Annotated in this window: 122 protein-coding genes and 1 tRNA gene (2 of these 123 only partly in view); 57 read left to right on the top strand and 66 right to left on the bottom strand. The window is 62.6% G+C overall.

Translation table 11 applies throughout. From position 1 onward, the window contains the following. Positions 1–978, bottom strand: the 5' portion of a protein-coding gene (locus tag NKH30_RS08520) for a flavin monoamine oxidase family protein (protein WP_352994863.1). The gene continues 321 nt to the left of window position 1, outside the view; 978 of the gene's 1299 nt are visible here — the first part of the coding sequence; it begins with the start codon at positions 976–978; its stop codon lies beyond the left edge, outside the window. Positions 979–1054: 76 nt separating this feature from the next. Next, complete coding sequence (betI, locus tag NKH30_RS08515; protein ID WP_502895733.1) at positions 1055–1771, bottom strand: transcriptional regulator BetI; 717 nt, start codon at positions 1769–1771, stop codon at positions 1055–1057. Between the two features lie 113 nt (positions 1772–1884). Here betI and NKH30_RS08510 point away from each other — a divergent pair, with 113 nt between their 5' ends. Then, complete coding sequence (locus tag NKH30_RS08510; protein WP_352540343.1) at positions 1885–2103, top strand: hypothetical protein; 219 nt, start codon at positions 1885–1887, stop codon at positions 2101–2103. A gap of 2 nt (positions 2104–2105) precedes the next feature. Then, complete coding sequence (locus NKH30_RS08505; protein ID WP_352768179.1) at positions 2106–2366, top strand: hypothetical protein; 261 nt, start codon at positions 2106–2108, stop codon at positions 2364–2366. 42 nt (positions 2367–2408) lie between these two features. Here NKH30_RS08505 and NKH30_RS08500 read toward each other — a convergent pair whose 3' ends face one another. The 4 genes from NKH30_RS08500 to NKH30_RS08485 all read right to left on the bottom strand — a co-directional run bounded on the left by NKH30_RS08500 (position 2409) and on the right by NKH30_RS08485 (position 5526). Next, complete coding sequence (locus NKH30_RS08500; RefSeq protein WP_352500772.1) at positions 2409–3467, bottom strand: dipeptidase; 1059 nt, start codon at positions 3465–3467, stop codon at positions 2409–2411. Positions 3468–3655: 188 nt separating this feature from the next. Further along, entirely contained in the window at positions 3656–3955 is a 300-nt protein-coding gene (locus NKH30_RS08495) for a GNAT family N-acetyltransferase (protein WP_352451160.1), read from the bottom strand. Further along, positions 3948–4583, bottom strand: a complete 636-nt coding sequence (locus NKH30_RS08490) for an alpha/beta hydrolase (protein WP_352994860.1) — start codon at positions 4581–4583, stop codon at positions 3948–3950. Before NKH30_RS08490 ends, NKH30_RS08495 begins: the two co-directional genes overlap by 8 nt. A gap of 10 nt (positions 4584–4593) precedes the next feature. Next, positions 4594–5526 carry a VOC family protein gene (locus NKH30_RS08485; protein WP_352768185.1) on the bottom strand — a complete coding sequence of 311 codons (933 nt, stop codon included), beginning with the start codon at positions 5524–5526 and terminating at the stop codon, positions 4594–4596. A gap of 224 nt (positions 5527–5750) precedes the next feature. Here NKH30_RS08485 and NKH30_RS08480 point away from each other — a divergent pair, with 224 nt between their 5' ends. Then, on the top strand, positions 5751–7328 hold the full coding sequence (locus NKH30_RS08480) for an alkaline phosphatase family protein (RefSeq protein ID WP_352768187.1): 1578 nt from the start codon (positions 5751–5753) through the stop codon (positions 7326–7328). Between the two features lie 52 nt (positions 7329–7380). Here the strand turns inward: NKH30_RS08480 and NKH30_RS08475 are convergent, their stop codons facing one another. Beyond that, positions 7381–8742 (bottom strand): PRC-barrel domain-containing protein, encoded by a 1362-nt coding sequence (locus tag NKH30_RS08475; protein ID WP_352768190.1) that lies wholly within the window; start codon positions 8740–8742, stop codon positions 7381–7383. Positions 8743–8994: 252 nt separating this feature from the next. Here NKH30_RS08475 and NKH30_RS08470 point away from each other — a divergent pair, with 252 nt between their 5' ends. Next, the gene (locus NKH30_RS08470; RefSeq protein WP_352471119.1) at positions 8995–9915 is read left to right on the top strand and encodes a diacylglycerol/lipid kinase family protein; all 921 of its coding nucleotides are present in this window, start codon (positions 8995–8997) and stop codon (positions 9913–9915) included. A gap of 58 nt (positions 9916–9973) precedes the next feature. Here NKH30_RS08470 and NKH30_RS08465 read toward each other — a convergent pair whose 3' ends face one another. Beyond that, positions 9974–10147 (bottom strand): hypothetical protein, encoded by a 174-nt coding sequence (locus tag NKH30_RS08465; protein WP_292659198.1) that lies wholly within the window; start codon positions 10145–10147, stop codon positions 9974–9976. 146 nt (positions 10148–10293) lie between these two features. Here NKH30_RS08465 and NKH30_RS08460 point away from each other — a divergent pair, with 146 nt between their 5' ends. Continuing rightward, positions 10294–11820 (top strand): sensor histidine kinase, encoded by a 1527-nt coding sequence (locus NKH30_RS08460; RefSeq protein ID WP_352994855.1) that lies wholly within the window; start codon positions 10294–10296, stop codon positions 11818–11820. A 48-nt stretch (positions 11821–11868) separates the two neighbouring features. On the opposite strand, the gene NKH30_RS08455 is transcribed toward NKH30_RS08460, so the two are convergent. Both NKH30_RS08455 and NKH30_RS08450 read right to left on the bottom strand, forming a co-directional pair. Beyond that, complete coding sequence (locus NKH30_RS08455) at positions 11869–12348, bottom strand: hypothetical protein (RefSeq protein WP_352540234.1); 480 nt, start codon at positions 12346–12348, stop codon at positions 11869–11871. A 10-nt stretch (positions 12349–12358) separates the two neighbouring features. After that, on the bottom strand, positions 12359–12685 hold the full coding sequence (locus NKH30_RS08450; protein WP_023678546.1) for an ElaB/YgaM/YqjD family protein: 327 nt from the start codon (positions 12683–12685) through the stop codon (positions 12359–12361). Positions 12686–12795: 110 nt separating this feature from the next. On the opposite strand from NKH30_RS08450, the gene NKH30_RS08445 reads away from it, so the two are divergent. Continuing rightward, positions 12796–13293, top strand: a complete 498-nt coding sequence (locus NKH30_RS08445) for a response regulator (protein ID WP_352994852.1) — start codon at positions 12796–12798, stop codon at positions 13291–13293. Between the two features lie 29 nt (positions 13294–13322). On the opposite strand, the gene NKH30_RS08440 is transcribed toward NKH30_RS08445, so the two are convergent. Both NKH30_RS08440 and NKH30_RS08435 read right to left on the bottom strand, forming a co-directional pair. Beyond that, complete coding sequence (locus NKH30_RS08440) at positions 13323–13874, bottom strand: sigma-70 family RNA polymerase sigma factor (RefSeq protein WP_023678544.1); 552 nt, start codon at positions 13872–13874, stop codon at positions 13323–13325. A 3-nt stretch (positions 13875–13877) separates the two neighbouring features. Further along, positions 13878–14081: a NepR family anti-sigma factor gene (locus NKH30_RS08435; RefSeq protein WP_023678543.1), complete on the bottom strand. Its 204-nt coding sequence runs from the start codon at positions 14079–14081 to the stop codon at positions 13878–13880. 217 nt (positions 14082–14298) lie between these two features. On the opposite strand from NKH30_RS08435, the gene NKH30_RS08430 reads away from it, so the two are divergent. From NKH30_RS08430 to NKH30_RS08410, 5 genes are all read left to right on the top strand, one after another. Then, positions 14299–15093, top strand: coding sequence for a response regulator (locus NKH30_RS08430; protein ID WP_352471123.1), 795 nt, complete (start codon positions 14299–14301; stop codon positions 15091–15093). A 226-nt stretch (positions 15094–15319) separates the two neighbouring features. After that, complete coding sequence (locus NKH30_RS08425; protein WP_023678541.1) at positions 15320–15484, top strand: DUF1328 domain-containing protein; 165 nt, start codon at positions 15320–15322, stop codon at positions 15482–15484. A 191-nt stretch (positions 15485–15675) separates the two neighbouring features. After that, the gene (locus NKH30_RS08420; protein ID WP_352451150.1) at positions 15676–16710 is read left to right on the top strand and encodes a sensor histidine kinase; all 1035 of its coding nucleotides are present in this window, start codon (positions 15676–15678) and stop codon (positions 16708–16710) included. A gap of 132 nt (positions 16711–16842) precedes the next feature. Next, positions 16843–17013, top strand: a complete 171-nt coding sequence (locus tag NKH30_RS08415; RefSeq protein WP_352685923.1) for a hypothetical protein — start codon at positions 16843–16845, stop codon at positions 17011–17013. A gap of 346 nt (positions 17014–17359) precedes the next feature. Continuing rightward, positions 17360–17605, top strand: a complete 246-nt coding sequence (locus NKH30_RS08410) for a YMGG-like glycine zipper-containing protein (protein WP_006328050.1) — start codon at positions 17360–17362, stop codon at positions 17603–17605. Positions 17606–17703: 98 nt separating this feature from the next. On the opposite strand, the gene NKH30_RS08405 is transcribed toward NKH30_RS08410, so the two are convergent. The 4 genes from NKH30_RS08405 to xylF form a co-directional block, all read right to left on the bottom strand. Further along, complete coding sequence (locus NKH30_RS08405; RefSeq protein WP_352768200.1) at positions 17704–19326, bottom strand: CHASE domain-containing protein; 1623 nt, start codon at positions 19324–19326, stop codon at positions 17704–17706. Positions 19327–19455: 129 nt separating this feature from the next. Next, on the bottom strand, positions 19456–20250 hold the full coding sequence (locus NKH30_RS08400) for an ATP-binding cassette domain-containing protein (RefSeq protein WP_352768202.1): 795 nt from the start codon (positions 20248–20250) through the stop codon (positions 19456–19458). A 77-nt stretch (positions 20251–20327) separates the two neighbouring features. Next, positions 20328–21692 (bottom strand): sugar ABC transporter permease, encoded by a 1365-nt coding sequence (locus NKH30_RS08395; RefSeq protein WP_352768205.1) that lies wholly within the window; start codon positions 21690–21692, stop codon positions 20328–20330. A gap of 141 nt (positions 21693–21833) precedes the next feature. After that, entirely contained in the window at positions 21834–22874 is a 1041-nt protein-coding gene (xylF, locus tag NKH30_RS08390) for a D-xylose ABC transporter substrate-binding protein (RefSeq protein ID WP_352471128.1), read from the bottom strand. Between the two features lie 285 nt (positions 22875–23159). Between xylF and NKH30_RS08385 the strand changes: the two genes are divergently transcribed. After that, positions 23160–24404, top strand: coding sequence for an ROK family protein (locus NKH30_RS08385; RefSeq protein ID WP_352685931.1), 1245 nt, complete (start codon positions 23160–23162; stop codon positions 24402–24404). Between the two features lie 9 nt (positions 24405–24413). Here the strand turns inward: NKH30_RS08385 and phoB are convergent, their stop codons facing one another. The 6 genes from phoB to pstS are packed head-to-tail and all read right to left on the bottom strand — an operon-like array spanning position 24414 to position 29625. After that, positions 24414–25103, bottom strand: a complete 690-nt coding sequence (phoB, locus tag NKH30_RS08380; RefSeq protein ID WP_031212149.1) for a phosphate regulon transcriptional regulator PhoB — start codon at positions 25101–25103, stop codon at positions 24414–24416. Between the two features lie 16 nt (positions 25104–25119). Then, positions 25120–25827 carry a phosphate signaling complex protein PhoU gene (phoU, locus tag NKH30_RS08375; RefSeq protein WP_023678534.1) on the bottom strand — a complete coding sequence of 236 codons (708 nt, stop codon included), beginning with the start codon at positions 25825–25827 and terminating at the stop codon, positions 25120–25122. A 32-nt stretch (positions 25828–25859) separates the two neighbouring features. Further along, entirely contained in the window at positions 25860–26663 is an 804-nt protein-coding gene (gene pstB / locus NKH30_RS08370) for a phosphate ABC transporter ATP-binding protein PstB (protein WP_352451144.1), read from the bottom strand. Continuing rightward, the gene (gene pstA / locus NKH30_RS08365; protein WP_352613520.1) at positions 26660–27511 is read right to left on the bottom strand and encodes a phosphate ABC transporter permease PstA; all 852 of its coding nucleotides are present in this window, start codon (positions 27509–27511) and stop codon (positions 26660–26662) included. The genes pstB and pstA overlap by 4 nt, the downstream gene beginning before the upstream one ends. Before the next feature lie 3 nt (positions 27512–27514). Then, a complete protein-coding gene (gene pstC, locus NKH30_RS08360; protein WP_352451142.1) occupies positions 27515–28504 on the bottom strand; it encodes a phosphate ABC transporter permease subunit PstC in 990 nt (329 codons plus the stop codon). A gap of 59 nt (positions 28505–28563) precedes the next feature. Continuing rightward, positions 28564–29625, bottom strand: coding sequence for a phosphate ABC transporter substrate-binding protein PstS (gene pstS, locus NKH30_RS08355; RefSeq protein ID WP_352649248.1), 1062 nt, complete (start codon positions 29623–29625; stop codon positions 28564–28566). A gap of 654 nt (positions 29626–30279) precedes the next feature. Here pstS and NKH30_RS08350 point away from each other — a divergent pair. Then, entirely contained in the window at positions 30280–30633 is a 354-nt protein-coding gene (locus tag NKH30_RS08350; RefSeq protein ID WP_352451139.1) for a hypothetical protein, read from the top strand. A gap of 83 nt (positions 30634–30716) precedes the next feature. Here the strand turns inward: NKH30_RS08350 and NKH30_RS08345 are convergent, their stop codons facing one another. Next, positions 30717–31688 (bottom strand): DUF2865 domain-containing protein, encoded by a 972-nt coding sequence (locus NKH30_RS08345; protein WP_352768210.1) that lies wholly within the window; start codon positions 31686–31688, stop codon positions 30717–30719. Positions 31689–32021: 333 nt separating this feature from the next. Between NKH30_RS08345 and NKH30_RS08340 the strand changes: the two genes are divergently transcribed. Beyond that, on the top strand, positions 32022–32237 hold the full coding sequence (locus NKH30_RS08340) for a hypothetical protein (RefSeq protein WP_352768213.1): 216 nt from the start codon (positions 32022–32024) through the stop codon (positions 32235–32237). 137 nt (positions 32238–32374) lie between these two features. Here the strand turns inward: NKH30_RS08340 and tolA are convergent, their stop codons facing one another. From tolA to NKH30_RS08320, 4 genes are all read right to left on the bottom strand, one after another. After that, positions 32375–32779 (bottom strand): cell envelope integrity protein TolA, encoded by a 405-nt coding sequence (gene tolA / locus NKH30_RS08335; RefSeq protein ID WP_352994847.1) that lies wholly within the window; start codon positions 32777–32779, stop codon positions 32375–32377. Positions 32780–33144: 365 nt separating this feature from the next. Next, on the bottom strand, positions 33145–34011 hold the full coding sequence (locus NKH30_RS08330) for a glutathione S-transferase family protein (RefSeq protein WP_352771909.1): 867 nt from the start codon (positions 34009–34011) through the stop codon (positions 33145–33147). Between the two features lie 27 nt (positions 34012–34038). Next, positions 34039–34620 carry a VOC family protein gene (locus tag NKH30_RS08325; protein ID WP_352994844.1) on the bottom strand — a complete coding sequence of 194 codons (582 nt, stop codon included), beginning with the start codon at positions 34618–34620 and terminating at the stop codon, positions 34039–34041. A 405-nt stretch (positions 34621–35025) separates the two neighbouring features. Then, positions 35026–35466: an SRPBCC family protein gene (locus NKH30_RS08320; protein ID WP_352994841.1), complete on the bottom strand. Its 441-nt coding sequence runs from the start codon at positions 35464–35466 to the stop codon at positions 35026–35028. A gap of 115 nt (positions 35467–35581) precedes the next feature. Here NKH30_RS08320 and NKH30_RS08315 point away from each other — a divergent pair, with 115 nt between their 5' ends. Continuing rightward, complete coding sequence (locus NKH30_RS08315) at positions 35582–36649, top strand: adenylate/guanylate cyclase domain-containing protein (protein ID WP_352703759.1); 1068 nt, start codon at positions 35582–35584, stop codon at positions 36647–36649. 511 nt (positions 36650–37160) lie between these two features. On the opposite strand, the gene NKH30_RS08310 is transcribed toward NKH30_RS08315, so the two are convergent. The 3 genes from NKH30_RS08310 to NKH30_RS08300 all read right to left on the bottom strand — a co-directional run bounded on the left by NKH30_RS08310 (position 37161) and on the right by NKH30_RS08300 (position 38113). Further along, positions 37161–37235: transfer RNA gene (locus tag NKH30_RS08310), tRNA-Glu, on the bottom strand. Positions 37236–37325: 90 nt separating this feature from the next. Next, the gene (locus NKH30_RS08305) at positions 37326–37733 is read right to left on the bottom strand and encodes a VOC family protein (RefSeq protein WP_352994838.1); all 408 of its coding nucleotides are present in this window, start codon (positions 37731–37733) and stop codon (positions 37326–37328) included. After that, positions 37730–38113, bottom strand: coding sequence for a fimbrial protein (locus NKH30_RS08300; protein WP_352540246.1), 384 nt, complete (start codon positions 38111–38113; stop codon positions 37730–37732). Before NKH30_RS08300 ends, NKH30_RS08305 begins: the two co-directional genes overlap by 4 nt. Positions 38114–38139: 26 nt before the next feature. On the opposite strand from NKH30_RS08300, the gene NKH30_RS08295 reads away from it, so the two are divergent. The 3 genes from NKH30_RS08295 (at position 38140) to NKH30_RS08285 (ending at position 41237) form a co-directional block, all read left to right on the top strand. Next, positions 38140–39180 (top strand): RluA family pseudouridine synthase, encoded by a 1041-nt coding sequence (locus NKH30_RS08295; protein WP_352471142.1) that lies wholly within the window; start codon positions 38140–38142, stop codon positions 39178–39180. Between the two features lie 187 nt (positions 39181–39367). Continuing rightward, positions 39368–40279, top strand: a complete 912-nt coding sequence (rpoH, locus tag NKH30_RS08290; protein WP_023678514.1) for an RNA polymerase sigma factor RpoH — start codon at positions 39368–39370, stop codon at positions 40277–40279. Between the two features lie 448 nt (positions 40280–40727). Next, entirely contained in the window at positions 40728–41237 is a 510-nt protein-coding gene (locus NKH30_RS08285) for a hypothetical protein (protein ID WP_352918444.1), read from the top strand. Between the two features lie 182 nt (positions 41238–41419). On the opposite strand, the gene NKH30_RS08280 is transcribed toward NKH30_RS08285, so the two are convergent. The 4 genes from NKH30_RS08280 to NKH30_RS08265 all read right to left on the bottom strand — a co-directional run bounded on the left by NKH30_RS08280 (position 41420) and on the right by NKH30_RS08265 (position 43920). Then, positions 41420–42292 (bottom strand): MBL fold metallo-hydrolase, encoded by an 873-nt coding sequence (locus tag NKH30_RS08280; RefSeq protein WP_352471144.1) that lies wholly within the window; start codon positions 42290–42292, stop codon positions 41420–41422. 150 nt (positions 42293–42442) lie between these two features. Then, positions 42443–43102, bottom strand: a complete 660-nt coding sequence (locus NKH30_RS08275; protein WP_023678511.1) for a peroxiredoxin — start codon at positions 43100–43102, stop codon at positions 42443–42445. Positions 43103–43277: 175 nt separating this feature from the next. Next, complete coding sequence (locus tag NKH30_RS08270) at positions 43278–43643, bottom strand: cell division protein ZapA (protein WP_254816554.1); 366 nt, start codon at positions 43641–43643, stop codon at positions 43278–43280. A gap of 4 nt (positions 43644–43647) precedes the next feature. After that, the gene (locus NKH30_RS08265) at positions 43648–43920 is read right to left on the bottom strand and encodes a DUF4164 domain-containing protein (RefSeq protein ID WP_006200774.1); all 273 of its coding nucleotides are present in this window, start codon (positions 43918–43920) and stop codon (positions 43648–43650) included. A 260-nt stretch (positions 43921–44180) separates the two neighbouring features. Between NKH30_RS08265 and tkt the strand changes: the two genes are divergently transcribed. The 3 genes from tkt (at position 44181) to NKH30_RS08250 (ending at position 49448) form a co-directional block, all read left to right on the top strand. Then, positions 44181–46172, top strand: coding sequence for a transketolase (tkt, locus tag NKH30_RS08260; protein ID WP_352994835.1), 1992 nt, complete (start codon positions 44181–44183; stop codon positions 46170–46172). A gap of 158 nt (positions 46173–46330) precedes the next feature. Further along, positions 46331–47341, top strand: coding sequence for a type I glyceraldehyde-3-phosphate dehydrogenase (gene gap / locus NKH30_RS08255; protein WP_023678507.1), 1011 nt, complete (start codon positions 46331–46333; stop codon positions 47339–47341). Positions 47342–47558: 217 nt separating this feature from the next. After that, the gene (locus NKH30_RS08250; protein ID WP_352768229.1) at positions 47559–49448 is read left to right on the top strand and encodes a potassium/proton antiporter; all 1890 of its coding nucleotides are present in this window, start codon (positions 47559–47561) and stop codon (positions 49446–49448) included. Between the two features lie 169 nt (positions 49449–49617). Here the strand turns inward: NKH30_RS08250 and NKH30_RS08245 are convergent, their stop codons facing one another. After that, positions 49618–50535 carry a polyprenyl synthetase family protein gene (locus NKH30_RS08245; protein ID WP_352457948.1) on the bottom strand — a complete coding sequence of 306 codons (918 nt, stop codon included), beginning with the start codon at positions 50533–50535 and terminating at the stop codon, positions 49618–49620. Between the two features lie 79 nt (positions 50536–50614). Here NKH30_RS08245 and NKH30_RS08240 point away from each other — a divergent pair, with 79 nt between their 5' ends. From NKH30_RS08240 to NKH30_RS08230, 3 genes are all read left to right on the top strand, one after another. After that, on the top strand, positions 50615–51373 hold the full coding sequence (locus NKH30_RS08240) for a biosynthetic peptidoglycan transglycosylase (protein ID WP_352724412.1): 759 nt from the start codon (positions 50615–50617) through the stop codon (positions 51371–51373). Positions 51374–51512: 139 nt separating this feature from the next. Then, entirely contained in the window at positions 51513–51695 is a 183-nt protein-coding gene (rpmF, locus tag NKH30_RS08235; RefSeq protein ID WP_006203806.1) for a 50S ribosomal protein L32, read from the top strand. 199 nt (positions 51696–51894) lie between these two features. Beyond that, positions 51895–52296 (top strand): hypothetical protein, encoded by a 402-nt coding sequence (locus NKH30_RS08230; RefSeq protein WP_023678503.1) that lies wholly within the window; start codon positions 51895–51897, stop codon positions 52294–52296. A 10-nt stretch (positions 52297–52306) separates the two neighbouring features. On the opposite strand, the gene NKH30_RS08225 is transcribed toward NKH30_RS08230, so the two are convergent. The 3 genes from NKH30_RS08225 to NKH30_RS08215 all read right to left on the bottom strand — a co-directional run bounded on the left by NKH30_RS08225 (position 52307) and on the right by NKH30_RS08215 (position 53665). Continuing rightward, entirely contained in the window at positions 52307–52738 is a 432-nt protein-coding gene (locus NKH30_RS08225) for a GlcG/HbpS family heme-binding protein (RefSeq protein ID WP_352768232.1), read from the bottom strand. 96 nt (positions 52739–52834) lie between these two features. Next, a complete protein-coding gene (locus NKH30_RS08220) occupies positions 52835–53065 on the bottom strand; it encodes a hypothetical protein (RefSeq protein ID WP_023678501.1) in 231 nt (76 codons plus the stop codon). Between the two features lie 75 nt (positions 53066–53140). Next, positions 53141–53665: a winged helix-turn-helix transcriptional regulator gene (locus NKH30_RS08215; protein WP_352451127.1), complete on the bottom strand. Its 525-nt coding sequence runs from the start codon at positions 53663–53665 to the stop codon at positions 53141–53143. Between the two features lie 97 nt (positions 53666–53762). Here NKH30_RS08215 and NKH30_RS08210 point away from each other — a divergent pair, with 97 nt between their 5' ends. Beyond that, a complete protein-coding gene (locus NKH30_RS08210; protein WP_352768235.1) occupies positions 53763–54614 on the top strand; it encodes an alpha/beta fold hydrolase in 852 nt (283 codons plus the stop codon). 61 nt (positions 54615–54675) lie between these two features. Next, positions 54676–55332: a glutathione S-transferase family protein gene (locus NKH30_RS08205; RefSeq protein WP_352677877.1), complete on the top strand. Its 657-nt coding sequence runs from the start codon at positions 54676–54678 to the stop codon at positions 55330–55332. A gap of 142 nt (positions 55333–55474) precedes the next feature. Here NKH30_RS08205 and NKH30_RS08200 read toward each other — a convergent pair whose 3' ends face one another. From NKH30_RS08200 to NKH30_RS08190, 3 genes are all read right to left on the bottom strand, one after another. Next, positions 55475–55762: an ArsR/SmtB family transcription factor gene (locus NKH30_RS08200; protein ID WP_023678497.1), complete on the bottom strand. Its 288-nt coding sequence runs from the start codon at positions 55760–55762 to the stop codon at positions 55475–55477. Positions 55763–55793: 31 nt separating this feature from the next. Then, entirely contained in the window at positions 55794–57041 is a 1248-nt protein-coding gene (locus tag NKH30_RS08195) for an MFS transporter (RefSeq protein ID WP_352677879.1), read from the bottom strand. A 96-nt stretch (positions 57042–57137) separates the two neighbouring features. Next, positions 57138–57332, bottom strand: a complete 195-nt coding sequence (locus NKH30_RS08190; RefSeq protein WP_023678495.1) for a DUF1192 domain-containing protein — start codon at positions 57330–57332, stop codon at positions 57138–57140. Positions 57333–57457: 125 nt separating this feature from the next. On the opposite strand from NKH30_RS08190, the gene NKH30_RS08185 reads away from it, so the two are divergent. The 3 genes from NKH30_RS08185 to NKH30_RS08175 all read left to right on the top strand — a co-directional run bounded on the left by NKH30_RS08185 (position 57458) and on the right by NKH30_RS08175 (position 59792). Next, positions 57458–58468: an NAD(P)H-quinone oxidoreductase gene (locus NKH30_RS08185; RefSeq protein ID WP_352452476.1), complete on the top strand. Its 1011-nt coding sequence runs from the start codon at positions 57458–57460 to the stop codon at positions 58466–58468. 132 nt (positions 58469–58600) lie between these two features. Continuing rightward, entirely contained in the window at positions 58601–58741 is a 141-nt protein-coding gene (locus NKH30_RS08180) for a DUF1127 domain-containing protein (protein ID WP_023678493.1), read from the top strand. A 355-nt stretch (positions 58742–59096) separates the two neighbouring features. Next, positions 59097–59792 (top strand): DUF1013 domain-containing protein, encoded by a 696-nt coding sequence (locus NKH30_RS08175; RefSeq protein ID WP_023678492.1) that lies wholly within the window; start codon positions 59097–59099, stop codon positions 59790–59792. Positions 59793–59851: 59 nt separating this feature from the next. Here NKH30_RS08175 and NKH30_RS08170 read toward each other — a convergent pair whose 3' ends face one another. The 3 genes from NKH30_RS08170 to NKH30_RS08160 form a co-directional block, all read right to left on the bottom strand. Continuing rightward, positions 59852–60571 (bottom strand): helix-turn-helix transcriptional regulator, encoded by a 720-nt coding sequence (locus NKH30_RS08170; RefSeq protein ID WP_023678491.1) that lies wholly within the window; start codon positions 60569–60571, stop codon positions 59852–59854. Positions 60572–60589: 18 nt separating this feature from the next. After that, on the bottom strand, positions 60590–60997 hold the full coding sequence (locus tag NKH30_RS08165) for a hypothetical protein (RefSeq protein WP_352471152.1): 408 nt from the start codon (positions 60995–60997) through the stop codon (positions 60590–60592). A 141-nt stretch (positions 60998–61138) separates the two neighbouring features. Further along, on the bottom strand, positions 61139–61306 hold the full coding sequence (locus NKH30_RS08160) for a hypothetical protein (RefSeq protein ID WP_023678489.1): 168 nt from the start codon (positions 61304–61306) through the stop codon (positions 61139–61141). A gap of 203 nt (positions 61307–61509) precedes the next feature. Between NKH30_RS08160 and NKH30_RS08155 the strand changes: the two genes are divergently transcribed. Then, positions 61510–61671, top strand: coding sequence for a hypothetical protein (locus tag NKH30_RS08155; protein ID WP_008873884.1), 162 nt, complete (start codon positions 61510–61512; stop codon positions 61669–61671). 117 nt (positions 61672–61788) lie between these two features. Here NKH30_RS08155 and NKH30_RS08150 read toward each other — a convergent pair whose 3' ends face one another. The 7 genes from NKH30_RS08150 to NKH30_RS08120 all read right to left on the bottom strand — a co-directional run bounded on the left by NKH30_RS08150 (position 61789) and on the right by NKH30_RS08120 (position 68514). Further along, complete coding sequence (locus NKH30_RS08150; protein WP_352613482.1) at positions 61789–62520, bottom strand: SGNH/GDSL hydrolase family protein; 732 nt, start codon at positions 62518–62520, stop codon at positions 61789–61791. A gap of 86 nt (positions 62521–62606) precedes the next feature. Further along, positions 62607–63344, bottom strand: coding sequence for a DUF899 domain-containing protein (locus NKH30_RS08145; RefSeq protein ID WP_352613480.1), 738 nt, complete (start codon positions 63342–63344; stop codon positions 62607–62609). A 150-nt stretch (positions 63345–63494) separates the two neighbouring features. Further along, positions 63495–64520 carry a class I fructose-bisphosphate aldolase gene (locus tag NKH30_RS08140; RefSeq protein WP_352994829.1) on the bottom strand — a complete coding sequence of 342 codons (1026 nt, stop codon included), beginning with the start codon at positions 64518–64520 and terminating at the stop codon, positions 63495–63497. Between the two features lie 140 nt (positions 64521–64660). Continuing rightward, complete coding sequence (locus NKH30_RS08135; RefSeq protein WP_352540261.1) at positions 64661–65857, bottom strand: phosphoglycerate kinase; 1197 nt, start codon at positions 65855–65857, stop codon at positions 64661–64663. A 162-nt stretch (positions 65858–66019) separates the two neighbouring features. Further along, complete coding sequence (locus NKH30_RS08130; protein WP_352452482.1) at positions 66020–66874, bottom strand: transglycosylase SLT domain-containing protein; 855 nt, start codon at positions 66872–66874, stop codon at positions 66020–66022. Positions 66875–66878: 4 nt separating this feature from the next. Then, entirely contained in the window at positions 66879–68132 is a 1254-nt protein-coding gene (gene ispG / locus NKH30_RS08125; RefSeq protein ID WP_352452483.1) for a flavodoxin-dependent (E)-4-hydroxy-3-methylbut-2-enyl-diphosphate synthase, read from the bottom strand. Between the two features lie 202 nt (positions 68133–68334). Then, positions 68335–68514, bottom strand: coding sequence for a YdcH family protein (locus tag NKH30_RS08120; RefSeq protein ID WP_023678481.1), 180 nt, complete (start codon positions 68512–68514; stop codon positions 68335–68337). A 239-nt stretch (positions 68515–68753) separates the two neighbouring features. Here NKH30_RS08120 and NKH30_RS08115 point away from each other — a divergent pair, with 239 nt between their 5' ends. Next, positions 68754–68957 carry a YdcH family protein gene (locus NKH30_RS08115; protein ID WP_023678480.1) on the top strand — a complete coding sequence of 68 codons (204 nt, stop codon included), beginning with the start codon at positions 68754–68756 and terminating at the stop codon, positions 68955–68957. A 50-nt stretch (positions 68958–69007) separates the two neighbouring features. Here NKH30_RS08115 and NKH30_RS08110 read toward each other — a convergent pair whose 3' ends face one another. Then, on the bottom strand, positions 69008–69793 hold the full coding sequence (locus tag NKH30_RS08110; protein WP_352768256.1) for an IclR family transcriptional regulator: 786 nt from the start codon (positions 69791–69793) through the stop codon (positions 69008–69010). A 146-nt stretch (positions 69794–69939) separates the two neighbouring features. On the opposite strand from NKH30_RS08110, the gene NKH30_RS08105 reads away from it, so the two are divergent. The 12 genes from NKH30_RS08105 to NKH30_RS08050 all read left to right on the top strand — a co-directional run bounded on the left by NKH30_RS08105 (position 69940) and on the right by NKH30_RS08050 (position 79327). After that, entirely contained in the window at positions 69940–70821 is an 882-nt protein-coding gene (locus NKH30_RS08105) for a transporter substrate-binding protein (protein WP_031212143.1), read from the top strand. Between the two features lie 66 nt (positions 70822–70887). Then, a complete protein-coding gene (locus NKH30_RS08100; protein WP_352994826.1) occupies positions 70888–71553 on the top strand; it encodes an amino acid ABC transporter permease in 666 nt (221 codons plus the stop codon). Between the two features lies 1 nt (position 71554). Next, the gene (locus NKH30_RS08095; protein ID WP_352589866.1) at positions 71555–72205 is read left to right on the top strand and encodes an amino acid ABC transporter permease; all 651 of its coding nucleotides are present in this window, start codon (positions 71555–71557) and stop codon (positions 72203–72205) included. 4 nt (positions 72206–72209) lie between these two features. Then, positions 72210–73004 carry an amino acid ABC transporter ATP-binding protein gene (locus NKH30_RS08090; RefSeq protein WP_352767659.1) on the top strand — a complete coding sequence of 265 codons (795 nt, stop codon included), beginning with the start codon at positions 72210–72212 and terminating at the stop codon, positions 73002–73004. Positions 73005–73038: 34 nt separating this feature from the next. Further along, entirely contained in the window at positions 73039–73500 is a 462-nt protein-coding gene (locus tag NKH30_RS08085) for a RidA family protein (RefSeq protein WP_352817731.1), read from the top strand. Positions 73501–73523: 23 nt separating this feature from the next. Beyond that, positions 73524–74729, top strand: coding sequence for an aminotransferase class V-fold PLP-dependent enzyme (locus NKH30_RS08080; protein WP_352540267.1), 1206 nt, complete (start codon positions 73524–73526; stop codon positions 74727–74729). 168 nt (positions 74730–74897) lie between these two features. Then, a complete protein-coding gene (locus NKH30_RS08075; protein WP_352452518.1) occupies positions 74898–75842 on the top strand; it encodes a metallophosphoesterase family protein in 945 nt (314 codons plus the stop codon). A gap of 11 nt (positions 75843–75853) precedes the next feature. Then, entirely contained in the window at positions 75854–76201 is a 348-nt protein-coding gene (locus NKH30_RS08070) for a cupredoxin domain-containing protein (RefSeq protein ID WP_352540268.1), read from the top strand. 25 nt (positions 76202–76226) lie between these two features. After that, positions 76227–76787: a sigma-70 family RNA polymerase sigma factor gene (locus NKH30_RS08065; RefSeq protein ID WP_352817726.1), complete on the top strand. Its 561-nt coding sequence runs from the start codon at positions 76227–76229 to the stop codon at positions 76785–76787. Next, the gene (locus NKH30_RS08060) at positions 76784–77632 is read left to right on the top strand and encodes an anti-sigma factor family protein (RefSeq protein ID WP_352540269.1); all 849 of its coding nucleotides are present in this window, start codon (positions 76784–76786) and stop codon (positions 77630–77632) included. The genes NKH30_RS08065 and NKH30_RS08060 overlap by 4 nt, the downstream gene beginning before the upstream one ends. 124 nt (positions 77633–77756) lie before the next feature. Further along, entirely contained in the window at positions 77757–78254 is a 498-nt protein-coding gene (gene purE, locus NKH30_RS08055) for a 5-(carboxyamino)imidazole ribonucleotide mutase (RefSeq protein WP_023678468.1), read from the top strand. Then, complete coding sequence (locus NKH30_RS08050; protein ID WP_352540270.1) at positions 78251–79327, top strand: 5-(carboxyamino)imidazole ribonucleotide synthase; 1077 nt, start codon at positions 78251–78253, stop codon at positions 79325–79327. Before purE ends, NKH30_RS08050 begins: the two co-directional genes overlap by 4 nt. A gap of 92 nt (positions 79328–79419) precedes the next feature. Here NKH30_RS08050 and NKH30_RS08045 read toward each other — a convergent pair whose 3' ends face one another. Continuing rightward, a complete protein-coding gene (locus tag NKH30_RS08045) occupies positions 79420–79842 on the bottom strand; it encodes a lysozyme inhibitor LprI family protein (protein WP_352540271.1) in 423 nt (140 codons plus the stop codon). Positions 79843–80067: 225 nt separating this feature from the next. Between NKH30_RS08045 and ykgO the strand changes: the two genes are divergently transcribed. Further along, positions 80068–80193: a type B 50S ribosomal protein L36 gene (gene ykgO / locus NKH30_RS08040; protein ID WP_006327841.1), complete on the top strand. Its 126-nt coding sequence runs from the start codon at positions 80068–80070 to the stop codon at positions 80191–80193. Between the two features lie 94 nt (positions 80194–80287). Beyond that, on the top strand, positions 80288–80887 hold the full coding sequence (locus NKH30_RS08035; protein WP_352471168.1) for a tetratricopeptide repeat protein: 600 nt from the start codon (positions 80288–80290) through the stop codon (positions 80885–80887). Positions 80888–80981: 94 nt separating this feature from the next. Here NKH30_RS08035 and NKH30_RS08030 read toward each other — a convergent pair whose 3' ends face one another. The 3 genes from NKH30_RS08030 to NKH30_RS08020 form a co-directional block, all read right to left on the bottom strand. Then, complete coding sequence (locus NKH30_RS08030; protein WP_352994822.1) at positions 80982–82070, bottom strand: NAD(P)H-dependent flavin oxidoreductase; 1089 nt, start codon at positions 82068–82070, stop codon at positions 80982–80984. 213 nt (positions 82071–82283) lie between these two features. Beyond that, positions 82284–83714, bottom strand: a complete 1431-nt coding sequence (gene pyk, locus NKH30_RS08025) for a pyruvate kinase (protein ID WP_352454861.1) — start codon at positions 83712–83714, stop codon at positions 82284–82286. Beyond that, entirely contained in the window at positions 83711–84157 is a 447-nt protein-coding gene (locus NKH30_RS08020; protein WP_352471303.1) for a DUF1036 domain-containing protein, read from the bottom strand. Before NKH30_RS08020 ends, pyk begins: the two co-directional genes overlap by 4 nt. A 286-nt stretch (positions 84158–84443) precedes the next feature. Here NKH30_RS08020 and NKH30_RS08015 point away from each other — a divergent pair, with 286 nt between their 5' ends. The 4 genes from NKH30_RS08015 (at position 84444) to NKH30_RS08000 (ending at position 87376) form a co-directional block, all read left to right on the top strand. Continuing rightward, positions 84444–85241, top strand: a complete 798-nt coding sequence (locus NKH30_RS08015) for an N-formylglutamate amidohydrolase (RefSeq protein ID WP_352768280.1) — start codon at positions 84444–84446, stop codon at positions 85239–85241. Between the two features lie 26 nt (positions 85242–85267). After that, a complete protein-coding gene (locus tag NKH30_RS08010; protein WP_352471171.1) occupies positions 85268–85576 on the top strand; it encodes a DUF1244 domain-containing protein in 309 nt (102 codons plus the stop codon). Between the two features lie 10 nt (positions 85577–85586). Beyond that, the gene (locus NKH30_RS08005) at positions 85587–86048 is read left to right on the top strand and encodes a cupin domain-containing protein (RefSeq protein WP_352994819.1); all 462 of its coding nucleotides are present in this window, start codon (positions 85587–85589) and stop codon (positions 86046–86048) included. 146 nt (positions 86049–86194) lie between these two features. Then, complete coding sequence (locus NKH30_RS08000; protein WP_352994816.1) at positions 86195–87376, top strand: MFS transporter; 1182 nt, start codon at positions 86195–86197, stop codon at positions 87374–87376. Here the strand turns inward: NKH30_RS08000 and NKH30_RS07995 are convergent. After that, positions 87334–88245: a LysR family transcriptional regulator gene (locus tag NKH30_RS07995; protein ID WP_352452500.1), complete on the bottom strand. Its 912-nt coding sequence runs from the start codon at positions 88243–88245 to the stop codon at positions 87334–87336. The two genes, NKH30_RS08000 and NKH30_RS07995, sit on opposite strands and share 43 nt — an antisense overlap. 93 nt (positions 88246–88338) lie before the next feature. Here NKH30_RS07995 and NKH30_RS07990 point away from each other — a divergent pair, with 93 nt between their 5' ends. Continuing rightward, positions 88339–89298, top strand: coding sequence for an SDR family oxidoreductase (locus NKH30_RS07990; RefSeq protein ID WP_352994813.1), 960 nt, complete (start codon positions 88339–88341; stop codon positions 89296–89298). A gap of 66 nt (positions 89299–89364) precedes the next feature. Here the strand turns inward: NKH30_RS07990 and NKH30_RS07985 are convergent, their stop codons facing one another. The 7 genes from NKH30_RS07985 to NKH30_RS07955 all read right to left on the bottom strand — a co-directional run bounded on the left by NKH30_RS07985 (position 89365) and on the right by NKH30_RS07955 (position 97507). Beyond that, positions 89365–89523, bottom strand: coding sequence for a DUF3309 family protein (locus NKH30_RS07985; protein WP_023678456.1), 159 nt, complete (start codon positions 89521–89523; stop codon positions 89365–89367). Positions 89524–89621: 98 nt separating this feature from the next. Next, positions 89622–92798: an efflux RND transporter permease subunit gene (locus tag NKH30_RS07980; RefSeq protein WP_352452502.1), complete on the bottom strand. Its 3177-nt coding sequence runs from the start codon at positions 92796–92798 to the stop codon at positions 89622–89624. A 2-nt stretch (positions 92799–92800) separates the two neighbouring features. Then, positions 92801–94012 (bottom strand): efflux RND transporter periplasmic adaptor subunit, encoded by a 1212-nt coding sequence (locus NKH30_RS07975; protein WP_352613440.1) that lies wholly within the window; start codon positions 94010–94012, stop codon positions 92801–92803. A gap of 122 nt (positions 94013–94134) precedes the next feature. After that, positions 94135–94278 (bottom strand): hypothetical protein, encoded by a 144-nt coding sequence (locus tag NKH30_RS07970; protein WP_352452504.1) that lies wholly within the window; start codon positions 94276–94278, stop codon positions 94135–94137. A 16-nt stretch (positions 94279–94294) separates the two neighbouring features. Beyond that, the gene (locus NKH30_RS07965; protein ID WP_352994895.1) at positions 94295–95425 is read right to left on the bottom strand and encodes a patatin-like phospholipase family protein; all 1131 of its coding nucleotides are present in this window, start codon (positions 95423–95425) and stop codon (positions 94295–94297) included. Positions 95426–95451: 26 nt separating this feature from the next. Next, positions 95452–96234 carry a 3-hydroxybutyrate dehydrogenase gene (locus NKH30_RS07960; RefSeq protein ID WP_352489286.1) on the bottom strand — a complete coding sequence of 261 codons (783 nt, stop codon included), beginning with the start codon at positions 96232–96234 and terminating at the stop codon, positions 95452–95454. 184 nt (positions 96235–96418) lie between these two features. Then, a complete protein-coding gene (locus tag NKH30_RS07955; protein ID WP_352994810.1) occupies positions 96419–97507 on the bottom strand; it encodes a citrate synthase/methylcitrate synthase in 1089 nt (362 codons plus the stop codon). A 92-nt stretch (positions 97508–97599) separates the two neighbouring features. Here NKH30_RS07955 and NKH30_RS07950 point away from each other — a divergent pair, with 92 nt between their 5' ends. Further along, entirely contained in the window at positions 97600–98748 is a 1149-nt protein-coding gene (locus NKH30_RS07950; protein ID WP_352994807.1) for a citrate/2-methylcitrate synthase, read from the top strand. 73 nt (positions 98749–98821) lie between these two features. Here NKH30_RS07950 and phaR read toward each other — a convergent pair whose 3' ends face one another. Next, positions 98822–99430, bottom strand: coding sequence for a polyhydroxyalkanoate synthesis repressor PhaR (gene phaR, locus NKH30_RS07945; RefSeq protein ID WP_023678449.1), 609 nt, complete (start codon positions 99428–99430; stop codon positions 98822–98824). 278 nt (positions 99431–99708) lie between these two features. Here phaR and NKH30_RS07940 point away from each other — a divergent pair, with 278 nt between their 5' ends. The 6 genes from NKH30_RS07940 (at position 99709) to NKH30_RS07915 (ending at position 107697) form a co-directional block, all read left to right on the top strand. Further along, a complete protein-coding gene (locus tag NKH30_RS07940; protein ID WP_352994804.1) occupies positions 99709–100893 on the top strand; it encodes an acetyl-CoA C-acetyltransferase in 1185 nt (394 codons plus the stop codon). Positions 100894–100996: 103 nt separating this feature from the next. Next, positions 100997–101722, top strand: a complete 726-nt coding sequence (gene phbB / locus NKH30_RS07935) for an acetoacetyl-CoA reductase (protein WP_352994802.1) — start codon at positions 100997–100999, stop codon at positions 101720–101722. 731 nt (positions 101723–102453) lie between these two features. After that, a complete protein-coding gene (locus NKH30_RS07930) occupies positions 102454–105861 on the top strand; it encodes a helicase-related protein (RefSeq protein ID WP_352452510.1) in 3408 nt (1135 codons plus the stop codon). Positions 105862–105873: 12 nt separating this feature from the next. After that, the gene (locus NKH30_RS07925) at positions 105874–106260 is read left to right on the top strand and encodes an RNA-binding S4 domain-containing protein (protein ID WP_352994800.1); all 387 of its coding nucleotides are present in this window, start codon (positions 105874–105876) and stop codon (positions 106258–106260) included. 148 nt (positions 106261–106408) lie between these two features. Continuing rightward, on the top strand, positions 106409–106747 hold the full coding sequence (gene fdxA / locus NKH30_RS07920) for a ferredoxin FdxA (RefSeq protein WP_352452512.1): 339 nt from the start codon (positions 106409–106411) through the stop codon (positions 106745–106747). A gap of 368 nt (positions 106748–107115) precedes the next feature. Further along, the gene (locus NKH30_RS07915) at positions 107116–107697 is read left to right on the top strand and encodes a CarD family transcriptional regulator (protein ID WP_006327799.1); all 582 of its coding nucleotides are present in this window, start codon (positions 107116–107118) and stop codon (positions 107695–107697) included. Positions 107698–107775: 78 nt separating this feature from the next. Here the strand turns inward: NKH30_RS07915 and NKH30_RS07910 are convergent, their stop codons facing one another. Continuing rightward, positions 107776–108068, bottom strand: the end of a protein-coding gene (locus NKH30_RS07910) for an amino acid ABC transporter ATP-binding protein (RefSeq protein ID WP_352452513.1). Its footprint extends 478 nt past the window's final position; only the last 293 of its 771 coding nucleotides appear in the window; its start codon lies off the right edge, out of view; it ends in the stop codon at positions 107776–107778.

The following is a 108068-nucleotide window of genomic DNA, read 5'->3' as shown; positions in this document are numbered from 1 at the left end:
ATCCCGCCAGCGCTGCGCCAGCGGCCCGCCGATGAAGACGACAAGTGCTGCATGATCCTCGTCCTTGCTGGCATCGCAGGCAAAAAGTCCGTGCGGCTCCCGCCACATCACCATGCCGCTCAAGCCCCTGTCGCGCCAGAAAGCCTTGGGATAGCGCACAAGCATTTTGATAACTGCGCCGCTTTCCCAGACGCCGAGGGCTCTCTCCAGCGCAGCCGGCAGCGGTGGCACGAAATCGACTCTCGAGGCCATCATCGGCGGTAGCGCGACCAGTACCGCTCGTGCCTCGGTCACGCCGGCAGGCGAAACGACGCGAACCCCTCCCGGGCCGTGCTCAATAGCATCGACGGCTGTATTCAGCCGCAGTCGATCGCCGAGATCCCGCGCAAGATCATCTGCCAGCGAATGCATGGTTTCGCCCACGAAATACTGCAGCTCCGACACCTCGTTAGTGATGCGGCGATCATTGTCGATCAAGTACCACAGCGGCAGCCTTTCCATTGCCAGGCACCACAGGCCCTCGATCATCGACCGAAAGGCGGCCTTGGCATCGTCGGGATCGTTCTGGCGATCGAGCCATGCCGCGACTGTCAAGCCGGCGATGGCCGGGTCGGTCGGTGCGATCGCGTTCATCCGCTCGCGCATTCGCATCGCGGTGCCGTAAGTGCGCCCGGCTTGCGCCTCGCTCATTCGCGGCTGCGTGACGAATTCGCCTGCGACATGGGTCTCGACCAATGTCTTGCCGCGCGCTCGCACCAGCGCCATTAATTCCGGCATGTCTTCGCACAAGAACTGGCCGCCGCTGTCGATCCGCTCGCCGAGCCCGTTCTGCACGGCTTCGACGCGGCCGCCGACACGGTCGCGGGCTTCGAGTAGCACGACATCGATGCCGGCGTGGTTCAATTCACGCGCGGCCGACAGGCCGGTGAAGCCGGCGCCGACGATGGCCACATCGGCTCGTTCGATCTTGAACTTCATTAGCCGGCCTTGATCTTCTCGAATGTCAGGCGCCGGATCATTGTCTTCATTGCTGATCCACCCTCTTTTTGATGGTTCACGCCGGCCTGGCACCGCGGGCTGCTGAGTTCGGATAGTGCTTGGGGAATGCCGCAGACAGGAACTCGTTCGCGGCCTGCAGCGCCGTCTCGCGTGTGGCGTCCTCGGTGCCCATCATCAAATGCAGCCACAGACCATCCAGCATGGCGCTGAGCGCCAGCGCCATGACTTGCGGCTCATAGGCATAGAAGCCGCTCTGCTTGAGCGCCGCGCAAAGATCGATGAATATGTTCTGGTAGACGGCATCACGTGCGCTGCTCAGCGCCTGATATTTCGGTCGCGATTTGGCCTCGCCCCAGAAGGCACACCAAGCAGCCAGCTTGCGCTTGTTGCAGATCGAGCGGTTGAAATCGGCTGCCACCAATGCCTGCAGCTGGCGGGCGGGATCATCGCCGGCCCTTTGCAAGGCGCTGCGCCAATGCGCCGAATACTCGTCATGCATGTATTGCAAAGTGGCGACGAGCAGCTTCTCCTTGCTCTCGAAATGGAAATTGACGATGCCGCGCGACAGGCCGGCGCCGTCGGCGACGTCGGCCATAGTCGTTTCCGAATAGCCGCGCTTGGCCAATGAATCGATAGTCGCTTCGATCAGTTGAACCTGCCTTGTCTCTTTCGACGCTTTGCGGCCGCGCTTTTCGGAATCGCTTTTTCGCGCCGGTTCGAGGAGGGCTTCGCGCGCCTCTGTTGTCTTCATCGGGGTGATGGTCTCCAGCATCGCCGGCTAGCCGACCGGCATCGGCCGCGAAGATCAGTGGGACGGTGTTTGCCACTGTCAAGCACCTTCTGCATGGCTGCCCATATTCGAATGTTCTCGTCGAGATTGCATCCTTGGAGAAAACGTCGTCGAAGGCACCGTCGGCGAAGGGCAGCAGTCCCGGCGATGCAAACCAGATCAGCGCCGCCGGGCCCGCCTGCAGCGGACCTTGGCTCGAGATCCACGCCAGGCGCGAGCTGCAATATCAAAAGCTGCTGAAGCGTGCCAAACTGGTGCCGCGGCTGGTCGTCAGGCTCGGCCGCCGCACTGCCAATCCGCCTGCGGATTTCTAAATATGGCCGACGACACCGACAGTCCCAAACTCGACGCCGAAGCCGCCGAACAGTGGCAGCTGATCAACACACCGCTCGGCGAAAAATGGTCGGGCCGCACCCGCTATGCTGCGGCCATGTTCTTCTACAAACGCGGTGAGATGAGCGCTGAAACGCTGGAGGCCTACCGTATTTGTGCCAGGCTGGATTCGACCGATCCGCTGCCGATCATCCGCGACCGCGGCATTGGCCAGGACTGGCTTAAACGCATGGATTTCGAATAGTCGGCCTCCAAATCGCATTCCGGTCAAGCCGGCATCACCCGCTTAGCCGATGGTCTTTTCCAGCATGCCGAGCCAGTTGCGATAGGCGATCTTCTCGATCAGCGCGCGCCCGAAGCCGCGAGCCGCGAAAGCGTCGAGCAATCTTGGCAGGCCGGCAACGTCGCCTATCACGGCCGGGATCATGGCGCCGTCGAAATCCGAGCCCAGGCCGACGCCGTCTTCGCCCAGCGCCTGCAGCAGCGAATCGACATGGCGCACCATGATGTCGAGACTGGTGTCGGCGTTCATCCTGCCGTCCTCACGCAGGAACCCGGTGGCGAAATTCAGCCCGACCATGCCGCCGGAGTCGCGGATCGCGCCGAGCTGCCATTCGGTGAGGTTGCGCGAATGGCCGCAGATCGCGTGCACGTTGGAATGGGTCGCGACCAGCGGTGCGTCGCTGATCTCGACGACGTCGCGGAAACCTTTTTCGTTGAGATGCGAAAGATCGATCATGATCTTCAGCTGGTTGCAGGCTTTCACCAGCGCCTTGCCGGCATCGGTCAGCCCCGGCCCTGTATCGGGCGACGACGGGAAACGGAACGGCACGCCGTGGCCGAAGGCATTGGGACGGCTCCAGACGATACCGAGCGAGCGCAGGCCGGCTGCGTGGAGGACATCGAGCAGGGTGAGCTCAGGGTCGATCGCCTCGACCCCTTCGATGTGGAAGACCGCCGCGATCGAGCCTTGCGCCATCGCCTTCCTCACATCGCCGGCGGTGCGGCAGACAGTGAGCGCCGAAGCCCGCTCCAGCCTGAACAGGATCGAGGCCATCGCTATGGTGGAGTTGAGCGCATCGGCGCGCGGAACCTCGGGCGGCATGGGCTCGCTGTCGCTCGGCGCCAGCGGCACCGCGCCGCGCTTGGATTTCTCGACAGGCGGCGGGAAGATCGCGAACATGCCGCCGGCAAATCCGCCTTTCTTCGCGCGCGGCAGGTCGATATGGCCACTCGGCGTCCCCTCGACGAACAGCTTTTCGACGTCCGCATCCTTCGACTGGTAGAGCCTGAGCAGCGTGTCGTTGTGGCCGTCGAAGACGGGAATGAGATCGGATTCGGTCATGGAGGGCCATTCGGTTGAAGTGGTCGGGCCGCGGAGGGCGAGCCGGTTGTTGCCAATACTTAGGCAAGGCGAGCGCTCTGCGCAAATCCCGCATGTTTGCCTTATGTTTGTACGCCGCCAATGGTCGAAGGGGCACGCGGTAAAGCCGCGCACCCTTTCTCCTTTCATTCATCGAGGGGCTGTCTCTCTTACCGCTTCAGCACGTCCGCCCATTCCGGATGGCGGCGGAACTGAGCATTGGCGAACGGGCAAAGCGGGATGATCGTCTTGCCCGCCGCACGTGCATCCTCGACGGCACGGGTGACGAGGCGAAGTCCCGCGCCCTGGCCGCGAAATGCATCCGGCACTTCGGTATGGTCGATGATGATCTGGTGCTCGCCGACCTTGGTGAAGGTCATCTCCGCCTCGGCGCCGCTCGGCCCACGCAGGAAGTAGCGGCCCTTAGAGCCGCGGTCCTCCAGCTCGATCTCCGGCAATAGGTCAGACATGGCTTGCGGTCCTTTCATCCGACGTTACGGCGAACAACTGCCGCGCCGCCTCGATCTCGCTCGGCCGCACCTCATGGCCGCCGTCATGCCACTCGACTGTGACATCGGCACCATCGGCGCGCAAATAGGCTTCGAGCCGCGCCGTCAAATCAGGCGGACAGATCGGGTCTCGCCTGCCGGCGGTGACCAGGATGCGGCTGCCGTCAAGGCTGCCCTTGACCTCCGGCTCGAACGGGATCAGCGGATGCATCAGCACCGTTGCGTCGAACAGCGAGGGTTCGGCAAACAGCACCGAGGCCAGGATGTTGGCGCCGTTGGAATAACCGAGGCCTAGCACCAAAGATGGCTTTGCCGCCTCGACATGTGCCTTGACGAAGCCGGCCATCTTGTCCGTCGCTCGCGTGAGATCGCCCATGTCGTAAACGCCCTCGCCGGTACGGCGAAAGAAGCGTGCGGCGCCTTGTTCCGAGGCATCGCCGCGCGGGCCGACGATCGTCGCTTGCGGCGCAAGATCGCGCCCAAGCGACAGAAGCTGATCCTCGTCGCCGCCAGTGCCATGGAAGACGAAGAGCAACGGTCCACCCAGCGAACCGGGCAGCACCTTGTGAATATACGAATCCTTGCTCATAACCCTGCCCTCAGTCTTCCAGTTTCTGCAGATGCTGCTCGAGATAGGGCCGCAAATGCTGGTGTTGCGACGGCAGTTTCAGCGCCTCGCCGAGATGGGCCGTATCCTCGTCGCGGTCGAAGCCCGGCTCGTTGGTGGCGACTTCGAACAGCACGCCCCCCGGTGTGCGGAAGTAGATCGCCCAGAAATAATCGCGGTCGATCACCGGCGTCACCTGATAACCTGTGTCGAGGAGTGCCTTGCGCACTTCGAGCTGCTTGGCGCGGTTCTCGACGGCGAAAGCAACATGGTGGACCGAGCCGGCGCCGAGATTGGCGAAGCCGGCCCCTGGCAGCGATTCGATATCGACGACGTCGGCGCCGTTGCCGTTCTTCACCGCCAGCCGCCTGATGTTGCCGGACTTGTCGACCTCCTCATAACCCATGAATTTCAGCAGCTCTTCGGTGGCGCCGCCATCTTTCAGCCTGAGCGACACCGAGTGAAAGCCGCGGATCGCCACGTCGGTGGGAATGCCACCCTTGGCCCATGGCGCACGGTTGTCCGCTCTGTCTTCGACCAGCGCAAACCCGTCGCCGTCGGGACCGGCGAACGCAAGACGCTTCTCGCCGAACGTCTCCTCATGGGACAGCCCGGTGACACCTTGCTCGGCAAACCGTTTCTCCCAATAGTCGAGCGTGCCCTCGGGCACCGAGTAAGCGGTGTTGCCGACTTCGCCGACTCCATGGCGGCCCTTGCCGATGTTCGGGAACGAGAAGTAGGTCATCACCGAGCCGGGCATGCCGACCTCGTCGCCGTAATAGAGGTGGTAGACGTCGGGTGCGTCGAAATTGACGGTTTTCTTGACCCGCCGCAGGCCGAGCGTCCCGGTGAAGAATTCGTTATTCTGGCGCGCATCGCTGGCCATCGAGGTGACGTGATGCAGGCCCTTGACCTGGTCGAGCATGTCTGTTGCTCCTTCCCTTGTGCTGGTGCGGCCCTTGCCGCTGTCCACGCAAATATGAGCATCCGCCTCCTGGCCGCAAAGGCGGCAAACACAGAATGGACTGTGCTGTTAAAGTGAACGACGAAGCAGGTTTTGTTCACCATTCGGCAAACTGGACCGGCTTGCATACTCGCCGAAATTGCGCTCCATGAGCGACGCATGTAGCCAGCGTGAGGATACAGCGGTTGAGTGGAAAACGCCCCAATATTCTCCTGATCACCTGCGACCAGTGGCGGGGCGACTGCCTGTCAGCTGCTGGCCACAAGGTGGTAAGGACACCGAATGCCGACGCGCTGGCTGCCGAGGGCGTTTTGTTCCAGAAGCACTATGGCGGCGCCGCACCTTGCTCGCCGGCACGCGCCTGCCTCTACACCGGCCTCTACCAGATGAACAATCGTGTCTGCCGCAACGGCACGCCGCTCGACGCCCGCCACGGCAACATAGCCCTCTGGGCACGCGCCCTCGGCTATGATCCGACGCTGTTCGGTTATACCGACATGGCGCGCGACCCGCGCACGCTGGCGCCTGGCGACCCGCAGCTGAAAAGCTATGAAGGCGTGCTGCCCGGCTTCACCGTGCGCCAGCTTCTGCCCGAGCACCAGAAGCCCTGGCTGTCATGGCTCAAGGCGCGCGGCGTCGATGCCGGCGCCGGCTCCCCCGCCATTCACCGCCCGGCGGGCGAAATCCTGGAAAACGACGGCGCGATCAGCAACGGTCCGCCAATCTATTCGAAGGACGAGACGCCGTCGGCCTTCCTGGCCGGCGAATTCATCCGCTGGCTCGGCGAGCAGGAGCGCGATGCCCCGTGGTTCGCGCATCTTTCCTTCATCAGCCCCCACCCGCCCTTCATCGTGCCGGCGCCTTACAACGCCATGTACGATCCGGCCATCGGTCCAGCTTTTGACCGCGCGGAAAGCTGGCAGGCCGAAGCAGCAAGCCACCCTTATCTCGCCTATGAACTTGACCGGCAGGAACGGTCGAAATTCCGTCCCGGCTCGGAGGGCAAGGTGCGCGACTGGGGCGACGACAATTTTCGCCGCATCCGGGCGCTCTATTACGGCATGATCTCGGAGGTCGACGCGCAGCTTGGCCGTGTCTGGCAAGCGGTCAAGGCGGCCGATGCATGGGACGACACCGTCATCGTGCTGACCTCCGACCACGCCGAGATGATGGGCGATCATTTCATGCTGGGCAAGGGCGGTTTCTTCGACGGCAGCTTCCATATTCCGCTGATCATTCGCGATCCGCGCCGCCGCAAGGCTGCCGGCAGCAGCGTCGACCGCTTCACCGAGGCGGTGGATTTGGCGCCGACCTTGCTTGAGCTCACTGGGCTCGAGCTCACTGGCGGCGAAGTGCTGCCGCATCTCGACGGCCGCTCGCTGGCGCCTTTCCTGGACGCAACGGAGCCGGACAATTGGCGCGATGCGGCGCATTGGGAGTTCGATTTCCGCTCGATCGCGGATGGTGATGCCGAACGGTATTTCGGCGTCGGTCCGCGTCAGTGCAATCTCGCCGTCGTTCGCACGCAAAAATTCAAATATGTGCATTTCGGCGGAGGCCTGCCGCCCTTGCTCTTCGACCTGGAGAAGGATGCGCGCGAGTTGACCAATGTCGCTGACGACCCAGCCTATCTGCGGGCACGGCTGGAATTTGCCGAGAAGTTGCTCGCCTGGCGGGCCGACCATCTCGACCAGTCTTTGGCGCTCGCCGAATTGACGGACAATGGCGTTGCCGGCCATGTCGCCGGCTTCCCCTCGAGATAAGCAAAGCCCGCGCCGTTGCCGGCGTGGGCTTCTCTGTCGGCCTGTGCGCAGCTTAGCGCATGATCATGCGCTGTTTCTCGCGATTTTGCGCATAGCTGGCCTTGTCATAAGGGGCCTGCGCCTCAAGCTGCTCCTTGGTGAAGTTCGTGTAGAGATAGCGCTTGCCGTTCTTGTCGGTCATGAATTTCAGGTTGTCCATGCCGACCGCCACCTCCTTCTCGCCGATGCCAAGGAAGCCGCCGACGTCGATGATGACTGCGTCGACCTTCTTGTCGCCGCCCAGCACGATATCGCCGATCTCGCCGACGTTGACATCGTTGGCGCCGTAGACGGTTGTTCCGACCAGATCCTCGGCCCGGATTTCGCCTATCGGCATTTCAGTCAGTGTGGACTTGTCGATCGACCCGGTCTTGGTCTGGTCTGCCGTCGTTGCGGGCGCTGGGGCATTTTGGGCCGTCTTACTGGCCTGGTCAGTGTTGTTGGTTGTCGCAGTGTTATCGGTCGTGGCAGTGTTGCTGGCCGTCACGGTAGGCGTGACGACGGCTGGCGCATTAGCCGCGGCATCGTTCGACGCTGTGGTCGCCGGGGCCGGATCATAGGGCTTGCGGTCGAAATCCGGCTGCGCCGTCAGCTCTTCCCTGGTGGTTTGGGCAACCAGCCAGCGATCGCCGTTCCTCTCGGCCCACTGCGCCTTGTCGAAATCATAGGCGACGTTCTTTTCACCTATGCCGAGGAAGCCGCCGACACCGATGACCAGCGATTGCGCCTTGGCTTCCTTGTTGATGACGATGTCGTTTACGTCGCCGATGTTCTGGGCGTCGTCGCCGGTACCGTTGTAGACGGTCTCGCCGATGATATTGGTGGCAAGATTGCCTTCCGCGCGCTTCACTGGCTCAGCCGGCGCGGCAGGCGCCGGGGTTGTATTTTGCGCGCTGGTGGAAGGGGCGGCAGGCGCCGCATTATCCGCCGAAGCTGGTGGCGGAGTCGGATCGTAAGGCCTCCGGTCGAAATCCGGCTGAGCCGTCAACTCATCCTTCGTCGTTTGCGCTATCAGCCAACGGTCGCCATTTCTTTCGGCCCATTCCATCTTCTTGTAGTCGAAAACGACGTTCTTGGTTCCTATGCCAAGAAAACCGCCAACGCCGATGACGACGGATTTTACCTCGCCGCGCTCGTCGAAGACGACATCGGTGATCTTGCCGATATTCTCTGCATTGTCGCCGGTGCCGTTATAGACCGACTCGCCGATGATATTGGTGACAAGGCTGCCCTCGGCGCGTTGCACCGGAGCGGCTGGAGCGGAATTCTCTACGGCGGGTGGTTGCGCCGGCGCCGGGGTCGTCGCCGACTGCGCAAATGCACCCGTCGCAATCAATGTTGCGACTGCTGTCGTGGTTAAAAGGGTGCGGATCATCTTAGTGTCTCCTCGTCGGTGATTTCGTGCACGCCGTGCCCGCCTGGCGTCACTGCGGGCGCAGCGTCTTCTGCATGTTCACAACGTTGTGACCACACTGTTGTTCCGAAAAAAGCCGAGGTGCACCCGGTGCGATGTCAATGGTTCTCGGATTCGCCGCGTTGGTCGAAAGGAACATTTTCTCGGCCGCCCCGTTCCACTCCCGGCTGGGGCTCCGTCCCGGCCCGATAGGTGCTGGAAAATGGAACGGCCATGCGGTTTGCAGCGGTGCTGAACAAGGACGGGGGCACCCTGCGCACCATCGATCTTGAGGCCTTCGCCAGTCGGATGCGCAGCACACTTGAGACTGCCGGCCACTCGATTGATATCGAAATCGTCGCCGGCAAGGATATCGTCGCCACGCTGGACGGCGTAGCTTCCAGGCGCGGCATCGACGTCGTGCTGGCTGGCGGCGGCGACGGCACCATTTCGGCCGCGGCAGCCCGTTTGATGAATGGGGAGAAGGCGCTGGCAATTCTGCCGGCTGGCACAATGAACCTTTTTGCGCGCGGCCTCGGTATCCCGCAGACCCTCGATGCGGCACTGAAATCGTTTGCCGACGGCGAGGTGATGGCGATTGACATTGCAACAGCCAACGGCCGGCCCTTCGTGCATCAATTCTCGATCGGCATGCACGCCAGGATGGTGCAACTGCGCCAGAAGATGGAATTCGGCTCGCGGTTGGGGAAGATGCGCGCCTCGGTGCGAGCCGCTTGGGCGACGATCAACAATCCACCGGCGATGAACGTAACGCTGATGATCGGCGAGGCCGAGATCAGAACCCGGATCACCGGTATCGGCATCACCAACAATCTGTTTGGCGAGGGCCACCTGCCCTATGCCGATAATCCGGCAGGCGGCGTGCTGGGCATCTATGTCACCGTGGCGCGGCGGCGCGGCGAATTGATCAGGTTCCTCTTTGACGTCGCCCGTGGGAAATGGCGCGGCAACGAGCATGTCGAAATCCATCAGGCAAACCGCGCCGTTTTGAAAATCCATTCGACTAACAGGAAAGTTCAGGCCGTCATGGACGGCGAACTGGTAAAGCTCGATCGCGAGACGACCGTCGAAATCCATCCGCGCGCGTTGAATGTTCTCGTCCCGGCGCGCGCTGTCGAGGCAAAGGTTGCCTGACGTGGGATGCGTGATGTGGGGTTGCGTGATGCAAACTGGCGCGAGCGATGGAGAGAACCTAGCCGCTGGGTGTGTTGCCCTGTTCGGTCTTCGGCGTCTCGATCATCCAGCCGTAGATTTCGGCGACGCCCCAGGCGATAAAAGCCAGCAACAGCGCGGCGATCAGGATACGAAGGACATGCCGACCCCGCCGCCCTTGACGGGCTTTGTTTTCAGGAATGGTTTTTGGCATTGTCTGGCTCCATATTTGGCGCCGGCAGGCGTAACTCGCGGGGCGTTGGCTGGTAACGGTCCCCCGCCGCGAAAGTTCCGGCACTGCAAGGCGGCAGACGGGCCGGTTGGCCTGACCAATCAGCGGAGCCGGCCTCCGGGGGCATAGTGGACGACAATAGCCAGAACACGCCGGGCCTGCCGGCCGATATTCGCCGTGTGGTGGGCGCCGCGGACCGTCTTGCCGTGCTGCACGGCCTCGACACGCTGGACGGGGCTGCCGACCCTGATTTCGATCGTATCGGCGGTCTTGCCGCTTCGGCTATGCAAACGTCTGTCGCACTGATCACGCTGGTCGATGCCGAGCGGCAGTGGTTCAAGTCCTGTATCGGCCTCGACGAGACCGAAATCGCAACCGAGACATCGTTCTGCGCCTATACCATCGCAGCCGGCGACGTGCCGATGGTGGTGGCCGACGCGGCGGCGGATCCGCGGTTCAAAGCCAATCCGCTGGTCACCGGCGAGCATCATATCCGCTTTTACGCAGGCGTGCCCATCGTAGTCGACGGCGCGCTGATCGGCACGCTGTGCGTGCTCGACCGGAAGCCGCACGCACGTCCTTCCTCTGTCCAGCTCGACCAGCTGTCGGCGCTAGCCGGCCTCGCCGCGAGCCTGTTCACGCTGAAGGATGCAACCCGCAGTGCGGCGATTGCCAAGGCAGCACTGGTTCGAGAGGAAAAGCGGCGCGCTATCGCGCTCGACGCGGCTTCGCTTGCCAGCTGGGCATGGGATATCCGCAGCGATATGATCGACTGCGATGTCCTGCTGTCCGAATTGTTCAACCTGCCGAAGTCGAACAGGCTGAGGGCGCGCGACATCCTGACCGCCATCGACCCGCGCGACGTTCACCAGACCGAAACACGCTTTCGCGACGCGCTGACCGGCAGCGACGATTATTTTGGCGAATACCGTGTCAAAGACCTCGATCCGCCGCGATGGATCGCAACACGCGGCCGCGTCATAGAACGCGACGGCGATGGCAAGCCGACGCTGATCTTCGGCGTCAACTACGACATTACCGAACGCAAGCTTGGCGACGAACGTCAACGACTGTTGCTGCGCGAGCTCAATCACCGCGTCAAGAACACTTTGGCAACCGTACAGGCGCTGGCGACGCAGACCGTTCGCCATGCCCGCCAGCCAAGCGAATTCCTCGAAGCCTTCAGCGCCAGGCTGCAGGCACTGGGCGTTGCGCACAGCCTGCTGTCGGACCGCGAGTGGCGCGGCATCGGCATCCGCGAGCTGGTGGAGATCGAGCTAAAGCCGTTCCAAGCCGCCGGACAATCGCGCATGGCGATCTCCGGCGCCGATGTCCTGCTCTCACCCGACCAGGCAGTCGGGCTCGGGCTGATCCTGCATGAACTGGCAAGCAATGCACTGCAATACGGGTCGCTCTCGGTTTCCTCCGGAAAGGTCGATCTCGATTGGAGGGTACAAGGCAGGAAGGGCGCACGCCGTCTGTTGCTGGCCTGGCGCGAAAGCGGCGGCCCGCGGGTTGCGCCGCCCGAACGCCATGGCTTCGGCTCGATCCTGATCCGCCGCAGCCTGGCCAAGGTCATTTCCAGCGAGGTGATCCATGAATTCCGGCCGGACGGCGTGGTCGCGGAAATATCGATTCCGCTCGAAGATTTGTGATTTTGCGACCGGCGCCAGAATCGTTTGCCCCGAACTATCCCCTCCGAACTATTCGCGTTTGCCGGTATCCGGATCATCGGAGCCGCGCTTCACGTTCTCGCGGTAGATGGCGTAGGCAGCGAGTGCTATCGCCGGGCCGAGAATCGCGCTCAGTCTGGCCTTTCCCGGGCCATCTTTGCCCTTGAGCAGCGCCGGCAGCACGGCGAGTGCCGCAGTGATGCCGATAGCCTTCATGTCAGCGTTGCGTCGCTTCGCCCGGCGCCTGGCGCGCGAGCCGGCCGACATCCGGTAGACGAGCAGGATGAGACCGGCGATTGCGAGAAAGCCGATCCCGAAGCTCAGGGAAGCTGCCATCGGCCCATAGCGGGCCGCCGTCCAGATATAGGCCGCCCCGACCAGGAAGCCGAGGCCGCACAGCGCTACGACCGCTGCGACCGAATAGACAATTGCAGCCACACGCGCGCGTTGCACCGCCGCAATGGTTTCGCCCGAGGCGAGGCCCGAGATCAGCGATGCAAGCATTCCCATGCGTGCAGAACTAGCGGCGCGCGAGAAGCGCGAAGAGGAACCCGACGCCCGCGGCGATCGCCAGCGACGTCACCGGCTTCTCGCGCATATGCGCTATCATCTGCGCCTCGATGTCCCTGGCGTTGCTGCGCAGGCTGTCGAAGGCTGCCTCACCCTGGGTTCGCAACTGCTCGACGCTTTCGGCGGCGGCTCGCCGCGCTGCCCCGTAACCATGTTCGCCAGTTTTGGCCAACAGCTTGGTAAGTTGGTCGATGTCGGCCTTCAGTTGTGCGATGTCGGCCTCAATATCGGAATTCGTGCGGGCTTCGTTCGCGGCCTTTCCTGCGGCAGTCGCCATTGCTTCACTCTCCATGCTTTTGCTCGGTCGAAACGCCCGACAGACCCCAAGGTTCCGGCACGAACCTCTTCTAACCCTATCTCCGGCAGCGCGCGTTGCAAATGCCTTGCATGGGCCGAGGCCGACGCATCCGCGCCAGCGCGTCTTTTTTGAATGACAGTATGCCAAATAACGATCATGACTTCCCCGGTTTCACGATCGAGACGAATTTAAGGAGATATTGCTGCGTGCGCGCATCACTTGACGGTTTGCGGATTCTTATCCTGGAAGATGAGTTCCTGATTGCCATGGATATCGAGCAGCTTTGCCGCGACTACGGCGCGCTCAATGTGGTCATCGCCCGTGATCTGACTGAGATCGAACAGCAAGACGTTGCCGCGCAGTTCGATGTGGCCATCGTCGACCTCATGCTGAGCGGCGTTTCGACGCTCCAATTTGCTTCGCGGCTGCGTGAAGCGGGCATCCCGTTCGTCTTTGCCTCGGGCTATTCGGATACGGACGAGATCAAGAAATCCTTTCCCGGCGTCAGACTGGTCACCAAGCCCTATTCGGGAGACGATCTCGTCGAGGCAGTGGCGGCGGCCTGCAGGCGAACGCATCTCCGCTGAGGCGCGGAGCGGTTCGAACACGCCGCGCTTCACGCAGCCGTCGACCCGGTTACCTGAGCCGAAATTGCGTCCGGGCCATACTCGTCTTCACCCGAGATCTTCAGAATTTCCTGCAGCCGTGTGCGGGCGCGGCTGACGCGGCTCTTGATCGTTCCGACGGCGCAGCCGCAGATCTCGGCCGCTTCCTCGTAGGAGAAGCCCGACGCGCCGATGAGGATAATGGCTTCGCGCTGGTCTTCTGGCAGCAATTCGAGCGCGCCGCGAAAGTCCTCGAGGTCAAGTTGGCCGTGCTGGGCCGGGTGAACGGCAAGCCTGGCCGTCATGACGCCATCGCTGTCCTGCACCTCGCGGCCGCGCTTGCGCATCTGCGAATAGAATTCGTTGCGCAAGATCGTGAACAGCCATGCCTTCAGATTGGTGCCGGGCTGGAAGCTTTCATGCTTGTCCCATGCCTTGACCAATGTTTCCTGCACCAGGTCGTCGGCCTTGTCGGCGTTTTGCGTCAGCGACACGGCAAAAGCCCGCAGGCTCGGGATCGAGCCGAGCAAGTCGGTCTTGAAGCCCTGGGAGACGGCCGCCATGCCTCAGTCCTTCTTTTGTACAGGTTCGGCTTTTTCCAACTGGCTGAGCAGTTGGGCGAAGCGATCCGGCACATTGTCGGAGACCAGCTCGTCGTAGTATTGTTTGAGTTTGCGGCCGATTTCCGAGTTCGGCCCAAGCGGGTCGCGGGAAGCAGCCCGGCGCCCGTTGCCAACGCCACCCATGGTAGCTTTCGTCATGTTCTTCATTTCGCCCTTTTGTCCCAGCCTTAAGCCGCCCTTCAACACATAACGCAAGGCAAGCGGCAGCCTCGTCTGGTTGCCCAACCCGCCCCTAAACGCCAGCCCATATATTTAGTTCCGCATGATCGGAACTTTTTCGCAGAACCCGCGTTTTCAACTCTGGGCTTGCGAACCGTTTTTTAGCTGTAACATGCAATCACGTCATATGAGGGAGACGTCCAATATGAGCCTATCAGCAACCATCGCTCCGCACCTGCCGTTCCTGCGTCGCTTCTCGCGCGCAGTATCCGGATCGCAGGAGAGCGGCGACGCGCTGGTCGCCGCAATGCTCGAGGCCATCATTGCCGATGTCGACATCTTTCCGAACGCATCGAACGACCGCATCGCGCTCTACAAGGTCTTTGCCAAGCTCTTCACCTCAGTGGCCATTCGCGTTCCGCAGGAGCATGCCCAGTCGGCATGGGAACAGCGTGCCGCGGCCAATCTGAATGCAATTGCGCCTCGCCCCCGCCAAGCCTTTCTGCTGGTGGCGGTCGAAGGCTTCAGCGAAGACGAGGCGGCGGAGATTCTCGACGTAGACGAACAGGAATTCTCCGAACTCCTCGCGCAGGCGAGCAACGAGATCTCCCGTCAGGTGGCAACCGACGTGCTGATCATCGAGGATGAGCCGCTGATCGCCATGGACATCGAGGAAATGGTCGAAAGCCTCGGCCACCGCGTCGTCGGAACGGCGCGCACCCACGCCGAGGCGGTGGCGATGTTCGGCAAGGCGCGGCCAAAGATGGTGCTTGCCGATATCCAGCTTGCCGACGGAAGTTCGGGCATAGCGGCCGTGAATGAGATCCTGTCGTCGACCTCGGTACCGGTGATCTTCATCACCGCCTTTCCCGAGCGCCTGCTCACCGGCGAGCGGCCGGAACCGGCTTTCCTGGTTACCAAGCCGTTCAATCCGGACATGGTCAAGGCTCTTATCAGCCAGGCCCTGTTCTTTGACCGGCACGCGAAAGCCGCGGCATGAAACAGCGGACGGCCGAACTGCGGCCGCCGAGACAGCCGCTCTCTCGGATCAGATGGGCGTGGCGCCGGCTCAATTCACTGGCAACCAACTGGGGCAACCAACTGGACCTTTCCACACACCGCGGCAATTCGGGCCCTGAAGATTTTCAGCATCGTCTTTTTCGGAAAATGGTGGAACAAACGGAGGCGAATCACGTTTTCACCGCAGCATTGGAAGGAGATCGATCATGCTTTACTGGGCGCTCGTATTTCTCGTCGTGGCGATCATCGCCGGTGCGCTTGGTTTCGGCGGCATCGCTGGCACCTCGGCCGGCATAGCGCAGATATTGTTCTTCATCTTTCTCGCCTTCCTGATCATATCGCTTATTGCCGGCCTGATCAGACGAGCGTGAATGCCAAGCGGCCATTCAAGCGAACACTGGAAGCCGCACCCCTCAAACGGTTTCCAGCCACCGCCGGGCAGTGTCCTCCAACGGGATGCCGCTCGGCGGACCGCTTTTTAAGGTTTGATACGAACCTCCTCCTTTTGGAACCCATTTTTCCGCGAACCGTTCAGCCCGACATGGGTTGAGCAAATTGACCGATGCGTTCCAGAGTCGGAAAAATGAAAGACCGCGGCCAGAGTGATGAGATCATCGCTTTGCATCCCGCCGAAAGCGGGATGCAGCTTGGTCGGGCCCTTCTCCATGCACTGCACAATGCCGGGATTTCCGTCCTGTACCAGGATCGCGAGATGAAGACGGTGTGGGCGCGCAACATGCGCGCGCCCTGGACTTCCGATGCCTCCGACAACAACGGCATCTTGCCGCCGGCGCAGGCAGAGCGTATCGGCGCCGCCAAGCACGACGTCATCGTCTCCGGCAATCCTCAACATCTTGAGCTCAGCGTGCCGGCCGATGACGGCGCCCGCTGGTTTCAGGTGTGGATAGACGCCGACCGCAGCGAGACCGGCGCGGTGCAGGGCGTCGTGACCACCATGGTCGAAACAACCGAGCAGAAACGCCGGGAGCAGACGTTGAAGGCGCTGCTGCGCGAAGTCAGTCATCGCTCCAAGAACCTTTTGGCCATCATCCAGAGCATCGCCACCCAGACGGGCCGTTATTCCGGCAGCATTGACGATTTCCTGACGCGCTTCCGGGGCCGATTGCAGTCGCTGGCCTCCTCGCAGGATTTGGTTACGTCATCCAACTGGCGGGGAGCGGCGCTGCGCGAGCTGGTTTCCGGTCAGGTCGGCAGGTACGGCGCGGATCCCTTGCACAGCCTACGTTTCCGCGGCGCAAATCCATATCTCAACCCCAATGCCGCCTTGCACATCGGCTTGGCCATGCATGAGCTCGCCGTCAATTCGGTCAGCTATGGCGCACTGTCGCGCAGCGACGGTTTCGTCGAGGTGACGGCCGATCTGACGGCAGCTTCCGCTGGCGAGCCTGCGCTGTCGCTGACATGGGCCGAAGTGATCGGAGCCAACGACAATCAGCGCAGTGAGAAGCGTTTTGGCAGCGTCGCGCTCGAACGCGTCGTGCCCACTTCATTGAATGGAACGGCGACCCTTGAGATCACCGGGAACCGCCTCGAATACCGCCTTGTCGTTCCTCACGGTAATTTCGAGACGGATTAACGAGCGGCGGTCGCCGCGCGAAGGCTTGCTGCGCATCGCCATCTTTAACCGACTGTTCACCATAAAGTCCGATCCTGTGCGAACGTGCCGATCCGCCGGATTGAGTTTGGCACAAAGTGAAGGGAATGGGCGTTGACGGCTGCAGACGTGAACAGACTGGAACAGGCCGCTCGCGTCTCGATGGGCGGTTTTCAGGATCCCGACGCGCCCGCAACGCCCGCGCCTCGTGCTTCGCCCCTCCGCTTCGCCGCCGTCGCGCTTATGGCCGCGATCGTCCTGACCGCCGCGTCCCAACTGATCTGAATCGAACTCGCCTCTGCTTGATCGCTTTGAAACCACTGCCCGAGTGCTCGGCCGTGCCCGTTCGCGGTCGCTGACCTGCAGGACCAGGCCCAACATGTCGGCGCCAGATGCCTTGCCGTCGATCCGGCGCTCGAGAACGACCATGACAGGATCGTCTGGAACGTGCGCCCCAACGGCACGCTCGATGCGTCCTTGGAGATTTCCGGGTTCGTGGTAGCATCGAACGGCGCACGCCCCGAAAAAGACTATCTTAATCAACAATGAAATCGTGCGGGCAAAGGCCGTACTTTCATGCTAAATGGCGGCTGGAGCTTATTAAAGTGAGGACAAAAGTGAGGATGACTCCATGCGGAAGATGATTATTGCCATGGTTGCCGTGGTTGCGGTCAGCGGCTGCACCACCACGGAAGAGAACGTGGGTATCGGCACTGTGGGCGGCGCGCTCATTGGTGGCGCTGTCGGCGGCGGCAAGGGCGCTTTGATCGGCGCCGGCGCTGGTGCGATTGGCGGTCTGCTCGTTCGCCGTCTGCAAAATGGCTACTGCCAATACAGAGATCGTCACGGCCGGATTTACACAGCTCGCTGCAACTAGTTTCGAGCTCCAGGCGGACAGCAAACGCGGAGGCAGGCCACCTGTCTCCGCGTTTGCTCTTTAAAGCGCTGTTGCGATGCGGCCCACGAGACGGCGTTTCAGGCCGGCAGCGGAACCTTGATTTCCACGTTCAAGCCATCTTCGCGAAAATCGCGCCTGATTGTGCCACGCAATTCGCGCGTGACGTTGAGATCGATCAGTCTGGTGCCAAAACCGCTCTTTGCCGGTGTCTCGAGCTTCTTCTGACCGGCCTCGCGCCAGTTGAGAGCCAATGTCCGGGTGCCGCTACGGGCTTCGAGCGACCAGTCGACCTTCAGCGCACCGACTGAATTGCCGGCTTCGCCATGCTTCAGCGCATTCGTCGCCAGTTCGTGAAAGACGAGGCCGAGTGCCTGCGTCGTCTTTTCATCGAGAAGAACCTGCGGTCCCGACAGCAGCCCTTCAGGAAGCTCACTGCCGAACACCTGGCCTAGCTCGATGCGCAGCAGGTCGCCGAGATCGGCTTTCTGCCAGCGTGAGCGCGTCAGCATGTCCTGGGAAGCCGCCATCGCCTGCAGCCGGGCCGAGAAAGAAGCCGAGAATTCCTGGACGTCGGTGGTGTGCGATGCTGTCTGGCGCGCGATTGCCAGCACCCGCGTGATCGAGTTCTTGATGCGATGCTTCATCTCCTGCAGCATCAGATCTTTTTCCAGCAGGCTCTTTTCGGTCGTTTCGTGAAGCAGCGAGACCGCCTCATAGGCCCGCTCCTGATAGCGGGCCACCAGCGCGATGGCGCCCGCAAGCAGCAGTCCGAACAATCCGAGCATCACCGGGATGGCGCGCGAGGAAGGTTGCGAGAAAGCACTTGTCGGCCTGAACAGGACGACCCACGGCCGGCCGGCGACGGTGATCTTGCGGGTGACCAGCAGCCTGTCGCCGAGGCTCGAAACAGGCGGCGTTTCCGATTGGAACAGCAGGTTGTCGCTGTCCACCGTGCCGTCATAGATCTCGGTGTTGACCGGCAGCAATGGTGCCCGGCTGAGCGCAGCCTGGAACAGATCACGGGCGCGGAAGGCCGCATAAAGGAAGCCGGCAGTCGAGGATCTCGTCGCGTTCACGGCGTCCGGCGCGGTTTCGACATTGAGCCGGACGAAGACGAGGAACCCGGTAAAGGTCTGCGCGGCACCCGTATCCTTGCCGAGCTGCACGAGCCCGCTGGCGTGCTGCTGGTCGTCGGCCATCGCCTTTTCGATCGCCTCGCGCCGCGCCGGCCCGGTGAACATGTCGTAGCCGATGCTGGATTTGTTGGACGGATCCAGCGGTTCGAACAGCACGATGGGCGTACGCCACGGTAAGTTCGTGTCGGGATAGATCGGATGGCTTGCGCCGTGATCGTGCAGGATGTCGCGCTCGACCGCCGCCTCGTTGCCAGTTTTCGCCAGGCGGAGGAAACCGATGCCGCGCAGGCCGGCGAAATTATTGTCGACGTCGAGCGCGTTGAAGAAAGCCTTGAACTCGCCCTGCGAGATACCGCCATTGCGTGCGTCGAACAGCGCCCGGGTCGAACGCAGCAGCGACAGGTCCAGGTCGATGCGGCTTTCGATCCGGTTAAGCGCGTCGTCTGCCGTCGCCTCGAATTTAATGCGGGCCGCCTCCTGGGTGGCAAAATAGGCAAAACCCGCCATCGTCAGGCTGATCAGCGCGACGGCGATAAAAGCGACGGTCGGAAAAAGCTTCTTCAATTGCTGATACGTCCCGTGGACGGTTCGGCATCTTTATGGGCAAGTCCTGACGCCAACACAATGGCGAGGCCAAAGCATGGTGACGGCTGGCACATTTTGGCGGCGTGTGATTAGCCGGCTAATTCTCGTTCATGCGGCGATCTTCAGCGCGCCCGGCCCCGGAATGGCGCCGGGTGGGCACTTGCCGAGGATGATCATGCCGAGCACCTCGTCCTGGGTGACGTCGGTTGTGCGCGCCGTTCCGACAACCCGACCGTTCTTCATGACGCAGACACGGTCGGCAAGCTCGAACACGTCGTGAATATCATGGCTGATCAGGAAGATGCCGATGCCGTCGGCCTTGAGCTGCCTGACCAGTTCGCCGACCTGCGCCGTCTCTTGCGGCCCGAGTGCCGCCGTCGGCTCGTCCATGATCAGGATGCGAGCATTGAACAGGATGGCGCGGGCGATCGCCACCGACTGCCGTTGGCCGCCCGAAAGCTTTACCACCGGCTCCTTGAAGCGTTGGAAACGCGGATTGAGCCTGCCCATCACCTTGCGCGCCTCGGCCTCCATGGCGACGTCGTCTAGCGTACCCCAGCCGGTCATCAGCTCGCGGCCGAGAAACAGGTTGGCGGCCGCATCGACATTGTCGGCCAGCGCCAGCGTCTGGTAGATCGTCTCGACGCCGTACTTCTTGGCGTCGCGGGGATTGGAGATCGAAGCCTCCTCGCCGTTGACGAAAATCTGGCCCGCATCGCGCTTGTAGGCGCCGGACAGGATTTTTATCAACGTCGATTTGCCGGCACCGTTGTGACCGAGCAAAGCCATCACCTCGCCCGGGAAAAGGTCGACAGAGGCATCGTCGACAGCGCGAATGCCGCCGAAAGCGATGGAGATGTTGCGCATGTCGATCAGCGGCGTGGGAGCGGATTTGTCTGCCATGCTCGTCCTTCCTCCCTATAGATCCTGCTTGAGCACCAAGTTGTACGAAAACCGGTTTCCACCTTGCGGGATCATGCTCAGACCCGTTTGCGATAGACGGTATCGAGCCACACCGCGACCACCAGCACGGCTCCGACAACGATGCTCTGCAGCGGCGAATCGATGCCGAGCAGCACCATGCCGGACTGCAGCGACTGCATCAAAAGCGCGCCGAGCATGGCGCCGAGCACTGTGCCGGAGCCGCCGGCGAGCGACGTGCCGCCGATCACCGCCGCCGCGATGACCAGGAGCTCGTCCAGCGTGCCCAGCGCATTGGTCGACGAGTTCTGCCTGGCTGACGAGATCGCCGCGGCGATCGTCGCCAGCACGCCCATGATCATGAACACCTTCATGGTCACCCAGCGCGTGTTGATACCGGCAAGGTTGGCTGCTTCCGGATTGCCGCCGATGGCGAAGACATAGCGGCCGAAACGGGTACGCTTGGCGATGAAGGTCATGATCAGCCCTACGGCTACAGCCATCAGCACGGGTATGGCGATGCCATGGGCGATGAACAGCCCGCCTTCGGGAACCGTTATATTGTTGGCCGCCGCATATCTGTTCACGATGCCGACCGGCCAAGGATAGGAATTGGCAAGCCATATGGCGCCCATGATGACAGCGCAGGTGAGGACACCGAGGAACGTCTCGGCCCAGATCGGGCGCAACGGAAAGCGGAACCGCTTGCGCTGCACCCGCCCGTTGAGCAGCATGAACACAACCGCCAGGCACGCGACAATTCCGACGATCCAGCTCCATCGCGCGCCGATCGAACCCGCCGGCCCACCGCCCATCAGCTGGAAAGTGGCATCAAGCGGCGCAATCGTCTGACCGCTGGCGACCCACCATGCGGCACCCCGCCAGACCAGAAGGCCGCCCAGCGTCACGATGAAGGCCGGCACCTCGAGATAAGCGATGATGTATCCCTGGAACGCTCCGATCAGAAGGCCAAGCGCCAGGCCGATGGCCAGTGCCAGGATCCAGATCCAGGGATTGCCTAATTGCAGACCGATCATTCGCACCAGGAAATGCACCTGCGCAAAGCCCATGACCACGCCGATCAGGCCTTCGGCGGAACCGACCGACAGGTCGATATTGCGCATGACGATAACCAGCACCATTCCGGCAGCCATTATGGCCACGGCGGAAGTCTGCACCGACAGGTTCCAGAGATTGCGTGGCGTCAGGAAGGTCCGGCTGTCGAAGTCGAACGGATTGACGCCGAGCCGTACGCTGGAAACGACATGCAGGCCGACCCAGATGACCAGCAGCGCGCCGACCATGCCGAGCATGCGCGTGTCGAGTTCGGTTGCCTTGAGAAATCGGGCAACGATGCCGAGCTCGGATTCCCGTGCCCGGTCTGCCGTGTTGTCGACCGGCGTGTTGGACGTCGTGTCGGTCATGATGTTTCTCCCGCCGGGTTGCCGTCTGTCGCGGATGCCGGAAGCAGCCTAGAAGTTATCCGCCGGAAGCGGAAAAACAACTCTTGTTGAAAAACGCCGCGGCGAGCGGCCGCGGCGTTCGGACTTCTCGGAAACGTCGGCTCAGTTGCAGACTGCAACAGTGCCAGCCGTCACGCCGGCGCAGACCTCTTCTTTCTTGATCCAGCCGGCGTCGATGACGACGTTGAGGTTGTCCTTGGTGATGGCGACCGGGGTCAGGAACAGCGACTTGACGGCATTGCCGCCGGGCGTGGTGAAATCCTTCACGCCGGCAATGTCGGTCATCTGCTTGCCGTCGGCCAGTTGCGAGGCGATCTCGGCGGCATTCTTGCCGAGCTCGCGCGCATCCTTCCACACCGACACGGTCTGTGTGCCGAGCGCGATGCGGTTCAGCGCGGCGTGGTCGCCGTCCTGGCCCGAAACCGGAACCGATCCGGCCAGCCCTTGCGCTGTCAGCGCGGCGACGACGCCGCCGGCAGTGCCGTCATTGGCCGCGACCACGGCATCGACCTTGTTGTCGTTGGCGGTCAGGAACTGTTCCATGTTCTTCTGAGCGTTGGCCGGCAGCCAGCCGTCGGTATAGGCCTCGCCAACATTCTTGATCTTGCCGCTGTCTATTGCCGCCTTCAGCACCTCCATCGAACCGGCAAACAGGAAATCGGCATTCGGATCGGAACCCGAACCCTTGATGAAGACGTAGTTGCCTTCCGGCTTCACCTTGAAGACTTCCCGGGCCTGCATGCGGCCGACTTCCTTGTTGTCGAAGGTCAGGTAAAAGACGTCCTTGTTCTCGATCAGCCGGTCGTAGCCGACAACCGGAATACCTTCGTCCAGCGCCTTTTGCACGGCCGGCCCGATGGCCGAGGCGTCCTGCGCCAGGATGATCAGTGCGTTGGCGCCCTGCGAGATCAGGCTCTCGACGTCGGTGAGCTGCTTGCCGGGGTTGGACTGTGCGTCGGCGGAAATATACTTGTCGCCTGCGGCCTCGATGGCCGCCTTCATTGCGGCCTCGTCGGTCTTCCAGCGCTCTTCCTGGAAGTTCGACCAGGAAACGCCGATGACCTTGTCTTTAGCCTGCGCCACCGACGCCAGCGCCAGCGTCATGGCGACACCCGCCAGAATGGCGGTCGTGAATTTCTTCATCATATCCTCCCTGCGCCGCGTACGGCGTGACCAATTGGCTCAAAGACCAGCTTAGAAGCTCTAATTTTTTCGAGCCTCGAAAAAATACTGGTCCGATCTCCGGCTGCTGTCAACATCGATTCTGATGGATTTTGATGACTCTGCGAGTTTTTTCGAGCGTCGGAATAAACGATGACAGCGCCACCTGCATCTGACACTATTTGCCTCATCCGACACTATTTGTCGGACATTACCGACGGCTTCCGGTTCATGAGCGGCCGCGGCAACCGGGAGGAAAGCAAAACAATGTCGGTCGGAATCCGCCATGACGATTTGCGCCGGCGCAACCGGGCGATGGTGATCTCGGCGGTGCGCCGGGCCGGCCAGCCATCGCGTACTGAGATCGCAGCTACCACCGGCCTCAGTCATTCGACCATATCGGCGATTTCTTCCGACCTGATACGGGAAGGCATCCTCGCCGAGAGCAAGCCAAGTGAGCCCGTTTCGTTGAAACGCGGTCGTCCGCAAGTCGGCCTCGCCCTCAACCCGGAAGCGGCGGCGGTGCTGACCGTGGTGTTGTCGCTGAATTTCCTTTCGGCCGCCATTATCGACTACACGGGACAGGTGGTCGCCGAGGAACAGCGCCGGCTGGACACGCTGACTATGCCGCGCGACGAGCTGATCCGTGAATGCATGGCCATCGTCCGGCGCCGGCTGCAGGATCCAGATCTTGACGTCCGCAGTGTCGCCCGCATCGCCCTGGCGATTCAGGGCATTACCGACTCCCCTGCACGCGCCATGCTGTGGTCGCCGATCACGCCGCAGACCGACATCGCCTTTGCCGACATGCTGGAGGACGAATTCGGCATCCCGGCAACGGTGGAGAACGACTGCAACATGATGGCGGTGGCTTTGCGCTGGCGCAATCCGGATCGCTATCGCGATGACTTCATCGCCATCCTGCTTTCGCATGGCATCGGCATGGGGCTGGTGCTGAAGGGCGAACTGTTCACCGGGACGCATTCCTCGGGCGGCGAATTTGGCCACATGATCCATCGTCCGGGCGGCGCGCTCTGCCGTTGCGGGCGGCGCGGCTGCATCGAGGCGTATGCCGGCAACTACGCCATCTGGCGCAACGCCAGGCAGATGAGCGAAGACAGCGAACCGGTCGCCGACGTCAGCGACGCCGACATGCGCGCACTGGCGGCCCGGGCGCGCGAGAAAGATGGGCCGGAACGCGAGGCCTACCGCAAGGCCGGCGAAGCGCTGGGTTTCGGTCTCGGCTCGCTGTTCGCGCTGATCGATCCGGCACCGGTCGCGATGGTCGGCGCCAGTGCCGCCGCCTTCGATCTGATCGAGCCGGCCTTGCGGAAGGCAATCGCCCAGACCGCCGGCGGCCAGCATTCAGGCTCGATCTCCTTCGATACAGAGCCGAACGAATTGCCTCTGATCCGCGAAGGCTGCGCGATGCGGGCGTTAAGCTTCGTCGACCAGGAGATTTTCGCGCCGGGCGCGCAAATGAGGCCCAGCGTCAGAAAGAACGTAGCCTGACCAGGCGGGTCAATCTTCCCTGATCGCATAGCCGGCGCCGCGGATGGTGCGGATGACATCCGGCATCCGGCCGTTGTTGACGGCTTTGCGCAGCCGCCCGACATGCACGTCGACGGTGCGTTCGTCGATGTAGATTGTCTCCCCCCAGACATTATCGAGTAACTGGCTGCGCGAGAAGACACGGCCCGGATGCCGCATCATGAACTCGAGCAGCCGGAATTCGGTCGGCCCGAGCCTGATTTCGCTCTTCTTGCGATAGACCCTGTGCGATTCGCGATCGAGCACGATGTCGCCGACCTTCAGCACGCTGGACAGCACTTCCGGCTTGGCGCGCCGCAGCAGCGCCTTGACCCTGGCCATGAATTCCGGTGTCGAAAACGGCTTGACCAGATAGTCGTCGGCGCCGGTCGAAAGACCGCGCACCCGGTCGCTCTCCTCGCCGCGCGCGGTCAGCATGATGATCGGCAGCCGCTCGGTTTCGGGGCGCACCCGCAACCGACGACAGAGCTCGATGCCGGAAACCGCTGGTATCATCCAGTCGAGCACCAAAAGGTCGGGCACATTCTCCTGCAAACGGATCTCGGCTTCGTCGCCGCGTGTCACCACCTCGACCTGGTAGCCTTCGGATTCGAGATTGTAGCGGAGCAGCACACCCAACGGCTCCTCGTCCTCCACCACCATTATGCGTGGTGCGATCATCGGCTGGGCACCCCCATCATGTCACCGGTGCGGACATTGTCGTTTCGTCCTGCTTCGGACGATTGACCGGCAATTGCTCGCCGGTCAGCACATAATACGCATTTTCGGCGATGTTGGTGACATGGTCGCCGATCCGCTCCAGATTCTTGGCGCAGAACAGCAGGTGCGTGCAAGCGGTGATGTTGCGCGGATCTTCCATCATGTAGGTCAACAGCTCGCGGAACACGGACGTGTATTTAACGTCGATGCGCTCGTCGGCGGCACGAAGCTTGGCCAACGCGGCCGCATCGCCTGCAGCATATTCCTCGATGACACCCTGCACCTGGATGAGAACCAGCTGCGCCATCGCGTCGATGGAATGCGACAGGTCCCGCGGCGTGGCGCTGAGGCCGACCGCACTCACGCGCTTGGCGATATTCTTGGCAAGGTCGCCGATGCGTTCGAGGTCGCCCGCCATGCGGATCGCTCCGACCACATGGCGAAGATCGTGGGCCATCGGCTGGCGTTTGGCGATCAGGGTGATGGCGCGGTCGTCCAGTTCGCGTTGACGCGCATCCATGATGGCGTCGTCGGAAACGACGCGTTGCGCCAGCACGTTGTCGGAATTCAACAGCGCCTTGGTCGCCCCGCCGACCATCGAACCGGCGAGGTCGGCCATGTCGCGGATCAGCTTGCTGATCTGCTCGAGATCCTCGTCGAAAGAAGCGACTGTGTGTTCGCCCATGGTCCTGTCCTCATATGCATGATCGGAACGGCTCAGCCGAAGCGGCCAGTGATGTAGTCCTGCGTGCGCTTCTCGCGGGGCGACGTGAAGATCTTCTCGGTCCGGTCGAACTCGACCAGTTCACCCAGATACATGAAGGCCGTCTGGCGCGACACGCGCGCCGCCTGCTGCATGTTGTGGGTGACGATGACGATCGTGTAGTCGGCTTGCAATTCGTCGATCAGTTCCTCGATCTTGGCAGTCGACAGCGGGTCGAGGGCCGAAGCCGGTTCGTCGAGCAGAATGACTTCCGGCTTCACGGCCACGGTGCGGGCGATACAGAGCCGCTGCTGCTGGCCGCCGGATAGGCTCAAGCCGCTGGCGTTGAGCTTGTCCTTGACCTCGCTCCACAGCGCGGCGCGCTTCAACGCCTGTTCGACGCGGCCGTCCATCTCGGACTTGCCGAGGTTCTCGTAGAGCCTGACGCCGAAGGCGATGTTCTCGTAGATCGACATCGGGAACGGCGTCGGCTTCTGGAACACCATGCCGATCTTGGTCCTGAGGAGGTTGAGATCCTGCGACCGGTCGAGAATGTTCTTGCCGTCGAGCAGCACCTGGCCCTCGGCCGTCTGTTTTGGGTAGAGCTCATAGATGCGGTTGAATACACGCAGCAGCGTCGATTTCCCGCAGCCCGAAGGGCCGATGAAGGCCGTGACACTGCGCTCAGGCAGCGACAGGCTGATGTCCTTCAGCGCCTTGCTCTGGCCGTAGTAGAAGTTGAGATTCTTGACCTCGATCTTCGTCTTCTCGGCGACCGTTTCGGCCATCGTCATGTCTGGGGACAACATCTGTGTCATCTGTCCTCTCTGCGTCCGGTAAGGCTGCGGGCGAGGATGCTCAAGCCCAGAACCGTCAGGGTGATTATGAGTGCGCCGGTCCACGCCAGTTGCTGCCATTCCTCGTAAGGGCTGAGAGCGAACTGGAAGATGGTCACCGGCAGGCTGGCCATCGGCGCGTTGATATTGCTGCTCCAGAACTGGTTGTTGAGCGCGGTGAAGAGCAGCGGCGCCGTCTCGCCGGAAATGCGTGCTATCGCCAGCAATATGCCGGTGACGATGCCGGACAATGCGGCGCGGTAGGCGACCGAACGGATCACCACCCAGCGCGGCGCGCCGATCGCGGCACCGGCTTCACGCAACGCGTTCGGCACCAGGTTGAGCATGTCTTCAGTGGTGCGCACGACCACCGGAATGACCAGGATGGCAAGCGCAACGGCGCCGGCAATGGCCGAGAAATGTCCCATTGGCCGCACCATCAGCTCATAGACAAACAAGCCTATGATGATCGACGGCGCCGACAACAGGATGTCGTTGATGAAGCGGACGACGGTGGTGATGCGCGAAAAGCGTCCATACTCGGCCATGTAGGTTCCCGCCAGCACGCCGATCGGCGTGCCGACGACAACGGCGATGATCGTCATCAGCAGGCTGCCCGTGATGGCATTGAGCAAGCCGCCGGCCTCGCCCGGTGGTGGCGTCATCTCGGTGAAGACCGCGAGCGAAAGCCCGGCTGTGCCCTTATAGACCAACGCGCCGAGAATGAGCGCCAGCCAGGCAAGCCCGATGCCGGCGGCGACGACGCAAAGCGCCATCATCACCGAATTCCTGGCTTTGCGGCGGCTGTGGAGCGATGAGGATGTCGACATCGGTCAGGCTCCCGTACGGGCGTCGATCCGCATCAGCATATAGCGGGCGGCGGCGAGGATCAGGAAGGTGATGACGAAGAGGATCAGGCCGAGCGAAACCAGCGAGGAGGTGTAGAGGTCGCCGTCGGCCTCGGTGAATTCATTGGCGATGGTCGCCGAGATCGTCGTGCCCGGCGCGAACAGGGAGGCACTGATGCGATGTGCGTTGCCGATGACGAAAGTCACCGCCATGGTTTCGCCGAGTGCCCGGCCGAGGCCAAGCATGACGCCGCCCATGATACCGATGCGGGTATAGGGAATGACCACGCGCCGGGTCACTTCCCAGGTCGTGCAACCGATGCCATAGGCCGATTCCTTCAGCACCGCCGGCACCGTATCGAAGACGTCCTTGGTGATCGAGGTGATGAAGGGCAGCACCATGATGGCGAGGATCAGCGCCGAGGTCAGAAGGCCGATGCCGTAAGGAGGGCCGGCGAAAAGGCTGGATAGTCCCGGCACGCCGTGGAAGATGTTGATGATGAAGGGCTGTATCGTCGTCTGCAGGAACGGCGCGAACACGAACAGGCCCCAGATGCCGTAGATGATCGAAGGAATGCCGGCCAACAGCTCGACCGCTATGCCGATCGGGCGCCTGAGCGGGCGCGGGCAGAGCTCGGTGAGAAAGACTGCAATGCCGATGCCGATCGGAACCGCGATCAGGATGGCAATGGCCGCCGTCACCAGCGTGCCGTAGATCGGCGCCAGTGCGCCAAATTTTTCCGTAACAGGATTCCAGCTCTCAGTCGTCAGGAAAGAAAAACCGAACGACGACAGCGCCTGCCATGAGCCGGCAAACAGCGAGATCGCGACACCGCCGAGGATGACCAGCACAAGAATTGCGGAAGCGCGGGTAAGTCCGCGGAATATGGCATCTGTGAGCGCGAAGCGCCGCACCGTAGCTTCCCTGGCCCGGGCTGCTGCAGATGATGGCATGGCATCGGAAGCGATGGTCATTGGGTCCTCGCGATTAAAGGCAACAGGGAGGGCGCCATCGACGTCCTCCCTGGAGGAGATTACATAGCCGAGTAGAGCGGCTTGCCGTCGTCGCCGACGACTTCCTTGGCCCACATGGCCTTGACGCTCTCAACCACCTTGTCGGGCATCGGAACGTAGTCCAGCTCGCCGGCCATCTCGTCGCCCTTGTCGTATGCCCAGGCGAAGAATTTGAGCGCTTCGCCGGTGGTCGCCGCATCATCCGGCTTCTTGTAGAGCAGGATCCACGTTGCCGCCGTCATCGGCCAGGACTCGGCGCCCGGCTCGTTGGCGAGGATGACGCCATAGCCCGGCTGCGAGCTCCAGTCGGCATTGGCCGCTGCCGCCGAGAACGCCGCCGCGGTGGGCTCGACCTTCTTGCCGTCCTTGTTGATCATATCGGTGTGGGTGAGCTTGTTCTGCTTGGCGTAGGCATATTCGACATAACCGATCGCGCCGCCGGTCTGGGAGACATTGTTGGCAACGCCCTCATTGCCCTTGGCGCCGATGCCGACCGGCCATTCCACGGCCTTGTCGACGCCAACCTTTTCTTTCCAGTCCGCGCTGACGTCGCCGAGGTAATAGGTGAAGTTGAACGTCGTGCCCGAACCATCGGAACGGTGAACGACCGCGATCGCCTGCGAAGGCAGCTTGACGTCGGGATTAAGCTTCTTGATCGCTTCGTCATCCCAGCTCGTGATCTTGCCGAGGAAGATGTCGGCCAGCGTCGGGCCGTCGAGAACCAACTCGCCCGGCTTGATGCCTTCGAGATTGACGACGGGAACGATGCCGCCCATCACCATCGGGAACTGAGCCAGTCCGGACGCTTCAAGCTCGTCGCCCTTGAGCGGCGCATCCGAAGCGCCGAAGGTAACGGTCTTGGCCTTGATCTGCTTGATGCCGCCGCCGGAACCGATCGACTGGTAGTTAAGGCCAACGCCGGTGTCTTTCTTGTAGGTGTCGGCCCACTTCGCATAGATCGGGTAGGGGAAGGTGGCGCCGGCGCCGGAGATGTCCGCGGCGAGCGCGGCGGACAGGGTGAGGGTGGTCGTCGCCGCAGCCATTGCAATCGCAACGGCCGCCGAGCGGATGAAATGTCTCATGTGGCCTGCTCCTGTTCGGAATATGGTCTCTCGGCGCCATTCCTCCGGCGCCCGCTGAGGCCAATAGCCCCCGATTATTACAGTCGCATGACAGTTTCATGTCGCTCCGGTAACGACGTCCAGCCGGGTTAAGAAGGAGCGGCCGCGGGCTTTTGTCGGCATGGGCCGCGGTTTGCCGCTGGAATCAGCAGCTTGCGTGAATTCCGGCCGGCATCGTCTGCTCGGCGATCGCAGCCACCGGCTTTAAAAGAAAAAAGCCGGACGGGAGCGCGTTGCATGCAGCCAGAACGTGTCATGGCCGCGCCATCGCCGAAACAGGTCCGTTGGGGTAAATCTGACCCTGTTTCTTGCCGGCGGTCGCTGCTCCCGCCCGTAACTGGAGGAGCGGAACTTCGAATATCCCATTGTCGCCACTGAGCGCGGCTTTGGTATGGTGCGATCGCACCATGGCCTTACGCTGGAAGCGTTGACGAATCGCAAGGTTCTAACTCGCGCTGGACCTCCATCCGCGCCCGACCCGGCGCTCGATCTTCGAGCAACGCCTTCCACTGGAAGTGCGACGACTTCTACTTCACGGTATCTACTCCCTTCGCCCTATTCCGCCGGTTGTCGGTTAGGCCGAAGCAGCGTTATAAGCTTGCAGGGGTATTGCTGATGTCTCGACGGATTCTGCCTGTCTTCCTGTGCCTGGCGCTGCCTCTGGGAAGCGGCTGCGCGCGCAGCTATGACGGCACCGTCATCATTCCCAAGCCGCTCGATGTTCGCCGTTTCTGGGACAGGCCTTCGCCGCAGGCGCAAGCCGAACAGTCGCAACTGGAGACCGACGTCTTTCCAGTGGCGCCGCAAACGCCGAAAAGGCCGGCGGTGCGCAGGAGCGCGGCTTCCGTTGCAACGCCTCGGAGGAGGGTCACCAACAACCCGCCCATGCTGTCGCCGGAGCCGACGAAGCCGCTAACTTGCAAGAATGTCAGCGAGCCCGGTAAACGGGCCCGCATGGTCTGCGAATAACCAGCCGACGTCGGTCGATGCGCACGGCTCCAGGCCTTGAAGCGGCTATCCGGCCAGCCGTCTCGGAACATCGCCCGCCCTGGTCAGTCCGCCGGGAAAAAGGCCGGCCCGACCACTCTCACCGGCCGCGCGCCGATCGCTTTCTCGATCGACTGATGCTGGGCAGTCCCTGGCACCTCGAAAACCGACGTTTTTGCCCCTGCGAGAGCCGCACCGGCAGTTTCGATCCCGGATTCAGGAATTTCCGCGACGACGCCAAGATCCGGCTTTGCGGTCGGCAACGGAATGATGGCGTTGCTCATGTTGGCCGGTGTCACGGTTCGTGCCCTGAGTTCGGCAACGCGCTGGTAATAGCGCTTGACGTCACAGGCCTTGAAGTTCGCGTCGTCGCGGTACCGGAACGCGGCAGGTAGCTCCACATAGGGTTTTCCCGACTCGAGCGCGACCATCTCCTCGGTCTCGCGAGTGGCGTCGCTCAGCATATAGAGGTCGACGCCGGCATCGTCGCAGATGTAGCGACACTGATCGACCGTTTCCTTCAGATCGTCGCTCTTGGCGAACTGCGATTTTGGCGCGGGGAAGAAATATCCGTCCGACAAGCGAACGCAAAACAGCATCCGATTGCCGCCAATTGTTGTGCCTGCGGACTGGGCCTTGGGTGCCGGGCGTTGCTGCGCCGGCTGTTTCTTGGCAGCGGGGGCGGCGCAGCCCAGCGCGACAAACCTGGCCTTCAGTCCGGACGTGTCCCTGCTCGAATTCGACAGTCTGGCGATCTGCCGTTGCACCTCCGCCTTGCTGCTGACCAGGTCGGCGCAGGGATTGAAGAAGAAGCCGGCGGTTTTCGCTGCGCATCTGCGTTGTCTCTCAAGCTTTTGAATCGCGGCGAGTTGCCGGCGCAGTTGGGCAAGCTCGGGGCTGGTCCCGCCGCTGCGCCCCGCCGAAAGCAATTGGCTCCTGATGGCACCGCAGCTATCCGCGTAGGAGAAGGATGTGCCGAGCGCAACGGCTATTGCCGACACCAGCATCAGAATCGTGAGGGGCCAGAAGCGTGTCATTGGAACGACCATTATCCTTGTTGCACCGAGAACAGGATTTCTTTGTCGACTATGGATAAGTACTAGCTAAATCAGTTTTTCCTAATTGAAGTAGATCAAACCGCCACCAGAGACTTTAGCTCTAGTGTATTAGATCCACTCGTGTAAATTCAATATTACATTTTTATTTCAAGATTGAGACGAACCGGCAGCAACGCCGGCGGACGCCCGCCACGGCGAAGTTTGATGCGCGCGGCGGGTTCGGCATCGCGATCAATCCGGCGTTACCGGCCGGCCGTCGCTGAAACCTTAGCCCTGGGATCGGCGTTGAGCGGCCAAAGGAGGAGACCGCAAATGTCGATCCACTTCACTGTCGCGGACCTGACCAGGAATCTGTTCCATTCACTTTGGTTGGACCATGAACGCGCACCGAGGCCACTCGACCACGAGCAGAGGCTTTTGCTGGAGTGCTATCTCGCCGGCCAGATACCGGAATCGGCTTGGAGCGACTATGTCTTCGAGGTGCCGGAACTGGCGCGACATGTCGAGGCGAGACGAAGGCGCCACTAAAGCGCATCGCGGTCGACCGGGCGTCATGCGACGCGCTTAGGTTCTTGTCTAATGCATGTCGTTGTCGCAAAACCGCTGCACGCTTTTGCGCGACATGCATTAGGTCCCGAAAAGTGGAATCCGGTTGTCGGAAAAGATCAAGGCGAAGCCTTCACTCGCGGTGCAGCCTGTTCTTGTTTGGGCGAGTTGAATTGCAGAGTGAACACCTTGCCCGGGATGCCTTCAGCCAGCGCCGGTGAAAAGCTCAACGGCAGGCAATGGTCCACGGCCGCGACCGCGGCGTCGACAAAAGCTTGGCGCATCTTCTCCTCGCCGGCGACGCGGATGGCGGTCGGCTTGGGCCGGCCGATCAGCGTGCCATCGCGCCTGAAGCTGAAGCTCAGGGTGACGGTGGAATTCCCGGCATTCGCCGGAGGGGTCCAGCACGCCTGGATGGCAGCCCCGACCTCGGGCATGGTGTTGAGCGTCGCTGCATTCGATTGACCGGCTGCATCCGCCAGTATGGCGCCTGCAATCACCATCATTCCAGCAATGCTTTTCATGACAGAGCCTCTGTCCTTGAACCGCCATCGAGGACGGGACTACTTCGATGGTAGGGCCCACATCGGCGATGGCAAGATGCCGGCAACGCGCTTCATCAGCCATTTCAGGCGTCGTGAAGCGCCGTCAGCCGCAAACTTCGGCAGGGCTGCAATAAGCAAAGGCCGGCGAGCAGCCGACCTTTGCTTTCCATCCGCGCCAGTACATCCGTGGTCGCAAGCTGGAGGTGGATACCAGTAGAAAGGGTTTCGGTTAACGAAACCTTAAGCTCCCGACATCGTGCAAACAGGGGAGAGTAAGAAAGAATTACCTCAGATCACTACCGGCTCCCGCAGAACGTGCGGACGATCGCCGGCCTGCACGTGCCTCAGGCGTTGGCCTGCGACCGCACATAGGCGATATAGCCGCGCACGTCGCCGGCCGGCTCGGCATAGGCCTTGCCGAGCTTCTTCTCGATCGCCGCCATATAGTCTTTTGCCCATTGGGGCAGCGCGTAGTCGATGACGGCGAGGAATTCGAGCGTCGCCGCCAGACGGATGTCGGCGATCGACGGGTTCTTGCCACCGATGAACGGCTTGCCGTTCCTGAAGAAGCTGTGAAACACCTCCAGCGGCTCGGCTATCGCTTCTATAGCGGCCTTCTGGGCTTCCGACTTCTTGTCGGGATGAGCGTCGCTGTGGCCGACCTCGCCGGCATATTGCGGGAAATTCAGCACAGGATATGTGGCGCGCGCCACATAGGGGTAGAGCGTCCCGATCAGGTAGAACATGGCACTGTCGATCATTGCCCGCTTGGCCGGCGCCTTGGGATATAGTTTCTCCAGCCCGTGCTTGTTGGCGAGGTACTGCATAATGGCGCAGCTTTCCCACAAGACACCTCTCGGCAGGCCCTTGTCCTCGATCATCGGCGTAAGATGGGCCGGGTTTCGCGCCATGTATTCCGGCGAGCGCGTGAGACCCCATACGTCGGTCTCGGAATGGTCGAGCCCGGCGGCGCGTGCAAACACCCGAACGCTCATATTGTTGACGCTGGGCTTCAGCATGCTGAGCGAGAGCGCGGGCTTTTTCGCCGGTTTCGCCTTGGCCTTCGGCGCCAGCTTCTTGGCGGAGACCTTGGCCGCCGGCTTTGCCACTTTCGCCGCTGACTTGGCGGCGGCTTTGGCCGCCGGCTTCGCTCCTGGCCTGGCTGCCTTGGCGGCGGGCTTCGTGGCACTCTTGGTTGCTGTCTTCGCCATTGTATCCTCCCTTTGTTCGGCGTGTCGTCAGTATGGATTTTTCGGTGCGCGATCCTCCGACAAGGTCGTGCGCGAGCGCTCGACAAGCGCCTGGATCGCGTCGGCAAGGTGCACTTCGGCGATGTTGTAGTCGCCGCGCGCGACGCGGATCTTGTGCGCCTGCATCAGCACGTCGGCATGGGTGAAGCCCGCCGGCGGTTCGAAACGGTAGGAGGCGAGTTCGATCAGCAGGCCGAGCGGATCCTCGAAATAGATCGAGTCCATGAAGCCGCGATCCTTGACGCCGCTGTGCTTGATGGCGCGCTCGTCGAGCCGGGCAACCGCCTGCAGAAAGGTGACGCGCGACACCGCGAAAGCGATATGATGGACGGAGCCCGTGTCGGTCGGCGTGCGCCGCTTGACCGGCGTGCGGCTTTCGTCGGTGAAGACGGTGATCAGCCGGCCGTCGCCCGGATCGAAATAGAGATGGCTTTCGCTTGCCTTATCGAGATTGGGCTGCTCGAAGATGAAAGGCATGCCAAGCACGCCTTCCCAGAAATCGATCGAGGTCTGACGCCCGGCCCCGACCAGCGTGATGTGATGAACGCCCTGCGATTGCAATTTCTGCATCTGACTCCTCCCGGCCACGCCGTCTTGCCGCCGAACGGAAGTCCCGCTTGGATCGGCGCCCGGCATGTGACCGCGCCCGGCCTCGCTCGCCTGCGCTCCGCATTCCGCATCCTGCAGGAGTGCGGCCGGAGCTTTGATGAACGGATGCTAATTCAATCCGAGGCGTTGCGCCAGAAGCGCTGAGTTTCAAGAACTCCACGCAGGCGCCAAGAGCGGCACCGGGATCGCGGACGCCTTCGCCGAGCTCGCTGAAACGATCCGTCGCCGGCAGCTGTAATGGTACGGCGGCCCGCAGGTCGCTGGGTTTCCCGAGCGGCCGGTTTGGCGACGGCAGGTCAAAGGGGCCTCGTTGACGCATGCCGCGCCTGGTTCGGATTACGGGCATCCGCGGCCCTTAGATGAAAATCACATATTCTTCATCGGCACGTCGGGATCGACATGTCCCCCATCGGCAGCGATCTTCAGCCTTGAGAGGTAGTGCTCCCATCCCCTTCGGTGGCTGTCACGCTCCTTTGCGTTCGGCAGTCCGCTGTGCGTGAAGCGGATCAGTGTCCCCGCATCCCTCGCGATCAGGTCGATCTCGACATGACTGGAGCCGGGCGGCACGGTCTCGTTGTCTTCCCAGCCAAAACTGTAGGCAAGACGGTGGACCGGGATCACCTCGGTGAACTCACCGCGCGCCATATGGCGACCACCGACATTGACGAGGAACAGACCGCCCGGCGTTGCATCCAAATTCGCTTCGGTCCCGATCCATCGCACGATCTGATCCGGATCCGTCAAAAGCGCGAACACGGTCGCTTGTGGCGCGGCGACCTCAATCTCTGTGTAAACCGATTCCGCCATCGCTCACTCCAGGTCACATCCGCATCGAATACCTGCATGATTGAAGCGAATGTGGGGAGTTGCAAGAAGATGTTCGAGGCGTAAGCATAAGCCGGTGCCGAGTGACCTTCTACCCATGCTTCTCGCAAAGTCGCTTTCATTCCTTCTGGACGACGCCGCGCATATTGGCGACGGTGGGCGACTTCTATTGCAGCTCTCAACGCATTTGATTGAAGACGGCTTGCCGATCATCGCCGGCGCGCTGGCGCAGGATGCTCCCGACCCGATTATCTCACGCCGCATCTGGCTCTGGCGAGCGCCTGGGGGTGAAGTGGTCGAGGCTTTGGGGATAGGCGCCGACCGCCAGAATGCCGATCCCCGGCTCGTGCTGCGGGAGTGGCTTGGCACGACGCGGGCGATCGTGTTCGACGAGCGAGCGGGCGGTGTCGCACCGACTTTGGTGTGGGCGTTCGATCATACTCCGGATGAGGCGCAGTCAGAGCTGCTGCGGCAAATCTCCCGGTTTGCTGCGGCTCCGATGACCGCACTCGCGGAACGGTCCGCGAAACGCGCATTGCTCGAGGCATATTTGGGAAAGCGCAGTGCAGCACATGTGCTCAACGGTCATTCTCGTCGAGTAAAGGGAGAGACGATACGGGCTGCGCTTCTGTGCGCGGACCTTCGAGGTTTCACCGATCTATCCGAGGTTCATGATGCAGACGAGATCGTATTGGTACTTGATGCCTGGTTCGATTGCGTCGCCGGCGCGGTGCACGCATTTGGTGGTGAGGTTCTCAAGTTTATAGGTGATGGCGTCCTCGCGATTTTCCCGATTGGCGAGCGCGATGCAAATGCCGCATGTGACGCGGCGGTACGCGCCGTGAAGGCCACGCGCGCCGGGATAGATCATCTCAACCAAACTCGGCGCCGCAATGGCGGCCCTGAGCTCGGATATGGCATTGGCCTGCATGTCGGCGAGATACTCTGGGGGAATATCGGCACTGCCGGCAGGTTGGACTTCACCGCGATCGGCAAGGCTGTAAATCTTGTCAGCCGCATCGAAGGGCTGTGCAAGCCGTTGGGACGGACGGTGCTCGCGTCGACAGTGTTCGAGGCAGAAACTACCGAGCGGATGATCGCCATGGGCAGTCATCCGCTCGGAGGAATAGCAGGCGCGCAAACACTTTTCGGCTTGCCGGAATAGATCGAATGGTTGAGCCCCGCCGTGGATGTGTCGTTCGCAGCATATCTTGGTATCGTGCGAAGCCATGACCGAGAGAAATTCGACGGCAAAGAAGCTACGATACTGCAACTGAAGTATGGCGCGTTTAGAGCCCAGCCATGCGCGTCGCGCGCAGCTTCGCTGGCCGGTGCTAAGGGCCTTCCCGGCATCCACCCTTCGAGGGAGAGGCGCCTTCGCCGAGCTCGCCAAAACGATCCGCCGCCGGCAGCTGTAGCTCAGGTCGGCTCCAGGCAGTGCCGACCAGCGTGATGGACGCCTTGCGATTGTAGTTTCTGTATCTGGCTCCTCCCCGCGTGGCATCGACTGCCCTGCTCAGCGCGACGTTCTGCGCGCCGCTAACGCTGTGCCTCAAGACCCACGATGCAATGCTAATGCAATCGGCTCCGCTGCGCCAGAAGCGGCGATGAGCCAAACCCGCCGCGACTCAAGGCGATGGATCGGATTGATGGTTTGCCGAGAGCTTGGAGAGACTTGGTACGCCCAAGGGGAATCGAACCCCTGTTCCCGCCGTGAGAGGGCGGTGTCCTGACCGCTAGACGATGGGCGCGTTCAAGAACCGGCGATATAGGCTGACGGCTGGGAAAAAGCAACTAGGCTTAAGGCTGCCGATCGCGCCGGTGAAATATCCGCTGCAAGCCTAGCGTTTTGGCTCGATCAGGTCCCAGAGATTTCCATAAAGGTCGGCGAAAACCGCCACCGTGCCATAGGTCTCGTGGCGGGGCGCCTCGCGGAGGTCGACACCCTTTTCGAGCATCAGCGCATGGTCGCGGGCAAAATCGTCGGTTTCGAGGAACAAAAAGACCCGGCCGCCGGTCTGGCTGCCGATGGCGTGCCTTTGCGCATCGCCGGATGCCTCGGCGAGAAGCAGGCGCGCACCCTGCCCGTTGCGCGGCGTGATCGTGACCCAGCGTTTGCCGCCGCCGAGATCGACATCTTCGGTGAGGACAAAACCCAGCTGGTCGACATACCACGAGATCGCCTCGTCATAATTTGCGACGACAAGCGCGACCGTGGCAATGCTGCGGTGTTCGGCAAAACCGGTCATTTGTTCCTGATCGAAAAATGGCCAACGATGCGGCGCTCGGTGATGTCATAGACGAAGATGGCGCGGCTGCCGTCGGGCAGCTCTGCGTCGATCGACAGGTGATTGCCGGACAGCGATTGGCTGATCACCCTGGCGCCGACCGGCAGCACGATGTCGCCGTTGACCGTCTCGCCGATCGGCACCTGGATGTCGCTGCTTAGCGGAGGGGCGGCAGGCGGCGCGTTGCGCGCTTTGTAGACAAGTGCCGCGATCACCACCATAAGGGCGAGGAACAGCAGGCCGAGATTGATGGCGACGAAGCGGACGAGCTTCCTCCGCACCTTTTCGACCTCGGGGTCGAGCGGCTTTTCCTCGTCTTCGTCGGCAAGCGGCCGGGCCATGGCAGCAGATTCCGGAACTGTTTTCGATGAGCGCTCATAACGAAGTGGTCAGACAATTAATAGGGGCCGGACCGATCGTCCTGGAGGCGGGCGCTGATGCGGCCGGCCAGCGGCTCGACCAATGGCTGGCGGCCAGGCTCGGCCCCGATATGTCGCGCAGCCGGGTACAGATGCTGATAAAGCAGGGCGCCGTCAGGATCGGCGGCAAGCCAGCCAGCGAAACGAAGCGCAAGATGGCACAAGGTGACAGCGTGTCGGTTGATATGCCGGAGCCGGAACCGGCGGCGCCGCAAGGCGAAGATATTGCGTTGGACGTCCTCTATGAGGACAGCGAGCTGATCGTCATCAACAAGCCGGCCGGGCTGGTCGTGCATCCCGGCGCCGGCAACTGGACCGGCACGCTGGTCAACGCGCTGATCCATCATTGCGGCGACAGCCTGTCTGGCATCGGCGGGGTGAGACGGCCGGGCATCGTCCATCGCCTCGATAAGGAGACCAGCGGCGTCATGGTCGTCGCCAAGACCGATCGCGCCCACAAGGCGTTGTCGGAGGCCTTTGCCGACCACGGCCTGACCGGCGATCTCGAGCGCGCCTATCTGGCGTTGGTCTGGGGCATACCGGCAAGGCCGACCGGGACGGTCGACGCGCCGCTCGGCCGCGCCGCCGACCGGGTACGCCGCGCCGTGGTGCCGCAAGGCCGCGACGATGCCCGCCACGCCGTCACGCATTTCACCGTCGTTGAGCGCTTTGGCGAGCAGCAGCAGGAATTCGCCACGGCGAGCCTGGTCGAATGCCGACTGGAAACCGGTCGCACTCACCAGATACGCGTCCACATGGCCCATATCGGCCATCCGGTGATTGGCGACCCCGAATACGGCCAGGCTTTCCGCACCAAGGCCAATCGGTTGCCCGAGCCGCTAAGAAGCGAGGTAAAGGCGTTTCCGCGACAAGCTTTGCACGCCCGCCTCCTTGCATTTCGCCATCCCGATACCCATCTAACGATGAGGTTCGAAGCACCGATACCGTGGGACATGGAGGAACTCGTCGACGGCTTCCGCAAGCTCTGAACCAACCACCTGAAAACCTGACCGGCGTTGTTCACTTCAACGTGACACACTGTTTCGTGTTGAACAAATGCCTGTCTTTCTGGTTTTGTTCCTATATATGTCGGTTGGGGCGAATGTGCCTTTGGCATTCGCGCCACATGCCCGCCGCGTTTCGGGGGCATCACTCCAATAGAGAGGGGGCGCTATCATGGCCCAGTCATTACCCAGTATCGTTTCCGGCGAAGGCGGTCTCAGCCGCTACCTGGAAGAAATCCGCCGCTTTCCGATGCTTCAGCCGCAGGAAGAGTACATGCTCGCCAAGCGCTATGCCGAGCATGAGGACACCACAGCTGCGCACAAGCTCGTCACCAGCCACCTTCGGCTCGTCGCCAAGATCGCCATGGGCTATCGCGGCTATGGCCTGCCGATCGGCGAGGTGATCTCGGAAGGCAATGTCGGCCTGATGCAGGCCGTCAAGAAATTCGAACCGGAGCGCGGCTTCCGTCTCGCCACCTATGCGATGTGGTGGATCAAGGCCTCGATCCAGGAATACATCCTGCGCTCGTGGAGCCTGGTCAAGATGGGCACCACCGCCAACCAGAAGCGCCTGTTCTTCAACCTGCGCAAGGTGAAGGGCAAGATCCAGGCGCTCGACGAAGGCGATTTGAAGCCCGATCAGATCACCGAGATTGCCACCCGGCTGAACGTCTCGGAAGCGGAAGTCGTGTCGATGAACCGCCGCCTGTCGGGCGACGCCTCGCTCAATGCGCCCATCCGGGCCAGTGAAGGCGAGTCCGGCGAATGGCAGGACTGGCTGGTCGACGACCACGAAAGCCAGGAAGAGATGCTGATCGAGCAGGACGAGCTGGAAAACCGGCGCGGCATGCTGTCGGGCGCTCTTGCCGTGCTCAACGACCGCGAACGCCGCATCTTCGAGGCGCGCCGCCTCGCCGATGAGCCGTTGACGCTTGAAGAGTTGTCGGCCGAGTTCGATATCAGCCGCGAGCGCGTGCGCCAGATCGAGGTGCGCGCCTTCGAGAAGGTGCAGGACGCGGTCAAGGCCGCAGCCAAGCGCCAGACGCAGGCGCTGCGCACCATCGAGGCGCAGCCGGCGGCGTAAGGCCCTCCGGTAGAAACAAATAACGGCGGCGTCAGGTAACTGGCGCCGCCGTTTTTTTTCTAAAGCGCGTCGCGTTCGGGCCGGCCTTGTGCGACGCGCTTTAGATTCTTGTTTTTATGCATGTCGTTATCGCCAAACCGCTGCACACTTTTGCGCGACATGCATTAGCGGGTTGCCGGTTCCGCGGCGCCTTCGCGGATGTCCGATCCGTCGCCCTAACTGCTCAGTAGCCTTGCCAGGCGTCCCCAGACGATCTCATTGATAGCGGCATTGTCGCAATTTTCCCCAAGCCCTGAAAACCGCAAGGCTGCAAGCTGTGGCGGCAATGTTGCGGCGCCGACCGCGGCATTCCACAACCCGGCGCTTGCGGCAGGCGGGCGCGACAACGGTCCGCCGGGCTGCGCCGGGCAGTTGAGTTCGTCTATTGGAAACGAAAGGCAGTGTCGTGATGACGATTTCTCCGTTTCTGGCCGCCCTCGGATCCGACGGTCCGCCAGCCGATCGAGCGAAAGACATGGCCCTGTATGGATGGCTAATTGGAAGCTGGGAGATGGACTCGGTCCACTACCTCGACGACGGCACAATCCAGAAATGGGATGGCGAATGCCATTTTGGCTGGGTGCTCGAAGGCCGCGCGATTCAGGACGTTTGGATCAGGCCCAAGCGCCCTGCTCCGTCCGCGATGTATGGCACAACCTTGCGCATCTTCGACCCTGGGATCGATGGCTGGCATATCATATGGAACGACCCGCTCAACCGGGATCACTCGCGCCAGATCGGGCGGGCCGAGGGTAAGGACATTGTCCAGCTCGGCAATGACTCGCGCGGTCTGCAAACTCGATGGCGTTTCACCGAGATCACTGCCACCAGCTTCCATTGGATCGGCGAGGAAAGATCTTCCGAGAGCGATCCTTGGCAAATCACGTATGAACATTTAGCCCGCCGAACAAAACCCTGACGCTCGACTGGCTGGCGTCTGCGCTGCTCCTCATCCGGCTGCCGCCACCGTCGTCCCGCATAGACCTATCGGATTCAAACATCGCAAAAATCGAATCAGGATCAATAGCTTGGATGACCATCGCAGAACGATGAGGGCGGCGCCGAGTCTGAATGGCATTGTAGTGCCAGCGACCCATCCTCTCACAGGCAATCGAGCGGAAACTTCAGATAGCGCTGCCCGTTGGATTCCGGTTCCGGCAGGCGTCCGCCATTCATATTGACCTGCAGCGCGTGCAGGATCAGCCGCGGCATCGGCAACGTCCTGTCGCGGGCTTGGCGGAGCGCGACGAAGTCGGCTTCCGTCTTGCAGCCGGCAACATGGATGTTGCCGGCTTTCTGCTCCGCGACCGTGCTTTCCCACCGCGCTTCGCGACCGCCCGGCTGGTAGTCGTGACCGACGAACAGACGTGTCTCGTCCGGCAGCGCCAGGATGTCCTCGATCGAACGCCAGAGCCGCTCGGCACTGCCGCCCGGAAAGTCTGTCCTTGCGGTGCCGCTGTCCGGCATGAACAGCGTGTCGTGGATGAAGGCGGCGTCGCCAATGACGTAAGTGATCGAGGCCAGTGTGTGGCCCGGCGAGAACAGCACTCTTGCCGCAATGCCGCCGACCGAAAAAGTTGCGCCGTTGGCGAACAGCCTGTCCCATTGCGAACCGTCGGCGGGGAATTCCGGCCAGTTGTAGATCACCTTCCACAATTTCTGGACGTCGATGACCTTCTCGCCGATTGCCGTCGGCGCTCCGGTTCTCCCCCTCAGATAATGGGCGGCGGAGAAATGATCCGCATGCGGATGCGTGTCGAGGATCCACTCGACCTCCAGCCCGCTTTCCCTGACGAAGTCGAGCAGGGCGTCGGCGTTTTTCGTTGCCGTTGCACCGGACCTTTCGTCGAAGTCGAGCACCGGATCGATGATGGCGCATTTGCGGGTCGCCATGTCGGCGACCACATACTGGACGGACCCGCTCGGCTTGTCATAGAAGCCGGTGACCTGCGACCTGGCCGATAATGCGTCCAATCCAGCCTCCTTCGCCCCTCACCACGGCAGGAAGGATTTTCTCTGCCACGGCAAATTAAAGGCATGGTTGTCCGTCAACCAGGCATCGTCAAGCACCCCATGCTCACACGGCCAGGAAAACCGAAAACTCTCTGTGCCGCCTCTGCCTGCTCAGGCGGAAGGCTGCTTGGTTTTCCTGAGATATGGCAGGATCGTCTCATAGGCGCCGAAGCGCTTGATGGCATCCTCATTCGAGACGGCAGCGGTGATGATGACGTCCTCGCCCTGCTTCCAGTTCGCCGGCGTCGCCACCTGGTGCTTGGCGGTCAGCTGCATGGAATCGATGGCGCGCAGGATTTCGTCGAAGTTGCGGCCCGTCGTCATCGGGTAGGTGAGAACCAGCTTGATCTTCTTGTCGGGCCCGATGACGTAAACCGAACGCACCGTGGCATTGTCGGCGGGCGTGCGGCCTTCCGAGCTCTCGCCGGCACCCGCCGGCAGCATCTCGTAAAGCTTGGCGACCTTGAGATCCTTGTCGCCGATCAGCGGGTAGTTCACCGAATGACCGGTCGCGGTCTTGATGTCGTTCTGCCACTTTTCATGGCTTTGGACGGGATCGACCGAGATGCCGATGATCTTGACGTTGCGCTTCCTGAACTCGCCTTCGAGCCCGGCCATTGTGCCGAGTTCGGTCGTGCAAACCGGCGTAAAGTTCTTCGGATGGCTGAACAATACCGCCCAGCCGTCGCCGATCCATTCATGGAAGCTGATCGGTCCTTGCGTGGTCTCAGCGGTGAAGTCCGGTGCGATATCGTTGATGCGAAGGCTCATGACGTGTCCCTTACCCTGTGCGTGCAGATCGCAGCCGGCGTTGCCCGGCGCTGCTTTTGCCTTTCTATCACTCCGGCGTCATCCTTCAAACGCCTGTTGCGCCGGCATCAAGGCCGGCGGCGAAATATTTTCATTGCTTCTCGGCAAATGCAGCAGGAATTTTCGCTGCGCTGGTTCAGGCCTTGTTCACTGCCAGCGTCGTCGCCAGGTCTTCCATGCGCTGGGCCAGTGCGCCGAGCGCCCCGGTCAGCACGGAATCGTTCTTGTCGGCCTTGGTCAGTGCGTCGTCGCGCGTCTTGCGCAGCGTCAGCACTTCGCTTTCCATGCCCTTGACCCGCTTCTGCAGTTCCGAAAGCTCGTCCATGACCATGATGCCGGCCATCACGGTCAGCCGCTGGTCGCCGATCTCGCCAAAAGAATCCTTCAGATGCGAGACATAGCGGTCGAAGCGCTCGGCAAGATCGATCAGATGCTCTTCCTGGCCCTCGTCGCAGGCCATCCGATACTGCTTGCCGTCGATGGAAACCGTGACTTGTGCCATTGGCCTACCTGTCCAGTACCGCGCGGATGGTTTCCATAGCTGTCACCAGCCTTCGCGACACTTCCTTGTTGGCATCTTCCAGCCGTTCGGCGCGGGCCTCGGAATTGTCGAGCTCCTGCGCCAGCCGCGAGCGGTCGGCGTTCATCCGCTGCACTTCGGCCTCGGCTTCCGAATAGTCCCGCTCATGCTCAAGCTTGGCCGCGACGGCGTTTTCCAGCCCTTCGATGGCCTTACCCAGCCTGGCAATGACTTCCTTGAGGGTCGTTTCCCCGGTCATGGCTTTCGTCCTGCGCCCTGCCCATCACCGAATCATCCACGTTCAGAACGCGTTATCCCTGAAACATTACGCGTCGTGTGAACCGCACGTCAATAAAGCTGTCGCGACTGTCCCCTGCTAACGCTAATGTAAGTCGCGCACGGCCATCACAAGACCGGCAAAAGCACACCGATTTGTTGACTAAAAGGCCGCGCCTGCTATGTGTCGCGCACCCTTTTCAAGGGCTTTCCCAAGGCCCAAACCCCCATTTTGGAGGAAGCATGACCTCGCGCGAACAACATGACCGGATGGCCAATGCGATCCGTTTTCTCGCCATGGACGCCGTCGAGAAGGCAAATTCCGGCCACCCCGGACTGCCCATGGGCTGCGCCGACATCGCCACGGTGCTGTTCACCCGCTTTCTCAAATACGATCCGAAAAACCCGCATTGGCCGGACCGCGACCGCTTTATCCTGTCGGCCGGCCACGGATCGATGCTGCTTTACTCGCTGCTCTATCTGACCGGCTACGAAGACATCACCATCGACCAGATCAAGCAGTTCCGCCAATTGGGGTCGAGGACGGCAGGCCACCCGGAATACGGCCATGCCGCGGGCATTGAGACGACGACCGGCCCACTCAGCCAGGGCCTTGCCAATTCGGTCGGCTTCGCGCTCGGCGAGCGCATCATGAATGCCGCTTTCGGCAAAGATCTCGTCGACCACTACACCTATGTGCTGGCCGGCGACGGCTGCCTGATGGAAGGCGTATCCCAGGAAGCCATCGCGCTTGCCGGGCATCTGAAACTGAACAAGCTGATCGTCTTCTGGGACAACAACAACATCTCGATCGATGGCCCGGTGTCGCTCGCCGATAACACCGATCAGGTCGCCCGCTTCCAGGCGTCCGGCTGGAATGCCAGCCATATCGACGGCCAGGACCCGGAAGCGATCGCCTATGCCATCGAAGCGGCCCGCCACTCCGACAAGCCGACGATGATCGCCTGCAAGACGACCATCGGCTTCGGCGCGCCGACCAAGGCCGGCACCAACAAGGCGCATGGCTCGCCGCTCGGCGCCGAGGAAATCGCTGGCGCCAGAAAATTCTTCGGCTGGGATTATCCGCCCTTCGAGGTTCCGGCCGATATCCTCGACGCATGGCGTACCGCCGGGCGGACAGGCGTCAAGGCGCGCACCGACTGGGAAAGCCGCCTTGCCAAGGCTGATGCCAAATTGCGCAGCGAGTTCGAACGCCGCATCAGTGGCACGCTGCCGGCCAACTTCGACGCCGTCATTGGCGATTACAAGAAGAAGCTCGCCGCCGACAAGCCGAAGGTCGCCACCCGTAAGTCATCGGAAATGGCGCTGGAGGTCATCAACGGCGCCGTGCCCGAAACCATCGGCGGCTCGGCCGATTTGACCGGCTCCAACAACACCAAGACCAGCCAGACCAAGAACATCACCGCCGACGATTACGGCCAGCGCTACGTTCATTACGGCGTTCGCGAGCACGGCATGGCGGCCGCGCTCAACGGGCTGACATTGCATGGCGGCATTATCGCCTATGGCGGCACTTTCATGTGCTTTTCCGACTATGCCCGTCCGGCGATGCGGCTTGCTTCGCTGATGGGCATCCGCTCGATCTTCGTCATGACCCATGATTCCATCGGCCTTGGCGAAGACGGCCCGACCCATCAGCCGGTCGAGCATCTGGCAGCACTTCGCGCCATTCCGAACCACAATGTCTTCCGCCCCGCCGATGCGGTGGAAACCGCGGAATGCTGGCAGTTGGCCATTGAGTCGGAAAAGACGCCTTCGACATTGGCGCTGACCCGGCAGAACCTGCCGACGGTACGCAACGACTTCGTTGCGGAAAACCTCTCCAGCCGCGGCGCCTATGAACTTGCCGCCGCCAGTGGCGAGGCGGCGGTGACGATCTTCGCGTCGGGCTCCGAGGTCGAGATCGCGCTGGCCGCCCGCGAGGCCTTGGAAAAGCACGGCCACGCGACCCGCGTCGTCTCGGTGCCGTGTTTCGAATTGTTCGACAAGCAGAGCGCCGACTATCGCAGCAGGACGATCGGCAATGCGCCGCTCAAGATTGCCATCGAAGCCGGCATCCGTCAGGGCTGGGATCACTTCATCGGCACCGACGGCATCTTTGTCGGCATGACCGGCTTCGGCGCCTCCGGCACCATCGAACAGCTCTACCCGCATTTCGGCATCACAGCCGAGGCAACGGTGAAGGCGGCGGAAGCCCGTCTGCATGGCAAATGAAAGTGAGCCTCGCCCGGCAAAGGCTGGCATAGCGGTTTTGCCGGGCGGTGGAGCACTAATCGATTTAAATCCACGCCTCGGCGGCTGGATTCTTTGCCCGTCCGCCGTTATGAAGCTGCGGACTTGATCTTCGGCCTCCAACTCCCAGGGAGAGAACAATGACCGTCAGAGTTGCCATCAACGGATTCGGCCGCATCGGCCGCAACATCCTGCGCGCCATCCATGAATCCGGCCGCAAGGATATCGACGTCGTCGCGGTCAACGATCTCGGCCCGGTCGAGACCAACGCGCATCTGCTGCGCTTCGACAGCGTGCATGGCCGCTTTCCGCATGAGGTGACGGTTGACGGCGACCAGATCATCGTCGGCAAGGAAAAATTCAAGGTCACCGCGATCAAGGATCCGACGCAACTGCCCTGGAAGGAGCTTGGCATCGACATCGCGCTCGAATGCACCGGCATCTTCACCGCCCGCGACAAGGCCGTCGCCCATCTGACCGCCGGTGCCAAGCGCGTTCTCGTCTCCGCTCCGGCAGAGGGCGCCGATCTCACCGTCGTCTATGGCATCAATCACGACAAGCTGACCAAGGACCACATCGTCATCTCGAACGCCTCCTGCACCACCAACTGCCTGGCGCCGCTGGCGGCCGTGCTGAATGAGGCGGTCGGCATCGAGAAGGGCATGATGACGACGATCCATTCCTACACCGGCGACCAGCCGACGCTGGACACCATGCACAAGGACCTCTACCGCGCCCGCGCCGCCGCGCTGTCGCAGATTCCGACCTCGACCGGTGCTGCCAAGGCCATTGGCCTGGTACTGCCCGAACTCAAGGGCAAGCTCGACGGCATCTCCATCCGCGTGCCGACCCCGAACGTCTCGCTCGTCGATTTCAAGTTTATCGCCAAACGGCCGACCACCGTCCAGGAGATCAATGACGCGGTGATCGCCGCCTCGAACGGCAAGCTGAAGGGCATCCTCGCCGTTACCCGTCACCCCAATGTTTCGATCGACTTCAACCATGATCCGCATTCCTCGATCGTTGCGCTCGACCAGACCAAGGTCATGGACGGCAACTTCGTTTCGGTGCTGTCGTGGTACGACAATGAGTGGGGCTTTTCCAACCGCATGGGCGATACCGCCGTCGCCTTCGGCAAGACCATCGCCTGATCGCAGAGCCAGCTTCTCGACTTGGAGACGCCCGGCTCAGTCCGGGCGTTTTTCATTGCAGCACGAACCGCCGAGGCACGCTCCGCTGCTCGGGGGTGCCAAAACTTTCGACGATCGGCAGCGTGGGGCAAAAAGCCACGCTGCTGCCTTGCAGCGGCCATGTCTTCGCCCCACTCTCCCGTGATGCCGTAGCATATCGACTAGGGGCGACCAACGAATGGAGCATGGTATCTATCTTGTGACGCTCGTTGGCGCAGCACTTGTCGTTGCCGCCGCGTTTTCAAGCCTGATCGCCTTCCGTTTCGGCGCCCCTCTCCTGCTGCTGTTTCTCTGCATCGGCCTCGCCACCGGAACCGACGGTCTCGGCATCCATTTCGACAATGCCCGAGTTGCTTATTTTGCCGGCTCATTGGCGCTGGCGGTCATCCTTTTCGATTCCGGCTTCGGCACGCCGCTCAACGCCTTGCGGCAGGCGGCCGGGCCGGCGCTGTCGCTGGCCACATTCGGCGTCCTTTTGACCACCGGGCTCTTCGGCGCCGCCGCCTATTATCTGCTCGACCTGACCTGGCTGGAATCCTTCCTGCTCGGTGCCGCCGTCGCCTCGACCGACGCCGCGGCGGTGTTCTTCCTGCTGCGCGCCGGCGAGATCAATTTGCGCGAGCGCGTGCGGTCCACGCTCGAGGTGGAATCCGGCACAAATGACCCGATCGCCATCTTCCTGACCATCACGCTGGTCGAGGTCATCGCCGCCAATACCCACCCCGAGGCCAAGGTGCTGGTCACCGATCTTGCCGTCGGCTTCCTTGTCAACATGGGGCTCGGCGCGGTCATCGGCATTCTCGGCGGCATGGCCATTGTGCGCCTTGTCGATCGCCTCAATCTCGATCACGGCCTGCTGCCGATCTTCGTGCTGACGCTGTCGCTTATGGTGTTCGCTGCCGCCGGTGCCGTCGGCGGCTCCGGCTTCCTGGCGGTCTATCTCGCAGGCCTGATTGCCGGCAATTCCGATATCCGGGCCGTCACCATCCTCAAGCGCTTCCAGGACGGCATGTCGTGGCTGGCGCAGATCATCATGTTCCTGATCCTCGGCCTGTTCGCGACGCCTTCGCAATTTCCGGCGATCCTGGTGCCGGCAGTGCTGCTCGGCCTGTTCCTGGTATTTGTGGCACGGCCAATCGCCGTCTGGCTCTGCCTGGTGCCGTTCCGTCTGCCACGCCCGGAAGTCGCCTTCGTCTCGTGGGTTGGCCTGCGTGGTGCCGTGTCGATCCTGCTTGCCATCACGCCGCTGCTCGGCGGTCTTGAGAACGGCCGCCTCATCTTCAACACTGCCTTCATCATCGTGCTGGTCTCGCTGATCATCCAGGGATGGACCGTCGGGCCGCTGGCGCGCCGTCTCGGCCTTATCGTGCCGGCCCGCCTGGGACCGCTCGACAAGGTCGAATTGGAACTGCCGGGCTCCGCCCATCATGAGCTTCTCGCCTACCGCGTGGCACCTGGCAGCCCGGTGGCGCGCGGCGAACGCATTCCGCGCTGGGCGCGGCCGTCGCTGGTGCTGCGCGACGGACGCTCGATGCGCTTCCAGGATATGGGCCGGCTCGCGGCCGGCGACCATGTCTACATCTTCGTGCCGGACCGCTATCCGCGCCTGCTCGACAAGCTGTTCGCCAGCCGTGCCGTGGTCGATCCCGAGGACGCGGATTTCTTCGGGGCCTTCGCCCTCGATCCGTCACGCCCCGCCGAGGAACTGGAGACCGCCTACGCGCCGGGCCTGACCGAAGCGGAACGCAAGCTCAGCATTGGCGACCTGGTCACTACGCGGCTCGGCGGCCACGCCGAATACGCCGACCGCGTGCTACTCGGTCCGATCGAGCTGATCGTCCGCGACGTCGACGACAAGGGCAGGATCACCGGCCTTGGCCTGTCCTTTGAGCCGACCGCGCCGGTGGCGCGCGTTCCGGTGTTCCTCAGCGCCGGCGAAATCCGCGACCGCATCGCCGCCTTCATCCGCAACCGGCGCAAGCCGGCCGAGGCGCGGGCGGTCGAGGCGGCGGCCGAGATGGGACCGGTTCCGCAGCCCGTGGTGGAAAAGACAACTGGCGAAGGCTGACCGCTGTCCACCCGAGCCGCGGAACCCTGCCGCGAGGCTGAAGAATGGCTCGGCAACTGGTGTGGCGGGTCCATGTGGTCCGACATCGCCGGAAATGATCCCGATCGGCCGGTTGCGAGGGCGTCCGGCCGATCAGTCGCCAATTCTCCGGCGCGCCATAGGGGCGCGCTTAATTGTTGCGGGCCGCTACGAACTGCGCCGCTTGTTTCAGAAGCGCAGCTTGCTCGCCAAAAGGTTCGAGCAACGCATGAGCCTGGTCAACGAGGCCATGGAGCTGGCCCCGCGCCCAGTCCGGTCCGTGCAGCGCGACCAGCGTCGCCTTGCCGGCCGCGGCATCCTTGCCGGTCGCCTTGCCCATCTGATGCGCGTCGGCGGTCAGGTCGAGCAGATCGTCGGCAAGCTGAAAGGCAAGCCCGATCGCCGAGCCGAACTCGGCCAGCCTTTCGCGGTCGCCCGACGGCGCGCCGGCAAGGATAGCGCCCGCTTCGCAGGCAAAGCGGATCAGCGCACCGGTTTTCATCGCCTGAAGCCGGATGATGCCGGCCTCGTCCGGCCGGCTTTGTTCGGCTTCGAGATCGAGCATCTGGCCGCCGACCATGCTTCCCGCCCCGGCGGCGCGGGCCAGTGCCAGCACCAGCGTTGCCCTGCGCTCGGCCGGCAGCATTGTCGCCTCGTCGGCAAGGATGTCGAAGGCAAGTGTCAGCAAGGCGTCGCCCGCAAGAATGGCGGTCGCCTCATCGAAAGCCCTGTGCACGGTCGGCTGGCCGCGGCGCAAATCGTCGTCGTCCATGGCCGGCAGATCGTCATGGATGAGCGAATAGCAGTGCACGCATTCGAGCGCCGCCGCGACGCGCAGCGCCGCCTCGCCGTCGGCTGAAAACAGTGCAGCACTTTCCATGACCAGGAAGGGACGCAGTCGTTTGCCGCCGTTCAGCACGCCATGTCGCATTGCCGCCATCAGGCGTTCGGGCCGCGCGACCTCGCCCGAAAGCGTCCGTCCGTCGAGCAACCGCCTCAGCAGCGCCTCGAGCGGAACTGCCCGGGCAATAAGTGCAGCTTCGAACGCCATTTGGTCGTCTTTCGTCATGGTCGGGAGCGGTAGCCGACACTCAGACGTTGCGCAAGAAGCCAAGCGCCATTATGCCGGGGGCAGGGAGTAGCGCGGACTGGGTGGCTTGGCGGAACCGATCGTCGATCACGAAACCGAAGGGTTGGACATGGCGAGACCGAGACGCGGCAGCCGCATCGGTCTTCAACGCTGGGTCCGGCGCGGCATCGCCGTCGCGGTCGTGCTGGCGCTGGTGCCGGTGGTGCTGACCTTCCTGTACCTGCCGACATTCGTGCATCCGGTGTCGACATTGATGCTGAAGGACCTGGCGACGTTTTCTGGCTACGATCGGCGCTGGGTTTCCATCGACGATGTCGCGCCGGGGCTGGCATATTCGGTCATCATGTCGGAGGACGGGCAGTTCTGTTTCCATCGCGGCGTCGATCTGGGCGAGTTGCGCGGCGTCGTCGACGATGCGCTCGCCGGCGAGATGACACGTGGCGCCTCGACCATCACCATGCAGACGGTAAAGAATCTTTATCTATGGTCGCGGCCGTTGGGCTCGGTCCGTAAGGTCGTGGAACTGCCGCTGGCCGTCTATTTCGATGCGGTGCTGTCGAAACGGCGGATCATGGAGATCTACCTCAACATCGCCGAATGGGGACCGGGCATCTACGGCATCGAGGCCGCCGCCCAGCATCATTTCGGCGTCTCGGCAAAACAGCTGTCGCGCCGGCAGGCAGCGCTGCTTGCCGTCACCTTGCCGAATCCGATCGTGCGCAATCCTGCGAAGCCCGGGCCGGGACTGAGGCGGCTTGCCGCGTTGATCGAACGGCGCGCCGGCCGCGCCGGCGCCTATGTCGGTTGCCTGCGATAGTGTCAAAAAAAAACACGGCGACGCTGGCCAAAACGCCGTCGGGCGTGTATAGGCACCCGACTTTCTCAGATTCCGGCCCCTGATGTGGCCCTTTCACGAGGGCCGCCGGGGCGTTTTGACCATGTAGTGGAGCATATCCATGGCCGTTCCGAAACGAAAAACCTCTCCGTCGAAGCGCGGCATGCGCCGTTCTGCCGACGCACTGAAGGCCCCGACCTATGTCGAGGACAAGAACTCCGGCGAGATGCGCCGTCCGCACCATATCGACCTGAAGACCGGCATGTATCGCGGTCGCCAGGTTCTGGAGCCGAAGGAAAGCTGAGAGAGCTTTCGACGGTTTATGGGTTGCGAAACGACCGGCCATTGGCCGGTCTTTTTGCGTTTGCGACAACTGATCGTATCAGCCGGGCCTGACATTGTTGTTTCACGCCGTCTTTGTCCGTGTTTATCGGCCGCACGAAAATTCTTGACGGCGAACGCCGGGCGCACTCTACAAAGATCAGTCCAACCGGAGCCGCCACATGTTCGGTGCCATCCCGCTGCTGATCGTGCCTTTCATCCTCTACAATCTCGGGCTTCTGGGAATATTCGGCAGCGGCGACGATCCGTGGGCCACCGAAATGTTTTCGGTCCGGATGATGTCGGGTGGCGTGTTCTCGATGACCCTCGGCGACCTCATCGTGTTGATCGCACTGATCTTCTTGTTCGTCGAAGTGGTGAAGTCGACGCGCACGACAAATGCCTCGATCATGGACCATCTTTTGTCGACCTTCGTCTTTGTGGCCTATCTGGTCGAGTTCCTGCTGGTGAAGGGCGCCGCCCATTCCGTTTTCTTCACACTGATGGTCATAGCGCTGATCGACGTGCTGGCCGGCTTTTCGGTGTCGATGCGGTCGGCCACCCGCGACATCAATATGAGTTAAGGATCCCCACTCAGCCCGGGTCAGCGGTGAAGCCAGCCGCCTCGACGCCGGCGATGGCTGCCGTTTCATCATTGTCGGACGTGTCGCCGGAAATACCGATGGCGCCGATGATCGTGCCGGCGTTGTCGCGGATCAGCACGCCGCCGACGACCGGCAGGACGCGCCCGCCCGACACGTCGGAGACGCCGGCGATCAGATGCGGGCGCTCCTTGGCGAAAGCTTCCACCCGGCGCGAGCCCATGCCGATAGCGAGAGCGCCATAGGCCTTGCCGGCCGACATTTGCGGACGCAGGAAAGAGGCGCCGTCCTGACGCTGGAACGCGACCAGATGGGCGCCGGCGTCGAGCACCGAGACGCCAAGCGGCCTGAGCTTGAGCTCGGCACCCTTGGCAAAGGCGGCGACGATGATTTCAAGGGCTTTGTCGAGCGTCAGTGCGGTCATGGCCGTCTCCTAAACGCGCCAGTTATCAACCGGCAGAACAGCTCCGAGTGAACTGTTTCGCGTGCGAAAGGAAGCATGCATTCTGGGAGCGCCGGCCTATTTCTTCTTGGCGCGAGGCTTCTTCACCGGGGCCGGAGGCGCATTGGCCAGGTCTTCCGCTTCCTTGGCGAGGCGCAGCGCCCGCAGCTTGTTGGTCTTGGCTTGGCGAGCGTCGCTCTCGGCGACATATTCCGCCATCGCCTTCTGGCGAACCGTGGCTGCCTCTTCCTGTTTCTTGAAACGCAAATCGGCCCGCGCACGGGCAGTGTCCTTAGAGTTCTCGACCAAGAGCGTTATCCAATCCGTAAATTATCTTCAGTCCCTTGATAGCAGAGCCAGCCCGCAATTGGGAAAATAAGTTGGTCATGGCGCCGGATCGCAGCCGACTCGCTCCGCCTTGCGGGCGACGACCGCATCGTATCCGGCCTGCAAAGTCGCGCGGACGGTGGGTCCAGATGGGGCGGGAGACGCACCCAGATGCTCGTGGCGCAACTCGTTCATGAACTTATCCCACATCGGCGGGCCGCCTTTTTCCAGAAGCTCGGCGCGGATAGAGAGCTCTTCGCTGACCGGCAGCCAGACGCGGCCCCAGGCGCCGAGATGCGCCAGGATCGGCACCAGCGTAATCGCCATTTCGGTCAGGCTGTAGATCGCCTTTTGCTTGTGGGAGGGATCATCCGCCTTGGTCAGCATGCCGAGCTCCATCAGCCGCTTCAGCCGGTCGGCGAGGATGTTGGAGGCGATGCCCTCCATCGAGCCGTTGAGCAGTTCGCGAAAGTGGCGTCTGCCGCCGAAGATGATGTCGCGAAGGATGATCAGGCTCCACCGGTCACCGAACACTTCGAGCGACAGGTTGATGGGGCATCCGGACCGACGATCGATGTTCATGCGAATCTCCAAAAACCGGTTGCATTATCGTATCGGTTTTAATATCGTGCAACTGATTGCAAAATGCAATCGGATTGGAAGCCCAAGGAGGAAAGCCATGAAAAACGCCGAACACCCCGAAATCGCATCCCAGACGTTCGGCGATCCAGCCCATCCGGCGGTGTTGTTGATCATGGGCGCGATGGCTTCCATGCTTTGGTGGCCCGAAGCGTTTTGCCGGAAGCTGGCCGGCGAAGGTCGCTTCGTGATCCGCTATGACAATCGCGATACCGGCCGTTCGACCAAATACGCGCCGGGCGAGCCGCCTTATACATTCGACGACATGGCGGACGATGCTATCCGCGTCCTTGACGACCATGGAATCCGAAAGGCGCATGTGGTCGGCATGTCGATGGGCGGCATGATCGCGCAGCTTGTTGCGTTGAGATACCCGTCGCGTGTCACTTCGCTGACGGTGATCAGCAGCTCGCCCTTGGGCATCGATACGTCGCATTTGCCCGGAACCACCGAGGCCTATAGGAAACATTCGGCCGAAGGCGCGAAGGTCGACTGGTCTGACCGTGGCCAAGGGGTCGATTTCATGGTCAAAAACGCGCGTGCGCTCGCCGGCACCGCGCATCCGTTCGACGAGGCGCGGACGAGAGCGTTCGTGGAACAGGACTACGACCGGTCCGGCGGCTTTCTCAGCGCGACCAATCACTTCATGCTCAAGGGCGGCGAAGATCGGAGCGGCGAGGACTGGACGGGGCGGCTGCACGAGATGAAGATTCCGCTCCTCGTTATCCACGGCACCGACGATCCGATCTTTCCAGCCGAGCATGGCGCCGCTCTTGCCGACGCGGTCGCCGGTGCAAGACTGGTCCGGATCGAGGGCGGCGGCCACGAGCTGCATCCCGACGATTGGGCCGCGATCATCGATGCGATCGTCGCCCACAGCCGGGCCACGTAGCAGCGGGCCGAACCTTGACACCGGATGCCCGCGAGACGAAGCACCAAAGATAGGAGCAAAAATGTCCCTGACGATGCATCTTCATCCGCTGGCCTCCTTCTGCTGGAAACCGCTGATCGCGCTCTATGAGAACGGCACGCCATTCACATCCGTCGTTGTCGATCTCGGCAATGAACAGTCGCGCGCGGCGTTTCTGAAATTGTGGCCGCTCGGCAAGATGCCGGTGCTGCGCGATGAAACGCTGGACCGGACCGTGCCGGAATCGACGATCGTCATCGAATATCTCAACGCGAATTATCCTGGGCCGGTCGAACTGATCCCCGCCGATCTCGATCTCGCTCGCCAGACCCGGCTCGCCGACCGCTTCTATGACTTCTATGTCCAGGAACCGATGCAGAAGATCGTTGGTGACCGGCTGCGGCCGGAGGGCAAGACCGATCCGTTCGGCGTCGAGCAGGCCCGCGCCCAGCTGCGCAGCTCCTACGCCATCATTGAACAGGACATGCAATCGACGACATGGGCGGTGGGTGCGAGCTTCACCATGGCCGACTGCGCTGCCGCCCCCGCGCTGTTCTACGCCAACAAGGTCGAGCCGTTCGGAGACGAATATCCTGCGGTCAGGCGCTATCACGACCGGTTGCTGCAACGCCCCTCGGTTGCCCGTGTGATCGAGGAAGCGCAGCCGTATTTCAAGCTCTTCCCCTACAACAATGGCTAGAGTGGTTCATCGTTCACGGAAACGCCGAACCGCTCTATCTCTTTGTTTTTGCGCAATTCCGTACGGAAAACCGTTTCACACTTTTCCTGGAATTGCTCTAGGCCCGATGCTGCATAGTTGCTCGACGCGCTGACGATGCCTCTCAGCTTCCGGGTGAACCGAGCTGCTCCGCATCCCAGAACTGGTCAAGCCAGATGTTGAGCTTCAGGAAGCCGGCATTGCTGACCGTATAGACGCGCCTGGTGCCTTCCGGCTTGGCGTTGACCAACCCCGCATCAAGCAGCACCTTCAGGTGCTGCGAAACGGCCGGGCGGGACACCGGCAAGCCGGATGCCAATTCGTTGACGGTCTTCGGTCCGCGCCGGAGCTCTTCCAAGAGATGGCGCCGGTTGGGATCGGCAATCGCCATGAAGGCGTCGGAAAGCATCATGCCTTATTTGTGGGGCAAAGCGCCTCGAATCTCAACTGTCGGCTTCAGCTTTTCTGCGCGGGTCGAGCCGCAACGCTTCCGGCGTCACCGAGCGATCGGCGGGCTGGGTCTTGAAGGCATCGCGGCCTTCGATCGGCACCGGCGCGCGACGGCTGATGCGCAGCAGCGTATAGCCAGCCAGGCTGAGATGCGCGAGCGCAGTGGCCAGGAACAGCCCCTCAGGGCGCATCCAGCCCATCAGGCCGGCGGCCACCAGCGGACCGATCATCGTGCCGAAGCCATAAAGCAGCAGCAGGCCGCCCGACACTTTGACGAAGTCCTCCGATCGCGCATGGTCATTGGCATGCGCCACCGCGATCGAATAGAGCGTGTAGGCGAAGGCGCCGTAGGCGGCGGTGCAGACGATGACGAAGACGCCGGAGCGCGGTTCGAACAGGAAGATGGCGATGGCAAACAGCGCAGCGCCGAAGGCCGCGCCCGCCAGCACGAAACGACGGTCCGTCATGTCGGAGAGCCGCCCGGCCGGAAGCTGCATGGCGGCGCCGGCGATGACCACGAGGCTCATCATCAGCGCGATCTCGGCTGTCGAGATGCCGATGCGCGCTCCATAGACGGCACCAAGTGTACCCCAGGCGCCGTTGGCGATGCCGATCAGCACGCAAGCGATCGCCGACACCGGCGAATTGCCGTAGAGTCCCTTGACGTCAAGCGACACGTCCTGCAGCGGCTTGGGGTGAGACGCCGTCGAGACCGCCGTCGGGATCAGCGACAGGCAGAACAGAATGCCGGTGATCATGAACAGCGACGCCGATCTCACATCGCCGCCGGCAACGATCATCTGACCGCCCATGATCGAGGCATAGGTGACCATCATGTAGAGGCCGAAGACGGTGCCGCGGTTTTCGTTGGTGGCCTTCTCGTTGAGCCAGCTTTCGATGACCATGAAGGCGCCGGCCATGGTGAAGCCGGTGAAGGCGCGCAGCAGGATCCAGGTATATTCGTCGATGATCAGGCCGGTGAGCAGTGCGACGATCGCTCCCGATGCGGCAAAGGCGCCGAAAGCCCTGACATGACCGGCGCGGCGCACGATGCGTGGCGCAAAGAAGCAGCCGGTGACGAAGCCGCCGGCCCAAGCCGTGCCCATCAGGCCGAGCGATGCCGTCGAGAAGCCCTCCACCTGGCCGCGCAGCGGCAACAGCAGACCGTGCAGTCCGGATGCCGCCAACAGGAACGCCGTGCCGCGCAGCAGCGAGAGGATCGGTCTGTAGCTTGCGAACATTTTTCAATCCGGCTGGGGTTTAGGGCACAAGTCTGGAGACAGCGGCATTCGGGCTTTTCGGCGGCGTGCCCGAGCTTTTGGAATTACCCGCAGTAACTACCCGCGGCGAAACAGCGCCTCTGCCGCCGACTTGGTCGAGCCCTTGGTCTTGAGCTCGGCTTCCAGCCGGGCGATCTCGTCGCGCAGGATGCCGATCCGTTCGGACAATTCATCGACGGAAAGCAGCGACAGATCCTGCCCGATCTCGTGCGGGCGCGCTTTCTTCTTGGGTTCGTCGTCGAAGATCGCCATCGTCGCTCCTCCGTGATTGCCCATTTGCCTGATTTGCCAATGAGCATACATAGGGCAAGGGTATGGATGCAAATGGCGGGCAAGAGCTGGCACGAGAAACCGGCGGAGCACGACGGGAGAAATTCATGGCGAACGCACAGAAAATTCCGGCGAAGATGATGGCGATCGCCATATCGGAACCGGGCGGGCCGCGGGTGCTGAAAGCGGAAACCCGCGACGTACCGGTTCCCGGTCCCGGCGAGATCCTGATCCGGGTGCGGGCCGCCGGCGTCAACCGGCCGGACGTGCAACAGCGCAAGGGCGCCTATCCGCCACCGCCGGGAGCGTCGGATCTGCCGGGCCTGGAAGCAGCAGGCGAAGTCGCTGCCCTTGGTGACGAGATATCGCGCTGGCGCGTCGGCGACCGGGTCTGTGCGCTGACGGCGGGCGGCGGCTATGCCGAATATGTCAGAGTGCACGCCGGCAGCGTGCTGCCGCTGCCCGCCGGCTTTACCTACACCGAAGCGGCGGCGCTGCCGGAAAACTACTTCACTGTTTGGCACAATGTCTTCGAGCGCGGCGGCCTGAAGAGCGGCGAGACCCTGCTCGTGCATGGCGGCTCGTCGGGTATCGGCACCACGGCGATCCAGCTTGCCGCCGCTTTCGGCGCCTATGTCGTCACCACCGCCGGCAGCAAGGAGAAATGCGACGCCTGCCTCAAGCTCGGCGCCGACCGGGCGATCAACTACCGCGAAGAGGACTTCGTCGCCGCAGTCAAGGAGGCAACCGGCGGCAAGGGTGCCAATGTCATCCTCGACATGGTCGGCGGCGACTATGTGGCGCGAAACTATGAGGCTGCAGCCATGGAAGGCCGCATCGTCCAGATCGCGACGCAGGGCGGGGCGGTGGCGAGCGCCGATTTCTTCAAGATCATGGCCAAGCGGCTCGTGCACACAGGATCGCTGCTCAGGCCACGCACCGTGGAGTTCAAGGCGGCAGTTGCGGCTGCGCTGGAGGCGCAGGTTTGGCCGCTGCTCGGCACGCGCAAGGTTGCGCCGGTGATGGATACGATCTTCCCGCTCAAGGAAGCGTGGCGGGCGCATGAGCGGATGGAGGAGGGTGAGCACATCGGCAAGATTGTGCTCGATGTCGCCTGACGGCCCGCAAACAGGCTGAACGAAAGCTTAATGGTGCAATGCAACAAACGCATTGCGGCCATGCAAAAGCGTCTGTTCAATTTTTCATCGCCGATGCCTATTTACGCGGCATCAAAACGATGGAGGACTATCATGAACCCGATCCGCGCTTTCCGTAACTGGCGCATGTACAACGAAACCGTGCGCGAACTGAACCGGCTGAATGCTCGTCAGCTCAACGACCTCGGCATCAACCGCGGCGACATCGAGAGAATCGCCCGCAAAGGGCTTTGATCTCGAGCACGATCCCGCTCGAAGACCGGGCGCTGCTTTTCGGCAACGCCGAGCCGCGGTTCGGGATCAAGCTTTAGAAGCCAGAGCCGCAGCAGACGGATTTCCGTCGCCGGTTCCGAGCCCGCCCGACCTTGGTCTGGCGGGCTTTGTCTTTTTGAAGCTTTCGACTGCATGGCGTCATCTGCCGACCCCTTCGCGGTCTGCTGGTCGCGCTGCCGTGCCGTCCTTGACGCGCGCCTGCCAAAAACATTGCGAAACGGCGAACGAGCGGTTATATAGACCGCGATTTTCCCATTTTGGTGGCTCTAAACCACCGCCCGCGCGGGAACGCGGGCGAACGAGAAGGATTTTTGTAATGGCCAATACGCTGCTGATGCCAAAGGCGACCGCCGTCTGGCTGGTTGACAACACAGCGCTTTCCTTCGAGCAGATCGCGCAGTTCTGCGGACTGCATCCGCTTGAGGTCAAGGCGATCGCCGACGGCGAGTCGGCTCAAGGCATCAAGGGCATGGACCCGATCATGACCGGCCAGCTCACTCGCGACGAGATCGCGCGCGCCGAGAAGGACGCGAACCACCGGCTGAAGCTCTCCGATCCCAAGGTGCGGGTGCCGGAATCCAAACGCAAGGGTCCGCGCTACACGCCGCTGTCGAAGCGCCAGGACCGGCCCAACGCCATCCTCTGGCTGGTGCGCAACCATCCCGAGCTCAAGGATGCGCAGATTGCCCGCCTTGTCGGCACAACGAAGTCGACGATCGACCAGATCCGCGACAGAAAGCACTGGAACTCCGCCAATCTCCAGCCGATGGATCCGGTGACGCTCGGCCTGACGTCGCAGATCGACCTCGATATGGAAATCAACCGCGCCTCGCGCGGCCGCGAGCAGGCGCAGCCGGTCGGCGATACGCTGCTGCCGGCCGCCTTGACCGAACGGCTGGTGCCGGCGCCCGAAAAGCCGAAGGACGAGGACCGCGAACTTGACGCCAACGCCGTCTTCGCCAAGCTTTCGGCGCTGAAGTCGAAGGACAAGGACGCCGACGAAGAGGAATAGGTCTGGCATCCAAAACTAAAAGCCCGCTTTCAAGCGGGCTTTTTTTGTGATCTTCCGTGTCAGCTTCGCGCCGCCCGGTCCGGCGCCATGCCGTAATCCTCGCTGCGCTCCACCGCGCGATAGAAATCAGCGAGCTGCTTGCCGCGCTCCGGCTTGAAGGTGCGGCCGGCGATGACCACCGAGGCGATGCGGTCGATGCGGAAGGCGCGGAAATCGCCGCGCATCTCACACCAGGCGACCAAGGTCCACACCTTGCCCCAGAACCACAGGCCGAGCGGGCGGATGTCGCGCGCGGTGCTGCGGCCGGCCTCATCCGAATAGTCGATGGTCAGCACCTGACGTTTCTCGATGGACCGCTCGATCAGGTCGATGGCTTCGCGGGCGGCATCGCTTACCACCCACATCGGCGTGTGGATCTCGGTACGGGCGATGCGGTCCTTTTCGGCGTCGGGCAACACGGCGCCTATCTTGACCAGCGCCTCGTCGGCGGCTCGCGCCATGGCCGCGCCGCCAAAGGCGCGCACCATGCGGGCGCCGGCGACCAGCGCGACGATCTCGTCACGCGTGAACATCAGCGGCGGAAGATCGAAACCCTCCCTCATCATGTAGCCGACACCGGCCTCGCCGTCGATCGGCACGCCGGTCGACTGCAGGTCTGCGATGTCGCGATAGATCGTCCGCTCGGAAACCTCGAGCCACGTGCCCAGCTTCTGGGCGGTGACCAGACGACCACCACGCAGATGCTGCACGATCTGGAAGAGCCTGTCGGCGCGGCGCATCGTATGGTCCCTCGGCGTCTATCGTTCCAGCCCTTCGCGCTTGCGCTGCGCGGCGACGAAGGCCGCGCCGAAGGACAGTTTCCTCGTTGTCGGCGTGTTTGCGTCGACCACCCGCCAGAACGGCGCAAAGTCGCCCAGCGCCATGCCACGCTCAAGATCCTCGTTGGCGGCCTCGGCGACGGTGCGCAGATGATAGCCGATGGTGACCGGACATGTCATCTCGGCACCGTGCTCGATGGCGAGAGCGGTGCGCAAAGCGCGGATATTCATGTCCATGCCTTCGGGGATAGAGCGGATGAATGCATGGACCTGGCGAGCTGTAGGAACCAGCATCGGCTGGCCTTCGACGACGTCGCCGATGGTGCGTGGCGACGGTGTTATGCCGTTGATGCCAGGCGTGTTCAGCCTGTCGTTCCAGCTTTTCATCGATCGTCCTCTCGGCCATCCGGCTCCGGCGGCCATTGCACTATGGCACGAGCCTCCTGACACCATACTGTCAGGAGGCTTCAGCATGCCCATTTCAGCTCGTCGCCAGGTTGCATCCAAACGCCACGCGGAAAGCTTGCCTCAATTGCCGCCATTGCGGCGGTCGCCATACATGTCCGGCCAACCAATATCCTTGCGGATGTCCGCCGGCAGGGTGTTCATGAATCGCTGGGTGCGGATCTCATTGCGGATCGTCCGGATCTTGCCGACATAGTGCTGCACGCTACGCAGAATGGTAATACCGTTCATGGCTGGTCTCCTCTCTTTCGATGCAGGCACTATCGCACACCCCTGCTGACAGCAGTCTGTCAGGAGGGTGCGTCTCTCCTGACCGGCGTTCCGATTTGTCGACCGAAGTGATCAGGCAGTGCTGAAAAGAGGCCTGCTGCACTGGAAAGACGGCGATTCCGGAGCCGCTTTGACAGCCAGCCGCGATGCTGATCAAAGGCTGCATGTCGAAACTTCTCGCGCTCGTCATCATCGCCATGATGGTCATCCAGCTCATCAAGCCGCTTGGCTGGCCCGGGCTGAAGCGGCGCAGCGATTTCTGGAAGCTGGCGCTGCTGGCGATGGCGGCGATTTCGATTACGGCGGTGCTCGGGCACTGGACGTAATGCATGTCGCGCAAAAGTGTGCAGCGGTTTTGCGACAACGACATGCATAAAAACGAGAACCTGAAGCGCGTCGGATGAGGCCAATCGAACGCGACGCGCTTTAGTGCGGGCGGCCCGCTACGCGACGCCCGGTTCGTTGGCGAGCACCAGGCTGACCAGATGTTCCGCCCAGGCTCGGTAGCCGGCTTCCGAAGCGTGAAATCCATCCGATGCGAAGCCGGCATCGGCATCCGTGATCGGCAGCCGGGGCGCCGGTATGGCGCCGCGTTCGAGGCAAAGGCGCTCGCCCATCCGGTTCATTTTGACGGCGCGGATTTCGAGGATCTTGCCGAGCAGCGGCGGCATTGCCGGAGCCCGGGTGAACTCCAGCACCGGCGACCACACGACGCGCGCTTCCGGCCATTTGGCGCGCAGCGCGTAGAGCAGGCCGCCAAACTCGCGCTTGAAGCGCGGTACCGAATGAAAATTCTTGGTGTCGTTGGTACCGATGGCCAGCACGATATGCGTCCACGGATCGGCCGATAGATTGGGCAGCACATGATCGCGGATCTGGCCAGAGGTTGCCGAGTTGAAGCCGGCCGCCCGCCAGCGCACGGTGCGGCCGGTGCGTTGCGCAATCAGAACTGCCAGTTGCGCGGCCAATCCGTTTTCGGAATTGCCGATCCCTACCGAAGCGGCGGAGGAATCGCCAAGCACCAGAACCGAGATTGCTGGCACCAGGCCAGATATCTCGTGCATGACCGGACCTTGTGCCGGCAGCATGCGGGCGGTGCGGCGACGCACGCCAAGTCCTTGCCAGACATAAACCGGAAAGGCGAGCCAGGTGAGAAGGGTCGGAAAGCGCCGCATGGCAAGTCCCTTTTAGGGCATAGCGAACAGCACTTAGCGCATGTTGCACTGAAGGTGAACGACCTTGCAGCGACACCCTTGTCGCCTCAATGGCAACCGTCATGCGTCCCGGATTGGTCTTCATACTCGTCATGCAACCGCACCCAGTCCACCAAGCTATGGTGGGGACCGGTTTCGTTGCGGCCCTTCGGCGTCAGATCGAGATAGTGATAGGCGCCGATCAGCGGATCGCCGCCTCGCGAGCGCGAGATGAAAGTCAGGAAGATGTCGCCTTTCTCGTCGCGATAGAACACGCTAGTGCCGGGAAGATCCTTCGATTGCCGCGCGCGCCGCTCGAAATTGTAGGTCGTGTCGCCGGCCGCGATCTGCTTGTCGGTGAATGACACCTGCATGTCGAAGTTGAAGTCCGAAGCGTACGACGACACCCAGTCGAATTTCCAGCCCATGCGCTGCTTGTAGGGCAGAAGCTCGGCCAGCGGCGCCCGCGCCACCACCACAAGTGAGACGTCGTGATGCCTGAGATGCTGGTTGGCACCGTCGATGTGGTCGGCAAGGAACGAGCAGCCCTCGCAGCGATAATCGGCGCCCGGCCCGAACATGAAATGGTAGACGATCAGCTGGCTGTTGCCGTCGAACAGGTCAGGCAGTTTCTTTGGCCCTTGCTCGGTCTCGAAGACATAGTCCTTGCGGATCTTCAGCCACGGCAATTCGCGGCGTTCGGCGGCGACGCGGTCGCGAAAGCGCGTCAATTCCTTTTCGCGCGCCAGATGCGCCTTGTGCGCCTGAAACCAGTCTTCCTGCGATACGGTCTTGTTGTTTGGCATAGGTCTGCTCCTCTTTTCACGGAGGACGATCGGCAGCGAGGAATGCCGACACAGAGCTGCATTTTTAGTTGCAGGAAATCGCAGACCTTGCTGCTTTCAAACAAACCCGGGCACATGGCCCGGGTCGGAGGGAACGCAACCTGAATTCCGTCAGGCGGCTTGCTCCAGCGTCGGCTGCCATTGTCCAAGCGCTGCCAGATGGTTCATGTGGGCGCGATGGGCGAAGGCAGCCTGTGCGGCGGCGACGTTTGCCGGCTTGCCGCTCCAGGCCTTCTGCGGAGCGGCCTGCAAGGCGCGGCCGTAGGAGAAGGTCAGCTTCCACGGATGCGGGCCGATAGCGTTGATGGCATTGAGGTTGGCGGTCGCCTGCTCGTCCGTTTGTCCGCCTGACAGGAAGGCGATGCCTCCGATCGCGGCCGGCACCGTCTCGCGGAACAGTTTTATTGTCTTCTCGGCGACTTCGTCGGGGCTGCTGACCTTGCCTGATTTCTTGCCGGCCAGCACCATGTTCGGCTTCAGGATGGTGCCTTCGAGCACGACGCGAGCCGCATAGAGCTCGGTGTACAACTTTGTCAGTGTCGCCTTGCTGATCTCGTAGCAGGTGTCGATGTCGTGGGCGCCGTCCATCAGCACCTCCGGCTCGACGATCGGCACGATGCCGGCCTCCTGGCAAAGCGCGGCGTAACGGGCGAGCGCATGGGCGTTCGAGCCGATCGAGGTGGCGGAAGGCACGCCCTTGGCAACATCGATGTCGATCACCGCGCGCCATTTGGCAAAGCGGGCGCCGAGCTTGTAATAGTCGGCAAGGCGTTCGCGCAGGCCGTCCAGGCCTTCGGTGATGGTGTCGCCGGGAAAGCCGGCCAGCGGCTTGGCGCCGGCATCGACCTTGATACCGGGGAGAGCGCCTGATGCCTTGATGATGTCGACCAGCGGTGTGCCGTCGGCGGCCTTCTGGTGAATGGTCTCGTCGTAGAGGATGACGCCGGAAATGTACTTGGTCATTGCATCGCTGGCGCGGAACATCATCTCGCGATAGTCGCGGCGACTGTCGGCGGTCGACTCGACACCGATGACGTCGAAGCGCTTCTTGATGGTGCCGGAGCTCTCGTCGGCAGCCAGCAGGCCTTTGCCATTGGCCACCATCGCGGCAGCAATGTCCTCGAGACGTTCGCTCATCGTGCTTCTCCTGAAAGAATTGATCCGTGCCCAGCAGACCACCAGAGCAACGCAGGTTCAAGTCGAACAATTTCACCGGGTAGGCGCGAATCGATTGAAAGTCGCGGGCGCCCTCTTTCGCGCTGTTATTGCTGCCGCGCTCAGCGCTTCAAGATGTCGACGCCGGGCAAGGGCTTGCCTTCCATCCACTCCAGGAAAGCGCCGCCAGCCGTCGAGACATAGGTGAAGTCGTCGGCAACGCCGGCATGGTTGAGCGCCGCCACCGTATCGCCGCCGCCGGCGACCGAGATCAGTCTGCCGGCCCTGGTGCGCGCTGCCGCGTGCCTGGCCGTCGCCACCGTTGCGTGGTCGAATGGCTCGATCTCGAAGGCGCCGAGCGGCCCGTTCCAGACCAGCGTCGCGGCGCGGTCGATCCATTCGGCAATGGTTTTCACGGTCTTTGCGCCGACGTCGAGGATCATGCCGTCGGCCGGCACGTCTGCTATGGCGACGGTCTCGCTGGCGGCGCCGGCCTTGAACTCCCTGGCGACAACGCCGTCGGCGGGCAGGATGATGGCGCAGCCGGCCTCGGCCGCCTCGATCATGATCTGCTTGGCGGTGGTCGCGAGATCACGCTCGCACAAGGATTTCCCGACATCGGTGCCGCGTGCCGCGAGAAACGTGTTGGCCATGCCGCCGCCGATGACCAGCGCGTCGACCTTCTTCACCAGGTTCATCAACAGGTCGATCTTGGTCGAGACCTTGGCGCCGCCGACGATGGCGACAACCGGACGGACGGGATTTCCAAGACCCTTTTCCAACGCATCGAGCTCGGCCTGCATGGTGCGGCCGGCGAAGGAAGGCTGCACATGCGCCAACCCTTCCGTCGACGAGTGGGCGCGGTGCGCAGCGGAGAAGGCGTCGTTGACGAAAATGTCGCCGTTGGCGGCGAGCTTTTCGGTGAAGGCCGGATCGTTCTGCTCCTCGCCCTTATGGAAGCGGGTGTTCTCGAGCAGCAGCACGTCGCCATTATTCATGGCAGCAATGGCATTTCCCGCCTTGTCGCCGATGCAGTCGGCGGCAAAGCCAACCGGGCGGCCGAGCACTTCCGCCGTCGCCTTGGCGATCGGCTCGAGCGAGAATTCCGCCGCCGGTCCATCCTTCGGCCGGCCGAAATGGGCAAGCAGGATGACCTTGGCGCCCTTGCCGGAGAGCTCGGCAATGGTCGGCGCAATGCGCTCGATGCGGGTGGCGTCGGTGACCTTGCCCTCGGCGACGGGAACGTTGAGGTCGACACGCACCAGCACACGCTTGCCGCTGATATTGCCGATGTCGTCCAGTGTCTTGAAGCCGGCCATGCTGATCCCTTTCGCGAAAAATCGCGGGGACCTTACCCCGCATCGACGACGATGCAAGACCTGCCTAACGGTTCACCGAAAATATGATTCACGTATCGAGGATGAAGTGCCCACGGGGAGCGAGATGGGCAGCAATGGCGCAAAACGCACCGACATATGGCTTTACCGGTTGCGCACCACGATGCAGGCGCCGCCGACGCTTTGCAGCTTGTCGCAGATCGTGTCGGCCTTGGCTCTGCTATCGGCGCCGATCCGCACGGCATAGATGCCGCGCCTGCCGATCGGTGTGCGGACCCGGCTGACCACCGGATCGTGGCCGGCAAGCAGTGCCGGGAACCGGCTTTTCACTCTCAGCCACTGGTTGAGCGCCGCGGCGCGGCGAAAATTGCCGGCCACCTGCACGCCCCACGGCTTGATGTTGATCGACGACATCGGCACGGTTCTGGACATGATCACCGGCAGCTCGCGGCAAGCAGCAGCGAAACTCGCCTTCTTGTCGAGCGGCCGGATGACGCCGGCGTAGGCGGTATTGGTGAAGTTGTCGGCCGGCTCGCCCATGACGTCCAGAACGTAGCTTTCGGTCTCCATCGGCAAGAAGCCGCCGGAATTCAGCCAGCGCGTCACCCGGCTCTCGCCGGCATTGTAGGCTGCGGCGGCGAGGCCGAGATTGCCGAAACCGGATTTCATTTCGGCGAGGTATTTTGCCGAGGCCGGGATCGCCTGTTCGATGTCGAAGGAATTGGCGAGCCCGCGCATCTTGGCGGTACCCGGCATGAATTGGGCGATACCCTCAGCGCCGACGGGGCTGACCGCATTGGGATCGAAACGGCTTTCCTTCCAGATCAGCCGGGCAAAGAAATCCCGGGGCAGCCCGTTCTGGTCGGCATGCGTCTCGATCAGGTTGCAAACCTGGTCGATCAGCTTCTTTTTGGCGGGCCGTGGTGGATCGGCCTGAACGGCTGTCGCCCAGATCAGCCCGCAAATGACAACCAGCGCCGCGCCCAGCAAACGCCGCATCGAATTACTCCGCCGCGGCTTTGTCGTGCTGCCCGAACCGCCGTTCGATATAGTCGGCGACCATCTTCTCGAAATCCGCGGCAATCGATGGGCCGCGCAGGGTCGCCGCCTTCTTGCCGTCGACGAACACCGGGGCGGTCGGTGTCTCACCGGTGCCGGGCAGCGAAATGCCGATATCGGCATGTTTGGATTCGCCCGGACCGTTGACGATGCAACCCATCACCGCGACCTTGAGGTTCTCGACGCCGGGATATTGTTCGCGCCACACCGGCATGTTCTTGCGCAGGTCGGCCTGGATGTTCTGGGCAAGCTCCTGGAACACGGTCGAGGTTGTGCGGCCGCAGCCCGGGCAGGCGGCGACGATCGGCACGAACTGCCGGAAGCCCATGGTCTGCAACAGTTCCTGCGACACCTGCACCTCGCGCGTGCGGTCGCCGTTCGGCTCCGGCGTCAGCGAGATGCGGATGGTGTCGCCAATGCCTTGCTGGAGCAGGATGCCCATGGCAGCGGACGAGGCGACGATGCCTTTCGAGCCCATGCCGGCCTCTGTCAGGCCGAGGTGCAGCGCATGGTCGGATCGGGTGGCAAGCTCGGTGTAGACGGCGATCAGATCCTGCACGCCGCTGACCTTGGCCGACAGGATGATTTTCTCGCGCGCAAGGCCGATCTCTTCGGCCATTCCGGCCGACAGGATCGCCGATTGCACGATTGCCTCGCGCGTCACTTCCTGCGCCGTCAGCGGAAAGCCCTGGGCCTGGTTGTCGTCCATCAGCCGGGTCAGCAGCTCCTGGTCAAGCGAACCCCAATTGACGCCGATGCGCACCGGTTTGTCGTATTTGATCGCCATCTCGACGATCGCCGCGAACTGCCGGTCTTTCTTGTCCTTGAAGCCGACATTGCCGGGATTGATACGGTATTTGGCCAGTGCCTCGGCACAGGCCGGGTGGTCGGCCAGGAGCTTGTGGCCGATATAGTGGAAATCGCCGACCAGCGGCACGTCGATGCCGAGCCGTTCCAGCCGCTCGCGGATGGCCGGTACGGCCGCAGCGCTTTCGTCGCGATCGACGGTTATGCGCACGATCTCGGAGCCGGCACGATGCAGCGCCGCCACTTGCGCGACCGTCTGGTCGACATCGGCCGTATCGGTGTTGGTCATTGACTGGACGACGACCGGCGCGCCGCCGCCGACCATCACGCCGCCGACATCGACACCGACCGACCTGCGGCGTGGGAAGGGTGAGGAAAAATATCCGGTCATGCCGGCTGCCTTTAATCTTGAAGGTCCGGGCATGAGGTGGAGGAGCAAAGATGGCTTGTCAATGGCGACTGGCGCGCAGGCCCAGCAAATCGGAAACAACAAGATGGCAGCTTACCGCAAATCCATGGGCGTTTCCGGCAGCATAGAGACATGCCACCGGAAAGATCGCGCGCCGGGTGGCGCTTCTAGTCCTGGAAGGGTTTCAGTGCGTCGTCGGTTTCGCCTTCAGTTTTTCAATCTCGTCCTTGAGCGCCAGCTTGCGCCGCTTGAGATTCACGATTTCGAGGTCGTCTACCGACGGATGGGTCATCGCATCGTCGATTTCCCGTTCGATGTCGCCGTGTTTCCGCTGCAGCTCATCAAGATGGGATGCAAGAGACATGATTGGTTCTCCCTTTCATGGTTTCCTCGGATTGCAGCCGTCATGGCACGTCCACCGCAGGCTCGCTTCTATGACGGCATAATGACAGTGTGCCACCATCGCGCACCGATGTCGAATGCTGCGTGGTAGCATTCCACGCCAATATGAAATGTGATATGGGCTGCGCGCCGGTGCAAGAAGCCCCGGTCCCGCCCAATCAGGCCCATAGTTTGGGCGCCGCAGACGTGCAGACGGTAAAAATGTCCGATCAGGAACAGGCAGATATCCGCCTCGAATATTCCCGGCTGAAGCAGGAACACGCCGATTTCGACGCTGCCATCAATGCGATGATCGCCATGAATTGCGACCCGCTGCAGATCCAGCGCATGAAGAAAAAGAAGCTTTTCCTGAAGGACAGGCTGATGGCGCTGGAAGACAAGATCATTCCAGACATTATTGCTTGAACGAACGCCATTGTTTGAACGAACGCCGGCGGGGCCTGCTGGAAAAGCGGTTATGCCGCGATCGAAAGCCGTGCGGCGCGCTCGCGCAACAACGCTATCAGGTTGTCGGTCTTTTCGGTCGAGGTATCGATCGGAACCACCAGGCACATCGTCGCCTCGACCCTGCCCGGCGCTGAAAAGACCGGCGCGGCCAGGCATTTCGTGTAGGCATCGACAAGGCCGGAGGTGACGCAGTAGCCGGCCGACTTGGCGACGGCGATGTCGTCTATGAAATCGTCGAGTTGCAATCTGCGGCCGTCCGGCAGCACGAGATCGTCCTCGGAGACCATATCCTCAATCGCTGCCCTGTCGAAGCCGGCGAGGAGCAGTCGCCCGGAAGCTGTCCAGGGGAGCGGTATTTGCAGACCGGTCGCCGAGCTGATCCGGAATGGCCTCGTCCCCGGGCTTGAATGGACGATGGTGTAGCGGCCGCTTTGCAGCATGCACAACTCCGAGGTCTCGCCGGTCTCGCGTGACAGATGGTCGACTTCCTGGCGCCCTCGCCTGAGCAGGTCGTTGCCCCGCACATAGTCCATTCCGTAGAGATAGAGCTTCTTTCCGAAATAGACCCGATTGCCGTCTCCGGCCATTTCCAGCAGGCCTGCGTCGACCAGCGAGCGCACAAGCGTATAAGTCGTCGAACGCGGCGCGTTTACCCCCTTGGCAAGATCGCCGATGCCGATCGCGCGCTGGGTCGCGTGAAGAAACTCCAAAATCTGGAGGACCCGGTTGAGGCCCTTCTCCCGAGAACCCGAGTTCTTGTCTTCGTCCAGACCGGCGTCAGGTCGAGCGGCCAAGGCATTACCTTCTTGCATTATCGATCCCTGATGTTAATCTGTCTTGTACAGAGTACAGGCGTCTCTTGTAAGGGACAATGATGTCAGTTGCAACTGATGCCTGTACTGCTGGTCCAAAGGGGAACTCAACACGAAAGGAGGTCGCCGTGAACGACACATCCAAAAGGCGTGAATTTCTGAAACTGGGAATGGCCGGGCTTGCAACGGCCGGAGTGATGAGCGCCGCTACCGCGGTCGACGTTCAGAAAGCGGCGGCCCAGGCAGCGCCGGACAGCCTGCTGCGCACCGTCCTCGAGCGCGGCAAGGTGATCGTCGGCACCGGCAGTACCAATGCGCCCTGGCATTTCGAGAACGACGCCGGCGAACTGGTAGGCATGGACATCACCATGGGTCGCATTCTCGCCAAGGGGCTTTTCGACGATCCGACCAAAGTGGAATTCGTCATGCAGGATCCGGCTCAGCGCATTCCGAACGTGACCACCAACAAGGTCGACATCACCATCCAGTTCATGACCATGACCGCCCAGCGATCGCAGCTGATCCACTTCTCCCGACCCTACTACGTCGAAGGCATCGCCTTGCTGACCCTTCCGAACGCCGAAAACAAGACCTTCGACAAGCTGCTTGCCGGCGGTTCGGCGACGCGGATTTCCATCCTGCAAAATGTCGATGCCGAGGCTAACGTGCATATCGTCCTGCCGGAGTCGCAGGTGATGCAGATAGACACGCAGGCCAACGTGCTGCAGGCCTTGGAATCGAAGCGCGTCGACGCCGCCGCGGTCGATCTGTCAACGGTGCGCTGGCTCGCCTCGCGCAATCCGGATAAGTACTTCGATGCCGGCAAGAGCTGGTTCTCGATGCTTTATGGTGCCGCGCTGCGGCAGGGCGACCTCGACTGGCTGACCTTCGTCAACCAGACCTTCACCATCGCCATGTTCGGCCATGAAACGGCACTCTACGACGCTGCGTTCAAGGATTATTTCGGACAGGAGCCGCCGGCGCGCCATCCCGGTTTCCCGGTCATTTGATGCAAGCAGGCGGAAGGACAACGTCCTTCCGCCTTCTCTCATCGCAGCCCTCCATGACGAGGACGCATGGGTTATACTCTCAACTTCAACCTTATCTGGCGGCATTTCGACAAGCTCTGGGGCGGACTGCTGTTAAGCCTCGAACTGGCCGTCATCTCGATCGCGATCGGCATCGTCATCGGGCTCGTTCTGGCGGTCTGGTACGTGTCGGCCGGACGTGCGGTGCGGACCATCATCGCGGGGTATGTCGAGTTCATCCGCAACGTGCCGCTGATCCTGCTCGTCTATCTGGTCTTCTACGGCTTGCCGACGGTGGTCGACATTGCCTACAGCGCGCAAACCTCATTCATTGCCACGCTGTCGCTCTACAGCGGCGCCTACCTGGTCGAGGTGTTTCGCTCGGGGCTCGAGGCGGTGCCGCGCGGTCAGCTCGACGCCGGCAAGGCAATCGGCCTGACACCATGGCAAAGGCTGCTCGATGTGCGCCTGCCGACGATGCTGCGCATAATCCTGCCGGCGCTTTCCAACACATTCATATCGCTCTTCAAGGATACGTCCGTGGCGTCGGTCATCTCGGTACCCGAACTCACCTATGGCGCCCAGTGGATCAACTTCAACACGTTCCGCATTGTCGAAGTCTATCTGGTGGTGACGGCAATGTACCTGTTGACCGGCTACACGCTGCTTTTCGCGCTGCGGCTCGTCGAGCGCCGGTTCAAGGCGGCGCGCTGACATGCTGAGCCAGATCATCTACGCCTTGCCGTTCCTCGCCGAAGGCTTTGCCGTAACCTTGTGGGTGTCGCTGCTGGTCGTGGTGTTATCGCTCATCGCCGGCGTGCTGATGGGCGTCGGCCTTGTCTATGGTCCTTTTCCGCTGCGCTGGGCAGTGCGCATTTTCAGCGACACCATACGCGGCATTCCGATCCTGGTGCTGATCTTCTTCGTCTATTACGGCCTGCCCGCGGTGGGGCTGCATCTGGAATCCTTTTGGGCGGCCGTGTTCGCCCTCACCCTCTTCAAGACCGCACAAGTCGTCGAGTATCTCAGGGGCGCCGTCGGCTCGATTCCCAAGGGTCAGTCCGAGGCGGCGATGGCGATCGGACTGACCTTTCGCCAGCGGCTGGCCTACGTCATTTTTCCGCAGGCGTTCAGGCGCTTCCTGCCACCCTGGATCAATGGCGTCACCGACGCGGTGAAGGGCAGCGCGCTGGTCTCGTTGCTCGGCATCACCGACCTCATGCAGGCAATCAACCAGGTCATCGGCCGCACCTATGAGGCGATGCCACTCTACATTCTCGGTGCGCTCGTCTACTTCGCCGTCAACTACGCCCTCTCCTTGGCCAGCCGGCGGCTGGAGCGGCGTTTCTCCTTCATCCGGGAATAGCACGATGTCCAACGCCTCGCACCAGAATCCGGCACTTCTCGATGTCACCGAGGTTTCCAAAGCCTTTGGATCCGTCGAGGTCCTGCGCTCCGTCAGCCTGCAAGTGACGCGCGGCGAGGTCGTGACTATCATCGGCCCCTCCGGCAGCGGCAAGACCACGCTACTGCGCTGCGTCAACTTCCTGGAGAGCTACGACAGCGGCTCGATCCGTATCGACGGCAAAGAAGTCGGCTATCGCGAGACGGGAACACGCCAGCGACGCAGCGAGCGCGACCTGGCGGCGATGCGAGCCGAGACCGGAATGGTGTTCCAGAGCTTCAATCTGTTTCCGCATTTGACTGCGGCCGGCAACATCATGCTTGGCCTGCGCAAGGTGCGCGGCAAGAGCAATGCCGAGGCCCGCACCATTGCCGAGCACTGGCTCAGCCGCGTAGGCCTCGCCCACAAAGCCGACAGTCTGCCGGCCGAGCTTTCCGGCGGCCAGCAGCAGCGCGTCGGCATCGCCCGCGCCGTGGCGATGGAGCCGAAGATATTGCTTCTCGACGAGATAACCTCGGCGCTCGACCCCGAACTGGTTGGCGAGGTGCTCGAGGTCGTGCGCAGCCTCGCCGAAGACGGCATGACGATGCTGATGGTCACACATGAAATGGCTTTTGCGCGCGACGCATCGAGCCGCATCGTTTTCATGGCGGATGGCGGCGTCAGTGCCGTCGGACCACCCGCCGAGATTCTGGCGGCGGGGTTCGACAATGAACGCCTTCGCAGTTTTCTGGCGCGGTTTCGCGCCTCGCATTTTTGACATCGGACGGCGAAAGCTGTCGCAAGGAGCTTTTATGACGCCTTACACCCGGCTCGCGGAATTGGGCCTGACACTGCCCGAGCCGCCGAAGCCCATCGCCAACTTCGTCACCTATGCCGAGAGCGGACGGCTGATCTTCCTCTCCGGCCAGGGGCCGTTGCGCGCCGATGGCGCGCTCTGCACCGGCAAGGTCGGCGAGGATGTCAGCGTTGAAGAGGCCTACGGGCATGCGCGTCTGACCGGCCTGAACCTGCTCGCCGTCATGCATGCGGCGGCCGGCGACCTCGGCCGCATCGTGCGCGTCGTCAAGCTGCTTGGCTTTGTCAATGCGACGCCGACATTCAGCGAGCACCCCAAGGTGGTGAACGGCTGTTCCGATCTTTTCGCGGCCGTCTTTGATACGCTTGGCGGACATGCCCGTTCCGCGATCGGTGTCGGCTCGCTGCCGGGCAACATCACAGTTGAAATCGAGGCGGTCGTCGAGATCGCCGCCTGAAATCTTAAACAGGATCTACAGAGATGACGACCTATGCCGCTGACCGTTCCAACACGACAATCCGCGAACGACTTGGCCTTCGCCCAATCATCAATGTCTCCGGCACGATGACGGCACTCGGTGCTTCGATCATCGTGCCAGAAGCGATTGCCGCAATGTCGGAAATGGCCTCGCAATGGGTCGAGATGGACGATCTGCAGCGCGCCGCAAGTAGGGTGATTGCACGCCTTACCGGCGGCGAGGCCGGCTTCATCACCGCATGCTGCGCCAGCGGCATAACAATGGCAATTGCCGGCGCGATGACCGGGACCAGCCTTCTTGCGATCGAGCGGCTGCCGGACGACACCGAGGGCCTCAAATCGGAGGTCATCGTTCAGCTTGGTCACATCGTCAATTACGGCGCGCCGATCGACCAGTCGATCCGGCTTGCCGGAGCCAAGGCAGTGCCTGCCGGCACGGTCAGCGTCACCCAGGATTATCATGTTGCCGAGGCGATCCGGGACCGGACGGCGGCAGCCCTCTACGTCGTTGCGCACCACACCGTGCAATACGGCATGCTCTCGCTTGAGGAGTTCTGCGAGATTTGCCACGCCAAGGGCGTGCCGGTGATCGTCGACGCCGCCTCGGAATACGATTTGCGTGGCTTTCTGGCGCGCGGCGCCGACATTGTTGTCTACAGCGGGCACAAATTTCTCTCAGGGCCGACAAGCGGCATCGTTGCCGGCCGCAAGGATCTGGTACGGGCCGCCTATCTCCAGAACCGCGGCGTTGCGCGCGCCATGAAGGTCGGCAAGGAGAGCATTGCCGGCACCATGGCGGCCCTGGAAGCCTGGGAGCGGCGCGACCATGCCGGCATTCGCCAGCGGGAAGAAGCCGCACTGCATCTGTGGCAAACCGCATTGCAGGACCTGCCTGGCATCGAGGCACGTATCATTCCAGATCCGACCGGAAATCCTCTCGACCGCCTGCAGGTGTTTGTTGCGCCGGAAAGCCGCTTCACCGCCGCCGGCCTCGCCTCGGCGCTTGCGGCGGGTTCGCCGCCCGTGATCGTGCGCAACCACGAGGTCGAGCGCGGTCACTTCTTCCTTGATCCGTGCAATCTCCATCCCGGCGAGGCGGAGATCGTTGCCGAACGCCTGCGGGCGGTATTGAGTGCTGCCGATCGGCCCACCGATGCGATGAAACCCGCTCGCAAGCAGTCCGCCGGAGCGCTGCGCTGGCCGGACTAGACATCGCCAGAGCGTGGTCGAGCCAGTGCCTTCCAGCACCGGCTTCGCATCGGGCCAGTGCGCCATCACGGCAGTGTGAATGAACTTTTAGTCTTCGGGCGGAATAAACCACCCCGCCCATTGGTCTCCCAAACAGACGCCATTTCCGGCGTGCAGGAGACCGGTATGATCCACCACCACGACAATGAAGCTGACGGCATCAGCCGCCGTCATGCACTGGAATGCATGATCTGGGCCGGCACGGGAGTGCTGTGGACAATTTCGGCCGGCGTGCCGGTCTCGCTCAGCCTGCTCGGTGCGTCGCAAGCCGCCGAGGCCTTGGCCACCGGCTTCACTTTCCTCCAGATCTCCGACAGCCACATCGGCTTCGACAAGGCTGCCAACCCGCACGCCATCGACACGCTGAAGGAGGCCATCGGCAAGATCCAGGCGTTGCCGCAAAAGCCCGCTTTCATGATCCACACCGGCGACATCACCCATTTGTCGAAAGCCGCGCAGTTCGACAACGCTGCCCAGATCATCGGCGGCGCAGGCTTCGACGTGCATTATGTGCCCGGTGAGCACGACCTGATCGATGACGGCAATGGCCAGGCCTATCTCGACCGCTACGGCAAGGGCACCAAGGGCGCTGGCTGGTATTCGTTCGACCAGAACGGCGTCCATTTCATCGGGCTGGTCAACGTCGTCAACCTGAAGGCTGGCGGGCTGGGCAATCTCGGCGCCGACCAGTTGGCATGGTTGGCCGATGATCTGAAGGCGGTCACCGCCTCGACGCCAATCGTCGTCTTTGCCCATATCCCGCTATGGGCTGTTTATCCCGAATGGGGCTGGGGCACCGACGACGCGGCGCAGGCCTTGGCGCTGCTCAAGCGCTTCGGCTCTGTCACCGTACTCAACGGCCATATCCACCAGATCATGCAGAAGGTCGAAGGCAACGTTACCTTTCATACCGCGCGCTCGACCGCTTTCCCGCAACCGGCGCCGGGCACCGCAGCCTCACCCGGGCCGATGACGGTACCTGCCGGCCAGTTGCGCAGCCTGCTCGGCACAAGCAGCGTGACAGTCAAGCAAGGCGGGCAGGACCTCGCCATCATCGACAGCACGCTGGCCTGAGGGGAAATGCGATGATCCGCTTCCCATCCCGCGTCTTGGTCGTATCCCCTGTCACGTTCGGTTTGGCGGCGATCCTGATAATGGTTGCCATGCCACTGAACGCAGCAGGCCAGCCAATGGTCAAGATCGAGAACTTTGCCTTCACGCCGGCGGTGCTGACGGTAAAGCAGGGCACTACCGTGACCTTCGAGAATGACGACGACATCCCGCATCTGGTGGTCGCCAACGATGCCTCGTTTCGCTCCAAGGCGCTTGACACCGGTGACACATACGCCTTCACCTTCACCAAAGTGGGCGACTATGCCTATTTCTGCGGGCTTCACCCGCACATGCAGGGCAGGATCACCGTCGCTCCATGAGGATTTTCGGAAGGTTCTGCCCGGGATGCCGGGCGATGCGACGGTGTTGAACCAAGAGGCCGCGACCGAGCGCTTTCGCGAGGTGGTTCTGCCTCATCTCGCGGATGCGCTTGCGCTTGCCCGCTGGCTGACCGGCAACGCCGCCGACGCGGAGGATGTGGTGCAGGAGGCCTGTTTGAAGGCGCATGCGGGCATCGCCGGCTATGCCGGCGGCAATGCGCGCGCCTGGCTGCTGGCGATCGTGCGCAACGCCTCTTACTCCTGGCTGGCGCGCAACCGGCCGCGCAGTATCGTCGCCGTCGGCGACCTGAGCGACCTCGATGACATGACGGCTGCATATGGCGCCGGCCTGCCGGATACGGATAGTCCTGAGGCAAGCCTGATCGCCAAGGCCGACACGGCCGCACTCGAGGCGGCGATCGCCGCGCTGCCGCACCAATTTCGCGAGACTGTGGTGCTGCGCGACATCAACGGCCTCAGCTATCGCGAGATCGCGACGCTGCTTGGCGTGCCGCTAGGCACGGTGATGTCGCGGCTGGCGAGAGCGCGCGGTCTGCTGATATCCCAACTTGGGAGGGCGCCATGAGCGCGCACAACGATGGACTGCCCGATGACCCGGCGGGCGTGGAACTGATGATCCATGCCTTGGTCGATGGCGAGCTCGACGCAGCGGCAGCATTGGCGGTCGAGCGGCGCATTGCCGCCGATCCGGCGCTCGCGGCCGAGCATGCCCGCATCGTGGCGCTGCAGTCCGCTGTCGGCAGGCTGGCGCTGCCACAGGTCAGCGACGCCCTCAATGCGCGCATCGCGGCGATCGGCGCGACTGGCGAGGCACAGGCTCGGCCGGCGCCGACGCGGCCGCCGCAAACCGTGCCAACCCACATGCGGCCAACCCAAACGCGGCCGGGCCGCTTCGGCGCGTTCGACTGGCGCGCAATGGCGGCATCGATCCTCGTCACCGCCGTGCTGGCCAGCGGCGTGACGCAATGGGTGATGCTCAGCGGGGCGCCCGACAGCTTTGCCGCCGCAGTCGCCAGCGGCCATCGCCGCAGCCTGCTGGCAGCCAGCCCCGTGGACGTCGTCTCGTCGGACCGGCACACGGTCAAACCCTGGCTGGATGGCAGGGTCGGCCTGTCGCCGCCGGCACCTGACCTTGCCAGTGACGGCTTCGCGTTGCTCGGCGGCCGGGTCGAGGTGATCGCCGACCAGCCAGTGCCGGCACTGGTCTACAGGCACCGCGAGCACCTGATCACTCTCGTCGCGGCGCCCGAGGAAACCGGCTCGACAACCGCGCCGGTCGATCTTTCTACCGGTGGCTTCTCGCTGGTGCACTGGAGCGACAGCGCCTTTTCCTATTGGGCGATTTCCGATACCGAACGGCCTGAACTTGACGACTTCGTCAACCGCTTCCGAGCAGCGGCCGCCCGATGACAGACCGACCCTGTCCATGTGCGTAGCCACGGAGACGGCACAAGCGGCTTTGCCGTTTCCAGCCATCCTTGCGGCTCCCCTCGATTTCAGCTAATGCGCGCTTTTGCCGCCGGAGAGCAGAAGCTTGGACGATCACCGCGCCGACGTCGCCATCATCATGGGCAGCCAGTCCGACTGGGCGACGATGCGCCACGCCGCCGAAACGCTGGAGGCGCTTGGAATTCCGCACAAGCGGCTGATCGTCTCGGCCCACCGCACGCCCGACCGGCTCTATGACTTCGCCAAGGGCGCCAAGGCGGCCGGCTACAAGGTGATCATCGCCGGTGCCGGCGGTGCGGCGCATCTGCCCGGCATGACGGCGGCGATGACGCCGCTGCCGGTGTTCGGCGTGCCGGTGGAATCAAAGACGCTGTCGGGCCAGGACTCGCTGCTATCAATCGTGCAGATGCCGGCCGGCATTCCGGTCGGCACTTTGGCCATCGGCAAGGCCGGCGCTGCCAATGCTGCCCTTCTGGCCGCCGCGGTGTTGGCGCTGAGCGACGAAAAGCTCGCCGCCCGGCTGGATAGCTGGCGCGCCGCGCAGACCGCCAAGGTGGCCGCCGAGCCCACGGACGCGCCGTGAGCCTGCCGGCGGGATCGAGCATCGGCATCATCGGCGGCGGCCAGCTTGGCCGCATGCTGGCGATGGCCGCGGCCCGCCTCGGCTACCGCATCGTCGTGCTGGAGCCGCAGCCGGATTGCCCGGCGGCACAGGTTGCCAACCGGCAGATCGTCGCTGCCTATGACGACGCGGCCGCGCTTAGCGAGCTGGCTGCGGCCAGTGCCGTCGTTACTTATGAATTCGAGAACGTACCGGTCGCGGCCGCCGCGGCACTTGCCTCTACGGTGCCGGTCTATCCGCCGGCACGCGCACTGGAAGTGGCGCAGGACCGGCTGGCGGAAAAGAAATTCCTCAACGGCATCGGCATACCGACCGCCGATTTCAGCCCCGTCGACAATGACGAGGAACTGACGGCTGCGCTGAAAAAGTTCAACGGCAGCGGCATATTGAAGACGCGCCGCATGGGCTATGACGGCAAGGGCCAGCGTGTCTTCCGCAACATGGAAACAGGCGGCTTTGCCGGCACTTGCGAGGCGATGGGCAACGTGCCGTTGATCCTGGAATCCTTCGTCACCTTCGAGCGCGAGATTTCGGTGATCGCCGCGCGCGGCAGCGACGGCTCGCTCGCCGCCTACGATCCAGCGTGGAATGTCCATCGCAACGGTATTCTTCACAGCTCGACACTGCCGGCCGGAGTAAAATCCGAGACGGCGGCTGCGGCTCAAACGGCGGCGGCGGAGATCCTTGCAGCGCTCGACTATGTCGGCGTCATCGGCGTCGAATTCTTTGTCCTTGCCGACGGTTCGCTGTTGGCCAACGAGATAGCGCCGCGCGTCCACAATTCCGGCCACTGGACGGAGGCCGCCTGCACCATCTCGCAATTCGAGCAGCACATCCGCGCCGTCGCGGGCCTGCCGCTGGGAAATCCCGCCCGGCAGTTCGACTGCGTCATGGAAAACCTGATCGGCGACGATGTCAGGCGCGTTCCTGAGCTGCTCGCCGAGCCCGATCTGATGCTGCACCTCTATGGCAAGGCCGAGGCGCGGCCCGGCCGCAAGATGGGCCATTTTACGCGCGTGAGCCGCCGCAGCTAGAGCATGATCCCGAACCGAAGGTCCGCGCTAGCGAAAAGTGGAATCCGGATTTCGGAAAAGATCATGCTCAAACACAAAGTTAGAACCTACGCTTACTGGATTTCGCCGCTCTCGTCCTCGTCGGGGCTGGCGCAGCTAACATCGCCTTCCGCGCAGGTCGAATCGGCGGTGAGCTGCTTGGTGCGATCGTCGGTCAGCCGCGTCAGGCATTCCGATATCAGCATCGGATAGATCGAGCCGCCTTCGCTGTCCGCGGCCGAATAGCTGCATTCCGCGTCGCGAAAAGCGATCCAGGCGCGCTGCGCCGTCTGCAACAGCTTCCTGGCTTTTGCGTCAGTTCCGCCGATGAGATCCTGGTAGGCCTTGTTGAGCTTGGCGTCGGCGGATTTGTAGTCCGCGTCGGCGCAGATGTTCATCATCTGCTGGCTGTCGTCGTTGCGGTCGCATTCCTGGGCATAGGCAACAGAACCTGCCGCGAGGACGACAAGACAGGCGGACACAAGAATTCGGCGCATGACGATCTCCAATTCGCAACCGCATCATTCCAGCCGTCTCAAGCTTGCGCAACGCCAGTGGCGGATATTTGATGATACGAAACGGTCCGTATCGTTTAGGCAACGCGCTTGCGGTTGACACGGGCAACGCTCCTCGTCTATGAGCCACGCACAGTTCAAAGGCGCGTCTGTGGGCGCGCCTTAATAATTCGGCCCGTGACCGGGCCCAGACCGACGGGCAAGACCATGAAAATCAAGAATTCGCTCAAGGCGTTGAAGGCGCGTCACCGCGACAACCAGCTGGTTCGTCGCAAGGGCCGCGTCTACATCATCAACAAGACCGCGCCGCGCTACAAGGCGCGCCAGGGTTGAGTTTTCGACGGAGGCTGCGCGCCTCCGTTCGCATGATACGACTCTCACGCTAAATTCAGTTTGACGATCCGGCGTCGGGGGCTAGATTCCCGCGATGCGGATTCTTTTTGCATTTTTCACGGCTTTCCTCGTTTCCGGCGCTGTCTCGCTGCCGGCGTGGGCTGAAGATCCGACCACAACTCCGCCGACAGCACCTCCGGTCGTCAAGACGAAACAGGCGCGGCTCGATCAGCTGTTTGCCGATCTCAAGCGCGAACGCAATGAAAAGGCGGCCGAGCGCATCGCCGGACGCATCGGCAGCGAGTGGTCCCAGTCGGGCAGCGCCTCTATCGACCTGATGATGCAATGGTCGCAGAAGGCGATCGAAACCCAGAAATTCGATGTTGCACTCGATTTCCTCGATCAGGTGGTGACTTTGCAGCCGACCTATGCGGAAGGCTGGAACCGGCGCGCCACTGTTCATTTCATGATGAAGAACTACGGGAAGTCGATGGCGGACATCGACCGCACCCTGCAGCTCGAACCACGCCATTTCGGCGCGCTTTCGGGCCTGGCTCAGATCATGGCCGAAACCGGCCACAAGCAGTCGGCACTTGAGGCCTGGCAGCGCGTGCTCGGCATCTACCCAATGATGCGCAGCGCCCAGGACCAGGTCGCCGCACTTTCCGAGGAGCTTGCCGGCGAAGGCATTTGAGACCAGTAAGGGAGTAGGGGGAATAGGGTAGTATGTGAGAGGTGCAGATTGCACTGTGGAACACATGCGCCCTACTCCCCTACTCCCCTACCCCCTACCCCCTACTCCCTACTCCCCTATAGGCCCGATCTATGCCGTTTGCTTCCGTGACGAGTTTCTCCACAAGGGCGGCGGCCGGCATCTCCCGCAGCTTCGCAACGCCCTGCCCGGCCCAAATGGGCAAGAAGTCAGCCCGCTTGCTTTCATCCTTTGCCATCGAAAGTGGCATGACCAGACTCGCCTGCAGCGGAAACGCCAACGCTGCATCTTCCTCACCAGCCATTTCCATCACAAACTGGTTGCGCACCACGCGCGCTGGGCGGCCAGTGAAGCAGCGAGTCACCGACGTGCTCTCGTCGTTGGCCGAGCGCAATGCTACGCGATAGACTGGCTGCACATTGGCTTCAGGACAGGTCAGGAAAGCCGTGCCGATCTGCACACCAGATGCACCAAGTGCAAAGCTGGCAGCAATGCCGCGACCGTCGAAGATACCGCCGGCGGCAATTACAGGCACCCGCACGGCATCAACAATCTGCGGTACGAGTGCCATAGTGCCGGCTGTGCCGATAGCAGGGTCGCCAGTGAATGTGCCGCGATGCCCACCCGCCTCGTATCCCTGGGCGATAATGGCGTCCACCCCTCCTGCCTCAAGCTGGCGCGCTTCCGAGACGGTGGTGGCCGAACACAAGACAGTACAGCCGGCCGCCTTCAACTGCTGCACAATTGCGGTGTCGGGTAGACCGAAGTGGAAGCTGACCACCTTGGGGCGCAGCTCGAGCACAATTTCGAGGCGCTCACGATCGAAGGTGGGGAAGGGCTCGCCCGGCTCGGGCACCGGTCCGAGGCCGACCTCCTCATAGCAGCTGCGAAGGCGGTCTCGCATACTTTGGGCTGCCGCATCATCGTGTATCGGCGCCGGGTGCGCAAAGAAGTTGACGTTGATCGGACGATTGGTGGCGTGCTGTGTCGCCGTGAGCTGCTCGCGGATAGCCGCCGCAGGCAGAATGCCGCATCCGAGCGAGCCAAGCGCCCCGGCATTGCTGACTGCCGCCGCCAGTTCCGGCGTGGTGATGCCGCTCATCGGCGCCTGGATTATCGGGTGCTCAATGCCGAGGAGTTCCAGAAGATCAGTGCGCATCCACATTGGATCACCCTCCTCTTTCTCCCAGGAGAGATTACCTTAACTGACTTCCAGCTCAAGATCGGATAGGGCCTTCGAACCGCTTCACGGCCGGCCACAGGCTGATGCAAGCTGGCGGAGTTCGGCGTTGATCGCAGCCCAACTGCCGTCAATGCACCGGGCCGCCGCGTTTACGACGCGCCATGCAGCCGGCCTATCCGGCAGCCGCGGCCGACATTAGCGGCCGACTTCCGATCCGACATAGGCGATGCGCAGCATGTTGGTCGAGCCCGGCGTCCTCAACGGCACGCCGGCCGTGATGATGACGCGGTCGCCCGGCTTGCCGAAACCTTCATCGAAGGCGATGCGGCAGGCGCGGTCGACCATGTCGTCGAGGTCGCTGGCGTCGGGGGAAACGACGCAATGCGTGCCCCACAACAGCGACAGCCGCCGCGCCGTGTTGAGGATCGGCGACAGCGCCACGATCGGCACTTGCGGCCGCTCGCGCGCGGCGCGCAAGCCGGTCGTGCCGGACGCGGTATAGGTGATGATCGCCGACAGCTTCAACGTCTCGGCGATCTCGCGGGCGGCGAGCGAGATCGCGTCGGCTCCGGTCGCTTCCGGTTCCGAGCGTTGCGCGTTGATAATTCCGGCATAGGTCGGGTCGGTTTCGACCTTGGTGGCGATCCGGTTCATCATCGCCACCGCCTCGACCGGATAGGCGCCGGCGGCGGACTCCGCCGAAAGCATGATCGCGTCGGCGCCTTCAAACACGGCGATCGACACGTCCGACACCTCGGCCCGCGTCGGCACCGGCGCGGTGATCATCGATTCCAGCATCTGCGTGGCGACCACCACCGGCTTGCCGGCACGGCGCGCGGCGCGGGTGATCTGCTTCTGAATGCCAGGCACGGCTTCGAGAGGCATCTCGACGCCGAGATCGCCGCGGGCGACCATCAGCGCATCCGAAAGCTCGATGATCTCGGCCAGCCGGGCGACGGCCTGCGGCTTTTCGATCTTGGCCATGATCAGCGCCCGGCCGCGTGCGATCTTGCGCGCTTCGGCCAGGTCCTCGGGCCGCTGCACGAAGGACAGCGCCACCCAGTCGACGCCGGTCGCCAGAACCGCGTCGAGATCCCGGCGGTCCTTTTCCGTCAGCGCGCCGACCGGCAGGTCGGTGTCGGGCAGGCTGACGCCCTTCTTGTCGGAAATGGTGGTGCCGGCGACGACGGTGCAGACGATCGCCTTGCCGTTGCTGCTGACCGCCTTGAGCTCGAGCTTGCCGTCGTCGATCAGCAGGCGATGACCAGCCTCGACCGAACGCAGGATTTCGGGATGCGGCAGGTAGACCCTCGTCGAATTGCCGGGCTCGGGATTGTCGTCGAGCGTGAAGGTCTGACCGACGGTCAGCACCTCTTTGCCGTTGGCGAACTTGCCGACGCGCAGCTTTGGCCCTTGCAGGTCGGCGAGAACGCCGATCGGCCGGCCGACCGCCTCCTCGACGGCACGAATGCGGCCGACAAGCGTCCGCATCAATTCATGGTCGGTGTGGCTCATATTAATGCGGAACACGTCGGCGCCGGCTTCGAACAGCTTCTTCAGCATCTCCTCGGACGAGGAGGCCGGACCGATGGTGGCGAGGATCTTGACCTTGCGGCTGCGTCTCATTGACTGTTTGTTCCCGGGGCGGCTGGAGCGCCATCCGTTGCGGGCTCGTCAGTCAGCTGGACCATCCAGCTTGCCTGCTCGCCCGTGTCATATTCCTGGAATCCGGCGCGCTGAAAGCCCCGGGCGACGCAATCGGTAACGCCGGCGATCTTGAACTCTTTTTCGGCCACGCACATGTTGATCGGGCCATCCCAGCGTCCGCCGCGCTCGGCGTCTTCTGCATAAAGATAGTAAAACCTTGATGACAACGGTCCCTCGATCAGCGTCTTGCAGCTCGATCCTTCGATGTGCCACCAGCCTTCGGTGATCCAGCCGGCTTTGGCGCGATAGCCGATGCCGACACCGACCAGGTTCTGCGTGGCGTTGCAGACCCGGAAATCGGCCCGTGCCGGCGAGGCCGAAATCACCGCGAAAAGAGCCATGGCCGGTATCAGGAGCGGCATGGCCAAGGCATGGCGCACATGCAGCCTGCCGGCGAAACCCATCCTGAAACCCCTCAAGAACCACATTTGCATCTCTCAACGCCCCTTTTCGGAAAAGTCCGTACGCATGTCAACGCGCCGATCTGTCCAATTCCAATCGATTTAGAAGGCTCTGGCGCGCTTGCCGTCGCCCCTGCTCAGTTTTTTGGCAGAAACCGTGGCCAAACAACGGCATTGCGCAAGCGTTCTCTTCGTGGAATGACGATACCACCCTCCCCGAAAGCCAGCGAACAGACCTTTCCCGCCAATGACCCGATCCACAGTTTTCGCGCCTTTCGATATCGTCGAAGGCGATCGCAAGCGCGGCATGGTGCTTCTCGCCGATCACGCCCGCCGCGACCTGCCGGAGGAGTATGGCAGTCTCGGCCTGCCGGCGGCGGAGTTCGACCGCCACATCGCCTACGACATCGGCGTCGAGACTGTAACCCGCGAACTCGCAAGTCTGCTCGGCGTTCCGGCGGTGCTTGCCAATTTTTCGCGACTGCTAATCGACCCCAATCGCGGCGAAGACGATCCAACGCTGATTCGCCAGCTCTATGACGGCACCATCATCCCGGGAAATTATCCCATGGCCCCGGAGGAGCGCGAAAGACGGCTGGATCGCTTTTACCGCCCCTATCATGATGCCGTCGGCGCCATGATCGCCTCTGTGGCGCGAGCATCCGCGCAGGCACCCTTCATCTTTTCGGTGCATTCCTTCACACCGACCATGCAGGGCTTCGTGCGGCCGTGGCACGTCGGCATATTGTGGGATCTGGACGACCGCGTTGCTCGGCCGCTGATCGACATGCTCGCCGAGGACAAGAGCCTCATCGTCGGCGACAACGAACCCTATGACGGCGCACTGCGCGGCGATACCATGTTCAGGCACGCCATCGTCAACGGCTTTGCCCATGCGTTGCTCGAGGTCCGCCAGGACCTGATCGCCGACCGCAAGGGTGCCCTCGCCTGGGCCGAACGGCTGGCGCCGATCGTTGACGCGATAGACCGACGTGCCGATATACATGCGGTGAAAATATTCGGCTCGCGCACCGGGCCGGTATGATGAGGCCCAAGGGAGGCCAACATGACATGACCGAACTCAGCGAAGAACAAAAGCGCGATTTCGAAGCCGCTGCCTTCCGTCGGCTGGTCGCGCATCTGCGCGAGCATTCCGACGTGCAGAACATCGACCTGATGAACCTCGCTGGCTTCTGCCGCAACTGCCTGTCCAACTGGTATCGCGATGCGGCGCAAGCCGAAGGTGTCGAACTCAGCAAGGAACAGTCGCGCGAGATCATCTACGGCATGCCCTATGCCGAGTGGCAGGCACTGAACCAGGTCGAAGCCTCCGACGCCAAGAAGGCCGAGTTCGAGGCAAGGCGCCCTAGGGATCACTAGGGAGGACGCCGTGCCTAAGATTGACGTTGCCGACGTGCCCGGACGCAAGGGCTCATCCTATCCACCGCCGTTCGATGCACCCTGTGCCGAACGCGTGCGCCAGCGGCTAGGCAACGCAGGCGGGCTCACCGACTTCGGCATCAATCTCATGCGCCTGCCGCCGGGCAACTGGTCGAGCCAGCGCCACTGGCATTCGCACGAAGACGAATTCGTCTACGTGCTTGAAGGCGAGCTGACGCTCGTCGAAGATGCCGGCGAGACGGTGCTGCGCGCCGGTGATTGCGCGGCCTTTCCGAAAGGATCAGGCAACGGCCATCACATGATCAATAAATCGGGCGCGATGGCGATCTATCTCGAAGTCGGTTCGCGCTGGCCCGACGACGTCGCCACCTGCTCCGACATCGACATGATGAGCACCAACGCTGACGGCCGGTTTGTGCACAAGGATGGCGCGCCTTATGCCGAGCCGTAGGGATTTCGGAGTGGACCGCCGAGATGGTTGGCCGATGCGAGAGGACGTAGCGTCTGGTCCAAGCACTTTCGGCGAAGAGCGCTTGACTGTGAATTGAATCGATCTAATTTGCCGCGCAACGCCATTTCCGGACCGGATTCTACCCGATGGACGCGCAGAAAATCACGCAGATCGCGATTCGTGGACGCTGGGCAGTGGCCGGCATCTTCCTCGCCAACGGCTTCTTGACCGGCAGTTGGGCGCCGCAGATCCCGGTGTTCCTGACGCGACTCGACATTTCGAAGTTCACGCTCGGCTTGCTGATTCTGTTGTTCGGTGCCGGCGCCGTCACTGCCATGACTTGGTGCGGCCATCTGATCTCGAAGCATGGCTCGCGCACGGTGCTGCGCTGGTTCGGACTTGCCGGCAGCTTCGGCCTTTTGGTTGTGGCTCTGGCCCCCAACGTGCCCCTTGCAGCCATCGCCATGTTCATCTTCGGCGGTTCGATCGGCGGCATGGACGTCGCCATGAATGCCAATGCAGTGGCAGTCGAACGGCGGCTGTCCCGTGCCATCATGTCGTCCTCGCACGGCTTCTGGAGCCTTGGCGGTTTCGCTGGCGGCGCTTTGGGCGGTTTCGCCATCCAGAACTACGGTCACCTCGCCCATGCGACAGTGGTGACGGCTCTTGCCTTTGCCGTAATCGCCGTAGCGATCTGCTACCTGATCGCCGAGGACAAGCACCCGGTCGCCGAGCACCACAAATTCGCGTTGCCGGCAAATCCGCTGGTCTATCTGGTCGGACTTATGGCGCTGCTGACGATGATCTCCGAAGGCGCGGTACTCGACTGGGCAGCGCTGTATCTCCGGCAGGAACTCGGCGCCGATCTTGCCGTCGCAGGCCTGGCCTATGCCGCCTTTTCCGGTGTCATGGCCGTCATGCGCTTCCTCGGCGATGGCGTCCGCAACCGTTTCGGTGCCGTTACGACGTTGCGTGCCTCGGCCCTTGCCGCTGCCGCCGGCATGCTGGTGGCCGGGCTGGCTCCCTCGCCTTGGCTGGCCATTGCCGCCTTTGCCTTTTGCGGCCTCGGCATTGCCAACATGGTGCCGATCATCTTTTCGGCCGGCGGCAACCAGGAGGGCATGGCGTCCGGCACCGGCATGAGCGTCGTCACCACAATGGGTTACTCAGGCATTCTGGTGGCGCCGTCGGCGATCGGCTTCATCGCCGAGCACTCGAGCTTCGGCCCGATCTTCGTCGCTCTGTCCGGGCTGCTGGTCGTCGTGCTGGTGATGGCCGGCCTCGCTCACCGTGCCGAATTCGCTGCCGAGCCTGCACCGGCTGAATAGCGCTTGAACTCTTCGTAGAGGAAATCCGCGACGCGGCGGATGCGGACGCTGGTACGCACGTCGCGGTGCATGGCCAGCCACACCGGCAGCGTCGGCAGCGGGAGACCCGGCAGCACTGTCTCGACCAGCGGATCACGGTCGGCGAGCGGCTCCTGGCCAAAGCCGATGCCGTTTCCCGCCCGCACCGCTTCCCACAGCACGATCTGATTATCGGTCCTGAAGCGGAAGGCATTGCGGGCGAGCGGGACGCCGAACTGGGCGAAGCCGCGAATGATCTCATCGCCGCGGTCGAAGCCGACCAGATCGTGGCCGGCCAGATCGCGGGCCTCGCGCGGACGGCCACGCCGGTCGAGGTAGGATTTTGCCGCGCAGGCGCGGAGCGGAATGTCGGTCACCTTGCGCGCGACCAGTTCATTCTGCGCCGGCTTGACCATGCGAATGGCGATATCGGCGTCGCGACGCAGCAGATTCTCGACCTGGTTCGAGGCGACGATCTCGACCTCGATGCCCGGCTCCTCGGTCCCAAGCCTCGCTGTGATTTCCGGCAGCACATAGGCCGCCACCACTTCGCTGGCGGCAATGCGCACCGTACCCTCTATCGCCTCGACCGATCCCAGCGCCAGCAGCGAAAAGGCGCTCGCCTGCTCGCTCACCGCGCGACCCCGTTCAAAGAGCGTACTGCCTGCTTCCGTGAGCGCGTAGCCACGCCGCCCGCGCCGGAAGAGCGTGACGCCGAGCGCCTGTTCCAGCTCGGCGATGTGGCGGCCGAGCGTCGGCTGGCTTGCGGCAAGTTTTCGTGCGGCCGCCGACAGGCTGCCGGTCTCCGCCACCGTGACGAAACTCTTGATCAGGTTCCAGTCAATATCCATTCAAAATTGAATATCACATCGCCAATCGTAGTCAATTTCCATTCGTTTGCGGAGAGACAATATTGGGATCGTAACGCAACACGGAGACGAACCATGACCACGATCGCAATTCTCGGCGCCAATGGCCGCCTCGGCCGCACGGTGGCCAAGGCCTTCATCGATGCCGGCTACGATGTCCGTGCCATCACCCGCAGCGGCAAGGTGCCGGCCGAGCTCAAAGGCGCCACGGCGATCGCCGGCGACGCGCTCGACCGTGCTGCGCTGATCCGCGCGACCGAAGGCGTCGATATCATTTTCAACGGCCTCAACCCGCTCTACACCGACTGGAGCAAATGCCTGCCGATGGCCGAGAATGTGATGGCTGCCTGCCGGGCGAACGGCGCGCTGCATCTCTTCCCGGGCACCGTCTACAATTACGGCTCGCAGATGCCGGCGGTGATCGCCGAAGACACGCCGTTTCGCCCGACGACGGAAAAGGGCCGTATCCGCGTCGCCATGGAAGATCTGTTTCGCCGCGAGGCCGACGCGGGTCTGGTGCGCACGATCCTGCTGCGCGCTGGTGATTTCTTCGGCGGCACCGGCAGCGGATCGTGGTTCGATCTGGTTGTTGCCGCCAAGATGACCAAGGGCGTCTATACCGCCCCAGGGCCGGTCGATCTCGTGCATGAATGGGCCTATCTGCCCGACTTGGCCAAGGCCTTCGTCGGGCTGGCTGACAATCTCGACAAGCTCGGCTTCTACGAGGCGCTGAACTTTCCCGGCCATGCGGTGACCGACCTGCAGATCAAGGCGGCCGCGGAGAAGGCGCTCGGGCGCTCGCTGAAACTGACGTCGATGCCGTGGTGGGTGCTGCGTGCCGGCGGCCCGTTCGTGGCGATGTGGCGCGAGATCGTTTCGATGTCCTATCTCCGCTTCGAGCCGCACCGGCTGGTTTCAGGCAGGCTGGAAAGCGTTATCGGTACGATCCCGCACACGCCGCTGGAAAATGCGGTGTCGGAAGCGCTCGAGGATATCGGCATCGCCACGCTCAAGACGACGCAAAAAGCTGCCTAACAACAAACCAAAAAAAGGCGGATGGCCTCACGGTCATCCGCCGCTGGTCGGGGAGGAAGGTTGCGTTCAGATCCGGCCCATCAACAGCAGCACCAGGACAACGATCAGGATGACGCCGACGATGCCTGATGGTCCGTAACCCCAGGACCGCGAATGCGGCCACGCCGGAACCGCGCCGATCAGAATAAGAATAAGGATAATGATGAGAATGGTGCTGATCGTCATCAGAAAATCCTCGCTTTGAGGTTGCAATGACGGAACAATGCAGAAGGCCGCCCATTGTTCCCGGGCGGCCTTGCTTGATCAGGACGGCGAGCCGGACTCTATTCGGCGGCCTTCGGGAAGGCGATCGCCGGTTCGGCGCCCAGATCGGCGTCCAGGCCTTTCGACGGGATTTCGGCCTTGCGACGCCCGAACAGGCGGCTGAACCAGCCCCGACGCGCACCGGGTTTGACCTTGGCGCGAGTGAACACCATCAGCATCGACGGCGTCACCACCAGCGTCAGCACGGTGGCGAAGGACAGGCCGAAGACGATCGCCGAGGACAGCGAAATCCACCATTGCGTCGACGGCGCGTTGATCGTCGTCTCGTGATGGAAGATTTCGAGGCCGAGGCCGAAAGCAATCGGCAGCACGCCGAGGATCGCCGACACCGCCGTCAGCACCACCGGACGGGCACGTTCGCGGCAGGTCTGCAGAACGGCTTCGTATTTGTCCCAGCCCTCTTCGCGCAACCGGTCATAGGTGTCGATCAGCACGATGTTGTTGTTCACCACCACTCCGGCCAGCGCGATGACACCGATGCCCGACATGACGATGCCGAATGCCTCTCCCGTCAGCAGCAGCCCGAGGAACACGCCGATCGTCGCCATGACCACGCAGGACAGCACCAGCCAGACGCTGGTGAACTTGTTGAACTGCGCCAGAAGCACGATGAAGATCAGGAAGATCGCCGCACCGAAGGCTTTGCTGAGGAAGGCACCAGCCTCTGCGCTGTCCTCATTCGAACCGGCAAGCTTCCAGCGAATGCCGCTGCTGAGGTTCATGTCGGCGACAGCTTTGGTGACCTCCTGCTGGACGGCAGCCACCTGGGCGCCGGCAGCGACGTTGGCCTGGACGACCACAGTTCGCGCGCCGTCGATGCGGTTGAGGATACCGACCGTCGGCTCTGGCTTGCGCACGACGAAGTTCGAGATCGGCACCGAGCCTTGCGCGGTCTGCACCCGCAGTTCGTCGAGCGTCGACAGCGTGCGCCGATCCTCGGGCAGGCGCAGCCTGATGTCGACTGCATCGTCGGCGCCAGCGGGCCGGTATTCGCTGAGCTTCAGCCCGTTGGTCACCAGTTGCACCACCGTTCCGACCGCGGTTGGGCTGATGCCGTACTGCGCCGCCTTGGCGCGATCGACCTCGAGCGCCCAGTCGACGCCGGGCGGCGCCAGGCCGTCGGAAATATCGATGACGCCGGGCACCTTGGCTATGCGCGCGGCGACGGCGCGGGCCTTGTCGTCAAGGCCCTTCGGATCGACGGCCGAAAGCCTGATCTGGATCGGCTTGCCGGTAGGCGGGCCGGCTTCCGGCACGCGAACCTCGACGTCGACACCGGGAATGCCGGCCATAACGCCCCGCAGTTCGTCCAGGATTGAGTTCGCCGATTTACGCTCGCGCCAATCGACGAATTCGTACTGGATCACGCCAACCACGTCTTCCGGAACATCCTGGCCGCCGCCCTGCGTCTTGCCGACACGGGTATAGACAGACTTCACGCCCGGCCAACCGAGCAGCCGATTTTCCGCGGTCTTGGTGGCCGCGTCCATTTCGGCAAGCGAAAGATTGCCGCGGGCGTGGACATAGAGCAGGCCGTAGTCAGGCTCGACATTCGGGAAGAATTCGACGCCGGCACCGAATTTCGAATAGGCGTAGCCGACGCCGAACAACAGCACCACGGTGAGGACAAGCACGGTGATGGGATAATGCACCGCCTGCTTGACCACGGCCATGTACCAGCCGTCGCGATTGTCGTCGGGGTGATGGGCCGGCGCCTTGGCAAATATCGCGCCCAGCGTCGGCGCGAAGACCAGCGCATAGAGCATCGAGGCCGAGAGCGTCACGATCAGCGTGATCGGCATGTATTTCATGAAGTCGCCGATGATGCCCGGCCAGAACAACAGCGGCGAGAAGGCGGCAATGCGCGTCATCGTCGCCGCGATGACCGGGCCGGCCATGCGCTTGGCGGCAAGCGCGAACGCTTGCTCCTTCGGCATGCCCTCGCTCATGCGGCGCTCGGCGAATTCGGTGACGATGATGGCGTCGTCGACCAGCATGCCGACCGCCAGGATGAGGCTGAACAGCACGATCATGTTGATCGTGTAGCCCATCATTGCCAGCAACAGGATGCCGATCAGGAAGGATGATGGGATGGCCAATCCGATCAGCAGCGAGGCACGGCCAGACAGCGCGTAGAGAATGACGATGAACACCAGGATCACGGCGATCATCACGTGGTTCTGCAAATCGCCGAGCAACTGGTTCACGAAGACGGACTTGTCTTGCGTGTAGGTGACGTGCATGCCCTCCGGCATCGTCTTGATGAAGGCGTCGGACACCTCCCTGACCTTGCCAATCGTATCGATCAGGTTGGAGCCGATGCGCTTCTTCACCTCGATGGCGATCGCCGGCTTGCCGTCGAGGCGGGTGACCGTCTCGGCGTCCTTGAATGTGGAGCGGATGGTGGCAATGTCCTTGGCCTGCACCACCGCATTGGGGCCGGCGACGACCGGAAGCGCCGCCACATCCTCTGGTGTCTCGATAAGCGAGGGCACCTTGACCGCGTATTTGCCCTCGGATCCTTCGATGTTGCCGGCGGCGACAAGACTGTTGGAAGCGCCGACCGCACCGATCAACTGGTCGAGCTGCAGCCCGTAGGAAGACAGCTTCATCGGATCGATGACCACTTCGACGAGGTCGTCGCGCGCACCCTGCAGCGAGCCCTCGAGCACGCCAGGCACTTCCTCGATGCGGTCGCGCAGCTCGCGCGCCGCCGCCGTCAGCACGCGCTCGGGCACCTCGCCCGACAGCGTCACGACCAGGACGGGGAACTCGGAGATGTTGACCTCGGAGACCACGGGCTCCTCAGCCGCTTGCGGCAGGTCGGCCTTGCCGTCCTGCACCTTGCTGCGTGTGTCCTGCAGCGCGGTGGCGAGGTCCGTCTGTGGCTGGAATTCGACGAGCACATAACCGCCGCCCTGGAAGGCGGCCGACCGCATCTCCTTCAGGCCCTTCAGGCTCTTCAGCTTGGCTTCCATCGGCCGCAGCAGGAGGCGTTCGGAGTCTTCCGGCGAGATGCCCTGGTAGATCAGACTGACATACATCATCGGAATCGGAACGTCGGGTTCCGCTTCCTTCGGCGTCGACTGGTAAGCGACCGCACCGGCAAGGATGAGAAAGACCAGGACCGAAATGGTCAGCCGGGCATTGCTGATTGCAAGTTTGACGATGTCCATGATTACTGCGTCCCGGCCGTCGCTTCGCCCAACAGCTTTTGAATGGTCGCCTGGTCGGCTTCGACCGGCTTGACCACTTCGCCTTCCTTCACCAGCTCCTGGCCGGCGACGATGATGCGGGCGTCGGCCGGAATGCCGCCGAGCACCAGGCCGGTCGGCGTGTCGTCGACCAGGTCGATCGGGAAGAACACGACCTTGTCGTCCTTGTCGACGGCGCGAATGCCGAGATCGCCCTTGTCGCCGAGCGTCACCACCGAGCGCGGCAGCATGACGGCGTCGGTCGGCTGGGCGCTGAGCGCAATTTCTGCCGTCATGCCGGCCGGTACGGAACCATCGGCGTTGGGGATGGCGACTTCGACGCGGAAGGTACGGGTTGCCGAAGATGCATCGCGGCTGATGTAGCGCACCGTGCCCTCGACATTCTGGCCGCTGACCAGACGCACATCGGCCTTGTCGCCGATCTTCAGATAGCCGAGATCGCGTTCGCTGACTTCGCCGCGGGCGATCACCGGATCGAGCTTCAGAATGGTCGCCACTTCGCCGCCCTGCATGACGGAACTGCCAAGCTCCACTGGCACCCGGTCGATGACGCCGTCGAAGGGCGCCTTCACCTCGTTGCGGTCGAGCTCGGCTTGCACGGCCTCCAGTTGCGACTTGGCCAGCGTCAGGTTGGAGCGGGCCGTGTCGAGCTGCAGCTTGGGCAGATTGCCGGTTTTCATCAGCCGCAGGGCAGCTGCCAGCTCTGCCTCACGTTGCACGACAAGCTGCTTGGCGTTGTCGACCGCCGAGATTTTTTCCTCGGCGGCAAGCATCAGGATCAGGTCGCCGGTCTTGACATGCTGACCCTGCTTGACCGGCAGCTTGTCGATGACGCCGGCGACGCGTGTCGCCAGGACGGCGCGCTTGTCGGCTTCGGTCAGTCCGGAAATGCGGATAGCGCGTGCATAGGTGCGCCGCGGCGGGGTTATGATCGCGACCGTGCGTAACGGCGCCTTGGGCTGTTCCGCCTCGGCAGTCCCCGGCTTGGCAGCCCCCTGTTTGCCAGTTTGGGGCTTGCCTGCGTCGGCTGCCTTGGGCTGCTCGACCTCTCCTGCCTTGGGCTTGTTGTCGGCGGACGCGCTGCCGACGGACGAGAACTCGCCTGTCGCCATCCAGCCAGCGAACCCGATGAGCACAACAATGGCTGCAAGCTTGTGAAACCTGAATTTCGGCATCGTCATTTTTTCCAGTGCGCGGGGTTCGGCCAGGCCGCATCTTCTACTTGGGGCGCGTCGCCGATATGGGTGCGCGCGAGGCCGTATTCAAATTGCCGTGATCGGCGAAGCGCGCTTCTACCTCAAAGTTGCATCGCAATATAGTCAGAAAAGTTGATGGATTGTTGCTTTGTCCGCAAAGATGCGGCCGCAGCATCGGCTGTTGATTGCCAAAACAGCGGCATGGCAGCAAGTGTCAGGATGATTGGACAGATTGCGAATGCCATCTGCTTTCCGAAGCAGCTAGGCCGGACGGCGGGCGGCCTCGGGCTGCTTGCGCGCCGCAAGAAATTCCTTGACCCGCCGGCCCGGCGCCGGCCCGCGCACCGGCTTCAAGCCGTCGTCGAGTTCGCCGGACAGATCGATCGTCGGCCGCTTGCCGACGGCGTCATAATTTTCTTCCAGCCAATCACTGGCTGCGGTGCGGCCGAGGTCGCGCAGATAGGCAAGGAACGCCCATTCGGCATTGACCTTGGACGATGCCGACAGATCCTTGAACGCTTCGTCGGCATCGATGCGGTGCATGCGGATGTCGCGATATTCGCCGTGCGGCAATCGGCCGGCGGCGATCAGTTCCTTGACGAAGGCGATCGAGCGGAATTCGCGCAACAGCCCGGCATTGAAGGTGATCTCGTCGATGCGGTTCTGGATCTCATTGGCGCTCTTCGGCGTTCCCTCGCGGACCACCGGATTGATCTGCACCAAAAGCACGTCCTCGGTGGCCGCCGTCTTGAAGAACGGGAACAGTGCCGGGTTGCCGCCATAACCGCCATCCCAATAGGGCACGCCCTTGATCTCGACGGCACGGAACAATTGCGGCAAGCAGGCCGACGCCATCACTGTGTCGAGGTCGATCTCGCCGTCCGAGAAGACCCGCAACTGGCCGGTCTCGACATTGGTAGCGGAAATGAACAGTTCAATCGACTTGCAGGCGCGCACATTGTCGAAATCGATCTCACGTTCGACCACGTCGCGCAGCGGATTGATTGCGAGCGGATTGGCGACATAGGGCGAAAATACCCGAGACATCGTATCGAACAGGAAATAGCCGGGCGTGTTCTCGATCGACCAATTGCCCCAGGCGACGTCCCAGGGCATGCGCTGTACCGGGCTGAAGCGGCCCTTTGCCGCCACCGCACGCCAGAAATCGTCGAGCTTCCGCCGCGCGCCCTCGACACCGCCGCGGACAAAGCCGTCGGCCAGTGCCACGGCATTCATGGCGCCGGCGCTGGTGCCCGAAACCGCCGTTATGTCGAGGCGCCCGTCCTCGAGCAGCCGATCGAGCACGCCCCAGGAAAACGCCCCGTGCGAGCCGCCGCCTTGCAGCGCGACATTGATCTTCTTTGGCTCTTCCGCCTCGCCATTTTTCGGCATGGCGTGGCCCTTGACCGCTGGAAGGCTCACTGAGCGGTCCAGCCGCCGTCGACAGAGATGTGCGTGCCGTTGATCTGCGCCGCCGCATCCGAGCATAGGAACACCGCGGCCGCCGCAACCTGCTCGACGGTGACGAACTCCTTGGTAGGCTGCCTGTCGAGCATGACCTCACGGACCACCGTCTCGCGGTCCATCTTGTTGGCCTTCATCTGGTCGGGGATCTGCGCCTCGACCAGCGGCGTCAGCACATAGCCCGGACAAATGGCATTACAGGTGATCTTGTCGCGCGCCAGCTCCAGGGCGACAGTCTTGGTCAAGCCCATAATGCCATGCTTGGCCGAGACATAGGCCGACTTGAACGGCGAAGCGACAAGGCCGTGGGCCGAGGCGACGTTGACGATCCGGCCGCCACCGGCCTGTTTCATCAACGGGATGGCGGCTGCGATGGTGTGGAAGGCCGATGACAGGTTGATGGCGATGATCGCATCCCATTTCTCGATCGGGAAGCTTTCGACCGGCGCGACATGCTGGATGCCGGCGTTGTTGACCAGGATGTCGACCGAGCCGAATGCCTCGGCTGCCTTCGCCACCAAAGCCCGGCACTCGGCCGGCTTCGACATGTCGGCCTTGACGTAGACGGTCTTCACCTCGTGGTGCTTCGCGATCGCGTCGGCGATGGCGTGATCGTCGGCGGTGTCGGAAAAGGAATTGACGACAACGTTGCAGCCTTCGGCCGCGAGCGCGTGGGCAATGGCCAGGCCGATGCCCGAGGTGGAACCGGTGACGATGGCGGTTTTTCTGGCGGTCAAGGCGGCTTTATTCCTTTCGAGGCGGGCTCCCGTGGAACCATGCTGCACTGCAACATATAGGCTCTCTGTCACCCAAGAACAGCGGATGTGTGGAGCAATGACATGAAATTTTTGTCATGTAGACCGCTCTCGTCCCCTAAGAGAGGTCGTTGCCTCGTTTCGCAAAGCATGCGCTGAAAGCTCGTCAGGCGACGAGGTCCGGCACCGTCCCGATATAGCGCGACTGCGGCCGGATCAGCCGTCCGCTCGTTTGCTGCTCGCGCGCATGGGCAATCCAGCCGGCGACGCGCCCGGCAGCAAAGACGTTGGTGAACGCCTCTTTCGGAAAGCTCGCCGCTTCCAGCAGGAGCGCTGTGAAGAACTCGACATTGGTCTGGAGCGAGCGCGACGGCTTGGCGATGCGAAGCACTTCGAGCGCCGCTTGCTCCACGCTTTCGGCAAAGGCCAGCCGGTGGCCGCTTTCGCCCCTGGCGCCGAGCTGGCGCACCACCGCTTTCAGCACGTCGGCACGCGGATCGCGCACGCGATAGATGCGATGGCCGAAGCCCATGATGCGGCGGCCGCGCGCGATCTCGCCACGCAGCCAGCCGGCGGCGTCGCCATGCGCCTCGATCGCATCCAGCATCTCAATCACCGGACCTGGCGCGCCGCCATGCAGCGGCCCCTTGAGCGCTCCGAGCCCGGCCAGCACCGCCGAAGTAAGCCCGGCCTGCGTCGAGGCGACCACGCGCGTGGCGAAAGTCGATGCGTTGAGGCCGTGGTCGCTAACCGTCACGAGATAGGCATCGAGCGCCTTCGCCAATTTAGGCGAGGCCGCAATGCCGGTCAGCATCCGCAGCATGTCGGCGGCATGATCGGCCTTGCTATCGGGCGCAATCGGGCTGTCGCCGCGCTGCAGGCGCAGCAAGGCCGGCGTCAGCACGGCAGGTGCCGCAACCAGCCGCAGCGCGTCCGGCAATTTGTCGCCGTCCGGCAGCAGGGCAATGCCGGCGCGCATTGCGCTGTAGATATCGAGGGATGCGAGAAACGGCAGCAAGGGTTTGATCTGCTCGAACACTTCGCTGCGCGCCCGACCGATCGCGTTCGCCAGCTCCTTGTCGCCGGGAAGATCGTCGAAAAAGCCGTCGAACAGCAGATGAACCACCTCGGCGTATTTCCAGTGGCCTGCCAGTTCGGGCAACGAATGGCCCCGGATGGTCAGGCGGCCACCAAGACCGTCAACATCGGAGAGCACCGTTTCCGCCGCCACCACATCATCGAGCCCATTCGCCATTGGTTTTCTCCTTGACCCTTTCCGGGTGGAAGATAAGGGTTGGTGACTCGACCATCAATCTTGATCAACTGAATCAATATGCCAAGGCTGACATGACGGAGTGGCTGACGCGGGACGAAGCCCTGGAGCGTCTCAAGGTGCGCGCCCAGACCCTCTATGCCTATGTCAGCCGCGGACGCATCGGCGTGCGGCCGGACCGGGCGGATCCACGCCGCAGCCAGTATCGCGCCGACGACATCGCGGCGCTGGCGAGCCGCCGGGCTCGTGGCCGAAATCCCCAGGCAATCGCCGAAAGTGCAATTGCCTGGGGTGAGCCGGCGATCGCCACCACGATCTCGACCGTTTTGCATGGCCGCCTTGTCTATCGCGGCCAGGATGCGGTTGCTCTCTGCGAGGCTGCCACGCTGGAGCAGACGGCAAACCTGCTTTGGGCATCTGACGCACCAGTGTCGTTCGTCTCGGCGAGCCGCCATGGCAACGGCGCAACTGGCCGGCCGGCTGCCTTCGCGGAATTGGCCGCGTTGGCGGCCAACGGCCGGCCTTCGCTCGGCCGAAGATCGGCTTCGCTCAACCACGATGCGGCCGGCGCCATCGCCGCTTTGGCGCAGGCGCTCGGCGCGATTCCCGGAACTGGTGCCGCGCACGAAAGGTTGGCGCGGGGATGGTCGCTCGATGCGGCCGGCGCAGACTTGATCCGCCGCTCACTGGTGCTGTTGGCCGATCACGAATTGAACGCATCGACCTTCGCCGCACTGGTCGCCGCGTCCACCGGCGCACCTGTTTCGGCCTGCCTGCTTGCCGGCCTCGCCACGCTCTCCGGGCCGCGTCATGGCGGCGCCGCGGAGGCGGTCATGATGCTGGCGGAAGATGCGCAGAGATTGGGGCCGGATGCGGCTGTCGGACGCTGGCTCGGTCACGACAGGCCGCTGCCCGGATTTGGCCATCCGCTTTATCCCGACGGCGATCCGCGTGCGGAACCGTTGCTGGCCGCGATAGATGTCGATGATGGGCTGTTACGGCTTTGCGATGCGGCCTTTGCGGCAACGGGCATGCGCCCGAACGTCGATTTCGCTTTGGCCGCGCTGACGCGCGGTCTCCGTTTGCCGTCCGATGCGCCGTTCCGCTTGTTCGCGCTCGGCCGCAGCGTCGGCTGGGCCGCGCATGCCGTGGAGCAGGTGACGAGCAACGGCCTGATCCGGCCACGCGCCCGCTACCAGGGACCGCTGCCGGAGCAGCTCTAGTCTAGCCGCGCTGCTTGCGAAGTCTCAGCGGCACCTGAAGGAAGTTCCGACGCTGCACTTCGCCAGCCGGCAGTCAGGACATCGTGTCGAGCTTGCGCTGCATCGCGGCGATCTGCTCCTTCAGCTCCTGGAGGTCGTCGGGTTTTTCCGGTGTTTCCTTCCTGGCCGGTTCGGCCGGCGCCGCTGCCGGCGCCGAGCCCGCGGGCGGGAACGGCGTGAACAGCCGCATGGCGTTCTGGAACATTTCCATGTTACGCCGCGTCTGCTCCTCCAGCACCTTGATTGGTGTCGCGATCTTCATCATGTCCATCGGCGACTTGCCGAGGGCATCTTTCATCTGCTCGCGAAAGCGCTCCTGCTCCTTCGAGAAGGCCAGCATCGACTGCTCGAGAAAGCTCGGCACGATCATCTGCATCTGGTCGCCATAATAGGCGATGAGCTGACGCAGGAACGGGATCGGCAGCATGTTCTGCCCGTCCTTGTTCTCCAGCTCGAAGATGATCTGGGTCAGTACCGGATGCGTGATGTCGTCACCGGTCTTGGCGTCCTGGACAGTAAAGTCCTCGCCTCTTTTGACCATTTCAGCGAGATCCTCGAGCGTCACATAGGTGCTGGTGCCCGTATTGTAGAGACGGCGATTGGCATATTTCTTGATAACAATAGGTTCGTCTTTTGCGGCCATCTGCATCCTCCCCGGACACCGGGCAGCTTAAGTAAGCCGCCGGTAACGATTGCGCCTTTTTAAAGGATATGCGCAAAAGCGCCATGAATCCAAGCAGTTTGTGCAGTGCGGGAACATTTTATGCTGCGCAGCACGGACGGGCCGCCGTCGGAGCGACGGGCGGCATGCTTGCGGGAGTGGGACGCCATGCCCATTTCGGGTTTGACTCGGGTTGTGGAAAGGGCAAGAAAAGTCCCCGACGGCACCCGAAATCGTTCCCCGAAAGCCTGGAGAAGAACATGTCCGCTTCCAACGCCATCGTTGTCGCCAGTGCAGCGCGCACGCCCGTCGGCTCCTTCAACGGCGCCTTCGCCAACACCCCAGCCCATGAATTGGGTGCCGTCGCCGCCAGGGAAGCGCTGGTCCGTGCCGGCGTCGACGGCAAGGAGGTGGACGAGGTCATCCTCGGCCAGATCCTGACCGCGGCTCAAGGGCAGAACCCGGCGCGGCAGGCGGCAATGGCTGCCGGGGTACCGCAGGAGGCGACCTCCTGGGGCCTGAACCAGCTCTGCGGCTCCGGCTTGCGCGCCATCGCGCTCGGCATGCAGCAGATCGCCCAGGGCGACGCGAGGATCATCGTTGCCGGCGGCCAGGAATCGATGTCGATGGCTCCGCATGCACAGCATCTGCGCGGTGGCGTCAAGATGGGCGATTTCAAGCTGATCGACACCATGATCAAGGACGGCCTGACCGATGCCTTCTATGGCTATCATATGGGCAACACCGCTGAGAACGTCGCCCGCCAGTTCCAGATCACCCGCGACGACCAGGACCAGTTCGCACTAGCTTCCCAGAACAAGGCCGAGGCCGCGCAGAAAGCCGGGAAATTCAAGGACGAGATCGTTGCCTTTACAGTCAAGGGCAGGAAGGGCGACACCGTAGTCGACCAGGATGAATACATCCGCCACGGCGCGACAATCGATGCCATGACCAAGCTCAAGCCCGCCTTCGACAAGGAAGGCACGGTGACTGCTGCCAATGCTTCCGGCATCAACGACGGCGCCGCCGCCGTGGTGCTGATGACCGAAGCGGAAGCCGCAAGGCGCGGCATCACACCGCTGGTGCGTATCGTTTCCTGGGCGACCGCCGGTGTCGACCCGCAGATCATGGGGACGGGACCGATCCCCTCCTCGCGCAAGGCGCTGGCCAAGGCCGGCTGGTCGGTTGGCGACCTCGATCTGGTCGAAGCCAACGAGGCCTTTGCCGCGCAGGCCTGCGCCGTCAACAAGGACATGGGCTGGGATCCGGCCATCGTCAACGTCAATGGCGGCGCCATCGCCATCGGCCATCCGGTCGGCGCCTCGGGCGCCCGCATCTTCAACACGCTGGTCTACGAGATGCGCCGCAGAAGTGCCAAGAAAGGCCTTGCCACGCTGTGCATCGGCGGCGGCATGGGTGTTGCCATGTGCGTGGAAGCATTGTGATGAGATAAGCGATACGAATAGGATGCTGGCGCAAAGCGAGTAGGGAAAGAGGGCAAACCCCACCGCTTCAACGCTCAGTCATCTGCATTTCCCGGGAGGACATATGACAAAGGTTGCAATCGTCACAGGCGGGTCGCGCGGCATCGGCGCGGCGATATCGGTCGCCTTGAAAAGCGCCGGCTATTCGGTCGCCGCAAACTACGCCGGCAATGAAGAAGCGGCGGCAAAGTTCAAGGCCGCGACCGGCATCCCGGTCTATAGATGGTCCGTCGCCGACTACGAGGCCTGCGCCGCCGGCATCAAACAGATCGAAGCCGATCTCGGTCCCGTCGCGGTGCTGGTCAACAATGCCGGCATCACTCGCGACGCGATGTTCCACAAGATGACGCGCGAGCAATGGAAAGAGGTCCTCGACACCAACCTTTCCGGCGTCTTCAACATGACGCATCCATTGTGGGGCGGCATGCGCGACCGCAAGTTCGGTCGCATCATCACCATCTCCTCGATCAACGGCCAGAAAGGCCAGGTCGGCCAGGTCAATTATTCGGCCTCGAAGGCCGGCGATATCGGCTTCACCAAGGCACTGGCCCAGGAAGGCGCGCGCGCCGGCATCACCGTCAACGTCATTTGCCCCGGCTACATCGCCACCGAGATGGTCAAGGCAATGGACGAGAAGGTCCTCAACGAGCGGGTCATCCCGCACATCCCGGTCGGCCGTCTCGGCGAGCCGGAGGAAATCGCGCGCTGCGTCGTCTTCCTCGCTTCCGACGATGCCGGTTTCATCACCGGCTCGACCATATCAGCCAATGGCGGCCAGTACGTCGCCTGATCGTTTGTCTTTACGTTGAGACAGATCCGCGCTTGGACGAACGGGCCTGCAAAACGGCCCGTTTCTATAGCGGTCTTCCCGTTGCAAGATCTCGATGCAGCACGCTGCCCCAATCCGGCACGCAAAGGTTAACGGCAAACTCGCAGCTTGTGCAAAAGCCGCCCGGCAGCCTGTGGATTCTCGGTGGAAAAGCTGTTCACAACACAACATGTTGCGGTGAACAAACCAAGAAACTTCGGCTATCTCTGATTCGTCGCCGATTCGTTCCGGCTTTGAGCGGAACGTTAACGGCGAGAGCTGAAAACACCCTCGAAATGATTAAAGCGCGTTAGGAAACATCAATAATTTCATAACGTTGTGCGAAGCAGATTGGCCGGCCACGACCATTCACCGGCAAAGGTTAACCGCAGTGCTCGCTTGGATGCCGCTTGCATAAATCGGGCCAGTTTCCGTGATTCAGCATGTGGTGAGATACGCCGACAGAAAACCCAGATGTAGCCGTGAACAAACCCTGAATCAGCGCGAGTCAGTGATTCGTCGCTGATTCGTTCCAGACTCGTTCCAACTGTTAATCGGGAACAGATTTTCTGGCTTCGAACCAACCAATCGGCCTGCCCTCGGCATATTCCGCTTTCGCTTCGCGCCCGAAATCCCTATGTGTCGCCTGTCATACGCGGCCAATATGGGCGCGCTCCCGACAATGCGAGGCAGAGAGCCTTATTTCCAGGCCGATGAACATCCATCCGAAACACACTGAACCGCTGATCCTGTCGGGTCGAGACGTGACGGCCGTGCTCGGCCCGACCAACACCGGCAAGACCCATCTCGCCATCGAACGCATGGTGGCGCATGAAAGCGGCGTCATCGGCCTGCCGCTCAGGCTGCTTGCCCGCGAAGTCTATACGCGCGTCTGCGAGAAGGTCGGCGCCCATAAGGTGGCGCTCATCACCGGCGAGGAAAAGATCCAGCCGGCGGGCGCGAAATACTCGGTCTGCACCGTGGAAGCGATGCCGCGCGAGACCGACGCCGCCTTCGTTGCCATCGACGAGGTCCAGCTCGCCGGCGATCTCGAACGCGGACACATCTTCACCGATCGCATCCTGCATCTGCGCGGCCGGCAGGAGACGCTGCTGCTGGGCGCGGCCACCATGCACGGCATCCTGCAGCGCCTGCTGCGGGGCGTGTCGGTGGTGACCCGGCCACGCCTATCGCATCTTGCCTATGCCGGCTCGAAGAAGCTGACCCGCCTGCCGCGGCGCACCGCGATCGTCGCCTTCTCGGCCGACGAGGTCTATGCCATCGCCGAGCTGATCCGCCGCCAGCAGGGCGGTGCCGCCGTCGTGCTCGGCGCGCTCAGCCCGCGCACCCGCAACGCCCAGGTGGCGCTGTTCCAGTCGGGCGACGTCGACTACCTCGTCGCCACCGACGCCATCGGCATGGGCCTCAACCTCGACCTCGACCACGTCGCCTTCGCCCAGAACCGCAAATTCGACGGCTACCAGTACCGCAACCTGACGGCGGCCGAGCTCGGCCAGATTGCCGGCCGCGCTGGCCGGCATCTGCGCGACGGCACCTTCGGCGTCACCGGCCAGGTCGATCCGCTGGATGATGAACTGGTCAACAAAATCGAGGCGCATGATTTCGACCCGGTGAAAGTACTGCAGTGGCGCACCGCGCATTTCGATTTCGCCAACCTCGATGCGCTGAAGCGGTCGATTGAGACCAACGCCCCGGTCGAAGGCCTGACGCGCGCGCTGCCGGCAGTAGACGCACAGGCGCTCGAGCATCTGTCGCGCGACGAGGACGTCCGGGCACTCACCACCGATGCCAGGCGCGTGGCGCTGCTGTGGGAAGCCTGCGCGCTGCCCGACTACAGGAAGATCGCGCCGGCCCAGCACGCCGACTTGATTGCCTCCATTTACATGGACCTTGCCAGGCATGGCCATGTCGACGAGAACTACATGGCCGAGCAGGTGCGCCGTGCCGACACCACCGAAGGCGACATCGACACGTTATCGCACAGGATTGCCCAGATCCGCACATGGACCTTCGTTTCCAACAGGCCCGGCTGGCTGGCCGATCGGGCACACTGGCAGGAAAAGACGCGCGAAATCGAAGACAGATTGTCCGATGCGCTGCATGAGCGGTTGACGAAACGTTTTGTAGACCGCAGGACTTCCGTCCTCATGCGGCGCCTTAGAGAAAACACGATGCCTGAAGCCGAAATCAGCCCAACCGGAACCGTCCTCGTCGAAGGCCATCACGTCGGCGAGTTGCAAGGTTTCCGCTTCACCGCCGACCAGAGCGCCGGCGGCGAAGACGCCAAGGCGGTGCGGGCGGCGGCGCAGAAGGCGCTTGCCGCCGAGTTCGAGGCGCGGGCCGAGCGCTTCGGCGCCTCGGCCAATGGCGACATCGCGCTGGGTTCGGATGGCACGCTGCGCTGGATCGGCGCCCCGATCGGCACGCTGGTCGCCGGCGAAGACGCTTTGAAGCCGCGTCTGGTTCTGCTGGCCGACGAGCAACTCACCGGCCCGGCCCGCGACAAGGTTGCGGCGCGCGCCGAGCGCTTCGTCAATTTCCAGATCGAATCCCTGCTGAAGCCGCTGGTCGATCTCAAGAATGCCGAGCAGATCACCGGCATCGGCCGCGGCATCGCTTTCCAGCTTGTCGAGCATTTCGGCCTCATCAACCGTCGCGACATCGCCGACGAGATGAAGTCGCTCGACCAGGAAGGCCGCGCGGCGCTTCGCCGTCTCGGAGTGCGCTTCGGCGCCTACCATGTCTTCGTGCCGGCGCTGATCAAACCGGCGCCGGCCGGGCTGATAACGCTGCTGTGGGCGCTGAGAAACGACGGCAAGGACAAGCCCGGTTTCGGCGATGTCGTTCACGCACTGGCCTCCGGCCGCACCTCGGTGGTCATCGATCCGACCTTCGACAAGACCTTCTACAAGCTTGCCGGCTACCGCAATCTTGGCCGGCGTGCTGTACGCGTCGATATTCTCGAACGGCTGGCCGACCTGATCCGGCCGGCGACCAACTGGAAGCCGGGCCTCGGTCCTCGCCCCGACGGCGCCTATGACGGCCAGTCCTTCATGGTGACGCCGCCGATGATGTCGATTCTCGGCGCCACCGCCGACGACATGGAAGAAATCCTGAAGGGACTCGGCTATCGCGCCGATGCCAAACCGGCGGCCGAGGTCAAGGCGCGGCTCGAAGCACAGGATAATGCCGCGCGTGACGCGGCCGCTGCAAAGCAGGCGGCGGAAGAGGCTGCGCGAGTCGAGCAGGCGAGGATGGCGGAAGCATCTGCCGCGGCAGAGCCGCCGGCGGAGGCTTCGGAACCTGTGTCGGATGCGGCTCCTGTTGCGGAGGCGGCGGCCGAAGCTGTGACCGAAGCGACGGCAGAGCCTGTCGCGGAAGCTCCAGCCCCTGAAGCTGCGGCAGAAGTCACGCAAGAGACCCGGCCCGCCGCGGAGGCGACTGCTGAAGCGCCTGCGGAACCGGCGGCCGAGCCAACGGCGGAACCTGGGGCGGAAACTGAGGCTGCGGCACCGGCAGAACCGCCGGTTTCCGACACTACGGAAGCATCGCCGGCCGAACCTGCAGCGACGGCAGGAGCCGTCGCCGGCGAAGCTGCTCCAGAAGCCGAGGAGCCAAAACCCATCCTGTTATGGCGGCAGGGTCGTTTCGACCAGCGCCCGCGTCATCGCCAGCATGACAACCGCCCCCGGGACAATCATCGGGACAATCGCGCGCGCAATGGTCAAGCTGCGCCGGACAGCCGCAGCGATGCGCCGGTAGATGCCGGCGGGCAACCGACGCCGGGCGACCGGCCCGCCCGTCAGGGGCGCCACGACCAGCGCGACGGCGCCGGCAAGCCGCGCTTCGATCGCAGCAAGTTCAAGCCCAGGCCGCAAGGCGACGCGGCAGATCAGCGCGCCGGCAAGCCGCAAGGTGAACGCCCGGACCGGCGCGAAAACCGGCCCGACTGGAAGGCTGGCCGGCAGGACGGCAAAGGCGGCGCCCAAGGCGCAAAGCCGGCGTTCCAGCCAAAGCCGCGTGAGGAACGCCCGGTCCGCTTCGATCCGGACTCGCCCTTCGCCAAGCTCGCCGCGTTGCGCGACCAGCTGAAGAAGTAAGCTGCTCGTCCAATGGTCACTGATGCCCGCCAGCGCATCGACAAGTGGCTGTTCTTCTCGCGCGCGGTAAAATCGCGCACGCTGGCAGCCAAGCTGGTCGTCGCCGGACGCGTCCGCATCAATCGCGACAAAGCAGCGCAGGCCTCCGATACGGTCCGGCCGGGCGACGTTTTGACCATCACGCTGGAGCGGCGGATCTTCGTCTGGAAAGTCCTTGGCACCGGCGTACGGCGTGGCCCGGCCGAAGAGGCCCGCCTGCTCTACGAGGACATGTCGCTGCCCCCCGCGCCCAAGGGCGAGGCGCTTCCGGATGCGGTGCCGCCGTTGCGCGAGGCCGGCAGCGGTCGCCCGACGAAGAAGGAACGCCGCCAGACCGACCACCTGCTCGGCGACGATTGAGCAAGGTCGAACGCCCGCTTTGCCGGCCTTCCGGAATTCCATTCCGGAAACCGCGGCACCGCTGGCAGGGGCCGCCCTTGCCACCGGCGGACAAAGGCGTTACCTCACCAAAAAAGCCCAACAAAATGGGACGTCCCGGAGCCGACCAATGACCTACGTCGTGACCGACAATTGCATAAAATGCAAATACATGGACTGCATCGAGGTCTGTCCGGTCGACTGCTTCTACGAAGGTGAGAACATGCTCGTCATCCACCCGGACGAGTGCATCGATTGCGGTGTCTGCGAACCGGAATGCCCGGCCGACGCGATCAAGCCCGACACCGAGTCGGGCCTCGACAAATGGCTGCAGATCAACACCGAATATGCCGACAAATGGCCCAACATCACCGCCAAGAAGGAGCCGCCGGCCGACGCTAAGAATTTCGATGGCGAAACTGGCAAGTTCGAGAAATATTTCTCCCCCGAGCCCGGCGAAGGCGACTGACGAGCCTGCCGGCTGCGGCGGCCTGACGCCGCGTAACAGCCGTGATACATTAACCGCCTTGACAGGCGGCGACGGCGCGTGGCCTTCGCGCGTGCAGCAAAACCTTGATTCTTCCGACTTTTTGTGTTATATCAACCAAACATGCCGGTGACACAACGTCGATTTATGGCGCAAACGCCCCAAATCACTGAAAGGTGAATTTCTCAATCCGGACCAGAGCGATCTGGGGCAGGCGGTCGCAATGTTGCGATTTGCCGGTCCTGGCCTTTCCGGTGAGTTCATCGTTGTGTGGCTGAGGACCGGTCACCCCGGTCGCACGAGTTCGGGCCGGCACGATGCCGGTACCACAACAAGGAGTTCAGGGCGTAATGGCAACGATCACCCCGCAGAAGAAGTCCACCGCAGCGCGCCACGGTTTCAAGACCGGCGAGTACATCGTTTATCCGGCGCATGGTGTCGGCCAGATCGTCTCGATCGACGAGCAGGAAGTCGCGGGCCACAAGCTGGAGCTGTTCGTCATCGACTTCCAGAAGGACAAGATGCGCCTCAAGGTGCCGGTCGCCAAGGCGACCTCGATCGGCATGCGCAAGCTGTCGGAAGAGGATTATGTCGAGCGCGCGCTGAAGGTCGTGCAGGGCCGCGCCCGCGTCAAGCGCACCATGTGGTCACGCCGTGCCCAGGAATATGATGCCAAGATCAACTCCGGCGATCTGATCTCGATCTCGGAAGTGGTGCGCGACCTTTACCGCGCCGATAACCAGCCGGAGCAGTCCTATTCCGAGCGCCAGCTCTACGAGGCGGCCCTCGACCGCATGGCCCGCGAGATCGCGGCCGTCAACCGCATGTCGGAGACCGAAGCGGTCCGCCTCATCGAGGTGAACCTCAACAAGGGCCCGAAGCGCGGCGCCAAGGCCGACAACGAGGAAGCCGAGCAGGAAGAAGCTGCCTGAGCCTTTTCGCCCAGGAAACATGGAAAACCCGGCCTCGCGCCGGGTTTTTTTGTCTTAGCTGACCGGCGACGGGCATATCTAACCTTCGCCGCCCTCCCTTTCCGCCTCGTGCTTCAGCGTGGCGATGAACCGCTTGGTCCGCTGGCGTTCCGGGTTGCTGAACAGCACCGCGGCCGGGCCTTGTTCGACGATGTTGCCGGCATCGAGGAACACCACTTCCCGCGCGATCTTGGAGGCGAGCCGCAGGTCATGCGTCGCCATCACCATGGTCGTGCCCTCGCTGGCGAGCTTGCCGAGCACGTCAACCACCTCCTGCGCCAGTTCCGGATCGAGTGCCGAGGTCGGCTCGTCGCAGAGCAGGACCTTCGGCG

Source organism: Mesorhizobium sp. M1273, from assembly GCF_040318195.1.
Lineage (GTDB): Bacteria > Pseudomonadota > Alphaproteobacteria > Rhizobiales > Rhizobiaceae > Mesorhizobium.
Note: the sequence above shows the minus strand (reverse complement) of the source record. Positions and strands in the feature narration are given on the sequence as shown.

What these genes read in the sequence shown, in the direction of transcription:
- betI (WP_502895733.1), bottom strand. Translation starts at nt 1,771, where the DNA reads ATGCTGGAGACCATCACCCCGATGAAGACAACAGAGGCGCGCGAAGCC.
- NKH30_RS08505 (WP_352768179.1), top strand. Translation starts at nt 2,106, where the DNA reads ATGGCCGACGACACCGACAGTCCCAAACTCGACGCCGAAGCCGCCGAA.
- NKH30_RS08500 (WP_352500772.1), bottom strand. Translation starts at nt 3,467, where the DNA reads ATGACCGAATCCGATCTCATTCCCGTCTTCGACGGCCACAACGACACG.
- NKH30_RS08495 (WP_352451160.1), bottom strand. Translation starts at nt 3,955, where the DNA reads ATGTCTGACCTATTGCCGGAGATCGAGCTGGAGGACCGCGGCTCTAAG.
- NKH30_RS08490 (WP_352994860.1), bottom strand. Translation starts at nt 4,583, where the DNA reads ATGAGCAAGGATTCGTATATTCACAAGGTGCTGCCCGGTTCGCTGGGT.
- NKH30_RS08485 (WP_352768185.1), bottom strand. Translation starts at nt 5,526, where the DNA reads ATGCTCGACCAGGTCAAGGGCCTGCATCACGTCACCTCGATGGCCAGC.
- NKH30_RS08475 (WP_352768190.1), bottom strand. Translation starts at nt 8,742, where the DNA reads ATGATCCGCACCCTTTTAACCACGACAGCAGTCGCAACATTGATTGCG.
- NKH30_RS08470 (WP_352471119.1), top strand. Translation starts at nt 8,995, where the DNA reads ATGCGGTTTGCAGCGGTGCTGAACAAGGACGGGGGCACCCTGCGCACC.
- NKH30_RS08465 (WP_292659198.1), bottom strand. Translation starts at nt 10,147, where the DNA reads ATGCCAAAAACCATTCCTGAAAACAAAGCCCGTCAAGGGCGGCGGGGT.
- NKH30_RS08455 (WP_352540234.1), bottom strand. Translation starts at nt 12,348, where the DNA reads ATGGGAATGCTTGCATCGCTGATCTCGGGCCTCGCCTCGGGCGAAACC.
- NKH30_RS08450 (WP_023678546.1), bottom strand. Translation starts at nt 12,685, where the DNA reads ATGGCGACTGCCGCAGGAAAGGCCGCGAACGAAGCCCGCACGAATTCC.
- NKH30_RS08445 (WP_352994852.1), top strand. Translation starts at nt 12,796, where the DNA reads ATGGGCCGAGGCCGACGCATCCGCGCCAGCGCGTCTTTTTTGAATGAC.
- NKH30_RS08440 (WP_023678544.1), bottom strand. Translation starts at nt 13,874, where the DNA reads ATGGCGGCCGTCTCCCAGGGCTTCAAGACCGACTTGCTCGGCTCGATC.
- NKH30_RS08435 (WP_023678543.1), bottom strand. Translation starts at nt 14,081, where the DNA reads ATGAAGAACATGACGAAAGCTACCATGGGTGGCGTTGGCAACGGGCGC.
- NKH30_RS08430 (WP_352471123.1), top strand. Translation starts at nt 14,299, where the DNA reads ATGAGCCTATCAGCAACCATCGCTCCGCACCTGCCGTTCCTGCGTCGC.
- NKH30_RS08425 (WP_023678541.1), top strand. Translation starts at nt 15,320, where the DNA reads ATGCTTTACTGGGCGCTCGTATTTCTCGTCGTGGCGATCATCGCCGGT.
- NKH30_RS08420 (WP_352451150.1), top strand. Translation starts at nt 15,676, where the DNA reads ATGCGTTCCAGAGTCGGAAAAATGAAAGACCGCGGCCAGAGTGATGAG.
- NKH30_RS08410 (WP_006328050.1), top strand. Translation starts at nt 17,360, where the DNA reads ATGCGGAAGATGATTATTGCCATGGTTGCCGTGGTTGCGGTCAGCGGC.
- NKH30_RS08400 (WP_352768202.1), bottom strand. Translation starts at nt 20,250, where the DNA reads ATGGCAGACAAATCCGCTCCCACGCCGCTGATCGACATGCGCAACATC.
- NKH30_RS08395 (WP_352768205.1), bottom strand. Translation starts at nt 21,692, where the DNA reads ATGACCGACACGACGTCCAACACGCCGGTCGACAACACGGCAGACCGG.
- xylF (WP_352471128.1), bottom strand. Translation starts at nt 22,874, where the DNA reads ATGAAGAAATTCACGACCGCCATTCTGGCGGGTGTCGCCATGACGCTG.
- NKH30_RS08385 (WP_352685931.1), top strand. Translation starts at nt 23,160, where the DNA reads ATGTCGGTCGGAATCCGCCATGACGATTTGCGCCGGCGCAACCGGGCG.
- phoB (WP_031212149.1), bottom strand. Translation starts at nt 25,103, where the DNA reads ATGATCGCACCACGCATAATGGTGGTGGAGGACGAGGAGCCGTTGGGT.
- phoU (WP_023678534.1), bottom strand. Translation starts at nt 25,827, where the DNA reads ATGGGCGAACACACAGTCGCTTCTTTCGACGAGGATCTCGAGCAGATC.
- pstB (WP_352451144.1), bottom strand. Translation starts at nt 26,663, where the DNA reads ATGACACAGATGTTGTCCCCAGACATGACGATGGCCGAAACGGTCGCC.
- pstA (WP_352613520.1), bottom strand. Translation starts at nt 27,511, where the DNA reads ATGTCGACATCCTCATCGCTCCACAGCCGCCGCAAAGCCAGGAATTCG.
- pstC (WP_352451142.1), bottom strand. Translation starts at nt 28,504, where the DNA reads ATGACCATCGCTTCCGATGCCATGCCATCATCTGCAGCAGCCCGGGCC.
- pstS (WP_352649248.1), bottom strand. Translation starts at nt 29,625, where the DNA reads ATGAGACATTTCATCCGCTCGGCGGCCGTTGCGATTGCAATGGCTGCG.
- NKH30_RS08350 (WP_352451139.1), top strand. Translation starts at nt 30,280, where the DNA reads ATGTCTCGACGGATTCTGCCTGTCTTCCTGTGCCTGGCGCTGCCTCTG.
- NKH30_RS08345 (WP_352768210.1), bottom strand. Translation starts at nt 31,688, where the DNA reads ATGACACGCTTCTGGCCCCTCACGATTCTGATGCTGGTGTCGGCAATA.
- NKH30_RS08340 (WP_352768213.1), top strand. Translation starts at nt 32,022, where the DNA reads ATGTCGATCCACTTCACTGTCGCGGACCTGACCAGGAATCTGTTCCAT.
- tolA (WP_352994847.1), bottom strand. Translation starts at nt 32,779, where the DNA reads ATGAAAAGCATTGCTGGAATGATGGTGATTGCAGGCGCCATACTGGCG.
- NKH30_RS08330 (WP_352771909.1), bottom strand. Translation starts at nt 34,011, where the DNA reads ATGGCGAAGACAGCAACCAAGAGTGCCACGAAGCCCGCCGCCAAGGCA.
- NKH30_RS08325 (WP_352994844.1), bottom strand. Translation starts at nt 34,620, where the DNA reads ATGCAGAAATTGCAATCGCAGGGCGTTCATCACATCACGCTGGTCGGG.
- NKH30_RS08320 (WP_352994841.1), bottom strand. Translation starts at nt 35,466, where the DNA reads ATGGCGGAATCGGTTTACACAGAGATTGAGGTCGCCGCGCCACAAGCG.
- NKH30_RS08315 (WP_352703759.1), top strand. Translation starts at nt 35,582, where the DNA reads ATGCTTCTCGCAAAGTCGCTTTCATTCCTTCTGGACGACGCCGCGCAT.
- NKH30_RS08305 (WP_352994838.1), bottom strand. Translation starts at nt 37,733, where the DNA reads ATGACCGGTTTTGCCGAACACCGCAGCATTGCCACGGTCGCGCTTGTC.
- NKH30_RS08300 (WP_352540246.1), bottom strand. Translation starts at nt 38,113, where the DNA reads ATGGCCCGGCCGCTTGCCGACGAAGACGAGGAAAAGCCGCTCGACCCC.
- NKH30_RS08295 (WP_352471142.1), top strand. Translation starts at nt 38,140, where the DNA reads ATGAGCGCTCATAACGAAGTGGTCAGACAATTAATAGGGGCCGGACCG.
- rpoH (WP_023678514.1), top strand. Translation starts at nt 39,368, where the DNA reads ATGGCCCAGTCATTACCCAGTATCGTTTCCGGCGAAGGCGGTCTCAGC.
- NKH30_RS08285 (WP_352918444.1), top strand. Translation starts at nt 40,728, where the DNA reads ATGACGATTTCTCCGTTTCTGGCCGCCCTCGGATCCGACGGTCCGCCA.
- NKH30_RS08275 (WP_023678511.1), bottom strand. Translation starts at nt 43,102, where the DNA reads ATGAGCCTTCGCATCAACGATATCGCACCGGACTTCACCGCTGAGACC.
- NKH30_RS08270 (WP_254816554.1), bottom strand. Translation starts at nt 43,643, where the DNA reads ATGGCACAAGTCACGGTTTCCATCGACGGCAAGCAGTATCGGATGGCC.
- NKH30_RS08265 (WP_006200774.1), bottom strand. Translation starts at nt 43,920, where the DNA reads ATGACCGGGGAAACGACCCTCAAGGAAGTCATTGCCAGGCTGGGTAAG.
- tkt (WP_352994835.1), top strand. Translation starts at nt 44,181, where the DNA reads ATGACCTCGCGCGAACAACATGACCGGATGGCCAATGCGATCCGTTTT.
- gap (WP_023678507.1), top strand. Translation starts at nt 46,331, where the DNA reads ATGACCGTCAGAGTTGCCATCAACGGATTCGGCCGCATCGGCCGCAAC.
- NKH30_RS08250 (WP_352768229.1), top strand. Translation starts at nt 47,559, where the DNA reads ATGGAGCATGGTATCTATCTTGTGACGCTCGTTGGCGCAGCACTTGTC.
- NKH30_RS08245 (WP_352457948.1), bottom strand. Translation starts at nt 50,535, where the DNA reads ATGACGAAAGACGACCAAATGGCGTTCGAAGCTGCACTTATTGCCCGG.
- rpmF (WP_006203806.1), top strand. Translation starts at nt 51,513, where the DNA reads ATGGCCGTTCCGAAACGAAAAACCTCTCCGTCGAAGCGCGGCATGCGC.
- NKH30_RS08230 (WP_023678503.1), top strand. Translation starts at nt 51,895, where the DNA reads ATGTTCGGTGCCATCCCGCTGCTGATCGTGCCTTTCATCCTCTACAAT.
- NKH30_RS08225 (WP_352768232.1), bottom strand. Translation starts at nt 52,738, where the DNA reads ATGACCGCACTGACGCTCGACAAAGCCCTTGAAATCATCGTCGCCGCC.
- NKH30_RS08215 (WP_352451127.1), bottom strand. Translation starts at nt 53,665, where the DNA reads ATGAACATCGATCGTCGGTCCGGATGCCCCATCAACCTGTCGCTCGAA.
- NKH30_RS08210 (WP_352768235.1), top strand. Translation starts at nt 53,763, where the DNA reads ATGAAAAACGCCGAACACCCCGAAATCGCATCCCAGACGTTCGGCGAT.
- NKH30_RS08205 (WP_352677877.1), top strand. Translation starts at nt 54,676, where the DNA reads ATGTCCCTGACGATGCATCTTCATCCGCTGGCCTCCTTCTGCTGGAAA.
- NKH30_RS08200 (WP_023678497.1), bottom strand. Translation starts at nt 55,762, where the DNA reads ATGATGCTTTCCGACGCCTTCATGGCGATTGCCGATCCCAACCGGCGC.
- NKH30_RS08195 (WP_352677879.1), bottom strand. Translation starts at nt 57,041, where the DNA reads ATGTTCGCAAGCTACAGACCGATCCTCTCGCTGCTGCGCGGCACGGCG.
- NKH30_RS08190 (WP_023678495.1), bottom strand. Translation starts at nt 57,332, where the DNA reads ATGGCGATCTTCGACGACGAACCCAAGAAGAAAGCGCGCCCGCACGAG.
- NKH30_RS08185 (WP_352452476.1), top strand. Translation starts at nt 57,458, where the DNA reads ATGGCGAACGCACAGAAAATTCCGGCGAAGATGATGGCGATCGCCATA.
- NKH30_RS08180 (WP_023678493.1), top strand. Translation starts at nt 58,601, where the DNA reads ATGAACCCGATCCGCGCTTTCCGTAACTGGCGCATGTACAACGAAACC.
- NKH30_RS08175 (WP_023678492.1), top strand. Translation starts at nt 59,097, where the DNA reads ATGGCCAATACGCTGCTGATGCCAAAGGCGACCGCCGTCTGGCTGGTT.
- NKH30_RS08170 (WP_023678491.1), bottom strand. Translation starts at nt 60,571, where the DNA reads ATGCGCCGCGCCGACAGGCTCTTCCAGATCGTGCAGCATCTGCGTGGT.
- NKH30_RS08165 (WP_352471152.1), bottom strand. Translation starts at nt 60,997, where the DNA reads ATGAAAAGCTGGAACGACAGGCTGAACACGCCTGGCATCAACGGCATA.
- NKH30_RS08160 (WP_023678489.1), bottom strand. Translation starts at nt 61,306, where the DNA reads ATGAACGGTATTACCATTCTGCGTAGCGTGCAGCACTATGTCGGCAAG.
- NKH30_RS08155 (WP_008873884.1), top strand. Translation starts at nt 61,510, where the DNA reads ATGTCGAAACTTCTCGCGCTCGTCATCATCGCCATGATGGTCATCCAG.
- NKH30_RS08150 (WP_352613482.1), bottom strand. Translation starts at nt 62,520, where the DNA reads ATGCGGCGCTTTCCGACCCTTCTCACCTGGCTCGCCTTTCCGGTTTAT.
- NKH30_RS08145 (WP_352613480.1), bottom strand. Translation starts at nt 63,344, where the DNA reads ATGCCAAACAACAAGACCGTATCGCAGGAAGACTGGTTTCAGGCGCAC.
- NKH30_RS08140 (WP_352994829.1), bottom strand. Translation starts at nt 64,520, where the DNA reads ATGAGCGAACGTCTCGAGGACATTGCTGCCGCGATGGTGGCCAATGGC.
- NKH30_RS08135 (WP_352540261.1), bottom strand. Translation starts at nt 65,857, where the DNA reads ATGGCCGGCTTCAAGACACTGGACGACATCGGCAATATCAGCGGCAAG.
- NKH30_RS08130 (WP_352452482.1), bottom strand. Translation starts at nt 66,874, where the DNA reads ATGCGGCGTTTGCTGGGCGCGGCGCTGGTTGTCATTTGCGGGCTGATC.
- ispG (WP_352452483.1), bottom strand. Translation starts at nt 68,132, where the DNA reads ATGACCGGATATTTTTCCTCACCCTTCCCACGCCGCAGGTCGGTCGGT.
- NKH30_RS08120 (WP_023678481.1), bottom strand. Translation starts at nt 68,514, where the DNA reads ATGTCTCTTGCATCCCATCTTGATGAGCTGCAGCGGAAACACGGCGAC.
- NKH30_RS08115 (WP_023678480.1), top strand. Translation starts at nt 68,754, where the DNA reads ATGTCCGATCAGGAACAGGCAGATATCCGCCTCGAATATTCCCGGCTG.
- NKH30_RS08100 (WP_352994826.1), top strand. Translation starts at nt 70,888, where the DNA reads ATGGGTTATACTCTCAACTTCAACCTTATCTGGCGGCATTTCGACAAG.
- NKH30_RS08095 (WP_352589866.1), top strand. Translation starts at nt 71,555, where the DNA reads ATGCTGAGCCAGATCATCTACGCCTTGCCGTTCCTCGCCGAAGGCTTT.
- NKH30_RS08090 (WP_352767659.1), top strand. Translation starts at nt 72,210, where the DNA reads ATGTCCAACGCCTCGCACCAGAATCCGGCACTTCTCGATGTCACCGAG.
- NKH30_RS08085 (WP_352817731.1), top strand. Translation starts at nt 73,039, where the DNA reads ATGACGCCTTACACCCGGCTCGCGGAATTGGGCCTGACACTGCCCGAG.
- NKH30_RS08080 (WP_352540267.1), top strand. Translation starts at nt 73,524, where the DNA reads ATGACGACCTATGCCGCTGACCGTTCCAACACGACAATCCGCGAACGA.
- NKH30_RS08070 (WP_352540268.1), top strand. Translation starts at nt 75,854, where the DNA reads ATGATCCGCTTCCCATCCCGCGTCTTGGTCGTATCCCCTGTCACGTTC.
- NKH30_RS08065 (WP_352817726.1), top strand. Translation starts at nt 76,227, where the DNA reads ATGCCGGGCGATGCGACGGTGTTGAACCAAGAGGCCGCGACCGAGCGC.
- NKH30_RS08060 (WP_352540269.1), top strand. Translation starts at nt 76,784, where the DNA reads ATGAGCGCGCACAACGATGGACTGCCCGATGACCCGGCGGGCGTGGAA.
- NKH30_RS08045 (WP_352540271.1), bottom strand. Translation starts at nt 79,842, where the DNA reads ATGCGCCGAATTCTTGTGTCCGCCTGTCTTGTCGTCCTCGCGGCAGGT.
- ykgO (WP_006327841.1), top strand. Translation starts at nt 80,068, where the DNA reads ATGAAAATCAAGAATTCGCTCAAGGCGTTGAAGGCGCGTCACCGCGAC.
- NKH30_RS08035 (WP_352471168.1), top strand. Translation starts at nt 80,288, where the DNA reads ATGCGGATTCTTTTTGCATTTTTCACGGCTTTCCTCGTTTCCGGCGCT.
- NKH30_RS08030 (WP_352994822.1), bottom strand. Translation starts at nt 82,070, where the DNA reads ATGTGGATGCGCACTGATCTTCTGGAACTCCTCGGCATTGAGCACCCG.
- pyk (WP_352454861.1), bottom strand. Translation starts at nt 83,714, where the DNA reads ATGAGACGCAGCCGCAAGGTCAAGATCCTCGCCACCATCGGTCCGGCC.
- NKH30_RS08020 (WP_352471303.1), bottom strand. Translation starts at nt 84,157, where the DNA reads ATGCCGCTCCTGATACCGGCCATGGCTCTTTTCGCGGTGATTTCGGCC.
- NKH30_RS08015 (WP_352768280.1), top strand. Translation starts at nt 84,444, where the DNA reads ATGACCCGATCCACAGTTTTCGCGCCTTTCGATATCGTCGAAGGCGAT.
- NKH30_RS08010 (WP_352471171.1), top strand. Translation starts at nt 85,268, where the DNA reads ATGACCGAACTCAGCGAAGAACAAAAGCGCGATTTCGAAGCCGCTGCC.
- NKH30_RS08000 (WP_352994816.1), top strand. Translation starts at nt 86,195, where the DNA reads ATGGACGCGCAGAAAATCACGCAGATCGCGATTCGTGGACGCTGGGCA.
- NKH30_RS07995 (WP_352452500.1), bottom strand. Translation starts at nt 88,245, where the DNA reads ATGGATATTGACTGGAACCTGATCAAGAGTTTCGTCACGGTGGCGGAG.
- NKH30_RS07990 (WP_352994813.1), top strand. Translation starts at nt 88,339, where the DNA reads ATGACCACGATCGCAATTCTCGGCGCCAATGGCCGCCTCGGCCGCACG.
- NKH30_RS07985 (WP_023678456.1), bottom strand. Translation starts at nt 89,523, where the DNA reads ATGACGATCAGCACCATTCTCATCATTATCCTTATTCTTATTCTGATC.
- NKH30_RS07980 (WP_352452502.1), bottom strand. Translation starts at nt 92,798, where the DNA reads ATGGACATCGTCAAACTTGCAATCAGCAATGCCCGGCTGACCATTTCG.
- NKH30_RS07975 (WP_352613440.1), bottom strand. Translation starts at nt 94,012, where the DNA reads ATGCCGAAATTCAGGTTTCACAAGCTTGCAGCCATTGTTGTGCTCATC.
- NKH30_RS07970 (WP_352452504.1), bottom strand. Translation starts at nt 94,278, where the DNA reads ATGGCATTCGCAATCTGTCCAATCATCCTGACACTTGCTGCCATGCCG.
- NKH30_RS07965 (WP_352994895.1), bottom strand. Translation starts at nt 95,425, where the DNA reads ATGCCGAAAAATGGCGAGGCGGAAGAGCCAAAGAAGATCAATGTCGCG.
- NKH30_RS07955 (WP_352994810.1), bottom strand. Translation starts at nt 97,507, where the DNA reads ATGGCGAATGGGCTCGATGATGTGGTGGCGGCGGAAACGGTGCTCTCC.
- NKH30_RS07950 (WP_352994807.1), top strand. Translation starts at nt 97,600, where the DNA reads ATGACGGAGTGGCTGACGCGGGACGAAGCCCTGGAGCGTCTCAAGGTG.
- phaR (WP_023678449.1), bottom strand. Translation starts at nt 99,430, where the DNA reads ATGGCCGCAAAAGACGAACCTATTGTTATCAAGAAATATGCCAATCGC.
- NKH30_RS07940 (WP_352994804.1), top strand. Translation starts at nt 99,709, where the DNA reads ATGTCCGCTTCCAACGCCATCGTTGTCGCCAGTGCAGCGCGCACGCCC.
- phbB (WP_352994802.1), top strand. Translation starts at nt 100,997, where the DNA reads ATGACAAAGGTTGCAATCGTCACAGGCGGGTCGCGCGGCATCGGCGCG.
- NKH30_RS07930 (WP_352452510.1), top strand. Translation starts at nt 102,454, where the DNA reads ATGAACATCCATCCGAAACACACTGAACCGCTGATCCTGTCGGGTCGA.
- NKH30_RS07925 (WP_352994800.1), top strand. Translation starts at nt 105,874, where the DNA reads ATGGTCACTGATGCCCGCCAGCGCATCGACAAGTGGCTGTTCTTCTCG.
- fdxA (WP_352452512.1), top strand. Translation starts at nt 106,409, where the DNA reads ATGACCTACGTCGTGACCGACAATTGCATAAAATGCAAATACATGGAC.
- NKH30_RS07915 (WP_006327799.1), top strand. Translation starts at nt 107,116, where the DNA reads ATGGCAACGATCACCCCGCAGAAGAAGTCCACCGCAGCGCGCCACGGT.